This window comes from Pseudomonas sp. PSB11 (assembly GCF_014596605.1).
GTDB lineage: Bacteria > Pseudomonadota > Gammaproteobacteria > Pseudomonadales > Pseudomonadaceae > Aquipseudomonas > Aquipseudomonas umsongensis.
This window is the reverse complement of sequence record NZ_NOIO01000001.1, coordinates 283,863-397,109: the sequence shown is the minus strand read 5'-3', so window position 1 is coordinate 397,109 and position 113,247 is coordinate 283,863. Positions and strand designations below refer to the sequence as shown.

Genomic DNA, 113,247 nt, shown 5'->3' with positions numbered 1-113,247 from the left:
GAGAATGTCGTTAGCAACCATCTCGCCAAACGGGCTGACGTAACCGGCGCTTTTCGGCAACTCGGGACGCTCGATGTCCAGGTGCGGGAACAGCAGTTCGGCAACGCGATACGACTCTTCCAGGTGTGGATAACCGGAGAAGATAAAGGTATCGATACCTAGGTCCGCGTACTCCTTTACACGGGCAGCCACGGTTGGACCATCACCCACCAGCGCCGTGCCGGCACCGCCGCGCACCAGGCCGACACCGGCCCACAGGTTGGGACTGACTTCCAGGTTATCGCGACTGCCGCCGTGCAGAGCCGCCATGCGTTGCTGGCCAACCGAGTCGAAGCGCGCCAGCGAAGCCTGGGCACGTGCGATGGTGTCGTCGTCCAGGTGCGAGATCAGTCGGTCCGCCGCTTGCCACGCCTGGGCATTGGTTTCGCGCACGATCACATGCAGGCGAATACCGAAGCGCACAGTGCGCCCGAGCTTGGCGGCCTTGGCGCGCACCTGGGCGATTTTTTCCGCCACGGCGGCCGGCGGCTCGCCCCAGGTCAGGACCATTTCGACCTGCTCTGCCGCCAGATCCTGGGCCGCTTCCGACGAGCCGCCGAAGTACAGCGGCGGACGCGGTTGCTGGATCGGCGGATAGAGCAACTTGGCGCCCTTCACGCTGATGTGCTGACCATCGTAATCGACGGTTTCGCCTTCCAGCACCCGACGCCAGATGCGGGTGAATTCCACCGAGGCCTGATAGCGCTCTTCGTGGGTCAGGAACAAACCGTCACCGGCCAATTCTTCCGGATCACCGCCTGTCACCAGGTTGAACAGTGCACGCCCACCGGACAAACGATCCAGGGTCGCCGCCTGACGCGCCGCCACCGTCGGGGAAATGATCCCGGGGCGCAGTGCGACAAGAAATTTCAAACGCTGGGTCACTGGAATCAGCGACGCGGCCACCAGCCACGAGTCTTCGCAGGAACGACCGGTGGGAATCAGCACGCCGCCAAAGCCCAGGCGATCCGCCGCTTGCGCGACTTGTTGCAGGTAACCGTGATCGACGGCGCGAGCGCCTTCGGCGGTGCCAAGGTAATGGCCGTCGCCGTGGGTAGGCAGGAACCAGAAGATATTGAGGCTCATGGAGTGGTCTCCTTAGGAAATCGATTACTGTGCTTTGGCAACGGCCGCCGGCGGCGTCCAGATCACGTCTTTGATGCTCAAAGGCTTGGGAATCAGCTTGAGCTGGTAGAAGCTGTCGGCGATTTTCTGTTGCGCGGCGACCACTTCCGGGGTCAGGAACAACGCGCCGTAGCCCTGGCGTTTCACGGACGTCAGGGTGATGTCCGCTGGCAGGCCAAGCAGTGGAGAAACCTGTTGGGTCACATCGTCCGGATTGGCCTTGGACCATTCACCGACTGCGCGCACTTCTTCCACGAGGGTCTTGATCACCTCAGGGTTTTTCTGCGCATAGGGCTTGGTGGCGAGGTAGAACTGGTGGTTATCCACGATGCCCTGGCCATCGCGCAGGGTATGGGCCTGCAGCTGCTGTTCGGCGGCAGCCTGGTACGGGTCCCAGATGACCCAGGCATCGACGCTGCCACGCTCGAACGCGGCGCGGGCATCAGCCGGCGGCAGGAATACGGTCTGGATATCGCTGTACTTGAGGCCGGCGTCTTCCAGGGCGCGAACCAGCAAGTAATGCACATTGGAGCCTTTGTTCAGGACGACTTTCTTGCCCTTGAGGTCCTTCACCGATTTGATCGGCGAGTCCTTCGGCACCAGGATCGCTTCACTGTGCGGTGCTGGCGGTTCGTAGGCGACGTAAAGCAGGTCCGCGCCCGCGGCCTGGGCGAACACTGGCGGGGTTTCGCCAGTGACACCGAAGTCGATGGAGCCGACGTTCAGGCCTTCGAGCAGTTGCGGACCACCGGGGAATTCAGTCCATTGCACGTCCACGCCTTGGGCGGCAAGGCGTTTTTCCAGAGTGCCCTTGGCTTTGAGCAGCACCAGGGTGCCGTATTTCTGGTAACCGATACGAAGCGTCTCGGCCTGAGCTTGAGTAATGGCGCCGAAGGTGACAGCCGCAGCAAACAGAGCGACCAGACCACGACGCAAAATGACAGGGCGCATGGCGCTCTCCTTTTTGCAGTTGGGTTTTTGGCTGCACCTGCTTGCCCGTTAGCGGGCGAGTAAGGCGAGTACATCAATTTGGAATGGGGCTTATGTTCAGTGGAGCTCAGATGCTCCAGCGAGCACTCAACAAACGATCATTCAACAGCTGCGGGTCGAGCGGCTTGGGCCGTCGCGCCATGGCGCTGAAAAACAATTCCAGCGACTCGTTCAATCTTTGCTCCAGCTCCGGCGCCAACTGTGCCTGCGCACTGCCTTCGCCGTAAGCGATCTGGCTGTCGACGGCGAAAATCCCCTGGAGCAGCTCCTGGGCCTTCAATGCCGACAATACCGGCTTGAGTGCGTAATCCACCGCCAGCATGTGGGCAATGCTGCCCCCGGTTGCCATGGGCAACACCACTTTATGCGCCAGGGCGCGCTCGGGCAGCAGATCCAGCACGGTTTTCAAGGCTCCGGAAAACGAAGCCTTGTACACCGGCGTGGCGATCAGCAGGCCATCGGCGTTTTCAATCTGTTGCAGCAGATCGACGACCTTCGGGCTGTCGAAGCGGGCATGCAGCAAGTCTTCGGCCGGGAAGTCCCGCACCTGGTAGCTCACCACTTCCACACCCTGCCCTTGCAACCAACGCTGGGAGCGCTCCAGCAACACCCCGGAACGGGAGCGCTGGCTGGGACTGCCACCGAGTGAGACGACCAACATTCAGACGATTCCTTGAGCGGTGTTAGCGATTCGCGGTTTGCGATCTCGCTTGGATAGAGTGACCTTAACAGGTGATTTATATATCCATAAATCATATTTATTCATTTGGTTATTCGTTGTAGCTATATAACTTCATATTCGTCGAGACGAAAAAAAGGCCGTCGAAACGGCCCGAAAACCCCCTGCTTTGTGTTCTACGAGATCGTTCCCACGCTCTGCGTGGGAGTGATCTTGTCCGGGCTACCGATTCGGCTGCGGTGTCAGGCGCAAGTACGGCTTAACGGCTCGATAGCCCTTGGGAAAGCGCTGCCTGATTTCATCTTCATCCTTGAGCGACGGGACGATCACCACCTCATCACCGTCCTGCCAGTTGGCCGGGGTGGCCACCTTGTGGTTGTCGGTCAGTTGCAGCGAATCGATCACTCGCAGGATTTCATGGAAGTTGCGACCGGTGCTCGCCGGGTAGGTGATGGTCAACCGTACCTTTTTGTTCGGGTCGATCACGAACAGCGAGCGCACCGTCAAGGTGTCGTTGGCGTTGGGATGGATCAGGTCGTACAGGTCCGAGACCTTGCGGTCGGCGTCGTCGAGAATCGGGAAGTTGACCACGGTGCCCTGGGTTTCGTTGATGTCTTCGATCCACCTGTGGTGCGATTCCACCGGGTCGACGGACAGCGCGATGGCTTTGACCCCACGCTTGGCGAATTCGTCTTTCAACTTCGCCGTATACCCCAGCTCGGTGGTGCACACCGGCGTGAAGTCGGCCGGGTGGGAAAACAGCACACCCCAACTATCGCCCAGCCACTGGTGGAACCGGATGGTACCGGCGCTGGAATCCTGTTCGAAATCCGGGGCGATATCGCCCAGTCTGATACTCATGGTGCTGCTCCTGGTGAGTGCTGGTTGAGTTCAACTGTGCCTGCATTTTTTATTCATTAAAAAGAATAAATATTGATTTATTTAGACCTTAAAGGAATATTAAACATCTCTTCACTGGACGCACGAACCCATCGCCCCCAACATCGGCCCCAAGGTTCGAGAAGGCCTTGAGTTGCTGTAAAAGAGGGGAAATACGAGGCCGGTTTACGGGGGTGAGCCCGCCTCGAAAACGCAAAAGCCCCGCCCGGCGTGATGCCGGGCGGGGCTTTTTTTTTGCGTCGGTTACCCTGTAGGAGCGAGCCTGCTCGCGAAGGCGTCGTGTCAGCCACAAACCTGCTGAATGACACACCGCTTTCGCGAGCAGGCTCGCTCCCACACGCTATTACAACAGCGGGATCGAGTAGCTGACGATCAGGCGGTTCTCGTCCTGGGAACGAGTGTTCGGCAGGTCGGTGCGCCAGGTAGCGTTTCTCCACTGCACGCCGAGGTTTTTCAACGCACCGGACTGAACGACGTAACCCACGGTCAGGTCGCGTTCCCATTCGGAAGCGCCGCTCGCCGCTTCACGACCGGCAGCGTTGACGGTATCGATGTCGTCACCATGCAGGTACACCAAACCCGCCGTCAGGCCAGGTACGCCGACCTTGGCGAAATCGAACGAGTAACGTGCTTGCCAGGTTTTCTCGCCGGCACGGGCGAACTTCTGGATTTGCGAGTCGGTGATGATGTAGGCCGATGCGCCGTCGCCCTGGTTCAGGTACGGGAAGTCGCTGCTGCCGTTGCTGACCTGGTAACCGCCACCGAAGGTGTGACCTTCAACGGTGTACAGGAACAGACCGCTATACAGGTTGTTGTCGACCTTGCCTTTACCGCTCGGCGCATTGTAGTTGCCAGAAGTGAAGAAGTTCGCATCGTGACCGTTGGCACCGTCATCCCGGCTATTGAAGTAGCGCAGGTCGGATTTCAGAACGCCCGGGCCGATTGCCCAGTTGTGAACCAGGCCCAGGAAATGCTGCTTGTAGAAATCTTCCAAATTGCCGTAGTAGTACTGCGCAGTCAGGTCTTTGGTGATTTTGTAATCACCGCCACCGTAATAGAACTTGTTGCTGTCGCGGCCAGTCGCAGTACGACCGTTGGCACCAGCGATCGACAACTCTTCGTTGTTGCTGGAGTTACGACCTTTGGCGTGCTCGATCTGACCACCGACCAGTGTCAGGTCTTTGATATCGCCAGAGGTGATCTGACCACCCTGAAAAGTTTGCGGCAGCAGACGACCATCGTTGGTGACGATCACCGGCAGTTTTGGCTGCAAGGTACCCAGTTTCAGTTCAGTCTGGGAGATCTTGGCTTTGGCCGTCAGGCCCAGGCTGGAGAAGTTATCAACCGCTTCGCCGTTGGACTTGCTCGGGAACACAGTGCCGCCATAAGCGTTACCAGGGGTGCCATTGGCGTTAACGTTGCCATTAGTGCCGCCGCCCGAATCCAGCTTCACGCCCAACAGGCCGATCGCATCGATACCGAAACCGACAGTGCCTTGGGTGTAGCCGGAGATGAAACGCAGGTCGAAGCCTTGACCCCATTCTTCGTTCTTGTTCGGCTGAGCAGCGCCGTCGCGATAGTCGGTGTTGATATAGAAATTGCGCAGCCCCAACGTTGCCTTGCTGTCTTCGATGAAACCGGCGGCACTTGCTTGCTGCGCCAAAACCCCTACGGCCACTGCCACGGCCAGGTTGGACTTGTTCATTGTTTCGCTCCTATCGTTTTCTAATTCCTGGTCCTGGGTCGAATGCCCTGGATCCGCGACCGTCTGGATCGGTCGTTTTTTTGGGTCGCGCAGAATACTCCTTCATAATCCTAAAAAGAATTGCAAAAAGAATTTTAATCACATTTAGGAATATGCCCCGACAGCACGGACCCAAGAGGTCACGGTGACAAAACCGACTTCTGGAAATTGGGCTGTTCGGGGATTTTAAGCGTCGATCCGAAGCTTACGGTGCGTATCGGATGGCCCTACTCTAAGCGCTTCAGAACAAAGCTAAAAAGAATAAAAAATCATCGAAGGCATCGTTTATGGAATATGAAAACAGACACGAAAAAAAGCCTCGTCCGCCGACGAGGCTTTTGGCTACGGCTTACTTGAAGGCGTAGGTGTAGTTGAAGATCACACGGGTCTGGTCTTCATCAAGGGTACTGGTGTTACCACGATACATACCGTGACGCAGCGTCGTACCGAAGCCTTTAAGCGGACCGGTTTGAATCACGTAATCCACACGCAGGTCAGTCTCGCGCTCGTTCAGGTCCTTGCCCACGCCGTTGGTGGCCTTGATGTCCTGGCCGTACAGGTAAGCAGCCGACGCTTTCAAACCTGGAACGCCCAGCGAAGCGAAGTCATAAGAGTACTGACCGTAGGTGGTGTTTTCACCGGCACGGATAAAGCTGCCGACGGTGGCGTCGGTGAACGAGTAGAAGCTGGCGCCGCCGGCACCTTCGTTGCGACCGTTGCCATCGACAACGTTGGCCTGGTTCAGGAAGACGAAACCGCCGTCATCGTTGACACGCTGATGCCCAAGCAGGAATGCACTGCCACCCAGGGTGTAGGTGAACGTGGCGCTCCAGGTTTTGTTATCAACCTCGCCCGGGGTCTTTGCATAGCCGTTGTTGTTGTTGAACCGGTAACCGGCCTGGCCGTTCTTGCCGTCAGAGCTGCTGTCGAAGTAGCGAATGTCAGTCTTGAACGATTGGTTGGTGCCGATCGGGTAAACGTGCACCAGGCCGAGGAAGTTCTGCTTGTAGAAGTCTTCCAGGTTCGCGTAGTAGTACTGCAGCAACAGGTCCTTGGTGACCTTCCAGTCAGCACCGGCGTAACGGAACTGGTTGCTGTCCTGGGTAGCGCCAGCCACAGACAGGCCAGTGCTGTTCGAGGAGGCGCGACCTGTCGCGTGCTCCAACTGACCGACGTTGAAGGTGACGTTGTCGATTTCCTTCGAGGTGATGGTGCCACCTTCAAAGGTTTGTGGCAGTACGCGACTGTCGTTCGCGATCAGGATCGGCATGTTGGGTTGCAAGGCACCACCGAGGTGGGCCTCGGTCTTAGAGAAGCGCGCCTTGACGTTACCCGCCAAACGGCTCCACGAACTCTCTGCCGAACCATCGGAATCGCTAGGGGAGAAGGAGTTGTTGTCCGGGTGATGGCCCTTGCCGCCGTCCAGATGGATGCCGACCAGAGCCTGCGCGTCGATACCGAAGCCTACTGTGCCTTGGGTGAAGCCCGACTGGTAATCGAACTTCAGGCCTTCCGCCGCTTCACGCTGCCTGTTGGCAGGCGTACTGGCACCTTCACGCTTATCCGAGTCGAAATAATAGGTGCGCGAACTAACGGAAGCCTTGCTGTCATCGATGAAACCGGCGGCGCCTGCCTGCTGCGCCAGAACCCCTACGGCCACGGCCAGGGTCAAGGTCGACTTGTTCATTGTTTAAACTCCTCTCGTCTCTAATTCTTATTGGTCCTGGTTCCGGGTCATATGCCTGGAATCTAAGATGCGCGATTAGCGCCAGAGCGTGACCCACAAGTCAATCGTAACTACATGTGTCTACGACCATAGTCTAATCCCCGATTTTTTGGTCCTTGCCGGTCATGATTTCGTCATAAACCTGAAAAGATTGGATGGATTCTTTTCTCATACCGTTTAGGAATTTCGCTCATTTTTTGCCTTTCCTCAGGCTAGAGCCTCCGGCTCATAAGCTAATTCCTAAATGGTATTTATTAGCTGTTTTTTAGATCGATTAGGTTTGGAAGCAATTTAGAAACAAAACCTTTCAAAAAGGGCAAAGCCATGTCGATCAGACGCGCACTATCCAAGCCATTTGTTACAGTTTGTGTATCGCTCGCATTTTCTTTTTCCGCCCATGCGGCAAACCTCACGGTTGGCTACCAGACCGGCATCGATCCGAGCAAAGTCCCCCAGGCCGATGGCCTTTACGATAAAACCATTGGCGAGAAAATTGACTGGCGGCGCTTCAACAGTGGCCCGGAAGTGGTCACCGCCATTGCTTCCGGCGACGTGCAGATCGGCAACCTCGGCTCCAGCCCACTGGCCGCCGCGGCTTCGCGCAATCTGCCGATCGTCGCGTTCCTTGTTTCCGCACAGATCAATGCCGCCGAAGCCTTGGTGGTGCGCAATGGCAGTGGTATCGAAAAACCGCAAGATCTGATCGGCAAGACCATCGCCACGCCGTTCGTTTCCACATCCCACTACAGCCTGTTGGGTGCGCTGAAGCACTGGGGTCTGGACGCATCGAAAGTCAAAGTGGTGAACCTGCAACCGGCAGAAATCGCCGCCGCCTGGAAGCGTGGAGACATTGATGGCGCATTTGTGTGGTCACCAGCCCTGGGGGAAATTCGCAAGACCGGCAAGACCTTGACCGATGCTGCGCAAGTCGGCCAATGGGGTGCACCGACCTTCGAAGTCTGGGTAGCGCGCAAGGATTACGCCGAGAAGCACCCAGAGGTCATCGCCCGGTTCGCCAAGGTTACCCTCGACTCATTTGCCGACTATGCGGCGCATAAGGCCAGCTGGACCGCGGATTCGGTACCGGTGCAGAAAATCGCCAAATTGACCGGTGCCAATGCAGCCGATGTGCCGGAATTGCTGGCCGGGTCCGCGTTCCCGGATGCCAAGGCACAACAGACCAGCGCCCTGTTGGCCGGCGGTACGGCGCAAGCGATTGGCGAGACGGCGAAGTTCTTGAAGGAACAGGGGAAGGTTGAAACGGTGCTGCCGGACTATTCGCCGTATGTCAGCGCGAAGTTCGTGCAGGAATAATGCCCCCTACCCTTGATCGTTCCCACGCTCCGCGTGGGTATGCCTCAACGGACGCTCCGCGTTCGGCTCTTGATGGGACGCAGAGCGTCCCGGGCTGCATTCCCACGCGGAGCGTGGGAACGATCCACGATCAAGGGCCCTCGCTTTACAGGGCTTTTTCGAAGATCTTCGAGTTACGCTGGTAGTTGTACAGCGACGCCCGTGCCGACGGCAGGCGATCGACGCTGCTCGGCACGAAGCCACGCTCGCGGAACCAGTGAGCCGTGCGCGTGGTGAGGACGAACAAGGTTTTCAACCCCTGGGCCCGTGCACGGGTTTCAATGCGCTCGAGAAGCTCATCGCCGCGACCGCCATGACGGTACTCCGGGTTCACCGCCAGGCACGCCAACTCTCCGGCATCGGAATCGGCGATCTGATACAGCGCCGCGCAGGCGATGATCATGCCCTCACGCTCGACCACGCTGAACTGCTCGATCTCACGCTCGAGTACTTCGCGCGAGCGGCGCACCAGGATGCCCTGCTCTTCCAGCGGGCTGATCAAGTCCAGCAAGCCGCCGACGTCTTCGATGGCCGCTTCGCGCACCACCTCGAATTGCTCCTGGGCCACCAGCGTACCGCCACCGTCACGGGTGAAGAGTTCGGTCAGCAGCGCACCGTCTTCGGCGTAGCTGACGATATGGCTGCGAGCCACGCCGCCTCGGCAGGCTTCAGCGGCGGCATCCAGCAGCTCGGCCTGGTAATTGCTGCCCAGACGCTGCAGATGCGCCGGCACCTGCTGCGGACGCAGTTCGCGTACCAGCCTGCCGTGTTCATCGATCAAACCAAGGTCGGCGCCAAACAGCAGCAGTTTGTCCGCGCCCAGGTCGATGGCCGCGCGCGTGGCGACATCTTCACAAGCGAGGTTGAAAATTTCGCCGGTCGGCGAATAACCCAGTGGCGACAAAAGCACGATGGAGCGCTCGTCCAGCAAGCGATTGATGCCCTTGCGGTCAACCCGACGCACTTCACCGGTGTGGTGATAGTCGACACCTTCAAGCACGCCGATGGGCCGCGCCGTCACCAGGTTGCCGCTGGCCACCCGCAGGCGCGAGCCCTGCATCGGCGAAGACGCCATGTCCATGGACAGCCGTGCTTCGATGGCGATGCGCAGTTGGCCGACCGCATCGATCACGCACTCCAGGGTTGCCGCATCGGTGATGCGCATTCCATGGTGGTAATGCGGGGTCAGGCCGCGAGACTCGAGGCGCGCTTCGATTTGCGGGCGCGAACCGTGCACCAGCACCAGGCGCACGCCCAGGCTGTGCAACAACACCAGGTCGTGGACGATGTTGCCGAAGTTCGGGTGCTCAACGCCATCGCCGGGCAGCATGACGACAAAGGTGCAATCGCGGTGGGCGTTGATGTAGGGCGAAGCGTGACGAAGCCAATTGACGTATTCGGGCATGAACCTGGGCCTGTAATAAATAGCAGCCGAAAAAAGGGCGGAACAGAAAACGCACAGCGGGCTGATGGTTATCGTCGGAACAGGCTTGGCGACACGCGTGCTCTCCTCATGAATCCGGGTTGGGACGCAGCTCCTGCAAGAGTGCGCTCAACTGACTGGCATAGGCGTTTTGGCCGGCGTCAGGCAGTAATGTTCAATCAACTGTCGTAATAGATGCACCGTAGGCTGCAAACGTGACATTTCGAGGAATTCCCCCGGTTGGTGGGCACAGGCGATATCGCCCGGGCCAAGCACCAGTGTTTCGCAGCCAAGTCGCTGAAGATAAGGCGCTTCGGTGCCAAATGCCACTGCTTCGGCGCCATGGCCGGTGAGCTTTTCGGCAATGCGCACCAGTTCTGCATCCTCAGCCTGCTCGAAAGGAGGCACTTCGGGGAACAGCGGTGCGTAATCGATTTTTACCTGGTGCCGCTCGGCAATCGCCCTGAGCTTCTGCGAAATATCGGCTCGCAGGATCTTGGGATCCATACCCGGCAATGGCCGCAGATCGAACTCCAGCGAACACTGGCCGCAGATGCGGTTGGGGTTGTCGCCACCATGGATGCAGCCGAAGTTCATGGTCGGCATCGGCACGCTGAACTGTGGATTACGGAATTCACGCTGCCACAACAGGCGCAAGCCGCGCAGTTCACCGATGGCATCGTGCATGGCTTCGAGTGCGCTGTGCCCCAGGCGCGGGTCCGAGGAGTGGCCGCTCTGCCCGAGGATATCGATGCGCTCCATCATGATGCCTTTGTGCATGCGGATCGGTTTGAGCCCGGTCGGCTCCCCGATCACGGCCGCACGTCCCAGCGGCCGTCCCGCCTGGGCCAGTGCCCGGGCGCCGGACATCGAGCTTTCTTCATCGCAGGTGGCAAGGATCAGCAGCGGCTGCTTGAACGGTTGGTCGAGCAGCGGCCGGACGGCTTCGATGGCCAGGGCGAAAAACCCCTTCATGTCGCAACTGCCCAGGCCGACCCAGCGGCCGTCGACCTCAGTCAGCTTCAGGGGGTCGGTCTGCCACAACGCGCCATCGAACGGCACCGTATCACTGTGACCGGCCAGCACGAGCCCACCGGGGCCACTGCCAAAACTGGCCAGCAGGTTGAATTTGCCGGGGCTGACCTGCTGGATGTCGCAGGCAAAACCCAGATCGCCGAGCCAGGCGGCCAGCAGGTCGATCACCGGACGATTGGATTGATCGAGGCTTGGCTGGGTGCAGCTGACGGATGGCGCAGCGATCAGTGCAGCGAACTGATCTTTCATGGACGGCAAAGGCATCGCTGACTCCAACTCCCGAATTGAAGTCCATCATAGAGCCATCCGGTGACAGGAATAAACCGTCGCACGGCGTAGGCAGGTTGAGTCCTGTACACTGCACGACCTTGGCAGCCACCTTTTCCCCCGGCTGCGCTCCCGATCCTGGATTTTCCGGCCATGCAGAAAGAAACCGAAATCAAGCTCCGCGTCAGCCGCGAAACCCTCGCCGCCCTGCGCGAGCACCCGTTACTGAAAAAACGCAACAAAAGTGGCTGGGAACGCCGTGAGTTGATGAATCAATACTTCGACACCCCTGAGCGTGACCTGGCCCGGGCCAAAGTCGCCCTGCGCCTGCGCAAGGATGGCGAAGAAGTGATCCAGACCCTCAAGACCCGCGGCCAAAGCGTCGCTGGCCTGTCCGTACGTAACGAGTACGACTGGAACCTGCCCAAAGCCAAGCTCGACCTGAAAAAACTGGACGGTGAATGCTGGCCCGAAGAACTGGCCGAACTGGACAAGAAAACCCTGAAAGCCATCTTCACCACCGATTTCGTCCGCGAGCGCGCGGAAATCGCCTGGGGCCGCGGCAAGACCAAAGTGGTCATCGAAGCGGCACTGGACCTGGGCCACGTGGTGGTCGGCAAGCAGAAAGAAGAAATCTGCGAACTGGAACTGGAATTGCGCGAAGGCGAACCCGCTGCGCTGCTGGAGCTGGCTGCCGAACTGGCGGAAAAACTGGCGCTGATGCCATGCGACATCAGCAAGGCCGAACGTGGCTATCGCCTGTACGACGCCCACAGTTACTCCTTGAGCCTGCCGGCACCGCAGATCAGCGCCGAAACGCCACTGGACGACGCCTTCGCCGCACTCAGCTGGCACTTGCTGGGCAGCAGCCAGCGCCTGGCCGAGCAGTATCGTTTCAATGGCCACTGGCGCCTGTTGCAGGACTGGGTCGAGAACCTGGCTGAAATGCGCGCGCTGATCAGCAGCCTCGGTCAAGCCGCACCACGCCAGTCGACCCACGATTTGCGTGTCGCCCTCGACGCCCTGCTGGAAGACTGGCGCCCGCTGGTACAGGCCGGCCTGGACGATGAAGACGTTCGCAAAGCCGCGCCGGAGCAGTTCCTCGAAGAACTCGAAGACCCGCGTTGGGGCCTGTTCTCCCTGAACACCTCGCGTTGGTTGCTGGCCCGCACCTGGACCGCCGAGCGTAATACCCGGGGCAATCGCCAGGGCGCCGCGCAACTGGGCAGCTGGCTGCCGCGCCTGCTGGGCGAGGAAGCCACCTCGCTGCAATTGCAGCGCTACCAGCAACAGCCGGAAGACCTGGCTGAGCAACTGCCGCGTATCGAGCGCATTCAGGTCTGGTTGCACCACGCACGCAACGTGCTGGAGATCCCGGAAATGGATCGCCTCTACGGCGAGTTGAACAAGCTGGCGCAACTGGCCAACGAGCCGATCACCGACGAAACCCTGGATGCGCGCAAGCAACAGGCGATCGCGGTTTATCAGAATCGTGCCTGGAAGATGCTTCTGCGTCTGTAACACCGCTAAAAGATCGCAGCCTTCGGCAGCTCCTACATAGAATTGTGTACCCCTGTAGGAGCTGCCGCAGGCTGCGATCTTTTGCTTTACCGCAACACCGGCAAACTCGTCGTCGATTTGATCTCCGACAACGCCACGATCGAGTTCACCTCCTGAATCCCCGGCACCAGCGACAGTTTCTCAAAGAAGAATCGCTCATACGCCTCGATGTCCGCCGCGACAATCCGCAACATGAAGTCCACCGCCCCCATCAGCACGTAGCACTCCAATACTTCAGGAAAACCTCGAATAGCCTCGGTGAACTCGGTGAAGTTCGAGCGGCCATGGGCGTTGAGTTTTACCTGCGCAAAAATCTGCGTGTTCAGGCCGATTTTCTTGCGGTCAAGCAAGGTGACCTGGCCGCGAATGATCCCCTCCTCTTTCATACGCTGAATCCGCCGCCAGCAGGGTGACTGCGAAAGCCCCACCTGTTCGGCGATCTGCGCGCTTGAAAGCGAAGCATCCTCCTGCAGCAAGGCGAGAATCCTACGGTCGTAGCTGTCCAACTCGCTATGCATAAAAAAACCTTCAACTGATGATCTTACGAATTACTTAATTCGACATAACTGGTATATGTCCAATCATAGATAAGAAATACCCGCCGACGAATGTAAAAATTTCTCCAATCAGATTGGAGATCGAGCATGCCTTACCTAGAAGCCGTGAATACCTCGCTAACCCGCGCCGATGCCTGGAATGCCGGCAACACACATTGCCGCGTCCACTATCAATTGCTCGCCGAGGCCGAACCGGACCTGTTGTGCCGCGCGCTCAACCTGTTCGCCTTGCAGTGCCTGACACCGCAGCAGGTGCAGGTGCAGCGTCACGACGATTTGCTGGCCATCGATGTGGTCGTCGACGGCTTGAGCTGGCATCGCGCCCAGGTGATTGCACAAAAACTGCGCAACCTGATCAGCGTCTGTTCGGTCGATCTGCAAGCGGCGGATTGCGCCTGGGGAGAAGCGGTTCTGGCGGCGGGCTGAAAAAACCCGATACGGCTTCGTCGGGTAGTGGCCCAACGGCCTGCAGGGTCACGACTATCCTTTGCGCACTGTTTTCAAAAGGAGCCCGCATGTCCGTTCAAATCGCCCTTCAGGACCGCTGGCTGGACCTCAATGATGTGCTGCGTGAACTGGTCGCCCAGGGCTTTGTCAGCCAGGACTCGGCCGAACAGGCGTTGAACGCCCGACGCCGTCACGCCGCCGATGGCCAGATGCACCCGCTGGAGTTCATCGCCAGCCAACACCTGGACGACCTCAGCCGTCCGGGCAAGCACCTCGACCTTGAAAGCCTGACCCTGTGGCTGTCCCAGCAGGCGGGCCAGCCTTACCTGCGGATCGATCCGCTGAAAATCAACGTCGCGGCCGTGACACCGTTGATGTCCTACGCCTTCGCCCAGCGCCACAAGATTCTCGCGGTGTCGGTCGATCGCGACGCAGTAACCATCGCCAGCGCCCAGCCTTATGTAACCGGTTGGGAAGCAGACCTGGCCCACGTGCTGAAGTTGCCGATCAAGCGCGTGGTGGCCAACCCGGTGGACATCCAGCGTTTCAGCGTGGAATTCTTTCGCCTGGCCAAATCGGTCAGCGGCGCGAACAGCGCCGATCAGCAGGTCAGCCACCTGGGCAATTTCGAGCAGTTGCTCAACCTCGGCGCCAGCGACCAGGAACCCGACGCCAACGACGCGCACATCGTCAATATCGTCGACTGGCTGTTCCAGTACGCCTTCCAGCAGCGCGCCAGCGATATCCACATCGAGCCCCGGCGCGAACAGGGCACGGTGCGCTTTCGCATCGACGGCGTATTGCACAACGTCTACCAATTCCCGCCCCAGGTGACCATGGCCATCGTCAGTCGCCTCAAAAGCCTCGGGCGAATGAACGTCGCGGAGAAACGCAAACCCCAGGACGGCCGGGTGAAAACCAAGACTCCGGAGGGTGGAGAAGTCGAGTTGCGGCTCTCGACCTTGCCCACGGCCTTCGGCGAAAAAATGGTCATGCGGATCTTTGACCCGGAAGTGCTGCTCAAGGATTTCGATCAGTTGGGTTTTTCCGCCGACGACCTGCGGCGCTGGCAGGACATGACCCGCCAGCCCAATGGCATCATCCTGGTCACCGGGCCGACCGGGTCGGGCAAGACCACTACGCTCTACACCACATTGAAAAAGCTGGCGACGCCGCAAGTCAACCTCTGCACCATCGAAGACCCGATAGAAATGGTCGAGCCGGCGTTCAACCAGATGCAGGTCCAGCACAACATCGACCTGACTTTCGCCGCCGGTGTCCGGGCGCTGATGCGGCAAGACCCGGACATCATCATGATCGGCGAGATCCGCGACCTGGAAACCGCCGAGATGGCCATCCAGGCGGCCCTCACCGGGCATCTGGTGTTATCGACGCTGCACACCAACGATGCACCCAGCGCCATCAGCCGTTTGCTGGAACTGGGCGTGCCGCACTACCTGATCAAGGCCACCGTACTCGGCGTGATGGCCCAACGCCTGGTGCGCACCCTGTGCCCACACTGCAAGGCACCGCAAACCCTGGGCGAGGAAGACTGGCAATCCCTGACCCGGCCCTGGCAGGCCCCCTTGCCTGGCAACGCCCAGCGCGCCATTGGCTGCCTGGAATGCCGCGATACCGGCTACCACGGTCGTGCCGGGGTGTACGAAATCATGCAATTGAGCGACGGCTTGAAGGCGCTGATCAATCCCGACACTGACTTGCTGGCGGTGCGGCGCCAGGCGTTCAAGGAGGGCATGCGCAGCCTGCGACTGTCGGGGGCGCAGAAAGTGGCGGCGGGCCTGACGACGATTGAGGAGGTGTTGCGGGTGACTCCGCAGAGCGAGCAGAAGTAGGTGGGCTGTTACGGAACTCGATTGGGGGTCGACAATCCAACATCGCAGTTAATCAGTGGAGTCACCCATCATGCGTTTCAAAGTTGCTGTCGCTACCATCGCCTTGTTGTCCCTGCCTGTCGGCTCGGCGATGGCTGATAGCTTTTGGCGTAACGTCCTTACCTCCGGTGCAACCACCGGCTCGACCTACCTGACGTTCAAGGATAACAAGATGATCGTCGCGGCCCAGGACGATGCCGGCAGCTTTGTGGCCAGTGACGGCAGCATCCGCGGCCCTTACCTGGAAGCGGCAATGCAGAAAGTCCGCGCCGACAACCCAGGCTTGCAGGCCACGGATATGGAACTGGCGAACGCGATCCTGGCGAAGAATGCCGTGGCTTCGGAATAAGCCAGGTTGCCGAACGAAAAATGCCGCTCACATGAGCGGCATTTTTTATGGACGTTTAAAAGCAAAGATCGCAGCCTGCGGCAGCTCCTACGGGGGATCGCATTACCATGTAGGAGCTGCCGCAGGCTGCGATCTTTTGATCTTGCCTAACGGTACTCATCCAGCGGCACACACGCACAAAACAGATTCCGGTCACCGTAGACATTGTCCACCCGGTTCACCGCCGGCCAATATTTGTGCGCCTTGGTGTGAGCATCCGGTGTAACCGCCTGCACGATGCTGTAAGGCCGTTCCCACACGCCAGTGATGTCCGCCAGCGTATGCGGCGCTCGCTTCAACGGGTTGTCCTCGGCTGGCCAGTTGCCGTTCTGCACCTCGGTAATTTCCGCGCGGATGCTCAGCATCGCGCCGATAAAACGGTCCAGCTCTGCCTTCGACTCGCTTTCGGTGGGCTCGACCATCAACGTCCCCGGCACCGGGAACGACATGGTGGGTGCATGGAAGCCGTAGTCCATCAGGCGCTTGGCAACGTCCTCTTCGCTGATGCCGGTCAGCGCCTTGAGGGGTCGCAGGTCGAGAATGCATTCGTGGGCCACTCGCTCGTTGCGACCTGTGTAGAGGATTGGAAACGCGCCGGACAGGTGGCGCGCCAGGTAATTGGCCGCCAGGATCGCCACTTCACTGGCGTCGGCCAATTGCGGCCCCATCATGGCGATGTACATCCAGCTGATCGGCAGGATGCTGGCACTGCCCCAGGGCGCCGCACTGACCGCGCCATTCTGTGGCTGCGGCCCATCGATAGGCACGACCGGATGATTGGCCACGAACGGCGCCAGGTGGGCGCGCACGCCAATCGGCCCCATGCCCGGCCCGCCGCCGCCATGGGGAATGCAGAAGGTCTTGTGCAGGTTCATGTGTGACACATCGGCACCAATGTCCGCCGGGCGCGCCAGCCCGACCTGGGCGTTGAGGTTCGCGCCGTCCATGTACACCTGGCCGCCGTGGCTGTGGATAACTTCACAGATTTCGCTGATGCCTTCTTCATACACGCCGTGGGTCGATGGATAAGTCGCCATCAGGCACGCCAGCTTATCCCCGGCCTGGGCGGCCTTGTCTTTCAGGTCCTCCAGATCGACGTTGCCCGCCTCGTCACATTCGACGATCACCACGCGCATTCCGGCCATCTGCGCCGAGGCCGGATTGGTGCCGTGGGCCGAGGAAGGAATCAGGCAGACATCCCGCCCGCCCTGCTGGCGGCTCTCGTGGTATTTGCGAATCGCCAGCAGCCCGGCATATTCGCCTTGGGCCCCGGAGTTGGGCTGCATGCAGATCGCATCGAAACCGGTAATCGCGCAAAGCCAGCGTTCCAGTTCTTCGATCATCAATGAATAACCGAGGGCCTGTTCTCTGGGCGCAAACGGATGCAGGTTGGCGAACTGCGGCCAGGTAATCGGAATCATCTCGCTGGTGGCGTTGAGCTTCATGGTGCACGAGCCCAGCGGGATCATCGATTGATTGAGCGCCAGATCCTTGTTCTCCAGTTGCTTGAGGTAGCGTAGCATCTCGGTTTCGCTGTGGTGGGCGTTAAACACCGGATGGCGCAGATAGGGCGAGGTTCGTGCCAGCGTGTCGGGAATGCCGCCATCCAGGGTTTCTGCGTCCAGATCGTCGACGTTAAGCCCATGATCGGCCCCCAGGAACAGGTCGAACAGTTTCGCCACCGTGGTTTCATCGCAGGTTTCGTCGAGGCTCATACCCAATCGCCCACGCCCCAGAATGCGCAGGTTGATCTGCGCGGCCTGGGCGCTTTCAATGATCGCGGTCTGGGTGCCACCGACCTCCAGGGTCAGGGTGTCGAAGAAGTGTTGGTTGAGACGGGTAATGCCTTTGCGCTCAAGGCCCGCGGCAAGGATGCAGGTCAGACGGTGGACGCGCTGGGCAATCCGTTTCAGCCCTTCGGGGCCGTGATAAACCGCGTAGAAGCTGGCGATATTGGCCAGCAGCACTTGAGCGGTGCAGATGTTCGAGTTGGCCTTTTCACGACGGATATGCTGCTCGCGGGTTTGCAGGGCCATGCGCAGGGCAACGTTGCTGCGGGCGTCTTTTGACACGCCGATGATGCGGCCGGGAATCGCCCGCTTGTACTCGTCACGGCTGGCGAAAAAAGCCGCGTGAGGGCCGCCGTAACCCATGGGTACGCCAAAACGCTGGGATGAACCGAACACCACGTCGGCACCCAGCTCCCCCGGCGGGGTGAGCAGCAGCAGGCTCAGCAGATCAGTGGCCACACAGGCCAACGCCTGCTGGGCATGCAGATGATCAATCAGCGGACGTAGATTACGGATCTCGCCGTGGGTGTCGGGATATTGCAGCAGTGCACCAAATACCTGGTGCTGCTTCAAGTTATCCACAGCGTCAACGATGAGCTCGAACCCGAAGCCTTCGGCACGGGTCTGCACCACGGAAATGGTCTGCGGATGGCAGTTTTCGTCAACAAAGAACAGATTGCTTTTCGACTTGGCAACCCGCTTGGCCAGGGCCATGGCTTCCGCGGCCGCGGTGGCTTCATCCAGCAGCGAGGCGTTGGCCAGTTCAAGGCCCGTGAGGTCGATGGTCAACTGCTGGAAATTCAACAGCGCTTCAAGCCGGCCTTGGGCAATTTCCGGTTGATAGGGCGTGTACGCGGTGTACCAGCCGGGATTTTCCAGGACGTTGCGCAGGATGACGGCGGGTGTCAGCGTGCCGTGATAGCCCATGCCGATCAGGCTGGTCCAGACCTGATTCTGCTCGGCGTAACCGCGCAGCTTGGCCAGTGCGGCTTCTTCGTCGAGCGCTGGCGGCAGGTCGAGTGGTCGGTTCAGGCGGATTCCCGGCGGTACCGTCTGCTCGATCAACTCGACCCGGCTACCGAGGCCAAGGCTGTCGAGCATCGCTTGTTGCTCGGCGGCATCAGGCCCAAGGTGGCGGCGAAGAAAGGCATTAGGGTCGCGTAACTGGCTCAGGGACGGCAACTGGGACATGACGGGCTCTCTCTTGGCTGGCGCTCAGCGTCGATGCAACTCGGTCAAACCAGCATAGCAGTCGATGCCAGACCCGAACTCATGCAGGAGCGAGCATGCTCGCGATGAACCTGAGAACACCGCGGGGTGTCAGGCTTCCAGCGTCATCGTTGACGACTATCGCGAGCGTGCTCGCTCCTACAGGGGGAAAATCGCCAGAAGCAAAAAAGCCCCGACAGGTCGGGGCTTTGGGGTAACGCTGAAGGCTTACTCGCCGATGGCGGCCTTGTAACCTGCCGCATCAAGCAGCTTGTCCAGGTCAGCCGTGTTGCTTGGCTTGAGCTTGAAGATCCACGCGCCGTACGGGTCGGAGTTGAGCAGCTCAGGCTCACTGCTCAGTGCTTCGTTGACGGCGATCACTTCACCGGCAATCGGAGAGTAGATATCGGAAGCTGCCTTTACCGACTCAACGACACCGGCCTGATCTTCAGCGGCAAACACGTTGCCAACTTCGGTCAGCTCAACGAACACCACATCACCCAGCGCTTCCTGCGCGTGATCGCTGATGCCCACGGTGACGGTGCCATCGGCTTCCAGGCGAGCCCATTCGTGACTCTCGGCAAAACGCAGGTCGGCAGGGATATTGCTCATGTTCTGTGTCCTCAGGAAATTTATCGGCGGTCAACATCCGCCGGGAAAGGTTAGATCAAGGTTTTGCCATGGCGCACGAAGGTCGGCTTGACCACTCGGACCGGGTACCACTTGCCACGGATTTCCACTTCCGCGCGGTCGGCGGTGGCCATCGGCACCCGCGCCAGTGCAATGGACTTGCTTAGCGTAGGAGAGAAACTACCACTGGTGATCTCCCCTTCGCCAACATTGGCGATGCGAACCACCTGATGAGCGCGCAAAACCCCGCGTTCCTCAAGGACCAGACCGACCAGTTTGTGTTGTACGCCGCCGCTGCGCTCGGCTTCCAGCGCCTGGCGGCCGATGAACTGGCGAGTGGACGGCTCCCACGCGATGCTCCAGGCCATATTGGAGGCCAGCGGGGAAACGTCCTGGTGAATGTCCTGACCGTACAGGTTCATGCCCGCCTCGACCCGCAGGGTGTCGCGCGCGCCCAGGCCTATGGGCGAAATGCCCGCCCCCACCAGATCGTTGAAGAACCCCGGCGCCTGGTCGGCAGGCAGAATGATTTCCAGGCCGTCTTCACCGGTGTAGCCGGTGCGTGCGATGAACCAGTCACCGTCGGGCTGGCCTTCGAACGGCTTGAGTTTCTGGATCAATGCGCCGCGTGCCTGGCTCACCAGCTCGGCAATCTTGTGCCGGGCATGGGGGCCTTGAATGGCCAGCATTGCAAGTTCGGAACGCTCGTTGAGCTGTACATCGAAACCATCGAGATGCGCCTGCATCCACGCCAGGTCCTGGTCGCGGGTGGAGGCGTTGACCACCAGGCGGTAAGCACTTTCGAGACGATAGACGATCATGTCGTCGACGATACCGCCGCGCTCATTGAGCATGGTGCTGTACAACGCGGTACCGGGTTTATGCAGGCGTTCGACGTCGTTGGCCAGCAAATGCTGGAGCCAAGCCTTGGCCTGGGGGCCGTCGACATCGATCACGGTCATGTGGGATACATCAAAAACACCGCAATCGCGGCGCACTTGATGGTGCTCCTCGACCTGGGATCCATAATGCAGAGGCATATCCCAACCGCCAAAATCGACCATCTTCGCGCCGAGGGCAAGATGAAGGTCATACAGAGGCGTACGCTGTCCCATGGGTTTCTCCTTCCGGGCGTGGCGAAGGTGCGGTCGAGTGATAATTTGTGCGGGAACCTTGAAATAAAAGGCTTCCAGCCGCTTTCACTACCTTATCTGTCAGACGGACCGCACCGAATGCCGCGCATTGTAGCCGCAAGGTGTAGGACTGGCACCTAGCTGTTTCGATGCGCCGAACGTCGTATCAATCCGATGACTGGTAGCAGCCCGACCAAAACCAGGGTCAAGGCCGGCAAAGAGGCCCTCGCCCATTCGCCTTCACTGGTCATTTCGAAGATCCGCACCGCCAGTGTGTCCCAGCCAAACGGGCGCATCAGAAGGGTCGCGGGCATTTCCTTGAGCACATCGACAAACACCAGCAAGGCCGCGCTCAACGAACCGGGGAGCAGCAAAGGTAGATACACTTTGAAAAACAGTCGCGGGCCACTGACGCCCAGGCTACGTGCCGCTTCGGGCAAAGATGGCCGTATTCGCGCCAGACTGCTTTCCAGCGGACCGTAAGCCACGGCGATGAAGCGCACCAGGTAAGCCAGCAGCAGCGCCAACAGACTACCCAGCAACAACGGCTTGCCAGCCCCGCCGAGCCAGCCGGAGAGCGGGATCACCCACACGCGATCGAGGTAACTGAACGCCAGCATGATCGACACCGCCAGCACCGATCCGGGCAAGGCGTAGCCAAGATTGGCCAGGCTGACCCCGGCGCGAATCGCCCGGGTCGGCGCCAGCCGCCGGGCAAACGCCAATACCAGGGCGACACTGACGGTGATCAACGCCGCCATCGCCCCCAGGTACAACGTGTGAATGATCAGGCCGGTGTAACGTTCATCCAGATCCAGGCGACCGCGCTGCCAGAACCACACCACCAGTTGCAGCATCGGAATGACAAAGGCGCAGGCGAACACCAGAGCGCACCACCCCGACGCCAACAGCGCCTTGAGACCGCGCAGGTGATACAACGCCTTGACCCGTGGCCGCTCATTACTCGCCCGGTTGGCGCCGCGGGCACGCCGCTCGCCGTAGAGCACGAGCATCACCACCAGCAGCAACAGGCTGGCCAGTTGCGCGGCGCTGGACAGGCTGAAAAACCCGTACCAGGTCTTGTAGATGGCGGTGGTGAAGGTGTCGAAGTTGAACACTGACACGGCGCCGAAATCCGCCAGGGTTTCCATCAGCGCCAAGGCTACGCCAGCACCGATGGCCGGGCGCGCCATGGGCATCGCCACGCGCCAGAACGCCTGCCATGGGGATTGACCGAGCACCCGTGCCGCTTCCATCAGCCCCTTGCCCTGAGCCAGGAACGCGGTGCGCGCCAGCAGGTAAACGTAAGGATAGAAGACCAGCACCAGGACCAGGATCACCCCGCCCGTGGAGCGCACACGCGGCAAACGCAGGCCGCTGCCGAACCACTCTCGCAACAGGGTTTGCACGGGACCGGCAAAATCCAGCAGCCCGACAAAGACGAATGCCAACACGTAGGCCGGAATCGCAAAGGGCAGCATCAGTGCCCAGTCCAGCCAACGCCGACCGGGGAATTCGCAAAGGCTGGTAAGCCAGGCCAGGCTCACCCCCAGGACCGTGACGCCAACGCCGACACCGAGTACCAGGGTCAGGGTGTTGGCCAGCAGGCGCGGCATCTGGGTTTCCCAGAGGTGGGCCCAGATCTGCTGGTCGATGGCTTGCCAGGACAGCAGCAGGACACTCAGGGGAAGCAGGACCAGCGCAGCGATGGCGAAGACCAGGGGGTACCAGCGGCGTTGGGCGGGGTGGGCCAAGGTATAGCTCTCGCAAAATCTTGAAGTGTAGGGAAAACGCAAAAAGATCGCAGCCTCCGGCAGCTCCTACATTGGGTCGGTGATCACCCTGTAGGAGCTGCCGAAGGCTGCGATCTTTTGCTCTTTATTGCCGCCGACTCAGTTCCAGCCAGCGCGATCCATCATCCGAATCGCTTCGGCCTGGCGTTTGCCGGCGACTTCCACCGGCAAGGTATCGGCAATGAACTTGCCCCATGCAGCGACTTCGGCCGATGGCTGTACGGTCGGGTTGGCCGGGAACTCCTGGTTCACGTCGGCGAAGATCTTCTGCGCCTGCGGCGTGGTCATCCACTCCACCAGGGCCTTGGCCGCTTCCGGGTGCGGCGCGTGCTTGATCAGGCCGATGCCCGACAGGTTGACGTGCACCCCGCGATCCGCCTGGTTCGGCCAGAACAGTTTCACCGGCAGATCCGGTTTTTGCTTGTGCAGGCGACCGTAGTAGTAGGTGTTGACGATGCCCACGTCGCACTGGCCAGCATTGATGGCCTCAAGCACTGCCACGTCGTCGGAGAACACGTCAGTGGAGAGGTTGTTAACCCAGCCCTTGAGGATCTGCTCGGTTTTCTCGGCGCCGTGCACTTCGATCATGGTGGCGGTCAAGGACTGGTTGTAGACCTTTTTCGCCGTGCGCAGGCACAGGCGGCCTTCCCAGTTCTTGTCGGCCAGTGCTTCGTAGGTGGTCAGTTCGCCCGGTTTCACCCGGTCGGTGGAATAGGCGATGGTCCGCGCCCGCAGGCTCAGGCCGGTCCAGGCATGGGAGGCCGCACGGTATTGCAGCGGAATGTTGGCGTCGATGGTTTTCGAGGTGAAGGGCTGGAGGATACCCATCTGCTCGGCTTGCCAGAGGTTGCCGGCATCGACGGTCAGCAGCAGGTCGGCGGGAGTGTTCTCACCCTCGGCCTTGATTCGCTGCATCAGCGGCGCTTCCTTGTCGGTGATGAACTTCACCTGGGTGCCGGTTTTCGCGGTGTAGGCATCGAACACTGGCTTGATCAGTTCATCGATGCGCGAGGAATAGACCACCACCTCGTCAGCGGCCTGGGCGGCGGTGCTGCCGATCAGGGTCAGGGCCAGTGCGGTCAGTAGACGCTTCGGTGCCAACATGGGAGCAGTCTCTCGATTGAAAAAGTGAGGCCAAATGATAAGGACTCACATTTCGCTTCTCAATCGAACAGTTTCCGGAGGAGTTACCAGATGTTGCACAGCGGGAATTGATAGTGAATGTGCTGACGCCTTCGCGAGCAAGCCCGCTCCCACATTTGAAATGCATTCCCATGTGGGAGCGGGCTTGCTCGCGAAGAGGCCATCAGCCACACCAAGGACATCAGGCCTTGGCCAGCGCCGGCAAATCCCCGATCAACCCCAACGCCTCACGCACGAACAGCGCCTTGGCCTCGGGCATCCGGTCAACCCAATTCAACCCGACATTACGCAACAGGCGCACCGGCAACGGGTCAGCCTGGAACAGCCGTTCAAAACCTTCCATTGCCGCCATCAATGCCAGGTTATGCGGCATCCGCCGACGTTCGTAACGGCTCAGCACCTTCACGTCCGCCAGTCGCTCGCCACGGGTTGCCGCTTGCAATAGCACTTCGGCCAGCACGGCAGCATCCAGGAAACCGAGGTTCACGCCCTGCCCGGCCAGTGGGTGTATGGTGTGCGCGGCATCGCCGATCAAGGCCAGGCCCTCTGCCACGTACCGCTTGGCATGGCGCTGACGCAGCGGCACGCACAGGCGTGGGTCCGCACTCAGTACCGTGCCAAGTCGATCTTCGAAGGCCCGTTCCAGCGCACGACAGAAACCCTCGTCATCGAGTTCCATCAAGTGCCCGGCTTCGCTCGGCGTGGTCGACCAGACGATCGAGCACCAGTCCTGCTGGCCGTCGCGCTCAAGCGGCAGGAACGCCAGCGGGCCATTGTCGGTAAACCGCTGCCAGGCGGTCGCTTGATGAGGTTTTGAGCAGCGCACGCTGGTAACGATGGCGTGATGCAGGTAGTCCCATTCGCGCGTGGCGACACCGGTCAAACGCCGCACCGCCGAGTTGGCGCCATCCGCCGCGATCACCAGCGGCGCGCGCAAGGTACGGCCATCGGCCAGGGTCAGCAGCCAGTCGTCGCCGGAGCGGCGCATTTGTTCCAGGCGCGCGTTGGCCAGCATGCCCAGGTCACAGTCGTGCAAGCGCTCGAGCAAGGCGTCCTGGACCACACGATTCTCGACGATATGGCCCAGCGCATCGGCATGCACGCTGGCCGCCGAAAAGTGGATTTGCCCGGTGCCGCTGCCATCCCAGACGTGCATGTCGCTGTAGGGACTGCTGCGCCGGCTGGCAATACCTTCCCAGACACCCAGGCGTTCGAGAATTCGCTGACTGGCAATGGACAATGCACTCACGCGCGGCTCGAACGGCGCCTGCGGGTCATAGGGTTTGACGCTCAACGGGCTGCCATCGAGCAGCAGGACTTCCAGCCCGCTGTCCTGCAACGCCAGCGCCAGGGCGCTGCCGACCATTCCGGCCCCGACAATCAGCAGATCTGCGCGCATTTCCATGCTTTAAGCCTGTCTCGCTTGCGGCTTGAGCCGCACGTAAAGGGTTTTTCCGACACGCGCCACCAGGTGGCCGGCGCCGTCATGGATATCGACCTGCAATTGCGGCAGGTACTTCTTGCCCTCCGCCGTCTGCCGGCGGATTTCGTCGAGCAAGGTGTCATCGATGTTGAAACGGGCGAATACCGGGCCTTTGCCCGGCGCAATGAAATCGATGTCGGCGGCCTTGTCCCAGATGATGTACTCGCGACCGAGGTTTTCCATCAGCATCAGCATGAAGAACGGATCGACCATTGAATACAGGCTGCCGCCGAACTGCGTGCCAACGTAGTTGCGGTTGTACCAACTCAAGCCCATGGACACCTGGACATCACGAAAGTCATCGCTGATGTACCGCACCCGAACCCCGGCACCAAGGTACGGCGGATAGAGGTTCATGAACCGGCACATCAAGCGGGCCTTGCCAAACCTGCGCGTCAGCCACTTAAACATCAGGGCGAGTACCCAGGCCCATGGCTTGCCGGGCGAACCAGCGCTTGGCCGGCGGCAGCAGGTCAAGACCGAGCAAGCCCAGATTGCGCCCCAATGACACCAACGGCTGAGTACTGCCGAACAGGCGCGTGACCTGGTCGGAGAAGCCCACGGTGAGGCTCTGGTCCAGTCGCTGGTGCTCGCGGTAATCCTGCAAGGTGGCGAAGTCGCCCGGCAGGCGTTCGCTGGCGAGCAGCGCATCGGCCAGCGCCTGGGCATCGCGCAGGGACAGGTTGAACCCCTGGCCGGCAATCGGATGCAGGCTGTGGGCAGCATTGCCGAGAACCACCAGGTGCGAGCGCACCTGCTCTTCGGCCTCCACCAATGCCAGCGGATACAAGTGCCGCGCACCGACTTGCTTCAACGTGCCGAGACGATAACCGAACACCCCCTGCAACTCGCTCAGGAAACTGCGCTCATCAAGGGCGGCCAGGCGCTGTGCATCCATGCCCTGGCGGGTCCAGACCAGCGCGCAACGATTGTCCGGCAACGGCAGGAACGCCATTGGGCCGTCATCGGTGAAACGTTCGAACGCCATGCCGTCATGGGCTTCGCTCGGGGTGATGTTGGCGATCAGCGCGCTCTGGTTGTATGGGCGTTTCTTGATGCCGATGCCCAGTTGCTCACGCAAGCCTGACCGGCCGCCATCGGCGAGCACCGCAAGGTCGCAATCGAGCGTGGTTTCGTCATTCAGGGTCAGGCGGTAGCCGTCGGTCAGCGGTTCCATGCGCGTGACTTCCGCCGGGCAACGCCAGCTGATCACATCCTTGTCCAGGCCCTGCCACAGGCAATGGCCGAGCCAGGCGTTTTCCACCACATACCCCAGCGCCGGAACGCCCTCTTCCATCGCCGACAGTCGCGCCGTGGAAAAACGCCCACGGTCAGAGACGTGAATCTGCTTGATCGGCTCTGCACGCCGGGAGATTTCCTGCCAGACGCCCAGGCGCTGATAAATCTGCCGCGCACCGAAGGACAACGCCGTGGAACGCGCATCGTAACTGGGTTGATAGCTGTCCCCGGGGGCAAACGGTTCGATCAACACGATCTTCCAGCCGCGGGCCTTTGCCCCGGCCTGCAAGGCTAACGCCAGACTGGCGCCAACCAGGCCGCCACCGATAATCGCCAGGTTGACTCGATTCATGCCGCTTGTGTCCGTGCTTGCGCCATCAGGGCCTCGATCTCGGCGACGGTTTTCGGTACGCCTTTCGTCAGGATTTCACAGCCGGCCTTGGTGACCACGACATCGTCCTCAATGCGCACGCCAATGCCGCGCCATTTCTTCGCCACGCTCTGGTTGTCCGGAGCAATGTAGATCCCCGGCTCCACGGTCAGCGCCATGCCCACTTCCAGCACGCGCCATTCGCCACCGACCTTGTACTCGCCGACGTCATGCACATCCATGCCCAGCCAATGGCCGGCGCGGTGCATGTAGAACGCCTTGTAGGCTTCGCTGGCGATCAGTTCGTCGACGTCACCCTGCAACAGTCCCAGCTCGACCAGGCCCGAGGTAATTACCCGCACCGTGGCTTCGTGGGCCTGGTTCCAGTGCTTGTTCGGGGCAATCTCGGCAAACGCGGCTTCCTGGGCGGCCAACACCAATTCGTAGATTGCCTTCTGTTCTGCGCTGAATTTGCCGTTGACCGGCCAGGTACGCGTGATGTCGCTGGCGTAGCAGTCGATCTCGCAACCGGCATCAATCAGCACAAGGTCACCGTCCTTGAGCAGCGCGTCATTCTGCTGGTAATGCAGGATGCAGCTGTTGCGCCCCGCCGCGACGATCGAGCCGTAGGCCGGCATCTTAGCCCCGCCCTTGCGAAACTCGTAATCGAGTTCGGCTTCCAGGCTGAACTCGTGCAACCCGACACGGCTGGCCTGCATCGCACGCACATGCGCCTGGGCGGAAATCCGTGCGGCTTCGCGCATCACCTTCACTTCTGCCGCCGATTTATACAGGCGCATGTCATGCAGCAGATGATCCAGGGCAACGTATTCGTTCGGCGGCTGGGCGCCGAGGTTGGCCTTGGAGCGGATCACGTTGATCCATTCCATCAGGTGCCGGTCGAATTCCGGGTTGCTGCCCATTGCCGAGTAGACGCGATCACGGCCTTCGATAAGGCCGGGCAGGATGTCGTCGATATCGGTGATCGGGAAGGCGTCGTCGGCACCGAAGTCGCGAATCGCGCCCTCTTGCCCGGCGCGCAGGCCGTCCCACAACTCGCGCTCGGCGTTGCGTTCACGGCAGAACAGGATGTATTCACCATGCAGGCGACCCGGCATCAGGACCAACACGGCCTGAGGCTCGGGAAAACCGCTGAGGTACTGGAAGTCGCTGTCCTGGCGATAGACGTGCTCGACGTCGCGGTTGCGGATGGCGACCGCGGCGGCGGGCAGGATGGCGATGCTGTTGGGTTCCATCTGCGCCATCAGGGCCTTGCGGCGACGGCTGTATTCCGATTTCGGGATATGAATCATGGGCAGATGGCGTTCCCTGGCATTGATCAGTGCAGCGACGGCTTGGCCGCAGCCGCTGCGTCTTTCTTGGTTTCCGAGAACAGCAGCAGCGGCGCGACGCGCAGGTACTCCATGACTTCCATATAGTCGGTTTCGCCGTCTTCGGACTCTTCCAGCGCGTCTTGAACCTGGGAAATGGCTGCAAGATCCTGCAACACTTCAGTGGCCTCAGTGCTCAGCATGCTACTGTCGCGGCAATTCAAGCCGAAACCACTGAGGAAGCCTTGGCACCATTGGCCCAGAGCCACGGCGCGTTCGGCCAGCGGAGCGTCGTCGGTCGGCAGCAACAGGACGACGGTTACGTCGTCGCCGGTGAGCTCACCCTTGACCATCTCTTGCAGGCCGATCAGGGCGTTGCGAACGTTGTCCTGCGGCTCGCTTTCGAGCAGCTCGGCGGCGTCGATCAGCCAGCCTTCGGCGTCGAAGCCGGCGCCGGCGCAGCTGCGGCCGAGCAGCAGGCCGTGCAGTTCGGCAGGCGAGACGTTATGACCGCTGGAGGTCAGCAGGGTGGCGAAGCCTTGGTACGGGGAATTCTGAATGGTCATGGGCAGCTAGGCGCCAGACGGCGCTATGTCTAGAATGAAGGCCTTGTATCCTACATCGACTACCCCTGTAGGAGCGAGCACGCTCGCGATGAACCTGAGAGCGCCGTGGGTTATCAGGTACCCAGCGTTATCGTTGAAGACCATCGCGAGCATGCTCGCTCCTACAGTTACCACCCATCAGACGAACAGTGGACACAATGGAAGACACCGACCTGCAAGCGCTGATGGCCAGACTCGAACTGCTGATTACCCGAGTCGAGCAACTTAAGAGCCAAAACGGACTCTTACTAGCTCAGGAAAAGACCTGGCGCGAGGAACGCGCGCACCTCATTGAAAAAAACGAAATCGCCCGGCGTAAGGTCGAATCGATGATTTCGCGCCTCAAGGCCCTGGAGCAAGACTCATGAGTTCAAGCAATAGCGTCACTGTGCAGATCCTCGACAAAGAATATTCGATCATCTGCCCCCAGGAAGAGCGCAGCAACCTGGTGAGCGCCGCTCGCTACCTGGATGGCAAGATGCGCGAAATCCGCAGCAGCGGCAAAGTCATCGGCGCCGACCGCATCGCCGTGATGGCCGCGCTGAACATCACGCACGATTTGCTGCACAAGGAAGAGCGACCGGATATCCAGGCCAGCGGTTCAACCCGCGAACAGGTGCGCGACCTGCTCGATCGCGTCGATCTGGTGCTCGCCACTGATCCGGATGTCACCAAGGGCTGATTCGCGTCACCGCTTGCGGTATACTCTGATCACTCCCTGGGGTGCTTGCCAGTTGGCGATGTCCCTGAGCCGATTTGCTATACCCTGGAGGTCGCACGTTGGGCTGGTGTGCATGTCCGCTAGACGGAAAGCCTTAAAGCCTACTGCGTCTTCCACCTTGAACTTTCGGGTTCAAGGGCTAAGTCGACAGCGGCACATCCGGGGAGCCTGATTCCAGTCCGATGCCGGTTTAATACCGGCATCGGCGTTTTTACTGCTCTGCTTTTTTACAGAGGCGCTTTAGGTAACCGTATTGCCGAAGCCAAAATCCATGACCGAACCTGCGCTGCTCCCTCGACCGCAACTTCGACGCATGCTGCGCAAGGCCCGCCGCGCACTGACCCCCAGTCAGCAGCGCCAGGCGGCTCGCGGGCTATACAAGCAGTTGGCCCAGCAACCGCTGTTCCGCCGCGCCAAACACATCTCTCTTTACCTGCCCACCGACGGTGAAATCGATCCGCGCCTATTGCTGCGTGCGGCTCAACGTCGGGGCAAGGCTACCTATCTGCCGGTGCTCAGTGCCTGGCCGCGAACCAAAATGGTGTTCCAGCGCATTCGCCCCGGCGAAAAGCTCAAGCCTAATCGCTTTCGTATCCTCGAACCCAGGCACAACCTCGCACGACAACGCAAAGTCTGGGCGCTGGACCTGGTGCTGCTGCCATTGGTGGGGTTTGACGATGTGGGCGGACGCCTGGGCATGGGCGGCGGCTTCTATGATCGAAGCCTCGCCTACCTGGCGCGTCGCAATGACTGGCGCAAACCGACGTTGCTGGGGCTGGCCCATGAATGCCAGAAGGTCGAGCGGCTGGCTCAAGCGAGCTGGGATGTGCCGTTGCAAGGAACGGTGACGGACAAGGCCTGGTATTACGCAGGCTAGACGCCACCGCGCTCAGGCGTCAAAAAGCAAGGATCAGCGCTTGAACGCTGTCGATTGTTGCTGCAGCGCCGAGACCTCGATGGGTGCATCGGTCTTGTTGTTCCACAGGCTTTGGGCATAGCCGGTGGTCACGACGCCAAGGCCGAACAAAATAACCAAAATCCAAAGTAAATCCGGTTTGCGTTTCATCGATTGCCCCCCAAAGGCATATCAACACGATGACAGCAGCGGTTTCCGTTTGTAGGCCGTGCAGCAGCGTCAAGCTTGAAAGGCCGGCATTTTGCGACAACGTGAACCGGCACGCAAATGCTGGCGTCAACCGACTGTCGGTTTGTCATAAAATTGCCCGACAACCTTTCCACCCACTTCGCAAGGAGCCAAACCATGGCCTATTGGCTGATGAAATCCGAGCCCGACGAACTCTCGATCAAAGGCCTGGAGCAGCTTGGCAAAGCGCGCTGGGACGGGGTTCGCAACTATCAGGCGCGTAATTTTTTGCGCGCAATGGCGGTGGGGGACGAGTTCTTTTTCTACCATTCGAGCTGCCCGGAACCGGGGATTGCCGGGATTGGCAAGATTGTCGAAGCGGCGTATCCGGACCCGACGGCGCTGGAGCCTGAGAGCCATTACTACGACCCTAAGGCAACACCGGATAAAAACGCCTGGAGTGCCATCGATGTCGCTCATGTGGAAACGTTTTCCAGGGTGTTGAAGCTCGACTATCTGAAGCAACAGGCAGCGTTGGCGCAGATGCCTTTGGTGCAGAAGGGTTCGAGGCTGTCGGTGATGCCGGTGACGGCGGAGCAGTGGGCGGCGGTGATAGCACTTAAGCTGTAAGACGTGCGGCGGCAATCAGAATGCTTTCGCGAGCAGGCTCGCTCCCACGGGAGAACGCATTCCAATGTGGGAGCGAGCCTGCTCGCGAAAAGGCCTGCCCGGACAACGCAAGTCTTATTGGATAATGAGGTTGTTGAACAACAGGTCCTCAACCACCGGTTTGCCGGTTTCATCATTCATGATCTGCTGGGTTTGCTTCAGGGCTTCCTGACGCAGCTTTTCCTTAGCCTCTACATTATTCATCGTCTCGGCGGACTGCTGGGCAAACAGCGCCACCAGTTGATTACGAATCAACGGTTCGTTGGCCTTCACCGCTTTGGTGGCCTCGTCACCCGTCACACGCAATGCCACATCGGCCTTGTAGACCTTGAGCTTCGGCGTGCCATCGAGCCCGTAGTTGCCCACGAACGGCGGGCTCAAGGTGACGTAATTGACCTTCGGCGCCACCTCTTCCTTGGCCTCTTCGGCCACCGCTGCCATAGGCAAGGAAAGGCCCAGCAACAACATGATCCACGCTTTCACAATTCGCTCCTTATCCGGTTTGCGGCCTAGCATAACCACCCGCCACGCCAGCACAAGCTTATGGCTGGTTATCAGGGCCGGGCATGCTCGTTGACCCGTCGACTCACACACCTACACTTATCGGCCATCACTCCCAAAGGAATAGCCCTGATGAAAGCCGTGCTGTGCAAAGCCTTCGGCCCTGCCGAATCGCTGGTGCTGGAAGACGTCGCCAGTCCTGTCGCGAAGAAGAACGAAATCCTGCTGGAGGTGCACGCCGCCGGGGTGAACTTTCCCGACACGCTGATCATCGAGGGCAAGTACCAATTCAAGCCGCCCTTCCCTTTTTCCCCCGGCGGTGAAGCCGCTGGCGTAGTCAGCGCCATGGGCGAAAAAGTCAGCCACCTGAAAGTCGGTGACCGGGTCATGGCCCTTACCGGCTGGGGCAGCTTCGCCGAACAGGTCGCGGTGCCGGGTTACAACGTTTTGCCGATCCCGCCTTCCATGGACTTCAACACCGCCGCCGCCTTCAGCATGACCTATGGTACTTCGATGCACGCCCTCAAGCAGCGCGCCAACCTGCAACCCGGCGAAACCCTGCTGGTACTGGGCGCCTCCGGCGGTGTCGGCCTGGCGGCCGTGGAAATCGGCAAGGCCATGGGCGCCCGGGTGATCGCCGCGGCCAGCAGCGCGGAAAAACTTGCCGTGGCCAAGGCCGCGGGTGCCGACGAGCTGATCAACTACAGCGAAACCAGCCTCAAGGACGAAATCAAGCGCCTGACCGATGGCCAGGGCGCCGACGTGATCTACGACCCGGTGGGCGGCGACCTGTTCGACCAAGCCATCCGTACCATCGCCTGGAACGGCCGCTTGCTGGTGGTCGGTTTTGCCAGTGGACGCATTCCCGAACTGCCAGTGAACCTCGCACTGCTAAAGGGTGCAGCAGTGCTCGGCGTGTTCTGGGGCTCGTTCGCCCAGCGTCAGCCGCAGGATAACGCCGCCAACTTCCAGCAGTTGTTTGGCTGGTTTGCCGAAGGCAAGTTGAAGCCGCTGGTGTCGCAGGTGTATCCGCTGGGCAATGCTGCTCAGGCGATCAATGATCTTGGCCAGCGCAAGGCAGTCGGGAAGGTGGTGGTACAAGTTCGCTGAGTTGAAAAGGCGGTCTGGACTCGGTTCAGATCGCTCTTTTGCTGGCCGAAATTACAGCAACTTGCGAATTTCCACAGGTAGCAAACTCGTGTATTTGCGGGGCGGCTTGAATCGCCATTGCTCGATTGCAACCCTGCTTGCTTCAGCCCGATCAGGATGGTCGCTTTGCAAAATGCTTATCTTGCCGATCGAACCATCGGCATAGGCAATGAAACGAACCCGGACATCACCGACTACCCCCGCCCGTAGCAGCGCCAACGGACAAATCGGCTTGGGTTGGGCTGAAGGTCATGGCTTCCGGTAACTGCGCAGGACATTTCCCAAAGAACTGCCGACTTCGGACCGTGCATACGCATCAAGGTGGTAGCGCGTAACACTTCCTACACCGCCCTTCATTTACGTCTGAGCGACATGTTCATAAAGGAACTCTCGATTTCCAACATTTCCGCTATTTTGTCGATGAGAACCGATGCTATTTTCGGTAACGAAACTGTAACATTCGCATCCGCAGTCAAAACAAGAAATTTGGAGCTCTTGAATGTTTGCTTTCTTTCGTCCTGCCGCACATCAGGCTCCACTGCCTGAAGAAAAAATAGACAGCACCTACCGACGCCTGCGCTGGCAAATCTTCGCCGGTATCTTTATCGGTTACGCCGGTTACTACCTGCTGCGCAAGAACTTCTCCCTGGCCATGCCTTATCTGATCGAAGAGGGCTATACCCGCGGAGAATTGGGCGTGGCGCTGTCGGCGATTGCCATTGCCTATGGTTTGTCCAAGTTTCTGATGGGCATCGTTTCCGACCGTTCCAATCCGCGCTACTTCCTGCCGTTCGGCCTGTTGGTCTCTGCAGCGGTGATGTTCACGTTCGGTTTCGCACATTGGGCGACGTCCAGCGTGACCATCATGTTCATCCTGCTGTTCATCAACGGCTGGGCGCAGGGCATGGGCTGGCCGCCAAGTGGGCGGACCATGGTGCACTGGTGGTCGCAGAAGGAGCGCGGTGGCGTGGTGTCGCTGTGGAACGTGGCGCATAACGTGGGTGGGGGCTTGATCGGCCCACTGTTCCTGATCGGCATGGGCCTGTTCAACGACTGGCACGCTGCGTTTTACGTACCGGCGGCAGTGGCCATGGCCGTGGCGGTGTTTGCCTTCATCACCATGCGCGACACCCCGCAATCGGTCGGCCTGCCGCCAATCGAGAAGTACAAGAACGACTATCCGGAAGGCTACGACGCCAGCCACGAAGAGGAATTCAGCGCCAAGGAAATCTTCGTCAAGTACGTGCTGCGCAACAAGATGCTCTGGTACATCGCCCTGGCCAACGTCTTTGTCTACCTGCTGCGCTACGGCGTGCTGGACTGGGCACCGACCTACCTCAAGGAGGCCAAGGGTTTCACTGTGGACAAGACCTCCTGGGCGTATTTCTTCTATGAGTGGGCCGGTATTCCGGGCACGTTGCTGTGCGGCTGGATGTCGGACAAGATCTTCCGTGGCAACCGTGGCCTGACAGGCATGGTGTTCATGGCATTGGTGACCGTGGCGACGCTGGTGTATTGGCTCAACCCGGCCGGCAACCCGACGGTCGACATGATTGCGCTGGTCTCCATTGGCTTCCTGATCTACGGCCCGGTGATGTTGATCGGCCTACAGGCACTGGAGTTGGCACCGAAGAAAGCCGCCGGCACGGCTGCGGGCTTCACGGGGCTGTTCGGCTACCTGGGAGGTTCGGTCGCGGCCAGTGCAGCGATGGGCTATACCGTGGACCATTTCGGCTGGGACGGCGGTTTCATCTTGCTGATCGGCGCCTGCCTGCTGGCGATGGCCTTCCTGGCGCCAACCCTATGGCACAAGCAAGTCGCCAGTCAGAGCCGCGAAGCACTGGCTTGATCATCCTTTGACTTACAGCGCTTGAGCCGCGCCTCCAGATTGCGGTCTGGCATGGCGTGGCTACGCAGGGCGTGGGCGGTCTGCTCGACATAATCGCGAGTAGTGCCGTAGCGCCCGCAAGCGTTTTCGAACACGTGGCTCAGGACATGATCCGGCAGGTTGCCGGCATAACTGGGCAGATGCCGCTCCAGGACAAATCCCAATGCCTGAACCTGGTTGCCGTCTTCCAGTCGGCAGTTGAGCCAGTGCGGGCGATAGGACGGAAATGGCATCTCACGTTTCCATAGCGCATACAACGAAGCGTCCAGCTGTTCATCTGGCAAGCGATAGGCGAAACCGCTGCAGGAGCCGCCGCGATCCAGACCAAAGACCAGCCCGGGCATTTCCGGCGTGCCACGATGCTCGTGGGACCACAGGTACAAACCGCGATGATAGCCATGCACTCGCCCGCGAACGCGCTCGACCGCCGTGCATTCAGGGCGCCAGATCAGCGACCCATACGCGAACAACCACACCGGCCCGCCTTTGTGGCGCGCCATGGTCGACTGCATAGAGCTGAGCAATTGTTCGTGCGTGAGTTGCGGCCCCAGATCGAGCTGCGGAGGATAGGACAGGTTCAGAAACGAAGATTCAATGGCGCTCATGGCGAATAGCGTTCAGCTCCCCGCGAGTAGACAGTTACTAAATAGAACGCACCGCTGTAGCAATAAGGCACATATGTATTCAAGTAATTGAAGCGCATTGGCGCAACTCTTAATTAATTACTTGAACGATATATAACCTACCGACATTTATATGATTTTATAAATACCGATCGGCTATATAGAGAGTTATAACGGGAGGAACTGTAGGAGCTGCCGCAGGCTGCGATCTTTTGATCTTCAAGGCAAGGTCAAAAGATCGCAGCCTGCGGCAGCTCCTACAAGGGCTGGATCAAGATCGTGGATCAAGATCGAGGCGCGTACGCAAACACATCGGCGCGCATCTGGTGGGCGTCCATCCCCGCCTCGACCAGCGCATCCAACGTGCCGTAGACCATGGCCGGCGAACCACTGGCGTACACGTGCAGGGCTTTGAGATCAGGAAAGTCTTCGCAGACCGCTTCATGCAACATGCCGCAGCGTCCCTGCCAGCCGCATTGATCGCTGACGACTTTATGCAGGAACAGGTTGGGCAGCTTCAGCCATTCATCCCAATGTTCGACTTCATAAAAGTCTTCAGGACGACGCACCCCCCAATACAGATGCACCGGATGCTTGAAGCCCTCGGCGCGGCAATGCTCGATCAGGCCATGGACCTGGCCCATGCCGGTGCCCGCGGCGATCAACACCAACGGGCCGTCCGGCAACTCGGCCAAGTGGGCATCACCGAACGGCATGTCGACGCGCACCATGCTGTTGCGCTGAAGCTGCTCGATCAGGTTGAGCGCGCTGGCTTCGCGCGCCAGCACGTGGATTTCCAGGTCACGGCCACCGGAGGGTGCCGAGGCCAGGGAGAAGGACGACTTCTCGCCGTTGTCGCGATGGATCATCAGATACTGGCCCGCGTGATATCGCGGCGGCTTGCCGGCGGGGGCCCGCAGCCGCACCCGCCAGGTATCGCCACCGACCTCGGTGCAACTGGTGACCTGACACGACAGACTGCGCACCGGCAATTCTCCCAGCGCGAGCACGCCATCCCACAGCACGATGCAGTCTTCCAGCGGCTCTGCTATGCAAGTGTAGAACTCGCCATGGTCGCGCACATCGCCTGCCTGCTCCACGCGCCCTTCCACCAGCAGTGCCGCGCACACATGGCAGTTACCGTTGCGACAGCTTTGCGGGCATTCATAGCCCAGGCGACGTGCGCCATCGAGAATCCGCTCGCCGGGCAAGATATCCAGTACTGCTCCGGAGGGCTGCAAGGTTACACGCATCAATCTATTCCTAACTGATTCCAGATGGCATCGATCCGCTGGGTCACGGCGTCGTCCTTGACGATTACACGGCCCCACTCGCGCGTGGTTTCACCCGGCCATTTATGCGTGGCATCGAGCCCCATCTTCGAGCCCAGGCCGGACACCGGCGAGGCGAAGTCCAGGTAGTCGATGGGCGTGTTCTCGATCATCACCGTGTCGCGCTTGGGGTCCATGCGCGTAGTAATGGCCCAGATCACGTCGTTCCAGTCGCGGGCGTTGATATCGTCGTCAGTGACGATAACGAACTTGGTGTACATGAACTGTCGCAAAAACGACCAGACACCGAGCATTACCCGCTTGGCATGCCCCGGGTACGACTTCTTCATGGTCACGACGGCCATGCGGTACGAACAGCCTTCCGGCGGCAGGTAGAAGTCGGTGATCTCCGGGAACTGCTTCTGCAGGATCGGCACGAACACTTCGTTCAGCGCCACCCCCAGGATCGCCGGCTCATCCGGTGGACGTCCGGTGTAGGTGCTGTGGTAGATCGGCTTGATCCGGTGGGTGATGCGCTCGACCGTGAACACCGGGAAGCTGTCGACTTCATTGTAGTAACCGGTGTGGTCGCCGTAAGGCCCCTCATCGGCCATCTCGCCCGGATGGATCACGCCTTCAAGGATGATCTCGGCGGTAGCCGGCACTTGCAGGTCGTTGCCACGGCATTTCACCAGCTCGGTACGGTTACCGCGCAACAGGCCGGCGAAGGCGTACTCGGAAAGGCTGTCCGGCACCGGGGTCACGGCGCCCAGAATGGTCGCCGGGTCAGCACCCAGCGCCACGGCGACCGGGAACGGCTGGCCGGGATGTTTTTCGCACCATTCACGGTAATCCAGCGCGCCGCCACGGTGACTCAGCCAGCGCATGATGACCTTGTTGCGGCCGATCACTTGCTGACGGTAGATGCCGAGGTTCTGCCGGTCCTTGTTCGGACCTTTGGTGACCGTCAGGCCCCAGGTGATCAGCGGCGCGACGTCGCCTGGCCAGCAGGTCTGCACCGGCAACGTCGACAGGTCGACGTCGTCGCCTTCGATGACCACTTCCTGGCAGATCGCATCCTTGACCACCTTGGGTGCCATCGAGATGATCTTGCGGAAGATCGGCAGCTTGGACCAGGCGTCTTTCAAGCCCTTGGGCGGCTCGGGTTCCTTGAGGAACGCCAGCAACTTGCCGATTTCGCGAAGCTCGCTGACCGCTTCGGCGCCCATGCCCAACGCCACGCGCTCGGGGGTGCCGAACAGGTTGCCGAGCACGGGAATGTCAAAACCGGTGGGTTTTTCGAAAAGCAGGGCCGGGCCCTTGGCGCGCAAGGTGCGGTCGCAGACCTCGGTCATTTCGAGCACTGGGGACACCGGAACCTGGATGCGCTTGAGTTCGCCGCGCTGTTCCAGGCCGCTGATAAAGTCGCGCAAGTCGCGATACTGCATGCGTGAGCCTCGTGTTGGCCGTGGCGTTCGGGGGCAGGCAGTTTAGCGCCGAACCTCATGCTTCAGAACCACGAACTACGGGTTGATCAAAAATCAGATAGCAAAAAGCCGGGTTTCCCCGGCTTTTGCTGGTCTATCGACTTACTTGCGCTTCATCGACAGGAAGAACTCATCGTTGGTCTTGGTCGTTTTCAGCTTGTCGACCAGGAACTCGATGGCAGCCACTTCGTCCATCGGGTGCAGCAGCTTGCGCAGAATCCACATGCGCTGCAGCTCGTCGTCGGCAGTCAGCAACTCTTCGCGACGAGTACCGGAACGGTTGATGTTGATGGCCGGGAACACACGCTTTTCAGCGATACGGCGATCCAGAGGCAGTTCCATGTTGCCGGTGCCTTTGAATTCCTCGTAGATCACTTCGTCCATCTTCGAGCCGGTTTCAACCAGCGCGGTGGCGATAATGGTCAGCGAGCCGCCTTCTTCGATGTTCCGTGCAGCGCCGAAGAAACGCTTCGGCTTCTCCAGGGCGTGGGCATCGACACCACCGGTCAATACCTTGCCGGAGCTCGGGATCACGGTGTTGTAGGCACGGGCCAGACGGGTGATGGAGTCGAGCAGGATCACCACGTCTTTCTTGTGTTCGACCAGGCGCTTGGCCTTCTCGATCACCATTTCGGCAACCTGCACGTGGCGGGTTGGCGGCTCGTCGAACGTCGAGGCAACCACTTCGCCGCGCACGGTACGCTGCATTTCGGTTACTTCTTCCGGACGTTCGTCGATCAGCAAGACGATCAGGTGAACTTCAGGATTGTTACGCGCGATGTTCGCCGCGATGTTCTGCAGCATGATCGTCTTACCGGCCTTGGGCGGTGCAACGATCAGACCGCGCTGGCCTTTACCGATCGGGGCGCACAGGTCGATGACTCGACCCGTCAAGTCTTCGGTGGAACCGTTACCGGCTTCCATCTTCATGCGCACGGTCGGGAACAGCGGGGTCAGGTTCTCGAAGAGAATCTTGTTTTTCGCGTTTTCCGGACGGTCGAAGTTGATCGTGTCGACCTTGAGCAGTGCGAAATAACGCTCGCCTTCCTTAGGAGGGCGGATCTTGCCAACGATGGTGTCACCGGTACGCAAGTTGAAGCGACGGATCTGGCTCGGCGAGACGTAGATATCGTCTGGGCCGGCGAGATAGGAGGCGTCAGCGGAGCGAAGGAAGCCGAAGCCGTCCTGGAGAATCTCCAGCACGCCATCACCGGAGATTTCCTCGCCGCTTTTCGCGTGCTTTTTCAGCAGGGAGAAAATCACGTCCTGCTTGCGCGAACGGGCCATATTTTCTATGCCCATCTGTTCGGCCAATTCGAGCAGTTCGGTAATCGGCTTTTGCTTGAGTTCAGTCAGATTCATATAGGAATGACGTAATCATTTATGGAGGGGGGAAATTAAGCTTTCGGCTTAATGAGGCCGCGCCGCGGAGAAGGCGACAGGATCGCGTACTTATTCGAAAAGGAGAGCGTCGGCGACGGCTAGCAGGGGGCACTGGAGAAACCAGCGCGGGGCCGAATGTAACACCTGAGTTTCGGAGCGTCTAGCCCTCTACAACGAAAAAAGCCCCGCTAACTGCGGGGCCTTTATCTGACACGCTACTACGACGCTTAGATGTTGGCGTCGAGGAAAGCCGCCAGCTGCGACTTCGACAGTGCGCCGACCTTGGTCGCTTCAACGTTGCCGTTCTTGAACAGCATCAGCGTCGGAATACCACGCACGCCGTGTTTGGCGGGGGTTTCCTGGTTTTCGTCGATGTTCAGCTTGGCAACGGTCAGCTTGCCTTTGTAAGTCTCTGCAATTTCGTCCAGGACAGGAGCGATCATTTTGCAAGGGCCGCACCATTCAGCCCAGTAGTCGACCAGTACAGCGCCTTCAGCCTTGAGTACGTCGGCCTCGAAGCTAGCGTCGCTAACGTGTTTGATAAGATCGCTGCTCATGGAATTCTCCAGGGTTGTAAGCAAAAAAACGTGGCCCATCATAGCCGCCCTTCCCTCGTTCAGGAAGGTGCAGATGATTGAGTCTCGCTATGGTGTTCCATGAGTTTGGGTATAGCCCAGGTCACGCCAATGCGGGAGCGACGAAAGCGATCCCGGTACGCAGCGCCGCATTGCGCACGTGTTCGTGCATGGCCTTTTGCGCGGCTCCCGAGGCCCGGCGCGCCAGCGCGCGAAGGATTTTGCGGTGCTCATGCCAGGTTTCCATGGCCCGCTCGGCCCGGATGAACGGTAGCTTCTGACTCTCCAGGAAAATCTCGGCACTGGCCGTCAGGATGCTCAGCATCGCCTGGTTGCCGCTGGCCAGCAAAATGCGCCGATGGAATTCGAAGTCCAGGCGGGCTGCCGCTTCGAAGTCGCCGCACTTGAGGTCGTTGCGCATGGCGGCGACGTTATCTTCCAGCGCATCGAGCTCATCGGTACTCAAGGTCACGGCCGCCAGCCCCGCAGCGAATCCCTCCAGCGCGTAACGCAACTGGAAGATATCCAGGGGCGAAGCCTGGGCCGCGAAGGGCCAACCGGGTGCGGCCTCGCTTCGCTCAAGCTCCACCGGCGACTGCACGAACACGCCTTTGCCCGGCTGGATACTGATGACACCCAGTGCGCTGAGCGATGACAGCGCCTCACGCAACGACGCCCGACTGACCCCCAATTGCACCGCCAGGTCCCGCTGCGAGGGCAAGGCATCCCCGGGCCCGAAACCCTGTTCGGTGATCAGTTTGCGGATGGCTTGCAGCGCCAGTTCAGGTACGGCGCGAGAGATCGAATTCATGGTTTTCCAGTCGAACCAGGCCAATGTGCGCTCAGTTGTAAAGCTATTCGAAGCGTCCGGCAAGTCGTGCCCCATGGGGGTTCGGTCACTTTCGCGGTTGCGCCATCGGGGTGCGAAACGCCACCTGACTGTTCAGACCAGTAAGACCGTGCGACGCCAGCAAATCCGCGGCCTGGCGGCCCACCAACGCGATGTTGGCATGGCCCATGCTCTGTCGATCCGCAGAAATCCCTTCGCAAAGATCCGGAGACTTGCCATGACCCAGCGTTACAGCGCCCTCCTCGCAGCCTTGTTCGCCAGCCTCGTGCTGAGCCAGGCGCCCGCCCACGCCGACGCCCTGGAGGATGTCGTGCAGCGCGGCGTTCTCAAGGTCGCCGTACCGCAGGACTTCCCGCCCTTCGGCTCGGTCGGCCCGGACATGAAACCGCGCGGCCTGGACATCGATACCGCCAAACTGCTGGCCGACCAGCTCAAGGTCAAGCTCGAACTGACCCCGGTCAACAGCACCAACCGCATTCCGTTCCTGACCACCGGCAAGGTCGACCTGGTGATCTCCAGCCTCGGCAAAAACCCGGAACGCGAAAAAGTCATCGATTTCTCCCGCGCCTATGCGCCCTTCTACCTCGCCGTGTTCGGTCCTCCAGATGCCGACATCAAGAGCCTGGACGACCTCAAGGGCAAAACCGTCAGCGTCACCCGTGGCGCCATCGAAGACATCGAGCTGACCAAGGTCGCCCCCGAAGGCGTGACCATCAAGCGCTTCGAAGACAACAACTCGACCATCGCCGCGTATCTGGCGGGGCAAGTGGACCTGATCGCCAGCGGCAACGTGGTGATGGTCGCCATCAGCGAGAAGAGTCCCAAACGTGTGCCGGCGCTGAAAGTGAAGCTCAAGGACTCGCCCGTCTACGTGGGCGTGAACAAGAACGAGCCGGCGCTGCTGGACAAAGTCAACCAGATCCTCGTCTCCGCCAAAAGCGACGGTGCATTGGAGAAAAACGCCCTGGCCTGGTTGAAAGAACCGCTGCCGGCCGACCTCTGATCCGGCACGCAGGAGACACGCGATGGCTTATCAGTTCGATTTCTTGCCGGTGGTGCACAACACCGACCTGTTGCTGCGCGGTGCGCTGTTCACCCTTGAGCTGACGGCGATCGGCGCGGTGCTGGGGGTGGGCGTTGGCATCGTGGGGGCGCTGGTGCGGGCGTGGAACATCCGACCCTTCGCCGGTTTTTTTGCGGTCTATGTCGAGTTGATCCGCAATACGCCGTTTCTGGTGCAGTTGTTTTTCATCTTCTTCGGCCTGCCCTCCCTGGGTGTGCAGATTTCCGAATGGCAGGCAGCGGTGCTGGCGATGGTGATCAATCTGGGAGCCTATTCCACCGAGATCATCCGTGCAGGCGTCCAGGCGGTTCCGCGAGGTCAGCTGGAGGCCGCGGCGGCCCTGGCGATGACGCGCTTCGAAGCCTTCCGCCATGTGGTGCTGCTGCCAGCGCTGGGCAAGGTCTGGCCGGCCCTGAGCAGCCAGATCATCATCGTCATGCTCGGTTCGGCGGTTTGTTCGCAGATCGCCACCGAAGAGCTGAGCTTCGCTGCCAACTTCATCCAGTCGCGCAACTTCCGCGCCTTTGAAACCTATGCACTGACCACGCTGCTCTATCTGTGCATGGCCCTGTTGATCCGCCAGTTGCTGAACTGGATCGGCCACCGATTCATCGCCAGGAGCAGCCGATGAGCGATTTCACCTTCTGGGACATCCTGCGCAACCTGCTCACGGGCCTGCAATGGACACTGGCGTTGTCGGTGGTAGCGTTCGTGGGCGGCGGGCTGATCGGCTTGCTCATCATGCTGATGCGCCTCTCGAACAAACCCTTGCCGCGCAGTTTTGCCCGCACTTACATCGAGTTGTTCCAGGGCACGCCGCTGTTGATGCAGCTGTTTCTGGTGTTCTTCGGCGTGGCCCTGGCCGGGGTGGAGATTTCGCCGTGGGCCGCGGCGGCAATCGCCTTGACGCTGTTCACCAGCGCCTACCTGGCGGAAATCTGGCGGGGTTGCGTCGAGTCGATCCCCAACGGCCAGTGGGAAGCCTCGTCGAGCCTGGCGCTCAATCCCCTGGAGCAATTGCGCTACGTGATCCTGCCACAAGCGTTGCGCATCGCCGTGGCGCCGACCGTGGGCTTCTCCGTGCAAGTGGTCAAGGGCACCGCCGTGACCTCGATCATCGGTTTCACCGAACTGACCAAGACCGGCGGCATGTTGGCCAACGCCACCTTCGAGCCTTTCATGGTCTACGGCCTGGTTGCCCTCGGCTACTTCCTGCTCTGCTACCCCTTGTCCCTCAGTGCGCGCTACCTGGAAAGGAGACTGCATGCCTCTGCTTAGAATTTCCGCCCTGCATAAATACTATGGCGACCACCATGTGCTCAAAGGCATCGACCTGAGTGTCGAGCAAGGCCAGGTGGTGGCGATCATCGGCCGCAGCGGCTCGGGCAAGTCGACCTTGCTGCGCACCCTCAACGGCCTGGAATCGATCAACGATGGCGTCATCGAAGTCGACGGCGAATACCTCGACGCCGCCCGCGCCGACCTGCGCAGCCTGAGGCAGAAAGTCGGGATGGTGTTCCAGCAGTTCAACCTGTTCCCGCACCTGACGGTGGGCGAGAACGTGATGCTCGCGCCGCAGGTGGTGCAGAAAGTGCCGAAGACCCAGGCTGCCGAACTGGCGCGACAGATGCTGGAACGGGTCGGGCTTGGGGAGAAGTTCGATGCCTTCCCCGATCGCCTGTCCGGCGGGCAGCAACAGCGGGTGGCGATTGCCCGTGCGCTGGCGATGTCGCCCAAGGTGCTGCTGTGCGACGAAATCACCTCGGCGCTCGACCCGGAGCTGGTCAACGAAGTGCTGAGCGTGGTTCGGCAACTGGCCAAGGAGGGCATGACGCTGATCATGGTCACCCATGAGATGCGTTTTGCCCGGGAGGTTGGGGATAAGTTGGTGTTCATGCATCAGGGCCTGGTGCATGAGGTAGGCGATCCGAAGGTGTTGTTTGCCAATCCGCAGACGGCAGAGCTGGCGAATTTCATTGGCACGGTCGAGGCGACCACCTGATCGTTCCCATGCTCCGCGTGGGAATGCCTCAACGGACGCTCCGCGTCCGCTTTGGGACGCAGAGCGTCCCGGGCTGCATTCCCACGCAGAGCGTGGGAACGATCGGCTTTGAACACAACGCGTTGGCGGCAGCCTTTGATCGTGGCAGGATGTCGAGGTTATCGACCGAGACCCCTGACCATGCCGCAATCCCAAGCCAAGAATCTGTCTCTGATCGCCGCAATCGACCTGGGCTCCAACAGCTTTCACATGGTCGTGGCCAAGGCCCAGAACGGCGAAATCCGCATTCTCGAACGTCTCGGGGAGAAGGTTCAGTTGGCCGCCGGTATCGACGACGAACGCCACCTCAGCGAAGAATCCATGCAACGCGGGCTCGATTGCCTCAAGCGTTTCGCCCAACTGATCAACGGTATGCCCCCGGGCGCCGTGCGGATCGTCGGCACCAACGCCCTGCGTGAAGCCCGTAACCGCAACGAATTCATCCACCGCGCCGAAGAAATCCTCGGCCACCCGGTGGAAGTCATCTCCGGCCGTGAAGAAGCGCGCCTGATCTATCTGGGCGTGTCCCACACCCTTGCCGACACCCCGGGCAAACGCCTGGTGGCCGACATCGGCGGCGGCAGCACCGAGTTCATCATCGGGCAGAGATTCGAGCCCTTGTTGCGCGAAAGCCTGCAGATGGGGTGCGTCAGCTACACCCAGCGTTATTTCAAGGACGGCAAGATCACCCCGGCCCGCTACGCCCAGGCGTATACCGCGGCACGGCTGGAGATCATGAGCATCGAACACGCCCTGCATCGCCTGACCTGGGATGAAGCCATCGGCTCCTCGGGCACCATTCGCGCCATCGGCCTGGCGCTGAAGGCCGGCGGCCACGGCAGCGGCGAAGTGAATGCCGAAGGCCTGGCCTGGCTCAAGCGCAAGCTGATCAAGCTTGGCGATGTCGAGAAAATCGACTTCGAAGGCATCAAGCCGGACCGTCGGGCGATTTTCCCGGCCGGCCTGGCGATCCTCGAAGCCATCTTTGATTCACTTGAACTGCAACGCATGGACCACTGTGAAGGCGCGCTGCGCGAAGGCGTTCTCTATGACCTGCTGGGTCGTCATCATCACGAAGACGTGCGTGAGCGCACCCTGACGTCGCTGATGGAGCGTTATCACGTCGATCTGGAACAGGCGGCGCGTGTCGAGCGCAAGGCCCTGCATGCCTTCGACCAGGTGGCCAAGGACTGGGACCTGGAAGACGGCGTCTGGCGCGAACTGCTCGGCTGGGCGGCCAAGGTGCATGAAGTGGGCCTGGACATTGCCCACTACCAGTACCACAAGCATGGCGCCTACCTGATCGAGCACTCGGACCTGGCCGGTTTCTCCCGCGAAGACCAATTGATGCTTGCACTGCTGGTGCGCGGCCACCGCCGCAACATTCCCAAGGACAAGTTCGCCGAATTCGGCGATGACGGCACCAAGCTGATTCGTCTTTGCGTATTGCTACGCTTCGCGATCCTGTTCCATCACATCCGCGGCACCCAGCAAATGCCTCAGGTGGAACTGAACGCCAATGGCAACCACCTGGAAGTCGTTTTCCCGGAGCACTGGCTGGAGGACAACCAACTGACCCAGGCCGACTTCGAGATTGAAGCGCAATGGCTCACCCGCGTAGACACCGTACTGACCGTGCGCTGAACCTGTAGGAGCTGCCGCAGGCTGCGATCTTTTGATTTTGCCCTTCAAAACAAGATCAAAAGATCGCAGCCTGCGGCAGCTCCTACAGGGCGGAAACAAAAATGGCGATCCACAGGGATCGCCATTTTTTTCCTCGTGCCGGTGTTACCGAACCGCCAGGATCGGACTACCCAACCGCTCCAGCAAGGTAGCCTGGGCACTGCGCGGGTTCTGGTTGCCGGTCGGTGTATTGCGGATGTAACGGCCGTCCGACTGCAGGCTCCAGCTGTGGGTGTTGTCGGTGAGGTACAGCTCGAGCTCTTTCTTGACCCGCATGATCAGCTTCTTGCCCTCTACCGGGAAGCAAGTCTCGACGCGCTTGTCGAGGTTGCGCTCCATCCAGTCAGCGCTGGAGAGGAACATCTGCTCTTCGCCTCCATTGAGGAAGTAGAAGACCCGGGTGTGCTCCAGGAAGCGACCGATGATCGAGCGCACATGGATATTGTGCGACACCCCGGCGATGCCCGGCCGCAGGCAGCACATGCCACGCACCACCAGGTCGATGCGCACGCCCGACTGGCTGGCCTTGTACAACGCGCGGATGATCTTCGGATCGGTCAGCGAGTTGAACTTGGCGATGATGTGCGCCGGCTTGCCCTCGAGGGCGAACTGGGTTTCGCGGGCAATCATGTCGAGCATGCCCTTTTTCAGGGTAAACGGCGCATGCAGCAGCTTCTTCATGCGCAGCGTCTTGCCCATGCCGATCAACTGGCTGAACAGCTTTCCGACGTCTTCGCACAGGGCGTCGTCGGAGGTCAGCAGGCTGTAGTCGGTATACAGGCGAGCGTTGCCGGCGTGATAGTTACCCGTGCCGAGGTGGGCGTAACGCACGATCTCACCCGCTTCGCGGCGCAGGATCAGCATCATCTTGGCGTGGGTCTTGAAGCCGACCACACCGTAGATCACCACCGCACCGGCCGCTTGCAGACGGCTGGCCAGTTGCAGGTTGGACTCTTCGTCGAACCGCGCGCGCAATTCGATCACCGCGGTGACCTCCTTGCCGTTACGCGCCGCATCCACCAATGCATCGACGATTTCCGAGTTCGCGCCGGAGCGATACAGGGTCTGACGCACCGCCAACACGTGCGGGTCCTTGGCGGCCTGGCGCAGCAGGTCGACCACCGGAGTGAACGACTCGAACGGGTGCAGCAACAGGATGTCCTGCTTGCTGATCACGCTGAAAATGTTTTCGCTGTTCTGCAGCAGTTTCGGAATCTGCGGGGTGAACGGCGTGTATTGCAGCTCGCGCTGGCTGTCCAGGCCGGTAATGCTGAACAGACGCGTCAGGTTCACCGGGCCGTTGACCTGATACAGCTCGCTCTCGCTGAGGTTGAATTGCTTGAGCAGGTAGTCGGACAGGTGTTTCGGGCAGGTATCGGCGACTTCCAATCGCACCGCGTCGCCATAACGACGGGAGAACAGCTCGCCTCGCAGGGCACGTGCCAGGTCTTCGACATCTTCCGAGTCCAGCGCCAGGTCGGCGTTTCGGGTCAGGCGGAACTGATAGCAGCCCTTGACCTTCATGCCCTGGAACAGGTCATCGGCGTGAGCGTGGATCATCGACGACAGGAATACGTAGTTGTCGCCAGGGCCGCCGACTTCTTCCGGCACCTTGATAACCCGCGGCAGCAGGCGCGGTGCCGGGATGATCGCCAGGCCGGAGTCGCGACCAAAGGCGTCGATACCCTCGAGCTCGACGATGAAGTTAAGGCTTTTGTTCACCAACAAAGGGAACGGGTGCGTCGGGTCGAGGCCGATCGGGGTGATGATCGGGGCGATCTCGTCACGGAAATAGCGGCGCACCCAGGTCTTGAGCTTGGTCGTCCAGTGACGGCGACGAATGAAGCGGACCTGATGTTTTTCCAGCTCCGGCAGCAGGATGTCGTTGAGGATCGCGTACTGACGATCGACGTGACCGTGGACCAGTTCACTGATGCGGGCCAGGGCCTGGTGCGGTTGCAAGCCGTCGGCACCCGCTTGCTCCCGGGCGAAGGTGATCTGCTTCTTGAGGCCGGCGACACGAATCTCGAAGAACTCGTCCAGGTTGCTGGAGAAGATCAGCAGAAATTTCAGGCGCTCCAGCAACGGGTAGGACTCGTCCAGTGCCTGTTCCAGCACGCGGATGTTGAACTGCAGCTGCGACAGCTCGCGGTGGATATACAGGCTGCTGTCATCCAGGCCGGGAATGGCAATCGCTGGCGCTGCCACAGCGGTCTCGACGACCGCCGCGGGCGGAGCTGGCTCCAGCTCCGGCGGGGTCTCGTCGACTTGCTCCACCACAGGTTGGGCGTCTTTTACGGCAACTTCAGTGAGTACTTCGGTATTCATCGAATGTTCCTGGGAGGGCTATTGTTGCTCTCGTAACAGTTGAGCAGCACGAACGGCAAAATATGTCAGGATGCCATCGGCGCCTGCGCGTTTAAAAGCGGTCAGGGATTCGAGGATAACCCCTTCGCTCAACCAGCCATTCTGGATCGCCGCCATGTGCATGGCGTATTCGCCACTGACTTGATAAACAAAAGTCGGCACTTTGAATTCTTCTTTGACCCGGCAGAGGATGTCCAGATAGGGCATGCCTGGTTTGACCATGACCATGTCTGCGCCTTCTGACAAGTCAGCCGCCACTTCGTGCAGGGCTTCGTTGCTGTTGGCCGGGTCCATCTGATAGGAGGCCTTGTTGGCCTTGCCCAGGTTCAGTGCCGAACCGACCGCATCGCGAAACGGGCCGTAATAGGCGCTGGCGTACTTCGCCGAATAGGCCATGATCCGTACGTTGACGTGACCGGCCACTTCGAGGGCCTCGCGGATAGCCTGGATGCGACCGTCCATCATGTCCGAAGGCGCAACCACTTGGGCGCCAGCTTCGGCATGGGAAAGGGCTTGCCTGACCAGTGCATCGACGGTGATGTCGTTCTGCACATAGCCTTCTTCGTCGAGAATACCGTCCTGGCCGTGGGTGGTGAACGGGTCCAGCGCGACGTCGGTAATCACGCCCAGCTCAGGGAACTGTGCACGCAGGGCGCGGGTGGCGCGCTGGGCAATGCCTTCGGGGCTCCAGGCTTCGGCGCCATCCAGCGACTTGAGCTCTGGAGGTGTCACCGGGAACAGCGCCAGCGCCGGAATGCCCAGCTCGACCCACTTGGCCGCTTCTTCCAGCAACAGATCGATGGTCAGGCGTTCGACGCCCGGCATCGAGGCCACCGCTTCGCGACGGTTTTCACCGTCCAGTACGAAAACCGGCAGGATCAAATCATCGACGGTCAACACGTTTTCACGGACCAGTCGACGCGAAAAATCATCGCGACGGTTGCGGCGCAGGCGGGTTGCGGGGAACAAGCGGTTGGCGGGGGTAAAGCTCACGGCAGACTCCTGAGCCCGCGCAGACGGGCGAGCGTGACAGTTATAAGCGGCCATTATGACGATCACATGACAGTTGTGTGCAACCTGTGACAGGTAGCCGCATTCCATTGTCCTTGTAGGAAATGTTCACGTCGAGACACATTTGGACACTTTCCTGAATGTGTACGAAGGGTTAGGCTGCGCGTTCATTTCGCCAGCACCCAGACAATGCTCCAACAATTTCTGCATGACTTCGGCTACTTTGCCCTGTTTCTAGGCACATTCTTCGAAGGCGAAACCATCCTGGTGCTCGCAGGCTTCCTCGCGTTCCGTGGATACATGGACATCAACCTGGTGGTGGTCGTGGCGTTCTTCGGCAGTTATGCCGGCGATCAGCTGTGGTACTTCCTGGGACGCAAGCACGGGCGCAAGCTTCTGGCACGCAAGCCGCGCTGGCAGTTGATGGGTGATCGGGCGCTCGAGCACATCCGCAAGCATCCGGATATCTGGGTCTTGAGCTTTCGCTTCGTCTATGGCCTGCGCACCGTGATGCCGGTGGCAATCGGCCTGTCTGGCTATCCACCGGGCCGTTATCTGCTGCTCAACGGAATTGGCGCTGCGATCTGGGCCACCGCACTGGCGGCGGCAGCCTATCACTTTGGCGCGGTACTGGAAGGGATGCTCGGCAGTATCAAGAAATACGAACTGTGGGTGCTCGGTGCCCTGCTCGTCCTCGGGTTGGGCCTGTGGCTGCGCCGCCGGTTCAAGAATGCTCGCCTGGCCAGGCAGATCTATGCCGACGAGCAAGCCCTCAAAGCCCAACAGCACAATGCCGGCAACCCTAAGACGCCAATCGAGTAAAACGGTTTCTGCAACAGTAGAGACCGATACCGCTGATCAGACTGTAACTGAGCAGGCCGACCCAGCCCACCGCGCTGGCCGGCCACAGCCCCACCAGCGGCGCAAGCCATACCAGTGGCACATTCGATGCCAGCCGCAGCAACTCCAGCTTCAGCGCCCACGGGCGATTCTCCAGGGCCACGCCCAGCACGAACAGGCCCAGCGCCACAGCTCCCCAGCCCAACACCAACGCGGTCGTCGACAGATTGGGCGCGAGGTTCATCAAATAGCTGCCAAACGCGATGTAGACGCAGAACTGTAACAGCACGTAGAGCTGCTGACGCCCGTCCAATGGCACCTCGAATTTGCGGAACTGGCTCAGGTCCGGCTTGTTCATCGGGTACTTGGCCGCCACATCCGCCGGCCGCCAGCCGGTGCGCATGAACCAGATCCGCAGCTTGTCCCAGGTGCTTTCGGCACGCCGCGCATCCGCCCACAACTGGGCGTAGAACTGCACGTTGGCCCACACCGGGTTCCAGCTCGACAGCGGCGTGGTGACGCCGAAAATCACCGGCTCGTTGTCGTCTTCTTCCTGGAACGAGCCGAATAGACGGTCCCAAATAATGAACACACCGCCGTAGTTGCGATCCATGTAGAGAGCGTTCTGTGCATGGTGGGCCCGATGATTGGATGGCGTGACGAAAAACCACTCGAACCAGCCGAGCTTGGGAATGTGCCGGGTATGCACCCAGAACTGGTACAGCAGGTTCAACGCCGCGACGCTGACGAACACCAGCAACGGCACACCAATGACGGCCATGGGCAGGTAGAAGATCCAGCTCAGGAGAAATCCGGTACTGGTCTGGCGCAAGGCGGTGGAGAGGTTGTAGTCCTCGCTCTGGTGATGCACCGAATGCGCGGCCCAGAGGATGTTGCGCTCGTGGCCCATGCGGTGCAGCCAGTAGTAGCAGAAATCGTAAAGGACGAAGGCGAACACCCAGACCCAGATGCTGTCGGACGAGAGCTCGAACAGTGCCAGGTGCTTGAGGGCGAACGCATAGGTCACCAGCCCTACGCCTTTTGTCAGCAGGCCGGTGGTGGTCGACAGCACACCGGTGCTGATGCTGTTGATCGCGTCCGCCAGCCGATAGTTGCTGACCCCGCGCCAACGGTCGGCCAGCAGCTCGACAGCGATCAGCACAAAGAAAAACGGCACCGCATACAGAATGAAGTCCATGACGCGCCCTGGTCGGAATCTTGAGGACAGATCCTATGTGTAGCCTCGAATTATCCCTATGGCAACGAGTGACAAATTAGTGGACATTTAACGCCATGAATCTGGAGAAAAGCCCATGAGCAAAAAAGTTGCAGTGATCCTTTCCGGTTGTGGCGTATACGACGGCGCCGAGATTTACGAAAGTGTGGTGACCCTGCTGCGCCTGGACCAACGTGGCGCGCAGGTGCAGTGTTTTGCCCCGAATATCGCGCAACTGCACGTCATCAATCACCTGACCGGCGAGGAAATGCCCGAGTCGCGCAACGTACTGGTGGAGGCGGCGCGCATTGCCCGTGGTGAGATCAAGGACATCCGCGAAGCGGACGCTGAAGAATTCGATGCACTGATCATTCCCGGCGGCTTCGGCTCGGCCAAGAACCTTTCCAACTTTGCCATCGAAGGTACTGGCTGCACGGTGCAACCGGATGTCCTGGCATTGACCGAAGCCTTTGCCGAGGCCGGTAAACCGGTCGGTCTGATCTGCATCTCACCTGCCCTGGCGGCGAAAATCTATGGGCCTGGCGTGACGTGCACCATCGGCAACGACGCAGAAACGGCAGCGGCCCTGAACAAGATGGGCGCCACCCACAAGGAATGTGCCGTGAGTGATATCGTCGAAGACAAGGCACGCAAACTGGTGAGCACTCCGGCGTACATGCTGGCGGGGAGCATCAGTGAGGCGGCCTCGGGTATCAACAAGCTGGTCGACCGCGTGCTCGAACTGACCCACGAAAACGACGCCTGACATCGATTAAATGTGGGAGCGGGCTTGCTCGCGAAAGCGGTGTGTCATTCAACAATGATGGTGACTGATACACCGCATTCGCGAGCAAGCCCGCTCCCACAGGGTTCTTTACAAGGTTCAAGCTTGGCGGGTCAGCCTTGTAAGGATCCTGTCCAGCGCATTGGCAAACGCCTGCTTTTCCCGCTCGCCAAACGGCGCCGGCCCGCCACTCATTTGCCCCTGTTCGCGCAAATCGGTGAACAGGTTGCGCACGGCCAGGCGATCGCCCATGTTCTGCGCATCGAACTCCTTGCCCCTCGGGTCCAGCGCAGCAACGCCTTTTTTCACCAAGCGGTCGGCCAGCGGCACATCGCTGCAGATCACCAGCTCACCAGGTACCGCGTGCTCCACGAGGTAGTCGTCGGCCGCATCAGGGCCACTTGGCACCACGATCAACTTCACCAGCGCCAGGCCGGGCTTGATCTGTGGCTGGCCGGCCACCAGTACCACTTCGAACTGGCGCTTGAGGGCGAACTTCACCACCAGATCCTTGGCCGCCCGGGGGCAGGCGTCGGCATCGATCCATACGCGCATCAGGTTTTCCTCTTCAAAGCTTCGCGAGCAGGCTCGCTCCCACAGGTTATACGCAATCCTGTGGGAGCGAGCCTGCTCGCGAATGTGAGCGAAGCGAATGCTGTCAAGAAACCTGCACCCGCCGCTTCTCGGCCAGGCGACTGCGGCTGTACAGCACGATGATCGCCACCAAGGCCACAGCCTGGGCCGTCAGCGAATACGCATCCGCATGAATCCCCAACCAATCGAACTCAAAGAACGGCACCGGCCGCGTGCCGAAGATCCCGGCTTCCTGCAGCGCCTTCACGCCATGCCCGGCAAACACCACCGACAAGGCACAGAGCAGACCGGCGTTGATGCTGAAGAACAGCGCCAGCGGCAGTTTCGCCGAGCCGCGCAGGATCACCCAGGCCAAGCCGACCAACAACACCAACGCCGTCGCGCCACCGGCCAATACTGCGTCATGGCCCGCCGGTCCGGCCTGCAACCACAGGGTTTCGTAGAACAGGATCACTTCGAACAGTTCGCGATACACCGAGAAAAACGCCAGGATCGCAAAACCGAAACGCCCACCACCGCCCACCAGGCTGCTCTTGATGTAATCCTGCCAGGCCGCGGCATGACGACGGTCATGCATCCACACCCCGAGCCACAACACCATGACGCTGGCGAACAGGGCCGTTGCACCTTCCAGCAATTCACGCTGCGAGCCGCTGACATCAATCACATACGCCGCCAGCGCCCAGGTACCCAGACCGGCCAACAGTGCCAGGCCCCAACCGACGTTGACACTGCGTACCGCCGACTGTTGGCCGGTATTACGCAGGAAGGCGAGAATCGCCGCCAGCACCAGGATGGCTTCCAGGCCTTCGCGCAACAGAATCAGCAGGCCGGAAATAAAGCTCAGCGACCAGCTCAAACCATCGCTGCCCAACAATCCGGCAGACGTTTTCAACTTGGCCTTGGCCGTCTCCAGGCGCTGTTCCACCTGCTCCACCGGCAAGCCATCCTGTAATGACTGACGGTAAGCCATCAGCGACTTTTCAGTGTCTTTGCGCACGTTGGCATCGACGTTGTCCAAGGAGCTTTCGACCAGCTCGAAGCCTTCCAGGTACGCCGCTACCGACAGGTCGTAGGCTTGATCGTGATCGCCTGCGCGGTAAGCCGCGACGCTCTTGTCCAGGGTAGTCGCGGTGTAGTCGAGCAACTGCGCCGGGCCACGCTTGGCTTGCGGCGGCTGAGCCCGTTGCGCGCGGAACGTCGCTGCGCCCTGCGGACCGTCGGCTGCCTGCACTTCGGCCGGCGTCTGACGGGCCAGATCGGCAATGTTGTAGGTCTTGTCGCTGCTGGCGGCCTGCGGATCGGCGCTGAAGCTGGCGATATAGGTTGCCAGGTCCCAACGCTGACGATCATCTAGCTGATCGCCGAAAGCCGGCATATCGGTGCCTTCGACCCCCAGGCCCAGTGTGTTGTAGATCGCGTAGAGGCTCAGGTGATCCAGGCGCGTCTTATCTCGCAAATTGGCCGGCGCAGGGGTCAGCCCCACACCCGCCGGACCATCGCCAGCGCCGGTATCGCCGTGGCACACCGAACAATGCTGGGCGTACAGTGGCGCGCCGCGAGTCGGGTCCGGGGTAATGATCGGCGCCTGGCTGACTTCATAGGCCACGGCCAATTTTGCGCCGAGTTGCCGAGCCTGGCGGGCAACGTCCGCACCGTCCCGACGCACGCTGATCGCCTCGCGCAGCGCGCTGACGCCCTGCTCCAGCCCGGCTTTTTCCGGTTTGGCCGGCATGCCGGCAATCAAGCCTTGCAACACCTGGACAAATTCCAGTTGTTCGCGGTATTCGGATTCGTTGAGGACCTTGCCTGCCTGCACCGCTTGCGGATAGTCCGCGCCGAGGTAATCGAGCAAGTGCAACGCTTGCGGGGCGCCTTCCACGGTGTCGGCCAGCAGATTAAAGCTGCACAGGGCAAACACCGGCGCTAACAGCCAGGCCAGGAATCGGGACGGGGCAATCATGAACGAATCTCAATTGGAAATACGAAGTAACATATTGTTCACTCCCAATCAGTTTCACTCAAGCTTTGTCGTCGATTGCACGACAGCGCATAAACGAAAAAGGCGACCTGAAGAGGTCGCCTTTTTTGTGCTTGATGTTTAAACCGCGGCTTTACGCAGGGTGGCCATGAACGCCGCCGCGCCAATGAACAGCCCGGCAAAGGTACGGTTCATGCGCCGTTGCTGTTTCGGTGTGCGCAACATACGCAGCACCTTGGAAGCCAAACCGGTGTAACCGGCCATGACGATCAGGTCCACGCAGACCATGGTGACACCAATGATCACGTACTGGATCAGCAGTGGCGCGTGCGGATCAATGAACTGTGGCAACACCGCCAGCATGAACACCAACGCCTTGGGGTTGCTGATGTTCACCAGGAAGCCTCGGAACACCAGGGCCATCGGCTTGCCAATCTGCCGGATCGCCGCGTCATCGCTCATATCGCTGGGTAGCGCACGCCATTGTTTGATGGCGAGATAAACCAGGTAGGCCACACCGAACCATTTAATCGCATGGAAAGCCGTGGCCGACGCCGTGAGAATCGCGCCGACACCGGCGCCAACAATGGCAATCTGCACAGCAAGGCCCAACTGCAGGCCCAGGGCGTTCCAGTAGCCGCGCCAGAAACCGTACTGCAGGCCACTGGACATTGACGCAATGGCGCCGGCACCGGGAGAAAGACTGATCACCCAGCAGGCGGCAAAAAACGCCAGCCATGTTTGAAGCTCCATTGCACACCTCGACTCGGACTCGTGACAGGTGTCTAAGCTAATGCGGCTTTGGGTGGATGACTACCGATTTTTTAAGGAAATGGCGACTGCCGACCAGCGTTGTATGCCGTTAGGCCCCCTTCGCGAGCAAGCCCGCTCCCACCTTGGCTTGCGTCTCTCCAGATTGAACATGGTCGAGTGTGGGAGCGAGCCTGCTCGCGAAGGCGGTGTATCAGGCAACAGAAGGCCTACTTTTCAAACCCGCTGGAAGGAAACACATCAGTCCCGCGCCAACGCCGCACCGAACGCTGGAAGAACAAGCTGTTGGGCACTTGCACCATCGCGCTACCAGTACCCAGCTCTTCAGCCTCGATCAACGTGGTGTACAGCAGATTGATCGCCACTACCCGGCCTTTGACGCCCGGCTTGTCGGTGGTGTCCACCAACTCGACCACATCGCCCAGGCGAAACGGGCCGACGGTGAAAATCAGAATCGCGCACAACAGATTGGAGAGCACGCTCCACATGGCGAAAAACGCCACCGCCGCCACCGCGACGAACCCCGACAGCGCCGTCCAGAGCACCGTGGCAGAAACCCCGAGACGCTCCAGCACGAAAATCAATGCACTGCCCATGATCAGCCAACGCAGGCCGCCGCGCAGCGGCATCAGCAACTGCGGCGGAAACGGATAGCGCTCACCGAGACGGGTCAGGCACTTGGCAACGAAACGCTGGGCGATGTAGCCCGCCAGCAGGATCAGCAGGATTTGCACAGTGAGCCAGATCGGCTCGATCCACATCGCTGGCAGCGGCAGCTTGAACGCCTCCATCAGGACAGCGACTCCAGCTCCGCCTGCATGCTTTCCAGCAGTTCCAGGGCTTCCATCCAGGCTTCTTCCAGCTCCCCTTCGCGTACCTTCAGCTTGGCTTGCTCGGCCAACAGGTCACGCAACTCGTTCTTGCGCATCGGCTCGTAGATATCGCTGTCGCCAAGGCTGGCATCGATCTTCGCGAGTTTTTCGTGCAGCTTGCCCAGCTCGGCTTCGAGCTTGTCAGCCTCACGCTTGTGCGGCGCCAGTTGCTGGCGCAATGCAGCGGCAGCCTGACGCTGGGCTTTCTTGTCGGTCTTGTCCGGGTTGACCGGGGTGTTGCTGACCGGCGCATTGCGCTGGCGATACTCCACCAACCAGCGGGTGTAGTCCTCCAGGTCGCCGTCGAACTCCTCGACCTTGCCGTCTGCTACCAGATAAAAATTGTCGGTGGTGCTTTTGAGCAAATGGCGATCGTGGGAGACCACCAGTACCGCACCACTGAATTCCTGAAGGGCCATGGTCAGCGCCAGGCGCATTTCCAGGTCCAGGTGGTTGGTCGGTTCGTCGAGCAGCAACAGGTTCGGCCGGTCCCAGGCAATCAGCGCCAGCGCCAGGCGCGCCTTTTCGCCACCGGAGAAATTCAGTACTGGCTCGTCGATCCGCGCGCCGCGGAAGTCAAAGCCGCCGAGAAAATCGCGCAGGGTCTGTTCGCGCTCGGTTGGCGCCAGGCGCTGCAAGTGCAGCAACGGGCTGGCCTTGGCATCCAGGGAGTCAAGCTGGTGTTGGGCGAAGTAACCAACGACGGTGTTTTCGCCACGGGTCAAGCGGCCCGCCAGCGGCGAGAGCTCACCGGCAAGGTTTTTGATCAAGGTCGATTTACCGGCGCCATTCGGGCCAAGCAAGCCGATGCGCGCGCCGGGGGTCAGTTGCAGCTTGACCTTCTCCAGCACGGTTTTCTCGCCGTAACCCAGGCGGGCGTCGGACAGGTCGATCAGCGGGCTGGAAATCTTCTGCGACTCGCGGAAGACGAAGTCGAACGGCGAGTCGACGTGCGCCGCCGTCAGCTCCTCCATGCGCTCCAGGGCCTTGATCCGGCTCTGGGCCTGGCGGGCCTTGGTCGCCTGGGCCTTGAAGCGGGCGATGTAGCTTTCCATGTGCGCACGTTGCGCCTGCTGCTTCTCATAGGCCTGTTGTTGCTGGGCCAGGCGTTCGGCACGGGCACGCTCGAAGGCGCTGTAGCCGCCGCGATAGAGGGTGATCTTGCGTTGGTCGACGTGAGCCACGTGATCGACCACGGCATCGAGGAAGTCCCGGTCGTGGGAAATCAGCATCAAGGTGCCGGGATAGCTTTTGAGCCACTCTTCGAGCCAGATGATGGCATCGAGGTCCAGGTGGTTGGTCGGTTCGTCGAGCAACAGCAGGTCCGAAGGACACATCAAGGCCTGCGCCAGGTTCAGGCGCATCCGCCAGCCACCGGAGAAGTCGCCGACCTGGCGATCCATCTGCTCGTTGGTGAAGCCCAGGCCCGCCAGCAGCTTGCGCGCGCGGGCGTCGGCGGTGTAACCGTCGGCGCTGTCCAACTCGGAGTGGTAGCGGGCCTGTGCGGCACCGTCATGGGCCGCTTCGGCTGCCGCCAGGTCACGTTGCACCTGGCGCAGGCGCAAGTCGCCATCGAGCACGTAGTCGACCGCCAGGCGTTCGAGCGTGTCGACCTCCTGGCGCATGTGGGCGATACGCCAGTCAGCCGGCAGGAAGCAATCGCCCGAGTCCGGGTGCAGCTCACCCCGAAGCAAGGCGAACAGGCTCGATTTGCCGGCGCCGTTGGCACCGATGAGGCCGGCTTTCTGGCCGGCGTGCAGGGTCAGCTCGGCGTCTTCTAGCAGACGTTGCGGGCCACGCTGTAAAGTCAGGTTCTGAAGTCGAATCATAATGGCGGCGGAGTCTACCAGCTTCGCTCGCAACTGGCGCGAGTAGCACTATGTCCTCTGACCTGTGGAGCTTTTCCCTGACCCTTTATGCCCGTCCGGGCGTTGAACGGGCATGCCTGCAAATGCAGGCGGCCGGCGTCAGTGTGTGTCTGCTGCTGTGCGCGGCATGGCTGGGACAGCGGGGGGTCGCCTGCGATGAACAGCGCCTGAAGAAACTTCGCGGTGTGGCGCAAGCCTGGGACGTCGATGTCGTGCAACCGTTGCGGGCGCTGCGCGTGCAGTGGAAGGTTGCCGCCGCACAGGATGCCGAGCTGCACTTGCTGCGCGAACAGGTCAAGGCACTTGAATTGGAGGCTGAGAGAAATCTGCTGTTGCGCCTGGAGCGATCGTCTCGGGATTGGCCGCACGGTGTCGCGACCGATCTGGCGATCTGGCTGGAAGGTGTGACGGCGGAGGCCGCCCACCTGCACCGCGACGCGCTGCATCAGCTGCGCGTCGCGGTAACCGGCACTTAAGAAGCGCTGGTTGGGTTGGTGCTGGAGTTCGACGGTGCCACTGGCGTTGGCGCGGTGGAGGCTGTCGAGGTTGTTGCTGTCGGCGTAGGAGCAGCCGAAGCGGATGGCGCTGGCGCTGGTGTCGCTGGCTTGGCAGCTGGAGCCGGAGCCGGCTTGGCAACAGCGGCCGGTTTTTTCACGGCAGGTTTCGCTGCTGGTTTTGCTGCCGGTTTTGCTGCTGGCTTGGCAGCGGCGGGTTTTGCTGCCGGTTTCGCAGCGGCAGGTTTTGCGGCAGTGGCTGGTTTCGCCGCAGCCGACTTGGCCACTGGTTTTGCAGCAGGTTTCGCGGCAGGTTTCGCAGCTGCTTTCGCCGCCGGTTTGGCTGCTGGTTTTGCAGCAGGCTTGGCAGCGGTTTTCGCCACGGCAGGTTTGGCGGCAGGTTTCGCAGCCGGTTTCGCAGCGGCAGTTCTAGCGGCTGGTTTGGCGGCTGCGGTTTTGGCTACGGCAGGTTTCGCAGCGGCGGTTTTGGCGGCAGGTTTGGCAGCCGGTTTCGCGGCCGCTGTTTTGGCAGCAGCTGGCTTGGCAGCAGCGGTTCTAGCAGCCGGTTTTGCAGCACTGGCCGCGACAGGTTTTTTCGCTGCAGAGGTTGCAGCAGGTTTGGCTGCGGCTTTCACCGGTGCCTTGGCGGCAGGTTTGGCGGCAGGCTTGGCCGGTGCTTTTGCGGCAACCGGTTTGGCAGCGGCTTTCTTCGCAGGAGCCGCAGCTGGCTTGGCCGAACGCAGGGACAACGCCTTGCCGACAGCCTCTTGAACGCGACCAACACCCTGGGCCAGTTTCAGGCTTTCCTGGGCGTCGCGCTTGAGTTGCAGGATGTAGCCGCGAGTTTCCGATTGACGATCCTTGAGTGCATCAAGCAGGTCCTCGAGCTCTTTCACCGCGCCCTTGGCCTTGGCTTGCGCCTTGGCCTTTCCGGCCGCCGCTGCGTCCTGCAATTTGGTGCGGGATTTGTGCAGTTTCTCTTGCGCTTTTCCGCGCTGCTTTTCCAGTTTGGCGAGCAATTTTTCGGCATCAGCCAAAGCTTCGGAACAAGCGTTTTCCAGATGCTCGAGCAGGCTGCCCGAGAGTTGTTGGAGCAGGTGCAACGGAGTACTTACAGGCTTCTTGGTGGCCGACATGGTTTACCTCCTGGCTGGGGTGAGTGCGGCTCATACTAGACCTCTGCTGCTACCGCCGCTAGGGCATCTTGACAGTAACCAAAGCGCTGCGTTGCAACGAACTGAAAATGTTCTGCGCTGGCGCAAAAGCAGTTCACCTTTGAATGCATTCGCACTGGCATAATCGGCCGCATCCCAGGCTGGAGAGTGCCGATGTCGCGCTACCTTTTTTTATCGTTTTGCGTGTTTTTTTCCGTGGCTCAAGCCGCCGAAAAAAACCCGCAAAAAGACGCTCACGATCTCGCTTACAGCCTGGGCGCAAGTCTCGGCGAGCGCTTGCGCCAAGAGGTTCCTGACTTGCAGATTCAGGCACTGGTCGATGGATTGCAGCAGGCCTATCAAGGCAAGCCACTGGCGTTGAAGGACGAGCAGATCGAACAGATTCTGAGCGAGCACGAAACGCGGGTGAGCACGCAGACGCCTGCGCCGCAAAACACGTTGGCGCTGGAAAACGAGCAAAAATTTCTCGCCAGGGAAAAAGCCAAACCTGGCGTTCGCGAATTGGCGGATGGAATACTGCTGACCGAGTTGGCACCAGGTAATGGCATCAAGGCCGGACCAAACGCAAAGGTGCAGGTGCTTTACATCGGAAGACTTCCTGACGGCACAGTGTTCGACCAGAACAATCAACCACAGTGGTTCAGTCTCGATAGCGTGATCAGCGGCTGGCGCAGCGCGCTGCAAAACATGCCGGTCGGCGCCAAATGGCGCCTGGTGATTCCATCGGCACAGGCTTATGGCGCCGACGGTGCCGGCGACCTGATCGCCCCCTTCACTCCCCTGGTATTCGAAGTCGAATTGCGCGACGCCTCCAGCTGAAAGCACAAACGAAAAACGGTGCGCCATGGCGCACCGTTTTCAGGTTTTGCGGGGAGAGCGATCAGGCCTGAACCGAATCTTCTTCCTTGTGAGCGGTATGCAGCACTTCGATCAGGCAGTCTTCCAGTTCGAAGCGCTCATGCAGCAAGCCACCCAGCGTCTTGAACTCATCAGCAACACACTTCCCGGCATCGCACAGGTCGTTGAATGCGAGAAGTTTCTCGGTGATGACGTCGATGCGTGGGTAGATGGTCTCGGCGAGCTCCAGGCCACGCTTGTCGTTGAAGGCCTTGGCCTCCCCCGTCAATTGTTCGTAGATCTCGAAATGGCCGGCGGATACGTAATCGACCAGGACGCCGCAGAACTCTTGCAAGGGCTTGCGGTTCTCGGACAGTGCCTCAGGTTTTGCTCCGAGCTTGTCGTACGCATCGATCAGCTCTTTACGCTCCTGCAACCAGCGGTCAATCAGCAGATGAACTCCACCCCAACGTTCCTGAGCATTCTGACAACTTTCGAGCATGGCGGTCTCTCTTCCCTTGTGGGTCATGCTGCTCTACACCTGTCACACACTTGAGAATCAAGATCGACCAGGCAGAGCGTCATCGAGCAACATAAATCCAATGACACGTGCGGGCCAGATTATGCCCGCACGACGGTGGCTTCAAGGTACTCAGACGATAAAGTTCATACAAGTGTTTAATCTTTGGCAAGCACCCGATGCGACGACTCGCCGCCGAGCGGTCGTCTGCTGGCGCTCAAGACCAGGCGTATCAGCTGATAAATTCCCGGAATCATCACCGCTACGAAGAACAGCAGACTCCATTCCGGAATGCTCAAATCGAACAACGTCCAGGCTATCCGCGGGCAGTCGACGGCACCCTGGAACAACTGCTGCGCAACCCGTAACCACGGGGCGCTGGTAAATACCACGGCCAGGTCGGGCGAGCAGGCGGATAGTTGATGCACTGGGTCGTTTTGCAGCAATACCTGGCGCCAGGCCGTGAATGTGCCCAATAGGCCGCAGAACAGCCCGAGCAGCCAATACACAAAGGCCCCCAGGCGACCGGGACCGTGCACCGAAGCTATCAGGCTCAAACCGGTCAGCAGCGCCAGGCAAGCCCGCTGCAACAGACACAAGCCACATGGCTGGAGGCCGACCGCATATTCCAGGTAATAGGAAACGCCCAAGGCCAGGGCGCCTGCGATGAATACAGTGAAAAACAGGGAGCGGGGGCAGGCCAACGACATGGCGTTTCCGTAACAATAAGAGTCCGACAGCTACGGTAGTGGAAACCGCGCAACCCTTACAAGGCGGGCAGATGCAGACACTTCAGCAAATACGTTAGGAAATCCCGACAGGCATCGGAGGATCAGATGCAATGGTTTGTAGGACTTTGCTGAAGCGGGATTGTAAAGGGAGAATTCCGACAGACTCTGGAGCAGCGGATCGCCCATTCGAGCGATCCTTCTCAGGGGTCAAACGCGGGCCAGCACCGGCAACGGTGCCGCCAGCAAGCGCTCATCGAGCAAGCCCAGGCCTTCCTGGAATAGCTGGTTGCTGCGTTCGGTGTCTCCCATCTGTGCCAGCAGGCGGGCCAGTTCGGCGCATGCTTCCGGGTTGCGCTGTACCCGCAGACTGCTTTCCAGATAATCCCGGGCCTTGCCCCACAGGCTGTTTTGCAGACACAGGCGACCCAGCGTCAGCAACAGGCCGGGATCTGTCGGATGATCCTTGAGCCAGCCCTCGGCGAGTTGCAGCTGGCGAGCCGGGTCACTGCCGCGCACCAATCCATAAAGGCGCGCCAGATGGCTGTCATAGTTACGCTTGAGCGCCGTGCGCAAGACCTCTTCGGCCTGCACCTGGGCCCCCAGTTGCCGCAGCTGCTCGGCATAGGCGAGCACCAATTGCGGCTCTTGGCGCTGAGCCGAGGTCAGCTGTTGCCACGCGCGATCGAGCGCCTGTAAACCGAGCCCCCCTTCCACTTCCTTATGCGCCGCCAGGGACAGGTTCTCACCCCAGGCCCTGCGCTCCAGTTCGGCCAGTTCAGCCGCTGGCAGGACTTTGTCCTTGCGCAGCTCAGGCAGCAAGCGAATCACTGCCGACCAATCACCTCGCTGCTGATGCAGGCGTTGCAACTGACGCAGCGTCTGTGCGTTATGCGGGTGGCGCTCATGCATCGCCTGCAGGGTCGCCAGGGCGCCCTCGGTATCACCACGATCGGTCTGCAACTGCGCGTGATTCAAGGCAATCGCCAACTCGGCCTGGGGCTGACGCTCCAGGGCACGCTCCAGCAGGTTGTCGCTTTCTTCGTAGCGACCTTGCTCGTTCGCAGCCCGCGCCGCCCCGAGGTAGTAAAGCAGCGGCTGACGCTCGGCTTCCGCGGCCCGATGCAAGTGACGTTGCGCGCTGGCCCAGCGACCTTCGGCCAGGTCCAGTTGCCCATGCTCTATCGCCACCTGGATCCGGCGACTGCGATTGCGCCGTGACCACGGGTTGACCACGCCACCGGAGGTCGTCACCAGTTCGATCAACGCCTTGATCCCCCAGAAGACCAGCCAGAGAACGGCGATCAGTGCCAGGGTTGCCCACAGGCTCGATTCGTAGCGAAAGCTCTTGTAGGCGATCAGGACGTAACCTGAATGCTCGGCGATGGCCAAGCCCAGCGCAGCCGCAGCCGCAATGGCCAGGAACACGATCACATAGAGGCGTTTCATGGGGTGGCCTCCTGCGCGGCATTCGCGGCAGGTTTGGCCAGCGGCTTGATCGAGTCCTCGGCGTTGACGTTACGCCGCTCCAGATAGCCCTGGACCGCACTCAGGGTGCCAGTCAGGTCCGGCGTGACCACGGAGACCGGCTGCTTGCTCAGTTCCGCTACCTGTTCGAGCATCACTTTGCTTTGGGGATTGTCGGGGTTGAAGTTGCCCTTGAGCACATCCCGCGCCTCTGCCAGTGCTTGTGAATACACCGCTGCCTGACCGTTGAGCGCAGCCCATTGCGCCTGCTCCAGCGCCAGGCTCAGGGCGAGGCGAACCTGACTCAGGCTCTGCCCGGCCAGCAAAGGACGAACATTCTTGTCGGCATTGAAATCGATACGGATGTAGCGCGAGATCTGATCCCACCACTGCGCCCAGCGGCTGGCGCCGTCGCCATCGGCGGTCAGTCCCAGCAAGGATTCGCCGCGATCCTTGTACTCGGGCGCAAGCTCGGTCAGGTTGATCACCTGGTCGCGCAACGCCCCCAGTCGCAGGAACAAACCGGTGCGATCCGGTTGTTCGGTGCTGCGCAGGGCCACCAGGGTCTTCGCCACCTGCTCGCGAGCGGCGAAGGAGCCAGGGTCATTCTGCTCACGGAGAATTTCATCGGCGCCCTGCACCAGGGCCTGGGCGCTGCTGATGTCCTGCAGCGCCGAGAGGCGCAGACTGGCCAGACGCAGCAAGTGCTCGGCCTCTGCCAGGCGCCAATCCTTGCGGCTGGCGCCAAGGACGGTTTCCAGGCGTTGATTGAGTCGCTGCTGATCACCCTGAAGCTGAATCACCAGCCGACTGCGCTCTTCCAGCACATCGGCGCCGGGCAGTTGCTCCAGACGCGCGCTCAGGCGTTGATCATTGAGTTTCAGGCTCTGCGCCTCGTCACTCAATGCCTGCACCTGACCCAACTGCTGTTGGTTGATCGCTTGCAGGTGACGCACCTGCCAGACCCCCCAACCACCCACCGCGACACCGGCAGCGCCCAGCAACAGCGCAACGATGGCCAGCCCATTGCCGCGGCGCTGCACCGCAGCAGGTGGCGGCTGCATTTCATCAACCGGCGCTTCAAGCACTGGCCGGACGTCATCTTTTGGCAAGGCTGTTTCGCTCACGTATCCATCCTTTGCATTAGAGAACGGGTTCGGGATGCTCCCGCAACGCCGTCAGCAATGCCGTGGCGCTGGCGCCACGACAATCCACAACTGTTTGGGCTCCGGCGGCACGTGCCAGCTCGGCGACCCTGGGGCTTGGTACAAACAACGGTAACCGCGACAACTGCGGCCAGGCATCGCCAGCCAATTGATGCAGGTGCTCAAAACCTTGTCCACTGCTGACCACCAGTGCATTCAGGCGTTCCGTTTCGATCCGCTGCTCCAGGGCTGCCGAGGGGTATTGCGGCAGCTCGCGGCGGTACAACTCCAGATACTCGACACTAGCACCTGCCTCGCGCAAACGCTCAGCCAGCAGTTCACGCCCACCCTCCCCGCGCAAAATCAGCACACGCGGATCAGGCCCGGCGAGAGCCTCGCGCAAACTCGCAAGCTCGAGCAAGGCTTCGCTGTCATCGCCCTCCTCCGGAAAGCTCACGTCCATGCCGTGATCCTGAAAAATCCGTGCCGTCGCGCAGCCGACGCTAAACCACTTCACACGCGGTGCTTGAGAGCAAAATCGCTCGAGCAGTTCGACGCCGATTCGCGCAGCGGGCTTGCTGACCACAATCACCGCACTGTAGCGATCGAGCTCGCGGATCACTTCGCAGATTGTGTCAGAGACAGGGATCGGCACGATGTCTAAAAGCGGCAAGCTACTGCTGAAAATCCCCTGGTCGGCCAAAAGACTGGCCAACGCCGCCGACTCATCCGCCGGACGCGTCAGCAGCAGGCGCCAGCCCGTCACTCGTGGCCTGCCTCGCCGTAGACCGCTTTCAGAATTTCGGCGGCGCCCTGGCTCAAAAGGTCTTCGGCCACTTGCACCCCCAACGCCTCGGCGTCACCACGCGGCGCTCGGGCCTGGGCACTGAGCAGCAGGCCGCCACTCGGTTCGCCCACCAGGCCACGCAACCAGACCTGGTCACCCTCAAGCACGGCGTAGCAGGCGATCGGCACCTGGCAGCCGCCATTGAGGTGTTTATTGAGGGCACGTTCGGCGCTCACGCGGGTCGCGGTGTCCTGGTGATGCAGCGGTGCGAGCAGTGCGTGGATTTCGCTGTCGGCGGTGCGACATTCGATGCCCACTGCGCCCTGGCCACCCGCCGGCAGGCTGTCGTCGACACTGATGGCCGAGGTGATGCGATCCTCAAAGCCCAACCGGATCAAGCCGGCGGACGCAAGGATAATGGCGTCGTATTCGCCGGCGTCGAGCTTGGCCAGGCGCGTGTTGACGTTGCCGCGCAGGAAGCGGATCTCCAAATCCGGACGACGGCTCAGCAACTGGGCCTGGCGGCGCAGGCTCGACGTGCCAACGATGCTACCCGCAGGCAATGCATCAAGGCTGGTGTAAGTGTTGGACACGAATGCATCGCGAGGGTCTTCGCGCTCGCAAATACAGAACAGGCCGAGACCTTCGGGGAAGTCCATCGGCACGTCTTTCATGGAATGCACGGCGATGTCGGCTTCGTTTTCCAGCAGCGCGGTTTCCAGTTCCTTGACGAACAGGCCCTTGCCGCCGATTTTCGACAGGGGTGAGTCGAGCAGCTTGTCGCCGCGACTGACCATGGGTACCAAGGTCACGAGCAGACCCGGATGGGCCTGTTCCAGACGGGCTTTGACATATTCGGCCTGCCACAGGGCAAGAGCGCTTTTGCGGGTGGCGATGCGGATCTGGCGAGAGGACATGGATCAATCCGTACTGAATAGATACGGCGGATAATAACAGCTCAGCCAAATCCACTTTGACTTGTATCAGAAACTACTCGGCCTCCCTGGCCCCGGATATCCGGCAATCGGGTGTGAAGTCCGCCAGCAACCAGCGAATCAAAGCTGTTGCATCATTTTCCGCACGCCGGCCACGTGGCGTCGGCTGACGATCAATGCATCGCCGTTCAGGCCCTTTAGAAACAGCTGGAAATGCCCCAGCGGTGTTCGTTGCAACCGTTCGATGCGCTCGCGAGCGACCAGTGCGTTGCGGTGAATACGCACGAAACGGTCACCGAACTCATCTTCAAGGGCTTTGAGCGGCTCATCCAACAGCACCTCACCGCTTTCGTGACGCAAGGTCACGTACTTGTGGTCGGCAATAAAATAGACCACCTGGTCCAGCGGGATCAGCTCGATCCCCTTGCGGGTACGAGCACTGATATGGCTGCGCGGGCCGTTGCCACTTTCGGCGGCAGGGCGAGTCAGGGCGGCGAGCTGGCCACGATTGGGCCGTTCGGCTTTTTTCAACGAGTCATGTAATTGTTCAGTTCGCACAGGTTTCACCAGATAGCCTACGGCGCTGGCCTGTAAGGCTTCCACGGCAAATTCATCGGGCCCCGTGCAAAACACCACGGCAGGCGGGGTTTCACGTTCGCACAATCGCGCAGCCACTTGCAGGCCATCGAGGCCTGGCATGCGGATATCGAGAAGCACGATATCCGGCTTGTGGCTGTCGATCAGTGCCAACGCTTCATCGCCGTTCGTAGCGCTGGGCTCCAGGACACTGTATCCCTCGAGCTCGCCAACCATTCGGCTCAGGCGCTCGCGGGCAAGGGGGTCGTCATCAACGATCAGGACATTCATATTGCGCTGGATTCCTGCGTGAGTCTCGCACAAGGATAGCGTAGACAGGTGAAGTGACGTCCGTCACCGCGATCCACGCTAAGACTAGCGCGAGCGTCAAAAAGTGCCGCTGGTCGGGCAGCTAAATTTTTATCTGCCGGGCGATTAGCGGCCCAGGCCCGCTTTGGCGACACATCGCCACAGGGTTTGCTGATACGCAATATGAACACCCCCTCTTCTTATAGTCCTCTTGCGCACCGAGAAGTGCGCTCATCCTACTGTCCAACTGTAGACGGTTGCCGGAACGTTATTGCTCAATTGAAAAATATCGTTGTGCAAATTATTCGCACACAGGCTCTGACACCCCGGGCAATGAAAACCAGTCGACCAGTGCCAGCGACAGGATTGGCAACCCTGTTATTATCCGCGGCAGCTTTCAACGCCATCTTTCTACAGCCGATACGAGCGAATTCATGAGCACTGACAAGACCAATCAGTCCTGGGGCGGCCGCTTCAGTGAACCCGTCGACGCCTTCGTCGCCCGCTTCACCGCCTCCGTCACCTTCGACCAGCGCCTGTATCGCCACGACATCATGGGCTCGATCGCCCATGCCACCATGCTGGCCAAGGTCGGTGTGCTGACCGATGCCGAGCGCGACAGCATCATCGATGGCCTGAAGACCATCCAGGGTGAAATCGAGGCCGGCCAGTTCGATTGGCGCGTCGACCTTGAAGACGTGCACATGAACATCGAGGCACGCCTGACCGACCGCATTGGCGTGACCGGTAAAAAACTGCACACCGGCCGCAGCCGTAACGACCAGGTCGCCACCGACATTCGCCTGTGGCTGCGTGACGAAATCGACCTGATCCTCGGCGAAATCACCCGCCTGCAAAAAGGCCTGCTGGAGCAGGCCGAGCGCGAAGCGGGCAGCATCATGCCTGGCTTCACTCACCTGCAGACAGCTCAGCCGGTGACCTTCGGGCACCACATGCTGGCCTGGTTCGAAATGCTCAGCCGCGACTACGAGCGCCTGGTCGACTGCCGCAAGCGCACCAACCGCATGCCACTGGGCAGCGCCGCGCTGGCCGGCACCACCTACCCGATCGACCGCGAATACACCGCCCAACTGCTGGGCTTCGACGCAGTGGGCGGCAACTCGCTGGACAACGTGTCCGATCGCGACTTCGCCATCGAGTTCTGCTCGGCGGCCAGCATCGCGATGATGCACTTGTCGCGCTTCTCCGAAGAGCTGGTGCTGTGGACCAGCGCGCAATTCCAGTTCATCGATCTACCGGACCGTTTCTGCACCGGCAGCTCGATCATGCCGCAAAAGAAAAACCCAGACGTGCCGGAGCTGGTGCGTGGCAAGAGCGGTCGTGTATTCGGCGCGCTGATGGGTCTGCTGACCTTGATGAAAGGCCAGCCCCTGGCCTACAACAAGGATAACCAGGAAGACAAGGAACCGCTGTTCGACGCCGCTGACACCCTGCGCGACTCGCTGCGTGCCTTTGCCGACATGATCCCGGCGATCAAGCCAAAGCACGCGATGATGCGCGAAGCAGCCCTGCGCGGTTTCTCCACTGCCACCGACTTGGCCGACTACCTGGTGCGCCGCGGCCTGCCTTTCCGCGACTGCCATGAAATCGTTGGCCATGCCGTGAAATACGGCGTGGAAAACGGCAAGGACCTGGCGGAAATGAGCCTGGAAGAGCTGCGCAAGTTCAGCGACCAGATCGATCAGGACGTGTTTGCCGTGCTGACCCTGGAAGGTTCGGTCAATGCCCGTAACCATATCGGCGGAACAGCGCCGGCGCAGGTGAAGGCCGCCGTGGCGCGCGGCCAGGCACTGCTCGCCAGCCGCTAAAAGCTAAAAGCTTCGCGAGCAGGCTCGCTCCCACATTGGATGGTGTTCACACATCAAATTCTGTGGGAGCGAGCCTGCTCGCGATGACTGGTTTCAGAACACTACAATCTACTTCTTGGACGCGATCATCGCCATGAACGCTGGCATTGCCGCTTCCTTGTCCGCCGCAATTCGCTGAACATTCGGGTTATCGCCCAGACGCTCCAGCAGCGCCTTGGCTGCCGGCAGTTCCGCCAGCAGATCGATATCGAACAGCTTCTTCGCTACTCCGCACGCCAGCGGCACGCTGTACAGGAAATACAAATCCGCCACGCTGAGGTTTTCGCCTGCCACGTAGGGCTTGAATTTTCCATGACGGCCTAGCGCCGCAACACCTTGCACTAGTTCGACTTTGGTTTTTTCCTTGATCGCGTCCGGCACAGTCGCACCGAAAAAAGCTTGGGGGTAGCAGGCCCGCGCCGGCAGTTCGATGTACAGCTCGATCTCCTTGGCCAGTGCCAGCGCCTGTGCACGTTCAAAGGGGTCACCTGGCAGCAGCGGCGTGCCTTTCTGGGTTTGTTCGATGTATTCGAGAATCACACTGGTTTCATTGATGAAACCTTGGTCGACGCCCAGTACCGGAACCTTGCCGCGTGGACTGATGGCCAACGCTTCAGCGCTCTGGCCGGCGTAAAACGGCACTTCTTCGAACGGCAGTCCTTTCTCCAGCAGCGCCAGCTTGACCATGTTGTAGTAGTTGCTGACGGAAAAACCATAAAGCTTGAGCATCACATAGCCTCCAGGCCGTGCAGGGGTTGGCAGTGCCTGTTATAGAACGCCATCGCTATTCTCGCTAGCAGCATCACGGCCTTGAATGCAGGTAAACTGGTCGTCTTTCCCATGAGGAGCCTGCCATGAGCGAGCCAACCCCCGGCACCAACCAAGATGATCTCGATGACGAAGAGTTTGCCGAGAACACGCTGATCGAAGCGATCGAGAACCAGATCAAAAGCGAGAACCCTCCAGCCGCAAAAGCGACCTTCAACAAGCTGACGCTGGTGGGTTACGAGCGCGAGGAAATCCTCAACCTGATGGCCCACGTACTTGCGGTGGAAATCGACGCGATCCTCGAAGAAGACCGCGCGTTCAATACCGAATGGTACGAAGCCGCGCTGCGGGCTCTGCCCGAGCTACCGCCGGAAAAGAAATAACCCTGTCACGAACACTGGACATGCCGCACAAGTGGGATCACCTTAGGGACGCTGTCGCCAAATTCCTAGAAAGTCTGGAGTCCTTATGTCGCTTACCCCTGAGTTGGTTGCCGAACTGGAAGTCCTCGCACTCTTCAACCTGGACAGTTCCCAGGAAGGTTTGAAAATTCATCAGACCGCTGCCCCGAAACACATTGCCGCTGCCAAACGCCTGTTTGAAAAAGATCTGATCGACCAGCCCGATGGCGGCTATCTGACCAGCCTGGGCCGTGATGCCGCACAAAATGTGCAAACCGTGCTTACCATTCTGAAAGCCGAAGAAACAGCCTGAATTCCCCTGCACCGCCCACGGAAACTCCTGCTCAAGGATTTCCGCGGGCGCACTTTGTTGCCCGCTTTCGTCACGCGATACAAATCTGACGCCGGAAATAAAAAATCAGCTTAAAAGTCCCGGGGCCCAGGCGCTAAACTGCTTCTCATCCCGAGAGCCTCCACGTCCGAGCCCTGCGAGCCGGTTTGAGCTGACATGACCCGCACCCATGAAATCCGCCCCGATCTGGACCAGGGAATTGACCGCAAGGTGCTCAGCCAACTGCGCGCACGCTTCCTCAAGCTCAACGAAGGGCGCATGGCCCGTGCGATGGAAGGGTTGTCGACGCGCCAGCAAGGGGTATTGAACCTCCTGCCGCTGTTCTTCCATGTCAATCACCCACTGCTGCCGGGTTACGTTTCGGGCAGCACGCCGGCCGGGCTGTCGAATTTCGAGCCGGATGCCAACGTCCTCGCCGAAGCCCAGCGCTTGACCCGCTCCTTTTCCTATAAGCCGCGCCACGGCAGCAATCCACCACGGCCGATTCACGGCCTGTTCCTGATGGGTAGCCTCGGCACCCTGGCCCAGGCCGACCAGAGCGATATGGACGTGTGGGTCTGCCACAGTCCGGACCTGGGCGAAAACGAACTGACCGAGTTGCGCCGCAAATGCCAACTGCTCGAAGCCTGGGCTGCGACCCAGGGCGCCGAAGCGCACTTTTTCCTGATCGATCCGGTCCGCTTCGTACAAGGCGAGCGCGACGGCCAATTGAGTTCGGAAGACTGCGGCACCACCCAGCATTATCTGCTGCTGGACGAGTTCTATCGCACTGCGATCTGGCTGGCAGGGCGCACGCCAATCTGGTGGCTGGTGCCGGTGTATGAGGAAGCCAACTATGCCCAGTACACCCATACCCTGACGTCCAAGCGCTTCATTCGCGCCGATGAAACCCTGGACCTGGGCCATCTGGCCCGCATTCCGCCCGGCGAGTTCATTGGTGCCGGGCTCTGGCAGTTGTTCAAGGGCATCGAGTCGCCGTACAAATCGGTGCTCAAACTCCTGCTGATCGAGGTGTACGCCAGCGAACACCCCGGAGTCCAATGCCTGAGCCTGCGTTTCAAACAGGAGGTGTTCGCCAATCGGCTCGACCTCGATGAGCTGGACCCGTACGTCGTGGTCTATCGACGCATCGCACAGTATCTCATCGCCCGCAACGAACCGCAGCGGCTGGAGTTGGTGCGCCGAGCGCTGTACTTGAAGGTCAACCGCAAACTCACCGGCAGCAGTGGGCGCACCCAGGGCTGGCAACGCTCATTACTTGAGCGCCTGGCCCGCGAATGGCAATGGGATCAGCGCCAGTTGGCCCTGCTGGATAGCCGCAGCCAGTGGAAAGTGCGCCAGGTCATCTCGGAGCGCCGGGCCCTGGTCAACGAACTGAATTTCAGCTATCGCTTCCTGACCCAGTTTGCCCGCCATGAACAAACCATCAGCCCGATCAACAAGCGCGACCTCAGCATACTGGGCAGACGACTGTACGCAGCGTTTGAACGCAAGGCGAACAAGGTCGAGTTCATCAACCCCGGAATTGCCCCGGACCTGGCCGAAGACACCCTGACGCTGGTGTACGCGCCGAGCAGGAAAGAACCGGACCAAAGCCAGTGGGGCTTGTACAACGGCAGCCTCACCGCCCTTGAGTGGGAACATTTCGCCCCGATCAAACGCAGTCGCCATTTAATCGAGCTACTCACCTGGTGCCACCGCAACGGCGTGATCGACAGCAGCACGCGCCTGGCCTTGCACCCGGGCAGCAGCGACCTCAGCGAATTCGAGCTGTTCAACCTGCTTGGCAGCCTGCAACAAAGCATTCCCCTGCCACTGCCGACCGTCGCCGAAAAAGCCCTGCTGCGCGCCAGCGCGCCCAGCGAAGTGCTTATCCTGGTAAACGTTGGCATCGATCCGCTCAAGCACCACCGCGAACTGAACATTCTGATGACCACCGAGCGCACCGACTCCTTGAGCTACGCAGGCGTAAAGGAAAACCTGGTGCTGACCCTGGATCAGGTCACGCTCAACAGTTGGAACGAGGTGCTGATCAGCCGCTACGACGGTCCCCACGCACTGCTTGATTGCCTGCGCGACTATCTCAACGCTCTGCCGGGTGGGCCACGCCAACCCAGGTTGAGAGTGCGTTGTTTTTGTCACAACCGCGCGCAATTCATTGCCCAGCGCGTCGAAGACATTCTCGAAACCGCGCAGAACCTGCTGCTGAGCAATCTCAATCATCGCTATCTGATCCAGGTCCAGCAGCATTACCACGTACTTGAGCTGATACCCGGCCAGGTCAAGCACATCGCTCAAGCCACGCTGCCGGGACTGCTGGACTGCCTCGGGGAAGACCGGACGAACTACAGCCCGCTGCACCTGGACCCGATGGCATTGGACGACCACGACCTGTCCTTGCTGCTGCCGATGGGTCGGCCGGACTGCATCCAGGTGTTCTACCGGGTCAATGAAGCGCAGGCAGATCTGTACGTGCTCGATGAATTCAATGCCTTGTGGCAGCAACGGCTGCCGTGGCATGACGAGCAAAGCCTGCTGGTGCCGCTGCAGCGTTTCCTGCAATCGATCCAGTACCGGCGCGACGCCGCGTTGCCGATGGACACGGCTCAGCCTGCGAACCTGGACACCCGGTATTACCAACTGCTGCCTTCGGGTACGGGCCGGGCGCGGCGGGTGGATGCGCGGTCGGCACCGCAAACCCCGGCCAACAAACCCTTCTATGACGTACAGGCGATCGTCGGCAAAGCCGCGCCGGGCAAGTTGCAGGTCACGTTGTATTGCAATCAGCGGGAGTTTAGCGAGCTGGAACATGGCGACCAGCTGTTCAGCGTGGTCGCCCGGGAAATCGTCGAGCAGCGCCACGAGACCGAACGCTACCGCTGCTACATCACCGATCTGGACCTGTCAGGCCTGCTCGGTGATGGTCAGGGGTCAAGCAATCTGTACCTGCGCTACAAGGCCGACCTGGAGCGCGCATTGAACGAGGCGCTCGGGCAGGTCTGAAGGGGCGTCACTCGGGGAAGGAGCCGCCATTGGCTGGCTGCGATTCGACTTCAAGCAGGGTCAGTTTCAACGTCTTGCCGCCCGGTGCCGGCCAGTCGATGTGCTGGCCGACTTTCAGGCCCAGCAACGCGCTGCCGACTGGCGCCAGAATGGAAATCTTGCCTTCATCGGCGTTGGCATCCTTCGGATACACAAGCGTCAGGTGGTAGTCCTTGCCACTGCCTTCTTCACGGCAATGCACGCGGGAATTCATGGTCACGACATCGGCGGGCACTTCATCGTGGCCGACCACTGTATCGGCGCGATCCAGTTCGGTTTGCAGCGCGATAACGCCCGGCAGCGATTCATCCAGGCTGTCGATCAGACGCTCCAGACGCTGAACGTCCAGACGGGTAAGGGTGATGGAAGGTGCGGTCATGATCAGGGCAGACTCCTTTCTTCTGCACGAAAAAAGCAAAACCCCGCCAGAAAAAGGCGGGGTTTTCACAAGCCTCGATGGGTTGAGGCGTTTCTGGACACTATCACAGCTCAAAAAATATACAAGCTGCCACCGGCGTACGGCTGTGTGCCCCTACCGGGGATTGGCGGTAGTTTTGCGTTGAGAGGCCTGGGCGCAGATCACCCGGCGGCGCTCGTCATCCGCCGAGCGCCATTCGCGGATGTCTTCCACATGACGGAAACACCCGAGACAGACCTTCTGCTCGTCCAGTCGACACACGCCGCTGCACGGTGAAGGCACCGCCGGGCTGACGTTGCTGTAAAGCGGCTTGGGAGGGCGAGCAGGCGCGGACTGGGTCACGAGGTTACAGGCCTTCGAAATCGAGTTCGACGTCAGCCTGCTGCTTGACGATGCGTTCAAGCATTTCGCCCAACTGCTCTTCGCTCTTGTCGCACATCCAGCGTTCGCTTTCTTCGTCGTAGTCGAAGTGGAAGCCGCCGGACACAGCTGCCAGCCACAGTTGGCGCAGGGGCTCCTGGCGACTGAAAATCAGTGCGGTGCCGTTTTCAAATTTGACGGTCAGCACACCGGCCGAACTCTCCAGATCGATATCCAGGTCGCTTTCGTCAAAGATGTCTTCCAGTTTTTCCTGGGTGGCATCGACCAGATCGTGGAAACGGGCTTCGGACAAACTCATTGCGGCAACCTCAAAAAATGTCTGATCAGGCTCAAGCGCCGCAAGATACGGACGCTGCTTGCCGAATGCAAAGGATTACGAATTGTGGGAGCGAGCCTGCTCGCGAAGAGGTCGGCACATGCAACATCATAGCTGCCCGACCCACCGTTTTCGCGAGCAGGCTCGCTCCCACAGGGACTCCATGATACCGACTGGCATCTTGCAAGGCCCGCCGGACGGGAGCCCCGTCGCATAGGCAAGCTGCCGGGTGGCCGGTATACTCCGGCGCAATTAATGCATTTTCAAGGATTTCGCCATGAAGCGCCTGATCTCTTCCCTTGCTGCGCTCCTCGCGGTTGCCTGCCTTGTGTCGGCCTGCGGTCAAAAAGGCCCGCTGTACCTTCCCGATGAAGATCAGGACCCTGCAGAGCAAGCCAAGTCCTCGCAAAAGCAGCCCTCCAAGTCGCACAAGCACGACGTCTACCAATAAGGGAACATCATGGACGCTTTTAACTACCGTGACGGTGAACTGTTCGCGGAAGGTGTTGCACTGTCTGCTATTGCCGATCGCTTTGGTACACCGACCTACGTCTACTCGCGTGCGCACATCGAGGCCCAATACCTGGCTTATGCCGATGCCCTGGTCGGTATGCCTCACCTGGTTTGCTTTGCGGTCAAGGCCAACTCCAACCTGGGCGTGCTGAACGTCCTGGCGCGTCTTGGCGCCGGTTTCGACATCGTTTCCCGTGGCGAACTGGAACGTGTGCTGGCCGCTGGCGGCAGCGCCGACAAGATCGTGTTCTCCGGCGTCGGCAAGACCCGCGACGACATGCGTCGTGCGCTGGAAGTCGGCGTGCATTGCTTCAACGTCGAATCCACCGACGAGCTGGAACGCCTGCAAGTGGTGGCCGCCGAGCTCGGTGTTCGTGCGCCGATCTCCCTGCGCGTCAACCCGGACGTCGACGCCGGTACCCACCCGTACATTTCCACCGGTCTCAAAGAGAACAAGTTCGGCATCGCCATCGCCGACGCCGAAGACGTGTACGTGCGAGCCGCCCAACTGCCTAACCTGGAAGTGGTTGGCGTCGATTGCCATATCGGCTCGCAACTGACCACCCTGCCACCGTTCATCGACGCCCTCGATCGCCTGTTGGGCCTGGTCGACCGCCTCGGTGACTGCGGCATCTACCTGCGTCACATCGACCTCGGTGGTGGCCTGGGTGTGCGTTATCGCGATGAAGAGCCGCCATTGGCTGGCGACTACATCAAGGCCGTGCGTGAGCGCCTCGACGGTCGCGACCTGGCGCTGGTGTTCGAACCGGGCCGCTTCATCGTCGCCAACGCTGGCGTGCTGCTGACCCAGGTCGAGTACCTCAAGCACACCGAGCACAAGGATTTCGCCATTGTCGACGCGGCCATGAACGACCTGATCCGCCCGGCGCTTTACCAGGCCTGGATGGACGTCACCGCCGTGCGCCCGCGCAATACCGCCGCGCGTCCCTACGACATCGTCGGCCCGATCTGCGAGACCGGCGATTTCCTAGCCAAGGAACGTGAGCTTGCCCTGGAAGAAGGTGACCTGCTGGCCGTGCATTCGGCTGGCGCCTATGGGTTTGTCATGAGCTCCAACTACAACACCCGCGGCCGCGCCGCCGAAGTGTTGGTGGACGGTGATCAGGCATTTGAAGTACGTCGCCGTGAGACGGTAGCCGAGTTGTTCGCCGGCGAAAGCCTGCTGCCGGAGTAAAACCATGCTGCTGCGTTTTACCAAGATGCACGGCCTGGGCAATGACTTCATGGTCCTCGACCTGGTCAGCCAGCACGCGCATATACTGCCCAAGCATGCCAAGCAATGGGGCGATCGGCATACCGGCATCGGTTTCGACCAACTGCTGATCGTCGAAGCTCCGAGCAACCCGGACGTGGACTTCCGCTATCGGATCTTCAACTCCGACGGCTCAGAAGTGGAACAGTGCGGCAACGGTGCGCGCTGTTTCGCCCGTTTTGTGCTCGATAAGCGCCTGACCGCAAAACGGCAGATCCGTGTCGAAACCAAAAGCGGCATTATCGAGCTCGATGTTCGCAGCGATGGCCAGATCAGTGTCAACATGGGCGCTCCACGCCTGGTGCCGGCCGACATTCCGTTCCAGGCGCAAGAACAGGCCCTGAACTATCAGGTCGACGTCGATGGCACGCCCGTCGAATTGGCCGCCGTGTCCATGGGCAACCCCCATGCCGTGGTGCGGGTCAGCGATATCAACAACGCACCGGTGCATGAACTGGGGCCGAAAATCGAGCATCACCCGCGCTTTCCGGCACGGGTCAATGTCGGTTTTCTCCAGGTTATCGACCGGAGCCGCGCGCAGTTGCGCGTCTGGGAGCGCGGGGCTGGTGAAACCCAGGCCTGCGGTACCGGCGCCTGCGCCGCCGCAGTCGCTGCGATCAGCCAGGGGTGGATGGATTCGCCACTACTGATCGACCTGCCTGGCGGGCGCTTGTCCATTGAATGGGCAGGCCCTGGCCAACCGGTCATGATGACCGGCCCGGCAGTGCGCGTTTATGAAGGACAAGTGCGTCTTTGAGTGAGCCACAACCATGACCGATAAGCCTCAGGTACCTGCCCGACAGCCCGACGAATCACCGTCCGAAAGCCTGGAGGCGGCGGCCATTACCGCGTACCTGGAGGCTCATCCGGACTTCTTCGTCGAGCACGAAGACCTGCTTGCATCCTTGCGCATCCCCCACCGGCGCGGCGATACCGTTTCGCTGGTGGAGCGGCAGATGACCATCCTGCGCGACCGCAACATAGAACTGCGTCATCGCCTCTCGCACTTGATGGATGTGGCCCGCGACAATGACCGCCTGTTCGACAAGACCCGCCGCCTGATTCTCGCCCTGCTCGATGCGACGAGCCTCGAAGACGTGGTGATCTGCGTCGAAGACAGCCTGCGGCAGGACTTCCAGGTCCCCTTCGTCAGCCTCATCCTGCTGGGCGACAACGCCATGCCGGTGGGCCGCTGGGTGACCCACGCCGAGGCACAAGTGGCCATCGGCGGTTTGCTGCAGGAAGAAAAGAGCGTCAGCGGCACCCTGCGCGAGCATGAACTGGACTTTCTGTTCGGTGAAGAACAGCGCAAGCAGATTGGCTCCACCGCCGTCGTTGCCATCAGCCATCAAGGCATCCACGGCATACTGGCCATCGCCAGCCGCGATCCACAGCACTACAAGAGCTCGGTGGGCACGCTGTTCCTGAGCTACATCGCCGAAGTCATGGGCCGCGTGCTGCCACGGTTCAACAGCTCCCTGCGCTCGGTACGCTGAAAATGGAACGGCAACTGGACGCTTACTGCGAACACCTGCGCAGTGAGCGGCAGGTGTCGCCGCACACGCTATCGGCCTATCGCCGCGACCTCGACAAAGTGCTGGACTGGTGCGTCAAACAGAACATCGCCAGTTGGGCGGCCCTGGACATCCAGCGCCTGCGCAGCCTGGTCGCCCGCCTGCATTCACAAGGCCAATCGTCGCGCAGCCTGGCGCGCCTTCTGTCGGCAGTACGCGGGCTTTATCACTACCTGAACCGCGAAGGTCTCTGCGACCACGACCCGGCCAATGGACTCGCACCGCCCAAGGGTGAGCGCCGCTTGCCGAAGACCCTCGATACTGATCGTGCGCTGCAACTGCTGGAAGGCGGTGTGGAAGACGACTTCCTGGCGCGCCGGGACCAGGCGATCCTTGAGCTGTTCTACTCCTCCGGACTGCGCTTGTCGGAGCTGACCGGGCTCAATCTCGATCAGCTGGATTTGGCGGACGGCATGGTCCAGGTACACGGCAAAGGCAGCAAGACCCGTCTGCTGCCCGTGGGCAAAAAAGCTCGCGAGGCGCTGGAACAGTGGCTGCCATTACGAGCCTTGGCCAATCCGGCAGACGATGCGGTGTTCGTCAGCCAGCAAGGCCGGCGCCTGGGACCGCGGGCGATCCAGTTGCGGGTCAAGGCGGCGGGCGAACGCGAACTGGGGCAAAACCTGCACCCACACATGTTGCGACATTCCTTCGCCAGCCACCTGCTGGAGTCCTCCCAGGACCTGCGGGCGGTGCAGGAACTGCTCGGCCACTCGGATATCAAGACCACCCAGATCTACACCCATCTGGATTTCCAGCACCTGGCAACCGTCTACGACAGCGCCCACCCACGGGCCAAACGCATTAAAGGCGACGATTCATGACTCTCCAACTGATCACTTTCGACCTCGATGACACTCTGTGGGACACCGCCCCGGTGATCGTCAGCGCCGAAGCCGTATTGCGCGAATGGCTGACTGAACATGCGCCCAACCTTGGGGCGGTCCCGGTGGAGCATTTGTGGGCCATTCGCGAACGCATCCTGAGCATCGAGCCAAACCTCAAGCACCGTATCAGTGCCCTGCGCCGACGCGTGTTGTTTCACGCATTGGAAGAAGCCGGATACGCTCACGCCGAAGCGTCGGACCTGGCCGATCAGAGCTTCGAAGTGTTCCTGCATGCCCGGCATCAGCTGGAAATCTTCCCGGAGGTGCAACCCACCCTCCAGGCACTGGCCAACCATTACACCCTTGGCGTGGTCACCAACGGCAACGCCGACGTGCGCCGGCTGGGGCTGGCGGACTACTTCAAGTTTGCGTTGTGCGCCGAAGACATCGGCGTCGCCAAACCCGATGCGCGCCTGTTCCATGAAGCGCTGCAGCGCGGTGGTGCAACCGCCGAGACGGCGGTGCATATCGGTGATCATCCGGGCGATGACATTGCCGGCGCCCAGCAAGCGGGGCTGCGGGCGATCTGGTTCAACCCGGCGGGCAAGGTCTGGGAGGCCGAGCGTTTGCCGGATGCCGAGATTCGCAGCCTGACCGAGTTGCCAGCGTTGTTGGCGCGGTGGAATGCCGGCGCCACATCGAACCTGTAGGAGCCGGCTTGCTGGCGATGACGACAGGTCAGTCAATATCGTTGTTGAATGATAAAACGCAATCGCCAGCAAGCCGGCTCCTACAGAGATCGTCTCAAGCCTGAGGGTTTTATTTCAGGCATGAAAAAGCCCGCAGCGACGGCGGGCTTTTTCAACAAGCGCTTAGCTGCCTTAGATAGGCCGGCTGCCGTACTTGTTGTCTGGCTTCTTGGGAGGATCGGCGACCACATTGGCCTCCACTTCCTGCACCTTGCCACCACGAGCCAGGAACTCCTCCATGGCCTTGGCCAGGGCGTCACGTTCCTTGTTCTTGGCTTCGACACTCGGCAGCTCATCGACCGATACCGCTGCCTTGGCTTTGCCTTTGGCGGTCGGAACGGGGGCATCACCGCCGTCGTCTTCAGCGACGTCTTCCGCCGCTGCTTCCAGACCTTCTTCGGTTTCGTCGTCGTCGCCTACTTCGAGGTCGTCGTTTTCCAGATCATCGTCGCTCATGTTCTACCTCATGACTTGCGAAAAGCAGATTAGTTATAGCCCAGCTTTGCCCTCTGTCGAAGGCTGCTGGAAAAAAATCAACAGCCGCTGCTGACCAGCGGTTATGCCCCTTCACCGTGCAAGGTGGCGAGGACTTTACGGGCACCGCCATGATCACGGTGCTCGCCCAGGTAAACGCCTTGCCAGGTCCCTAACGCCAGTCGGCCCGCCGAAATCGGCAAACTGAGCTGACAGCCAAGCACACTGGCCTTGAAGTGCGCCGGGAGGTCGTCCAGGCCTTCGTCGTTATGCTCATAGCCGTCTGTTCCTTGTGGGATCAGACGATTGAAAAATCGTTCGAAGTCGCGACGTACCGCCGGATCGGCGTTCTCGTTGATGGTCAACGACGCCGAGGTATGCTGTATCCACAAATGCAACAGACCGACCCGGCACGCCTTGAGTTCAGGCAGGCCAGCGAGTAACTCGTCCGTTACCAGATGAAAGCCCCGGGGCCTCGCCCGAAGGGTTATCAGAGTCTGTTGCCACATACAGTTCTCCGCACGTCCGGGGCGCATTCTAGCGCGCTCTGGGAAAAAACAAAGGCCCTGATCATCCTTCAATCATGTAAGCCATTGGCGGCACAAAAACACGCGTCGCAAACGTCGCAAAAGCTGTAAGAAAAAACCTTTCAGCCTTTGCTTCAATGACAAACTCCAGACGAAAAAATGCCCGGCAAGCCGGGCAAGATTTTTTCATGCGCGTGCTTACAAGTTGTAGCCGCGTTCGTTGTGAAGCGCCAGATCGATGCCGACCGCTTCTTCTTCCTCGGTGATCCGCAGGCCCATGACGGCGTCCAGGACCTTGAGGATGATGAAGGTGACGATCGCGGTGTAGATCACCGTGAAGCCCACGCCTTTGCACTGAATCCATACTTGTGCGGCGATGTCGGTCACGGTGCCGAAGCCGCCCAGGGACGGTGCAGCGAATACACCGGTCAGGATCGCGCCGAGGATACCGCCGATACCGTGCACGCCGAAGGCGTCCAGGGAGTCGTCATAGCCGAGCTTGCGTTTCAGGGTAGTGGCGCAGAAGAAACACACCACACCCGCTGCCAGGCCGATAACCAGGGCACCCATCGGGCCCACGGTGCCAGCAGCAGGAGTGATCGCAACCAGACCGGCCACGACACCCGAAGCGATACCCAATGCGCTTGGCTTGCCGTGGGTGACCCACTCGGCGAACATCCATCCCAGCGCAGCGGCGGCGGTCGCGATCTGAGTGACCAGCATCGCCATGCCGGCAGTGCCATTGGCCGCCGCAGCGGAACCGGCGTTGAAACCGAACCAGCCGACCCACAGCATCGCCGCGCCCATCAAGGTGTAACCCAGGTTGTGCGGGGCCATCGGCGTGGTCGGGAAACCTTTGCGCTTGCCCAGTACCAGGCAGGCAATCAGACCGGCCACACCGGCGTTGATGTGCACCACGGTGCCGCCAGCGAAGTCCAGCACGCCCCAGTCCCACATCAGGCCGCCGTTGCCGGACCAGACCATGTGCGCGATCGGTGCATACACCAGGGTGAACCAGATGCCCATGAAGATCAGCATCGCGGAGAACTTCATGCGCTCGGCGAAGGCACCGACGATCAGCGCCGGGGTAATGATGGCGAACGTCATCTGGAAGGTGATGAACACCGCCTCAGGGAACAGCGCCGCAGGGCCGGTCAGGCTGGATGGCGTGACACCGGCGAGGAAAGCCTTGCCCATGCCACCGAAGAAGGAGTTGAAGTTGACGACGCCCTGCTCCATGCCAGTGGTGTCGAACGCGATGCTGTAGCCATAAATGACCCACAGGACGCTGATCAGGCCGGTAATGGCGAAGCACTGCATCATCACCGACAGAATGTTTTTGGAGCGCACCATGCCGCCGTAGAACAGCGCGAGGCCGGGAATGGTCATGAACAGCACGAGGGCTGTCGAGGTCAACATCCAGGCGGTGTCGCCGGAGTTGAGGACTGGGGCCGCCACTTCGTCTGCCGCCAAGGCCAGGCTGGGCATTACGAAGGACAACAGGGCTCCTAGCCCTGCGAATTTACGCAGAGTCATTTTGTTTTCTCCTGGGGCGTTGGGTTTGTGGCGGCTTAGATTGCGTCGGTATCGGTTTCGCCGGTACGGATGCGAATCGCCTGTTCCAGATTGACCACGAAGATCTTGCCGTCACCGATCTTGCCGGTGTTGGCCGCCTTGGTTATCGCCTCGATAACCCGGTCGAGATCCTTGTCGTCAATGGCGACATCAATCTTCACCTTTGGCAGGAAATCGACCACGTACTCCGCGCCGCGATACAGCTCGGTGTGACCCTTCTGCCGACCGAAGCCTTTGACTTCAGTAACGGTAATGCCCTGCACGCCGATCTCGGACAACGACTCGCGCACGTCGTCCAACTTGAACGGCTTGATGATGGCAGTGACTAGCTTCATGAAAACTCTCTCCCGAATTTGGTGGACTTGCCCCAGGAAAACAAACCCGTCTCAAGTCTAAGCGCAGTGCCTGGCTTTGTAACGCATCGTCGACCTTACCTGCCCGTTCGACGCCAGCTAACCGCTCCTTGCGAAACACTCCCCGCGTCTCGCCTGGCGCACTGCATTCGTCACAGCGACTGCATCAGTGCATGGGTCACCAGCATCTAAGCAGAAACCTTGCCATCTCCACAAAACACATGCTTTTCAATACGTTGCCGACAGATCGCGACCACTTCGCAACACCATCTACTGCGTTACGCACAACAACGGTGCGATACCGTCCGTCCCCATGCGCGAAAAGCGTGCATCCCTTGCCCGCGAATTTGACTATAGACACTGCGTGATACACTGCCCGTCATTGCTACCAGGACATTCCCCCATGCTCGCGCCCAAAGACTTCCTCGACGCCCTGACAGGCACCGCCTCCCGCCTCTTCAGTGGCGACACTCCACTGCCGAAAAGCGAAATCGAAAGCCAGTTCAAGGCATTGTTGCAGAGCGGATTCAGCAAGCTGGATCTGGTCAGCCGCGAAGAGTTCGATAGCCAGATGGTCGTATTGGCGCGCACCCGGGCACGGTTGGAGGCTCTTGAGGCGAAAGTGGCGGAGCTGGAAGCGAAGATGAGCCCACCAGCGCAAACCGAATAACTGAAGTAACTGATCCTTCCCATGCTCTGCGTGGGAATGCTTCCAGGGACGCTCCGCGTTCCGCCTCTGAAGCGACGCGGAGCGTCGCCGTAATATCCCGTGAAAGTTTGCCCCCCTAACCACTCCACCAATCCCCTCTCCCACGTCTACCCTTGAAAAACCCGCAGGAAGCGGCCTCCGTCACCTCAAGGAACGACCATGTCCCTCTCCATCGTCCACAGCCGCGCCCAGATTGGCGTGGATGCGCCCGCTGTCACTGTTGAAGTCCACCTGGCCAATGGCTTGCCATCGCTGACCATGGTCGGCCTGCCCGAGGCGGCGGTTAAGGAAAGCAAGGACCGAGTGCGCAGTGCGATCATCAATTCGGGGCTGCAGTTTCCGCCGCGGCGCATCACGCTGAACCTGGCCCCAGCGGATTTGCCCAAGGATGGCGGGCGCTTCGATCTGGCGATTGCGCTGGGGATTCTTTCGGCGAGCGTGCAGGTGCCGACGTTGACGCTCGATGATGTGGAGTGCCTGGGGGAGCTGGCATTGTCTGGCGCGGTCCGGGCTGTGCGCGGTGTATTGCCGGCGGCTTTGGCGGCGCGCAAGGCCGGGCGATCGTTGGTGGTACCACGGGCCAATGCCGAGGAAGCGTGCCTGGCTTCGGGCTTGAAAGTGATTGCGGTGGATCATTTGCTGGAGGCTGTCGCGCATTTCAATGGGCATACGCCGATCGAGCCTTACGTCTCCAATGGTTTGCTCTACGCCAGCAAACCCTATCCCGATTTGAATGAAGTGCAGGGACAGCTGGCGGCCAAACGGGCGCTGGTGATTGCTGCTGCAGGCGCTCATAACCTGCTGTTCAGCGGGCCGCCTGGAACCGGAAAAACGCTGTTGGCGAGTCGCCTGCCCGGGCTACTGCCGCCGCTCTCCGAAAGCGAAGCCCTGGAGGTGGCGGCGATTCAATCCGTCACCAGTTGCGTGCCGCTGAGCCATTGGCCGCATCGGCCGTTTCGCCAACCCCACCACTCTGCCTCAGGCCCCGCACTGGTGGGTGGCGGCTCGAAACCGCAGCCGGGCGAGATCACCCTCGCCCACCATGGCGTCCTGTTTCTGGACGAACTTCCGGAGTTTGAACGCCGGGTGCTGGAAGTTTTAAGAGAGCCACTGGAGTCCGGGCATATCGTGATTTCCCGGGCGAAGGATCGCGTGCGGTTTCCAGCACGGTTCCAGTTGGTGGCGGCGATGAATCCGTGCCCCTGTGGATATCTTGGTGAACCCACGGGCCGCTGCTCCTGCACACCGGACATGGTGCAACGTTACCGCAACAAGCTGTCGGGCCCACTGCTGGATCGGATCGACTTGCACCTGACCGTCGCACGGGAGGCCACGGCGCTGAATCCCCCCGTGAAACCGGGGGAGGACAGCGCCAGCGCTGCATTGATAGTGGCCAAGGCACGCGAGCGCCAGCAGAAGCGTCAGGGCTGTGCCAATGCCTTTCTCGATCTACCGGCGCTGCGTAAGCACTGCAAGTTATCCACAGTCGATGAAAACTGGCTGGAAACCGCTTGTGAACGGCTAAACCTTTCCCTGCGTTCAGCGCATCGATTGCTCAAAGTTGCGCGCACGCTGGCGGACCTGGAACAAGCCGATGGAATCGGACGCGAACATTTGGCCGAGGCGCTGCAATATCGGCCGACAACGCTCTAGCCGGCATCACCCTTTGGTTAGATCAACCAACGGCGTCTGCCGCACCTCAGTTTCCCGCCCCGCCTGAATCTCGCTCACCTGCTTCAAGGCCTTATCCACAGCCGCCTTATCCGCCAGCAAGCTGTAGTTGATGCGGAACTGCTTGTGTTCCTTCGGCCCAATGGTCGGCACCAGGTTCAGTGGCCGCTGATAACGGCGGTTGTAGGAAAAACTTGTTCCCGGTTCCAGTCCCGTGACATAGCCCTGGCCTTGGGTGTCGGTGTTTTTCCACAGGGAGAACACGGGCAGTGTCTGAGTGTTGAAGCCGACCGAAACTCCAAGGCTACCGGCCTTGTCATGCAACACGGTCAACGTATCGCCCTGGGCATCGGAATACGGCACCACGTTGTAAACCGTCTCGTCGTAGTCCTTGGTCGGTGCGCGGTAGGTTTGCCAGTCCGACAAATCGCCTTTGGCTTTATCGTTGAACGGTGAGACCTGTTTCACCGGCGCGACGAAGCGGGCGCCCTGTTCCAGGAACGGCGTACTGAAGTTGCTGTGATACAGCGCCTGGTATTCCTTCGGATAGTCACCGTTGTTGGTCAGGGTGTCGTTGAGAGCGAACGTTACGCTGCCGGGCTCGGTGACCAGTTCAGTCGCCACGGAGAAGTCGACTTTCTTGAACGCCTGCTCTTTCAGTTCACCGCGCAAGGTGATGGCGTACGGTGGTTTTTCATCGATGTGCAGGGTGACTGTGCTCGCAGGAATATTCGCGGCCCGACCGTGCAGGGTCAGCAGTTCGCCGTTGTCGACGCCGGGGTGGCCAACCCATTCGTAGCCGCAGCGGGTGACCAGCTCATTGAAACCTTCCAGCCAGCCCAGGCCACCGCGGCCATTAAGTTCGATAAAGGACGGATTGACCACTTCCTTGACCGGCGAATCCCAGCCCATGCGCACACTACCGACCGACGCCTGCAACACGTTCATCCCGCGAGTCGGCACCACGGAGAGTTTCATCTGGCCGTTATCGATGTCGACGATGCTGACGCCCTCTTGCCGACCGCCGTGCAGGGTACGAAGAGTGACGGAGAAGGGTTGGTCGGTTTTCACACCGAGTTGCTGGCTGGTGATCTGCCAGTTTTGCGCAGCTTTATTGCTATCGAGCAGGACGTAATCCCAGGCCATGGCGTGGGAGGCGGACAGCCCGCCAAGGACAACGAGGAGTTTGAGCGAGGTCATGGGGAAGCCTTTCTTGGAGTTGTGCATTTTTTATAGCGCTGATGAAACGATTCAGCAAGCTTAAAAAGCCCACGCTCGAGCCTTCCCAAGTCAATTAATATTGACCTTATGCAACCTCCGCACGCTTACGTTAGTCTCATAAGGTTTAAACCTCCGGCAGACAGGCGGTGATATCATCATGGCATTAAGGCCGCCCGCCAAATGCAGGAGCACGTACAGACACACCTGTCTGTCATTTTTGCGCAACGGATCGTATGGAGTTTGAATGCGCGGGGCACTATTACGCAGCGGTAAGAGCGGGTCATTCACTGCCCTCGGCGAAACAGGTCAACCGGTCTACCGGGCAGCCCTGCAATTGCGCGAAGCCATTCGCCGCAAGAACCCCGAGTTGGTCGATCATCTGGCCATCCCTCAAAGCGATGAACTCGGCAACCGGATCGATTGGTACAGCGCCCTCGACGGCGACGTGATTCCGTGGAGCAGCGCGACCGAAGAAGAACGCGCCCCAGCCCGCCGCCAGCTTGAGGCCTTGAAGACCGCGCTCGAAGAATTGAGCCAGCGTTTCCTGGGTACGGACTCCGCCGAACAGCCGCAAGGCGACAAAGCCGTGTTCGGCAAGCTACTCAAGCGCGTGATTCATTTCCCGGACGAAAACTTCGTTTACCTGGTGCAAGGCAAACCGGTGCTGACCTTCTGGGGTTTCGAGCATGCCGGTACCGGCAATAGCGATCCCCTGCACTGCCTCTATCAGGTCCCACCCGCGTTCACGCTGCCACCCGAGGTCGAACCGCCCGTTGTCGCGCCGGTTATGCCGGTGGTTGCTCGTCCATGGTGGCGTCGCTGGTGGTGGTGGCTGTTGCTGCCGCTATTGCTCTTGCTTTTGTGGCTGTTGCTCGGCCTGCGAGGGTGCGTTCCGATTCCGTTGGTGGCGGTAGATTTGCTGCCAGATAGCGTTGTGCCAGTAGAAAAACAGCTGGAAGAGCCGCCAAAGACCGGCAATGTCACGACGGTCAATGGCGTCCCGGTGACAGGCACCGTTATAGGCTCCAGCACTGGAACCGGCATCGGTACCGCCGTGACCGGAACCCATGACGTAGAGGCGCCGCCAGTCGAAGGCACCGAGGCTGATGCAGCGGCGGCCGACCTGGCCAAAGGCACTGAGGCTGATGCCGCAGCGGCCGACCCAGCCAAAGATCCAGCCAAGGACCCGGCAGCCGAAAACAAAACCGCGACACCCGAAAACACAACCGCGCCGCCGGATGTCACATCGCCCGAGGCAGAAAAACCCGCCGCTGCCAAATCCGGCCCGCCCCTGAGCATCCCGCCAGACGCCGCCGACGGTGCTGCCAAGTTTCTCGATGGCCAGTACAGCGCAGGCGCCGGGATACAGGACCGCAGAACCGGCAAACCGCTGCGTCTGGAGTACCAGCTCAAGGACGGCAAGGGCCAGGTCACCGTGCACCAGGCCGACGGTTCGAAATGCAGCGGGCCGGTGAGCGCTACTATGAAGGGTGGCAGCCTGGCCATCGACAGCCAGGGCCAGGCCGTTTGCGGCGATGGCAGCACTTACGACATGCCCAAGGTCAGCTGCCGCAAAGGGGCGACCACGATCGCGGACTGCACCGGCGGTTACGGAAAAGAACAATTCCCCATGTCCATGCGGCAAGTGGCCGAATAAAGACGGAATAACCCGACATGTTGCCTGAAGTCACTCAATTCGAAGACACCGTCACGCTGGTCAGCGACACCGGCATCCAGTTCATGGATTTCGCCCTGCGCCTGGATCCCCGCAAGGAACCGGCGGGCGAGTTCGCACCGATGATCAGCGGGCTGATCTGTCGCCTGGCGTACAACGAAGAGAAAGACTTCTTTTTCTACGAACCCGAACCGGAAAAGGTCGAAAAAGCCAAACCGGCGTTCAGCGTCGACATGAAAAGCAGCCTCGATTTGCTCGACGGCATCTGGCTGCCGGTCCCGTTTTTCCGCTTCATGCCGCCGCATCGCTTCGACGAAGGTCCGACCAACTGGTCGCGCATGCGCTTGGTGAAATTGGCGACTCCCGACATCGACGGTAATACCCACCGCCTGACGATGGCGTTCGACAGCCGTGTGATGCCCAAGCGTGACGGCACTGCCTATCTGGCGCCGAACGATGAAGACATCAGCTCCGGCGTGTCTTTCAAACTGGCGACCAAGGCTAGCGAAACCCGCTGGTTCCTGGCGCAGCCGTGGGTCAACGAGTGGTTGCTGGAAGTGTTCAATGAGGGCAATGCCCACCGTTCGCGCGCAGAGCTGGACATCGATATCCGCGCCAACCATCACCTGGCGCACTACCTCAACTTGCTCAGCCTGTTGAGCAAACCGTCAGCCGCCCAGGAATCGAAGGCCCGGGCGAAAGTTGAAATCCCCGAGCTGAAAGTGGTCGCCAACGACAGCAATGGCCTGGTCAAACCGATACCGGTGGACCTGGTGCTGGACGTCGGCAACTCCCGCACCTGCGGCATCCTGATCGAAAACCACGGTCAGGCCGGCTCCGGACTGAAGCAGAACTACGTGCTGGAACTGCGTGACCTGATCACCCCCGAACACACCTATAACCTGCCGTTTGAAAGCCGCGTGGAGTTCTCCCAGGCGTACTTCGGCAAGGACCACTGCTCGGTCAAGAGCGGTCGTCACGATGCGTTCCAATGGGCGACGATTGCCCGTGTCGGCAATGAGGCCAGTCGTCTGGCCAGTCGTCGTCGCGGCACCGAAGGCTCCACGGGCCTGTCCAGTCCGAAACGCTATCTGTGGGACGAAAACGCCTATGGCCACGGCTGGCGTTTCAACTGCTCGTACATAAAGACCGACAATGAGCCGTACGCCACCGCCGCGCCGTTCTCGCACCTGATCAACGAAACCGGCGAGGCGCTTTACAGCCTCGAAGAAGACGATCGTCTGCCGGTGTTCATGCCGCGTTACTCACGCAGCTCGCTAATGACCTTCATGCTCGCCGAAGTACTGGCCCAGGCGCTGTCGCAAATCAACAGCCCGGCCCAGCGTTCGCGCCAGGGTCATACCCGCGTGCCGCGCCAGCTCAACAGCATTACCCTGACCGTGCCGCCGGGCATGCCGCAGGCCGAGCGCAGTATCCTCAACGAACGCATGCTGCAAGCCATCGGCCTGGTATGGAAAAGCCTCGGCTGGCATGCCGGCGAGGAAGATCCACATCTGGATCAGGCCGTCAGTCCGCGCACGCCGATCCCGAGTATCCGCGTGGAATGGGACGAAGCGTCCTGCGGCCAGTTGGTGTACCTGTACACCGAGGTCAACGAGAACTTCGCCGGCCACCCGGAAGAGTTTTTTGACACCATCGCCCGGCCGGACAAGGTCGACCGCCAACGCATCACCCTCGCGACCATCGACATCGGCGGTGGCACCACCGACCTGGTGATCACCGACTATCGCCTCGACCGCGCGGGCAATACCGGCAGCGGCAGCAACGTGCACATCGTGCCGGAACAGCGTTTTCGCGATGGTTTCAAAGTGGCCGGCGACGACATCCTGCTGGACGTGATCCAGGACTTCGTCCTGCCGAGTTTCGAAAAAGCCTTGCAGAACGCTGGCGTGAAGGCCCCGAACTCATTGATGTCACGGCTGTGTGGCGATGAATCGGTCAGTGCCCAGGACATGATCCTGCGTCAGCAATTGAACCTCCAGGTGTTCGTCCCGCTGGGCCTGGCGCTGCTCAAGGCGTACGAGCATTACGATCCGCAAGTCCCGCAAGAAGTCATCCCGCAAAGCTACCGCCAATTGCTCGGTGACAATGCCATCAGCCAGACCGTGCTCGACTACGTCAATGTCGCCGTGCGTCGCGATGTCGGCGCCCAGAGCCGTTTCGACCTGTATGACGCACCGATCAGCTTCGACCTGCAAAAGCTCCATGCCGCGTTCCTCAACGACCAGATCAACATCACCAAGATCCTGGGTGCGCTGTGTGAAGTGGTCGCGCATTACCCCTGTGACGTCTTGCTGCTGACCGGCCGCCCTTCACGCCTGCCCGGCATCCAGGCGTTCATTCGCAAGCTGTTGCCGCTGCCACCGGGGCGCATTCTGGCGCTGCAAAACTACCGCACCGGCGGCTGGTATCCGTTTCACAAGAACGGCCGGATCGACGACCCGAAAAGCACCGCCTCGGTCGGCGCCATGCTCTGCCTGTTGTGCGCCAACCACAGCGTGCCGAACTTCTACTTCCGGGCATCGGCGCTCAAGCCATATTCGACGGTCAAGCATATCGGCGTCATCGATCTGAACAACGTGATCAAGGATGCCGACGTGCTGTACCGCGACATCCAGTCCGAAGACTATAAAATCAAGCTACCGGAAATTGGCGTTGGCGACGCCGCCGACACACCGCAGTTGGAAATGCGCGGCGACCTTCGCCTCGGTTTCCGCCAGTTGGCCACCGAACGCTGGGCCGCTTCGCCGTTGTACACCTTGCGGTTCACCAAGGCGGGTCGGGAGAAGTTTTCCCGGGCGACCGGCGAAAATGGCAGCGCCCCGCTGCTCAAGGTGCGGTTCGAGGTCAAACCGGCGGACAAATACACGCGCAAGCAGGATCTGGTCAGCGACCGCCTCTCGGTTCGCGACATCGAATCCAACAGTAACAACGTCAACTTCAACCCGCGCAGCGACCTCGAGCTGGAACTCAACACCATGCTCGACGCCGGCCTGAGCGAGACCAAGTACTGGCTCGACAGTGGAAGTGTGAAACGCAAATGAATGACCTGACCCCCGATCAAACTCAGCTCTCTGCCAGTTGGGCCGCTGTTTATGAAGGCGCCGGTCAGGCGCTGGACTGGATTGAACAGACGCGCGGCAATGCGCCACGCCTGGACAGCGAAGCCGACAACCTGAACATTCGCCTGCACCGCGCCCGCAACCTGGCTCAAAGCCTCGGTCGCGTGGCCTGCACGCCGATGACCATTGGCTTTTTCGGCTTGTCCCAGGCCGGCAAGTCCTACCTGATTTCGGCCCTCGCCGCCGGTCAGAACGGCAAGCTGGAAACCGAGTTCGGCGACCATCGCCTGGACTTCATCAAACACATCAACCCGGTGGGTGGAGGCAAGGAGGCCACCGGCCTGGTCACGCGCTTCAGCCGTCGGGCGACGGAAAGCCAGGACAAGGACTTCCCGGTAGAACTTACGTTGTTCAAGGAAATCGAGCTGGCGAAGATTCTCGCCAACGCCTGGTTCAAGGATTTCGACCTTGAAAGGATTTCCTACGAGATCGACGAAGAGCGCATCCAGCGCGTGCTCAAACCGTTCGAAGGCCGCGAAACCGGGCCGCTGCAAACGGGCGTCAACGCCGACGATCTGGTGTCGCTGTGGGATTACCTGCGCGACAATTTTCGCAACTCGGTGAAGAAGCTTGAGCACCTGTACTGGCCCAAAGCGTTGCAGCTGGCGCCACGGCTGAATTTCCAGGAGCGGGCCGAGCTGTTTTCGATCCTCTGGGGTGAGCAAAGCGAGTTGACACGCGTGTACCAGAAACTGGCCGGCGCGCTGCACAAGCTGGGTCTGCCCGAGACCGTGTTCGCACCGTTGAAGGCCTTGGTGAGTTTCGACAACGACACCTACAGCCAGCGCGACAGCATCATGAACGTCGACATCCTCGAACGCTTCGGCAGCCCGCTGGACTTGCCGATCGAGGTTCGGCCGCTGGTTGGCGATCGCCTGCAAAACAGTCAGGCAATTGCGGTCGCGCAACTGGCGGCACTGACCGCCGAAATGACCTTCCGCCTGATCGAGGCGCCGGTAGATGACATCGTCAATCAGGTCGACCTGCTGGATTTCCCCGGTTATCGCGGGCGCCAGAAACTGCACGAGATCGCCGATTCCAACGACCCGCAATCCAGCGCCAAGGACAATTCCGTTTCCCAGCTGATCCTGCGCGGCAAGGTCGCCTACCTGTTCGAACGCTACACCGACAACCAGGAAATGAACGCACTGGTGGTCTGCACCAGTTCGACCAAGCAGAGCGACGTCAACGACGTGGGCCCGGTGCTGACCCGCTGGATCGAAAAAACCCAGGGCGCCGACTCGGTTGCTCGCAGCAAGCGCGATACCGGCCTGATCTGGGCGCTGACCATGCTCGACCTGCGCATTACCAACTCCCTGAGCCTGACACCCGATCAGTACGACGAGAGCTGGAACGGCATGGTCAAGCTGACCATGCTGGAGCGTTTCGGCAGCCTGAGCTGGATGAACGACTGGGCCGGCACACCGTTCCAGAACACCTACCTGGTGCGCAAGCCGCGCATGGATGCGGCGTTCATCGGGCAAGACGCGACGGGTGCGGAAACCGGCCTCAATGCCATCTATCAGGAACGTGTCAGCGCGCTGGGCACCAGCTTCGCCAGCAACGCGCTGGTGTGCAAACACATCAAGAACCCGGTTAACGCCTGGACAGAAATGCTGCGCAACGACGACGGTGGCATCAGCCACTTCAGCGGTAGTTTCAAGGGCGTGGCCAATATCGAATTTAAACTGCAGCGTATCCGCGAGCAATTGAGCGAATGCCTCGAAGGCCTGACCACTCACGGCCTGAGCACCTGGTACCACGCTGACGACGACGGCGCCGCGGCCGCCAAGAAAGCCAAGGCGCAAATGATTCTGACGGGCCTGGGCCGTCGCCCCGCGGTACTTGGCGAATTGATCGATCAACTCGACATACCGAGCGAAGAGGTGCGCGACCTGTACCTCAGCGGCGTGTACGAAACCGATGACGAGCCGGCCGTGAACGACGAGCCGGTCACCCCGACACCGAGCCAGAGCCTCTATGGCAACGACGCCGGTTTCAATTTCGATTTCAGCGACGACCCGGGCCATGACGCGCCAGTCAGCAGTAAAACCGCCACCCCGGCGCCCGAACTGCAAAGCAACGAGCACCGTTTCGCCAAAGCGGCGTTCAAGGCCTGGATCGCGCACCTGCGTGAACTGACCACCCGGCAAAGCCTGCTCAACCTGCTGGGGCTGGAAAAGGCCTTGCTGGAAGCGGTGGTCGATGAACTGATCACCGCCGGCTATCGCCAGGACTTGCCGGGGCAACTGAGCCGCGCCGTCCTCAAGCGCGCACAAAGTGGCGCGCGGCGCGATCAACTGGTCGAGCGCCAGGTGCTGGAAGTGCAGCGCGTGCTGCGCGATTTCGTGTCCTGGTTCGGCTACCTGCAGAAACCGGTGAGCGAGCGTCCGAACAGCCGCGCCGGTGCAAAGGAGCCCCTGTTTTCTTTCTACACCGACATTGGCCCGGGACAAGTGCCCGTACTGCCGGCGCAACCGGCGAATCAGGCGCAACGGTACCTGGGCGACTGGCTCTCGGGCCTGGCCTACATCACGCAGGACAATGCCGGCCATGGTGCCGGACGTGAAATCACCCCTGAACAGAACGAACGGCTGGGCCAAGTGCTCACAGCCTTCGCAGCGAGATAAGCAATGCCAATTCGTGTCGACCTGCTCGCGTTAGAGCCCAATGTGCCTGGCCAGGCCCGCCTCACGGTGAAGAAATGGCAGGGTGACGAGCAACAGCTGGAGTTTTCCATTCAGCGCAACCAGGACGGTTTTTACCTTCAGGACCACAAGGCCTGGAGCAACAATCCATTCTGGTTCAAGGTCTCGCGCTTCAACCTCACGGCCAACGGCGAAGCGTTGCAAACCCAGGTCGGACCGGACGTGGTTGACCCACTGCTGGAAGGCGGCGCCAACTCGCAATTCCAGATCGAACTGCGTGAACAGAGCCAAGGCCACGCCGACAAAGGCGTGGTGCGGCCAGGCGTCGGCTTGTTGCCGTCCACGGCCGGCGGCCAGACACGTTCGACTTACGGCGCTGTAGAACTGACGGCGCCCAGCGCACCGGCACCGGCACCGGAGATCCCGGAGATCCCGGATCTGCCTGAACTGACACTGTCCACCGCCGAGCCAGAAATGGAGTTGGAATCGGTACTCACCGACCGCGCCTATACGCCGCCTCCCGCACCGGTTAAGAAAAGCAACAAAGGCCTGATCGGCCTGTTGATTGTGGTGTTGCTGCTGGCGGCGGGCGCCGGATTCTGGTTCTACAAACGCACCCCGGCGCCTGCGGTTGCAGCCACTGCTGCCGCACCTGCCGGCGCCAATGCTCAAGCCTGCACCCTCGAGAGCATGAACAGCCTGCCCGAGTTGACCTTCGTCCAGACCTGCATCAAGGCGGCACCCGACAGTGCCAGGTTGCTGGAGATCATCGACCAGGCCAAGGCCAGTAAACACTGCGGTGTCGCCCAGCGCCTGTACGCCAATCGTGCCCAGGCCGGTGACGTGCTGATCGCCAACGCCTATGCCCGCGAATACGACCCTAAATACCTGAAGGCCAGCGAGTGCTTCCCGGCCGCGGACAACGCCACCGCCGCCTACTGGTATGAAACCATCCTCACCCAGGACCCGAACAATGCCGAAGCCAAGCAGCGTTTCGAGGAGTTGCAGAAGTGATGCGTTCACCCATGAGTCGACTCCTGCTGAGCGCTGCTACCTTGCTCGCGCTGTGCATCAGCCCGCTGTCCCAGGCCGATGACAAACCGCTGATCCAGGCCGGTAAAAAGACCCTGTTCCAACGTGTGCTGACCACACCGGGCTGCAAAATCAGCTCGACGGCGGGCGGTGCCGAAGGTGAAGCACAACCGGTCTTCAGCCGCTTCTATGTGTACGAACGTGCGCAAGCGAACAATGCCGAATGGCTGAAAGTCGGCCCCGACAGTTATGGCAAAACCATTGGCTGGCTGCCTGCCAGCTGCACCACCGACTGGAAGATGCAGCTGACGCTGGCCTTCACCAACCCGGCCAACCGCGACCGGCTGCTGTTCTTCAAGGACCGCGCCACCGTCGAAGGCATCCTTGATGCGCCGGACCCGGTCAGCAAAGTTGCGCCGCTGCGTGCCACGCTGAAAAAGGGCCAGCAGGCACCGGGCGTACTGGCTGAAGAACCTGAATACTTCGTCGACCTGCAAAAGCAGTTTTACCTGCTGCCGGTGCTCAGTGGCGAAGAAGTCATGACCGAAAGCGGTTTTCGCACGCGCCTGCTCAACGTCGCCTCCGTCAGCAAGCCGGATGACAAAAACGCCAAGGGCGGTGCTGCAAACAGCGCTGCCGGCAGCAAGGAAGCCGAAGATAAAAAAGCCAACCAGCTGAAGGAATTCAGTGCGGCCGTGGTATTTGTCATCGACTCGACGATCTCGATGGACCCCTACATCGACCGCACCCGCGAGGCGATCCGCAAGGTTTACCAGAAGATCGAAGCGCAGAACCTCGGCAAGCAGGTCAAGTTCGGCCTGGTGGCTTTCCGCTCCAACACCCAGGCGGTGCCAGGGCTGGAATACACCACCAAGATGTACGCCGACCCTACCAAGGTGAAAGACAGCGCCGACTTTTTCGCGAAGATCAAAGACCTCAAACAGGCCACCGTGTCGAGCAGCAGCTTCGATGAAGACTCGTTTGCCGGCGTCATGGAGAGCATCGACAAGGTCGACTGGAACCAGTTCGGCGCACGCTACGTAGTGCTGATCACCGACGCGGGCGCCATCGAAGGCGACGACAAGCTGTCGAAGACCGGCTTGAGCGCCGCACAGGTGCGTATGGAAGCCGCCAACCCGGGCGTGGCGATTTACACCCTGCACCTGAAAACCCCGGCGGGCGCCAAGGACCATGCCAAGGCCGAGGCGCAATACCAGAACCTGTCGACCTACCCGGGCACCAACACTTCGCTGTACTACCCGGTGAACGCTGGCGATGTGCAGGAATTCGGGCGCAAGGTCGACGCACTGGCCGGGGCGATCACTACACAAGTGAAAGCCGCCTACATGGGCGAAGACGCCATCGGCAGCGCGGCGAACGCCAAGCAGGACCCGGCCGACAAAAAGATGCTCGAAGACGCGGCGCTGATCGGCCACGCCATGCAACTGGCCTATCTCGGCGAGAAGACCAACAGCAAAGCCCCGCCAGTGTTCAAGGCATGGATCACCGACCGCGACCTGATCAAGCAGAACATCCCGACCACCGACGTACGGGTGCTGCTGACCAAGTCGCAGCTCAGCGACTTGAGCGATGTGATGAAGCAGATTCTCGATGCCGCCAACGAAGGCCTGATTTCGCCGACGGACATGTTCAATCGCCTGCGTTCGGTGGCGGCGACCATGGGCGCCGATCCCAATCAGCTCAAGCAGAACAGCAATGCCAAACTGGCGGACATGGGCGTCCTCGGTGAATACCTCGAAGACCTGCCCTATCAAAGTGAAGTGCTGAACCTGGATGAAGAAACCTGGAAGAGCTGGGATGGCCTGGCCCAGGAAAAATTCATCCGCACGCTGAACACCAAACTTCGGCATTACCAGCGTTACAACGCCGATGTCGACCGTTGGGTAGCTTTAGCCAAAGACAGCGATGCGCGGGACAACGTCTACCCCGTGCCGCTGGAAATGATGCCCTGACGAGACGCCGATGCTCGATATCAAGAACCTGCTGGTGCGCCGCGGTGAAGGCGCACAAGCCCATCACGTGCGACTGCCGCACTTGCAGGTCGGCGCCGGGGAAATCCTCGCCATCACCGGCGAGAGCGGCAGTGGCAAAAGCACGTTGCTCGAAGCCATCGGCCTGTTGCTCGCGCCGGTGGAACTCGAGCGCTTCCGGCTGGGCCCGACGCACGCTCAGGATATCGCCCAACTGCTGGCCACTGACGACCAGCCCGCTCTAGCCGCGGTGCGTTCACGGCACTTGGGATTCATTTTGCAGAGCGGCGGCTTGCTGCCGTTCCTGAGCGTGCGCGACAACATCAGCCTGCCGCGCCGTTTACTCGGGATGCCGGTGAAGAGCGATCACATCGACCACGCCGTTGACGTATTGCGCCTGCAAGGGTTGCTGGATAAACAACCCCAGGCCTTGTCGATCGGCGAACGCCAGCGCGTTGCCTGCGTTCGGGCAATTGCCCATGAACCGCTGCTGTTGTTGGCCGACGAGCCGACCGCCGCGCTCGACCCTCACAGTGCCCGGCGATTGTTCGAGTTGCTCCTGAGCCTGGTGTCGAGCATGGGCCTGAGTGCACTCGTGGTATCCCATGACTGGGCCTTGCTGAAAAATTTCGGCCTGCCGCGACTCGGCGCTATCAGCCATCAGGGAGAGACTCAGTTTGAACCGATGGACTGATCGCTTGCGCCTGCTGGGCTCGCTGGCACTGCAAGACCTCTGGCACGACCGCAAGGTCTCGCTGTGTATCGCCGCTTCCCTGATGGCGGTGATCGCGCCGTTGTTGTTGCTGTTCGGGCTCAAACACGGGGTGGTCAGCCAACTGCAGGACGAACTGCTGCGCGACCCGCGCAACCTTGAAGTGAAGATGCTCAGCAACGGTAACTACGACGCAGCCTGGATCGAACGTTTGCGCCTGCGCCCCGAAACCGGTTTTGCCCTCGGCCAGACCCGCTCGCTCAATACCCAGGCGGATCTGCTGATCGGCATGCAACGCTTTGTCGAAGGCGCGGAAATCATCGCCACTGAGCCCGGCGACCCACAGCTGAACCTGGGGTCCCTCAACCCCGTCGGCAATCAGGTGATCCTCAGCGCCAGTGCCGCGCAGCGCTTGCAGGCCAAGGCCGGCGACAACGTGCAGCTGCGCGCCTTACGCCGCCTGGAAGGTGTCAATGAACGCGGCGAAATGACGCTGACGGTACTGGCCGTGCTCGACGGTGCCCGCTTCGGTCGCGCTGCCGGGTTTGTCGCCCCGCCGCTATTACTGGATCTGGAGCGTTTTCGCGACGGTTATCAGGTCAGTGAATTTGGCGTTACCACCGGCAAGCCTCAGGATAATCTACAACCGCTGTATGCCCGCGCCCGCGTGTATGCGCGCGATATCGATCAAGTCGCGCCCCTGGAACACTGGCTAAACGAACAACACATCGAGACGTCGAGCCGACTGGCCGACATCGACAACGTCAAAGCCATCAACCATGTGCTGGGGTTGATCTTCGGTGTGATTGCCATGGCGGCACTGATCGGCTGCGTGGCGTCCATGGTTGGCGCGTTCCTGGCCAACATCGATCGTAAACGCAAAAGCCTGGCGGTCCTGCGCCTGCTGGGTTTCAAGCGCAGGTCCGTCGGCGGCTTCGTGGTCCTGCAAGCGCTGGTGCTGGGTCTGGCCGGCTACGTGGGCGGGCTGGGGTTTTATGCGGTGGGCAGTCATTTGTTCGACTCCCTGCTCGGCAGCAGCCAGACCACCGGAACGTTCGTTTGCCACATTACTGTCTGGCACGGCGTTGCCGCCCTGTTCCTGACCTTCCTGGTCGCCGCCTTGGTGGCCATGATTGGCGCGCTGAGAGCCATCAACATCCAACCTGCGGAGAGTTTGCGTGAGCTATAAACGTTTTGGGTTGCTGTTAACCCTGGGCCTCGGCTACTTGCTCGACGCCTCGGCGGCGGGCTGGGAAGAGAAGTATTACAACCCGATGCCCCAGGCTGGCGACGTCGTGCTGCCAATGCCCTGCGAAGGTTCGATGGTGTTTCGCAAGGTGTTCATTCCGGTCGCAGGTCCCCTGGATGACTACCCTATCAGCATCGGTCAGGACGGCGCAGAATACGGCTATGTCGAACAAACCCGTCCGACCTTCATCGCCGGCAGCTTTACCGGAGCCAAGAACGACAAGTCCCGCTACTACCTGATGGCCAAATACGAGATGAGTCAGTTGCAGTACGCCGCGCTGACCGAAGCAACCTGCCCCACCGCTGCCACCAAGATGCGCCTGCCGCAAACGGCGGTCAGCTGGGTGCAAGCCATCGATGCCGCCGACAAGTACAACCTGTGGCTGCGCAAAAACGCCGCTGGCAAGCTGCCCAAGGAAGACGGCGCCCAAGGCTTCCTGCGCCTGCCAACCGAGGTCGAATGGGAGTTTGCTGCGCGCGGCGGGCTGGAAGTCGGTGCTGCTGAATTCCGCGACACGCACTACCCGATGCCAGAAGGCATCAACGCCTACGAGTGGTTCGCCGGGGCGCAATCGTCCAACGGCAAAGTGCAATTGACCGGTCTGCAAAAGCCCAACCCGCTGGGCCTGCATGACATGCTCGGTAACGTCGACGAAATGATGTTCGAGCCGTTTCGCCTGAACAAGCTCGACCGCCAGCACGGCCAGGCCGGCGGCTATGTCGTGCGTGGCGGAAATTACCTGACCGCGCAGGCCGACCTGCATACGGCAATACGTAGGGAAGAGCCGTATTACAACGCCGAAGGCCAAGTGAAAAACAAGACCACCGGCCTGCGACTGGTGCTGGTCTCCCCGACCCTCACCTCCCGCGAACGGGTCGCCAGCATCGAAAGCAGCTGGAAGAAACTCGGCACCGGCAGCAAGGAATCCGAATCCGCCGACAAAGGCACCGTACAATCGCTGAACAGCCTCGCCTCGGGCGTCGAAGACAAAGCGCTCAAGGAAAAGCTCCAGGCTTTGGAGAACCAGCTGCGTGCCAGCAACCAGCAGCAGGAAGAAACCCGCGACCAGGCGATCCGCGCCAGCCTCAACCTGGGTGCGTTCCTGTGCACCAAGATGCTCGACGACGGCCAGTACGTGGACTTCCTGCAAAAGAACTACAAGCTCAACTGCGAAAGCGCAGACAAAGATGCCAGTTGCGACATGCGTAAAACCAAGCTCGAGGAGCAGAAGGACCGCCTGCACAAACTCAGCCGTTACTACGCCAGCAGCCTGGTGGAATCGGCTACGTTGTACGGCCAGCCACTGCTTGAAACGCAAGTCCCGGTGATGGAGGAAATCATCACCCGCAACAAACAGCTGCAAGACCTGAAACCTTACTTGCGCACCCACTGGGCCAATCAGAAGGCGTTCCTGCAAAAGCAGAAAATCGATACTGAAGCCTGGCTGACCAGTTGCAAAACCGTCTCTCAATAACAACGCGTCAACACCGTTACGTAGGAGTTTCACCATGTCGCGCAGCCTTTGGACTCGCTTCAAGCTACAGATCGCTTTCGTAGTCGCCGGCAGCCTGCTAATGACCGGTTGCGCCAACACCGGCAGCTCCATGCTCGGCGAAGGCGAAGGCGACGGTACCGACCCTCGCCTGACCCAGGGTAACGACGCAGAGTTCTTCAGCAAGTCCGGATACCAGGCCTGCGCTGTCGGCGCCGGTGTCGGCATCCTTGCTTGCGCGCTGTCCAACAGCAACAACAAGACCGTGTGCGTCATCGCCGCCGGTATTACCGCGTGTGGCGTGGCCATGGGCGCCAACTATTACCTGGATCAACGTCGCGCCGAATACGCCGACACCACCACCCGCCTGGCGAAGATGAACAGCGACGTAGAACAAGATACGCAAAAGGTGATCGCCCGCACTGCGACCGCTCAGCAAGTGATCAATGATGATCATGCGCAAATTGCCCAGATCAAAAAGGACATCGCCAACAAGAGAGTCGACAGGAACAGGGCCCAGGCGCAAATCGCAGGGATCGATTCGGACATCGCGCGCCTGCGCAAAGACCTTGCCAACATGCGTACCAAAGTCACCGAGTACCGCAAGGTGGCAGACGCCGAGCGTTCACAAGGCAGCAGCGCCGAGATCAGGCAAGTGGAGATGAACATTCAGAGAATGAACCAGAAAGTCGTCAGCCTGCAGAAGGAAGTCGACGCCCTGTACAGCCAACGCTCCGCAATTACCCTGGGCTAAACACATGACACCAAGACAACTGATGGTCATCACTGCCGTCCTGGCCCTGAGCGGATGCGCGACCCAGCCCGGCGAATGCGATGCGACCAATCGCGACAGCAGCATGCTGACCAAGATGAACTGCGACTACTCCGGTGGTTACAGCGATCAGGTCAAGCAGAAGGAACTGGCCCTGAGCGAGTCCCGACGGCAAAACGCAATGTTCCGTCAGGTGTACGAGAACATTCAGGCGCAGCAGCTCAGCACCAAGGCCGATCTGGCCAGCCAGCAGAAATCCCAGGCGGCGCTGAATCAATCGCTGGCGCAACTGCTGAGCTCGCTCAAGGCCCGGCGTGGCAATGAAGCCCAGGTGCAGAAGCAGATTGCCGACCTCGAGAAGCAGCTCAAGGCTTCGCAAGCGGCGCCACCGACCAAATCAACACCCGCGGCACTGGCGGCCAAGCAGCAAGAGCTGAAAACATTGCAGAAAAAGGTCAACCAGCTGCAGTTCAGCCTCGGCTACGAAGAGTAACTTTTCACCCCGCAAGCATCCCGAGGGATGCCTGCACTTTTTCAGGAATCGTCGTCATGCAGCGGGTCATCAGGGATGCGCAAGCCACATCGGAGGGGATGAGTGCGCTGCAAGCCAAAGTCGCCCTCATCCAGAAACACTTTCCGCCGACCGTCGCCAGTCTGTTTGCCATCCCGCGGATGGGCAGCGGCGACGTGCTGGAATGGTGGACTGAACTGGGTGGCCAACCCACGCCTTATGCCGATCTCAACGAAGACGCGCAACGACGCTTGCTGGAAACCTATGAGGTGCGTCAGACGTCCCTCGCACAGCTGGCGGATGAACTGCAAAAACGCGGTCAACCGACCGAAGCGCAAGACCTGCGCAGCCTGCTCGGCACGCCTGAGCTGGACAAGCTCTACAGCCTCAACGGTGAGCCTTTGGTGGTGCGCTGGAACCAGCGCCCGCCCAAACCGATCGTGCCGCCAGTGATTCCGGTGGCCCCGGTCGTACCGCCGTCGCGGCGTGGCTGGTGGATCGCGGCGGCCTTGCTCGCGCTGCTGTTGCTGCTTCTGGCGCTCTGGCTCTGGTGGTTCCTGCACCGTGAGCCGGTGGTCGTGGTTCCGCCTGTAGCGCCTGTAGCGCCTGTAGCGCCGGTGGTTACGCCGGCTGAGAAACCGCTTGAGAAACCGGTTGAGCCCGCCCCCGCGCCTGTCGTGGAACCGGAACCGAAACCTGTTCCGGCCCCCGAACCCACGCCAGAACCGGTGCCGGAACCCAAGCCGGTCCCACCACCAAAACCGGCACCGGCACCGGCACCCGTACCGGAACCCAAGCCGGCCCCGCCACCCAAGCCGGTTCCACCACCAAAACCGGTAGTGGCTGCCCCGCCACCAGCCCCGCCACCAGCCCCGACGCTGGACAACTTCGCATGCCGCAAAACAGCGCCGAAGTCAGAGGTCCCGCAGTTCGTGGTGGTGCTCGACACCTCGGGTTCGATGGATTTGAACATCAAGGCAGTGAGAGCCGACGAGGACTGGTTCTACGGTCCTGACATCAACAAGCTGCTGGACCCGAACCGCACCATGCGGCTTACCGCCAAACCCAGCCGCATGGACGTCGCCAAGGAGTCGCTGGCCGGCATGATCAACGGGCTGGACCCGAAGATTGATACACGCCTGATCACCTTTGCCGGCTGCGAAAGAACACCGGACCGGGGTTTGTTCAAGTTCGGCGATCGCCCGCGGCTGATCAACGGGATTCGAGGCCTGGTTCCCGACGAAGGCACACCGCTGGCCGACAGCCTGGCCCACGCGGCGAGCACGGTCGACGGGCGCAATAACGATGCCGTGATCGTGATGTTCGTCGACGGCGAAGACGGTTGCGGACAGGATGTTTGCGCGGTATCCCGTCGAATCGCCAGGGAACAACCACGCCTGCGGGTCAACGTGGTGAAAATCGGTGCGGGCGGCCCGTCACGCTGTATCGCTGAAAATACCGGAGGTCGGATTTACAACAGCACCAACGCAGCTGAGTTGGGTAACCTGTTAAAACAGGCGAGCAAGGAAGTATCCAGCAATGCCAAGTGTGACTAGCCTGGCGACGGATCCGCCATTGAGGCTTGCCGGCGATGATTCAGCTCAAGTGCTCGACCGCCGGTAACTCCATGGCCCGAACCTCGCCCAACAGAAAAACGCTGAGGCGGCGCAAACGCTCACCTCCGGGGCGGGTTTTCGGCCAGACCAGGTAATAATTCTCACCGCTGGCGACCGCCGTCGGCCACGGCAAACTCAGGCGTCCCTGCGCAACATCTTCAGCCACCATCAACAAATCGCCCATGGACACGCCATAGCCTCGGGCGGCGGCGATCATCCCCAACTCCAGCGTGTCGAACACCTGGCCGCCCTTGAGTGAGACCTGGTCGGTCAGGCCCATGCGCTCCAGCCAGCTGCGCCAGTCGCGACGGTCGGGCGTTGGGTGTAGCAGTTCGGTGCTGGCCAGTCGTGCGACGTCCCACGGCTGATCGTTCAGAAGATTAGGCGCGCCCACCGGAATCAGTTCCTCTGGAAATAACAAAGTAGCCTCCCAGTCCGGCGGGAAATGCCCGTTGCTGAGGATCACGGCGCAATCGAACGGTTCCTGATTGAAGTCCACCGAGTCGATGTCCATCCAGGCGCTGGTCAGCTGTACTTCATTGCCCGGTTGAAGGTGCCGAAAGCGGCTGAGCCGCGCCAGCAACCAGCGCATGGTCAAGGTCGACGGGGCTTTCATACGCAGGATGTCGTCTTCGGCGCGCAAGGTATTGCAGGCTCGCTCCAGGGCAGAGAAACCGTCGCGAATGCCCGGCAGGATCAACCGCGCCGACTCAGTGAGTTGCAGATTGCGCCCGCTGCGGTGAAACAACCGACAGGCAAAATGCTCTTCGAGCGTACGAATATGCCGACTGACCGCACTTTGGGTAATCGACAACTCTTGCGCAGCCTGGGTAAACGATGTGTGACGCGCCGCTGCTTCAAATGCGCGCAGAGCATATAAAGGAGGAAGACGACGCGACATCAGGAAAGCTCCTACAGCGGTTTTGAATACCCTAGCAGAAAATCTCCAGCATGAGTTTGACTCATGCTACCCATCCTTTTTATCCCTTTGTGCAATCCCCGTAGAGCGCCGAGAATCGACGCTTTCCTGTCTCCTTTGATAATCGAGCGTGATGACCATGCAGCATCCAGCGCGTATTGAACTCTGGGCCATCCTGCGGCTGGCGGGGCCGCTGATCGCCTCGCAGTTGGCGCATATGTTGATGGTACTCACCGACACCTTGATGATGGCGCGACTGAGCCCCGAGGCCCTGGCGGGCGGCGGGCTCGGAGCGGCGACTTACTCGTTCGTGTCGATTTTCTGCATCGGCGTGATCGCGGCGGTCGGCACCCTGGTGGCGATCCGCCAGGGTGCGGGCGACATCCTCGGCGCGACCCGGTTGACCCAGGCCGGGTTATGGCTGGCCTGGTTGATGGCGCTGGTGGCGGGCTTGCTGCTGTGGAACCTCAAGCCGGTACTGCTGCTGTTCGGCCAGACTGAAAGCAACGTCCAGTCGGCCGGTCAGTTTCTGATCTTCCTGCCGTTCGCCCTGCCCGGCTACCTGAGCTTCATGGCCCTGCGCGGCTTCACCAGCGCCATCGGCCGGGCAACGCCGGTCATGGTCATCAGCCTGGGGGGCACCGTCGCCAACTTCCTGCTGAACTACGCGTTGATCACCGGGATGTTCGGTTTGCCGAAACTGGGGCTGATGGGCATTGGCCTGGTCACGGCGATTGTCGCCAACCTGATGGCGCTGGCGCTGGCGTGGCACATTCGCCGGCACCCGGCCTACGATGCCTATCCCCTGCGCCGGGGTCTGTTGCGGCTCAACCGACAGTACCTGAAGGAGCTCTGGCGCCTGGGGCTGCCGATTGGGGGCACCTATGCCGTGGAGGTTGGGCTGTTTGCCTTCGCCGCTTTGTGCATGGGCACCATGGGCAGCACGCAGCTGGGGGCGCACCAGATCGCCCTGCAAATTGTCTCGGTGGCCTTCATGGTGCCCGCGGGGATTTCCTACGCGATCACCATGCGCATCGGTCAGCACTACGGTGCCGGGCAGCTACTGGACGCACGGCTGGCCGGAAGGGTAGGCCTGGCTTTTGGCGCGGTGGCGATGCTGTGCTTTGCGATGGTCTTCTGGCTGTTGCCAAATCAGCTGGTTGGGCTGTTTCTCGATCACAACGACCCGGCGTTTCGCGATGTCATCAACCTGGCGGTGAGCCTGCTGGCAGTGGCGGCATGGTTCGAGCTGTTCGACGGCACGCAAACCATCGCCATGGGCTGCATTCGTGGGCTCAAGGACGCCAAGACCACCTTCCTGGTGGGCCTGGGCTGTTACTGGCTGATCGGCGCCCCGGCAGCCTGGTGGATGGCGTTCCACTTGCACTGGGGGCCAACAGGCGTCTGGTGGGGCTTGGCGCTGGGGCTGGCCTGCGCGGCGGTGGGCCTGACGCTGGCGTTTGAATGGAAGATGAAGCGGATGATTCAGCGGGAGCCGGTATCAGGAGATTTCGACGCCATCCAGGCCGAATGAAACCTTTGTAGGAGCTGGCTTGCCAACGAAAGCGGTGAGTCAGTCGACAACCTTGTTGAATGACCCACCGATTCGCTGGCAAGCCAGCTCCTACAGGTTTTGTGTTCAGACCACGATTTCCAGTGGCGCCTGCTGGCTGCCGTCAAACATCAGGTACTCCACCAGCTCCGCCAACGGCAACGGCTTGCTGATCAGGTACCCCTGCACCTGATCGCAATCGAAACCGCGCAACAGATCCAGTTGCTCCGGCGTCTCCACGCCCTCGGCAACGACTTCCAGGTTGAGGTTGTGCGCCAGGTTGATCATCGCGTGCACCAGTTGACGGTTTTCTTCGCGCTGTTCCATGCCGCCGACAAAGCTCTTGTCGATCTTCAACAACGTGATCGGCAGGCTGTTGAGGTGCACAAAGGATGAAAAGCCGGTACCGAAGTCATCGAGGGAGAAGCGCACACCCAGGCGCCCAAGGGCGTCCATGGTCTGCTTGACCAGGTCGCTGCGGCGCATGACCGCGGTTTCGGTCAGTTCGAATTCCAGCCACTGCGCTTCGACTCCGCGCTCGCTGATCAGCCGACTCAGGGTCGAGAGCAACTGGCTGTCCTGAAACTGTCGGAACGACAGGTTGATCGCCATGTGCAACGGCGGCAAGCCTAGCTCAAGCAACGCCTGCATATCGCGCAATGCCCGGGAAATGACCCAGTAACCCAGCGGCACAATCAAACCGCTCTGCTCGGCCAGGGGCACGAACTCGCTCGGTGGCAGCAAACCGCGCTCGGCATGACGCCAGCGCACCAAGGCTTCGAGGCCGACGATTTGCCCGTCTTCAAGGTTCATTCGCGGCTGGTAATGCAGTTCCAGCTCATCGCGGCGCAAGGCCCGGCGCAGCTCGGTCTCGAGGTCGGCGATACTGCGGGCATTGCGGTTGATGCGTTCGTTGAAAATATGAAATGTGCAGCCCTGGGTGCTTTTCGCTTGCTGCATGGCGATATGCGCGTGCCACATCAACGGGTCGGCGCCCGCCTGCGCTCGTGCATGGGCAATGCCCAGGCTGGAGCCGATCAGCAGGCTTTCGCCGTCGACCCAATAAGGCTCGGCCAACGCTTCGGTAATGCGCTCGGCCATCCATTCGGCGCGCTCAGGAGCGCGGCGGGTGTCGATCAGCAAGGCGAACTCATCGCTGCCCAATCGCGCCAGTTGATCGCCGGCTTCGAGCTGGCCTTTGAGCCGCGCGACCACTTGCAGGATCAGGCGGTCACCGGCCTGGTGGCCGAGGGCATCATTGGCGTAACGAAAGTTATCGAGGTCAAGATGGCCGAGGGCCAGGCCACGACCCTCGTTTTCCGCCAGCCGCGCCGTCAAGAGGGTCTGGAAACCCTGGCGGTTGGCGATGCCGGTCAGCGGATCCTGCTCGGCCAGGCGTTGCAGGGTGTTTTCCAGTAAGCCGCGCTCACGCACATGGCGCAGGCAACGGCGCAACATGCCCGGGTCAAGATGGTCACGCACCAGCCAGTCGCTTACACCGTCGGGCGCGATCATGGGTTCATGCTCGAGCAGCAACACCGTCGGCAGGCAGCAACGGCCCGGCGCCGGCTGGAGAGCCGGGATCGTCAACAACACCGCGCTGCGGTTGTCATCGAACAGACTGCTGACCGACTCCCAGCTCGGCGCACTGATGAGCACGGCCGAGCTCCCCATCGGAGCCAGACACTCGCGCAACAACGCTGCCCACGCTGGCTCTTCGGCCAATAGCAGCAAACGCAAGGGTTCGACAGGCGTAGACAAGCTAGCTCCCTAGACTCTGCAAAGATGTAGGCGACGGCATTATGCCGCGCCGATCCCTGATGACCAATGGACATCCGAGGCCGTTGTATCCGGAATTACGAACATTAGACGCGAATTCGTTGTGCATCCTGCGTGAAAGTAACAAAACCGGCAAATACAGATCGCGCTGTACGTCACAAGTCGGAGAGAGCAGCACAATTCTCTGAGCCTGTTAAAATGCCGGCCCATTTCGTGACTGACTCCTGAATTTACCTATGTCCCGACTCAATCCCCGGCAGCAAGAAGCCGTGAGCTATGTCGGCGGCCCTCTTTTGGTGCTCGCCGGTGCAGGCTCCGGCAAGACCAGCGTAATCACCCGAAAGATTGCCCACTTGATCCAGAACTGCGGCATCCGCGCCCAGTACATCGTTGCCATGACCTTCACCAACAAGGCCGCGCGCGAGATGAAGGAGCGGGTCGGCACCCTGCTGCGCGCCGGTGAAGGCCGCGGCCTGACGGTCTGCACGTTCCACAACCTGGGCCTGAACATCATCCGCAAGGAACACGCGCGGTTGGGCTACAAGCCCGGTTTCTCGATTTTCGACGAGACCGATGTCAAGTCCCTGATGACCGACATCATGCAAAAGGAATACTCGGGCGACGACGGCGTCGACGAGATCAAGAACATGATCGGCGCCTGGAAAAACGACCTGATCCTGCCGGCCCAGGCGCTGGAGAACGCGCGCAATCCCAAGGAACAGACCGCCGCCATTGTCTACACCCACTACCAGCGCACGCTCAAGGCGTTCAACGCGGTGGACTTCGACGACCTGATCCTGCTGCCGGTAAAGCTGTTCGAAGAGCACGCCGACATCCTGGAAAAGTGGCAGAACAAGGTGCGTTACTTGTTGGTGGACGAATACCAGGACACCAACGCCAGCCAGTACCTGCTGGTGAAAATGCTGATCGGCAAGCGCAATCAGTTCACCGTGGTAGGTGACGACGACCAGTCGATCTACGCCTGGCGCGGCGCCCGCCCGGAAAACCTGATGCTGCTCAAGGAAGACTACCCTTCCCTGAAAGTGGTGATGCTGGAGCAGAACTACCGCTCCACCAGCCGCATCCTGCGCTGCGCCAACGTACTGATTTCGAATAACCCCCACGAATTCGAAAAGCAGCTGTGGAGTGAAATGGGCCACGGCGACGAGATCCGCGTGATCCGCTGCCGCAACGAAGACGCCGAAGCCGAGCGCGTGGCGGTGGAAATCCTCAGCCTGCACTTGCGCACCGACCGGCCTTACAGCGATTTCGCGATCCTGTACCGGGGTAACTATCAGGCCAAGTTGATCGAACTGAAGTTGCAGCATCACCAGGTTCCCTATCGCTTGTCCGGCGGCAACAGCTTCTTCGGGCGCCAGGAAGTGAAAGACCTGATGGCCTACTTCCGTCTAATCGTGAACCCGGACGACGACAATGCCTTCCTGCGCGTGATCAACGTGCCGCGCCGCGAGATCGGCTCGACTACGTTGGAGAAACTGGGCAACTACGCCACCGAGCGAAAAATCTCAATGTATGCCGCCACCGACGAAATCGGCCTGGGCGAGCATCTGGACAGCCGCTTCACCGATCGTCTGTCGCGCTTCAAGCGCTTCATGGACAAGGTCCGCGAGCAATGCGCCGGCGAAGACCCGATCTCGGCCCTGCGCAGCATGGTCATGGACATCGACTACGAGAACTGGCTGCGCACCAACAGCTCCAGCGACAAGGCCGCCGACTACCGCATGGGCAACGTGTGGTTCCTTATTGAAGCGTTGAAAAACACGCTCGAGAAGGACGAAGAAGGCGAAATGACCGTCGAGGACGCGATTGGCAAACTGGTGCTGCGCGACATGCTCGAGCGCCAGCAGGAAGAGGAAGACGGTGCCGAAGGCGTGCAGATGATGACCTTGCACGCCTCCAAGGGGCTGGAATTCCCCTACGTATTCATCATGGGCATGGAAGAAGAAATCCTGCCGCACCGCTCCAGTATCGAAGCCGACACCATCGAGGAGGAGCGGCGCCTGGCCTACGTGGGCATTACCCGCGCGCGCCAGACCCTGGCCTTCACTTTTGCCGCCAAGCGCAAGCAATACGGCGAGATCATCGACTGCGCACCGAGCCGCTTCCTCGATGAACTGCCGCCGGACGACCTGGCCTGGGAAGGCAACGACGACACACCGACCGAAGTCAAAGCCGTGCGTGGCAATAGCGCATTGGCGGATATACGCGCGATGTTAAAGCGCTAGAATTGACCACATTTATTTAGACCTTCGGCGCAAAAGGCGCCAAACGAGGACAGCTTCATGGAAGCACTGCACAAGAAAATTCGCGAAGAAGGCATCGTGCTTTCCGATCAGGTCCTGAAAGTCGACGCCTTTCTGAACCACCAGATCGACCCGGCCCTGATGAAGCTGATCGGCGATGAATTCGCCACGCTGTTCAAGGATTCGGGCATCACCAAGATCGTCACCATCGAAGCCTCGGGCATTGCGCCTGCAATCATGACCGGCCTGAACCTGGGTGTGCCGGTGATTTTCGCGCGCAAGCATCAGTCCCTGACCCTGACTGAAAACCTGCTGTCGGCGACCGTCTATTCGTTCACCAAGCAAACCGAAAGCACCGTGGCGATTTCTCCGCGCCACCTGACCAGCAGCGACCGCGTGCTGATCATCGATGACTTCCTGGCTAACGGTAAGGCGTCCCAGGCGCTGATCTCGATCATCAAGCAAGCCGGTGCCACCGTGGCCGGCTTGGGGATCGTGATCGAGAAGGCGTTCCAGGGCGGTCGTGCTGAGCTGGATGCCCAGGGTTATCGTGTTGAGTCGCTGGCGCGCGTGCAATCGCTGGCTGGCGGCGTCGTGACCTTCATCGAGTAAAGCCGCCACACCGCATCTCCCCTGTGGGAGCGGGCTTGCTCGCGAAAGCGGTGGGTCAGTCGACATCAACTTTGACTGACACACCGCTTTCGCGAGCAAGCCCGCTCCCACATTTGTTTTGTGGTGTTAGTTATTGCGCGGTGACCTTCAGGCCGGTTAGCAGCAACCGCTGAAACAGGTCTTCTTTCAAGCCATCCGGGCTGGTCAGTTGCATCCGTTCCAGATGTTCCGGGTACGAAGAAGGCTCCGGCGCATCCAGCGCAGCCTTGCCCAACTCCAGCACTTCGCTGAGTTTGAATTTGCTCTTGAGCCAGTTCAGCGCCCGCAACAGGTCCCGCTCCACGTCGGTGAAATCGCACCCCAGCGGATACTCCGGAAACAACTGCGAATGCAGCGCCTCAATCCCCAGCAACCGCTGTGGTGTGTTGTCGGTAAAACGCGGGTCCAGGTGGAAATCCTTCGGTAACTTGCCGACCTTCTGTGCCTGCTCGATCAAGCCCGGCTGAAAACGCGAGTCGCTGATGTTCAACAGGGCTTCGATCACCGCCGCATCCGTCTTGCCTCGCAGATCGGCAATGCCGTACTCGGTAACCACGATGTCCCGCAGGTGCCTGGGGATGGTGCAATGACCGTACTCCCAGACAATATTGGAACTGACGTCACCCGCCGACTCACGCCAGCTACGCAGCAGCAACACCGAACGCGCACCTTGCAGCGCATGGCCCTGGACAACGAAGTTGTATTGCCCACCCACCCCGCTGACCACGCGCCCATCTTCAAGCTGATCCGCCACACCGGCGCCTAGCAGGGTTACGGTAAACGCGGTGTTGATAAATCGTGCATCGAGCCGCTGCAGGCGTTTGAGCTCTTCCTGCCCGTACAGCTCGTTGATGTAGCTGATGCGGGTCATGTTGAATTCGAGACGCTTGCTCTGCGGCAATTCTCGCAGGCGCTGATAGAAACTGCGCGGGCCGAGGAAGAAGCCGCCGTGCACCGAAATACCGTCGGTTTGCGCCGCTTCGTCGAGGGTTCCGGCATTGGCCTGCCGTTGGGTCGGCACGTCCGGGTAAACCTTGCGCCGCACGATCCCGGCGTCAGCCAGCACCAGCAGGCCGTTGACGAACATTTCGCTGCAACCGTACAAGCCTTTGGCGAACGGTTCGGTGCCACCTTCGCGCTCGATCAACTGCGCCCACGGGTCAAGATTCAGGTCGCTCAGTAAAGCCTTATAGGCGTCGTTGTCAGCCTGACGCGCCAGCAACGCAGCGGTCAGCGCATCGCCCATGGAACCGATGCCGATCTGCAGGGTGCCGCCATCACGCACTAGTGTGCTGGCGTGCAGGCCAATGAAATGATCCTGGAAACCCACCGGCATGTTCGGCGTGGAAAACAGCGTGGTGCTGTCTTTCTCGTCGATCAACAGGTCGAAGGTGTCGATGCCGACTTCAGCGTCACCGGGCATGTAGGGCAAATCGTCGTGCACCTGCCCGACCATCAGGATCGTCTCCCCTTCTGCACGGCGCCTGGCAACCATCGGCAGCAGGTCGAGGGTGATGTCCGGGTTGCAACTCAAGCTCAAGCGATCGGGGTGTTCGGGATGACTGGCCACCAATTGAGCAATCAAGTTCAAACCAGCAGCGTTAATGTCCCGGGCGGCATGGCTGTAGTTGCTGCTGACGTAATCCTGTTGCGCCGTGGCGCTGTTGAGCAGACTGCCGGGCTGCATGAAGAATTGCTGGATGTGAATGTTGCCCGGTAAATCATCGCGACGCAGGTCGGCGAGGAATTCCAGCTCCGGATAATCGCCGAAAACCCGTTCGATAAAGGGTTCAAGGAAGCGCTTTTGCAAGCCATCGCCCAAGGGCGGGCGCCCCAGGCACAACGCGGTGTAAATCGTCAGCCGTCGCTCAGGCAACTGAGCGATTCGTTGATACAGCGCGTTGGCGAAGTTATTCGGTTTACCCAGTCCCAAGGGCAAGCCCATGTGAATATGCGCTGGCAACCTCGCCAACACTTCATCGACCGCTTGCTCGATAGAACACAGCTGTACCATCCGATCCTCCCGTACATTCCATGAATGAGGTTGGACCGAGCTTGCCGGGTCTTTGCTTCGGCCGCCACAAAAAAACATTGTAGGAGCGAGCATGCTCGCGATGGTCGTCAACGATGACGCTGGAAGCCTGATGCCCCGCGGCGTTTTCAGGTTTTTCGCGAGCATGCTCGCTCCTACAGGGGGCAGCGGCATTTAATGAAATTTCAGACACAAAAAAGCCGCTCGCGAGCGGCTTTTTCGCGAAAGAGGCGGACTGGTTACAGGCCGGACATCTCTTTGATGGCGCCCTTGAGGTCGTCGTCGGTGCAGTCGGCGCAGGTGCCTTTTGGCGGCATCGAGTTGATGCCGGTAATGGCTTTGGCCAGGATGCCATCGAGGCCGCCCTGGTGGTCGGCGCGCTCTTTCCAAGCGGCTTTGTCACCGATCTTCGGCGCGCCCAGCAGGCCGGTGCCGTGGCAAGCATTGCAATGCTTGGCAATGACATCTTTAGGTGCCTTGGCACCACCGCCGCCGCCAGCCGCAGCGGCGACTTCCATGCCCTTGCACTCTTGGCCCTGGACACAAACCTGGCCGACTGGCTCAAGGCGCTTGGCGATTTCGTCATTGGTCGCAGCTTGAGCGCTGACAGCCCAGAGGGCCAGTACGGTTGCTGGTGCGGCCAGCATTTTCATAATTAGATTCACGCGTTCACCCTCAATGGTGGCTAGTCACGCCTACGGCCACGGTTCGCAGGCGGGCGCAAGTATAGCGGTAAGCCCGCGACACTGAAACAACCCCAAAGTCGAAGGGGTCTTGTTGCGCAACGGTCAAACGGCTCGAGTGCCTCCGCCGTGCTGGCAGGACGCCTCTTTCCTTAAAAGTTCGCGGGTGTTGCTGCGCTGATTAGTCGCGCCGGCGCATCGAACGGATTACGGAAACGATGCGGCTTGGTACTTTCAAAGTAGTAGCTATCGCCAGCTTCGAGCACAAAAGTTTCAAGCCCAACCACCAGTTCCAGTCGCCCTTCCAGCAAAATCCCGGTTTCCTCGCCCTCATGGGTGAGCATCTCCTCACCGGTATCGGCGCCTGGCGGGTAGATTTCATTGAGGAATGCGATAGC

Annotated in this window: 104 protein-coding genes and 1 other RNA gene (2 of these 105 running past the window's edge); 47 read left to right on the top strand and 58 right to left on the bottom strand. The window is 60.4% G+C overall.

Going from position 1 to position 113,247, the window contains the following annotated elements; all coding sequences use genetic code 11:
• The 6 genes from ssuD to CGA21_RS01835 all read right to left on the bottom strand — a co-directional run.
• On the bottom strand, positions 1-1,125 hold the 5' portion of the coding sequence (gene ssuD / locus CGA21_RS01860) for an FMNH2-dependent alkanesulfonate monooxygenase (protein WP_083349883.1). 24 nt of this gene lie to the left of the window's left edge; 1,125 of the gene's 1,149 nt are visible here — the first part of the coding sequence; it begins with the start codon at positions 1,123-1,125; the stop codon falls past the left edge of the window.
• Between the two features lie 24 nt (positions 1,126-1,149).
• Positions 1,150-2,115: a sulfonate ABC transporter substrate-binding protein gene (locus CGA21_RS01855; RefSeq protein WP_020797292.1), complete on the bottom strand. Its 966-nt coding sequence runs from the start codon at positions 2,113-2,115 to the stop codon at positions 1,150-1,152.
• Positions 2,116-2,221: 106 nt separating this feature from the next.
• Positions 2,222-2,815 carry an NADPH-dependent FMN reductase gene (gene ssuE, locus CGA21_RS01850; RefSeq protein WP_110747957.1) on the bottom strand — a complete coding sequence of 198 codons (594 nt, stop codon included), beginning with the start codon at positions 2,813-2,815 and terminating at the stop codon, positions 2,222-2,224.
• A 240-nt stretch (positions 2,816-3,055) separates the two neighbouring features.
• Entirely contained in the window at positions 3,056-3,694 is a 639-nt protein-coding gene (locus CGA21_RS01845; RefSeq protein WP_110747960.1) for a peroxiredoxin, read from the bottom strand.
• A 382-nt stretch (positions 3,695-4,076) separates the two neighbouring features.
• Complete coding sequence (locus CGA21_RS01840) at positions 4,077-5,438, bottom strand: OprD family porin (protein WP_110747962.1); 1,362 nt, start codon at positions 5,436-5,438, stop codon at positions 4,077-4,079.
• Between the two features lie 388 nt (positions 5,439-5,826).
• A complete protein-coding gene (locus CGA21_RS01835; RefSeq protein WP_188263408.1) occupies positions 5,827-7,164 on the bottom strand; it encodes an OprD family outer membrane porin in 1,338 nt (445 codons plus the stop codon).
• Between the two features lie 363 nt (positions 7,165-7,527).
• Between CGA21_RS01835 and tauA the strand changes: the two genes are divergently transcribed.
• Positions 7,528-8,517, top strand: coding sequence for a taurine ABC transporter substrate-binding protein (gene tauA, locus CGA21_RS01830; RefSeq protein ID WP_188263407.1), 990 nt, complete (start codon positions 7,528-7,530; stop codon positions 8,515-8,517).
• Positions 8,518-8,662: 145 nt separating this feature from the next.
• On the opposite strand, the gene argA is transcribed toward tauA, so the two are convergent.
• Positions 8,663-9,961, bottom strand: coding sequence for an amino-acid N-acetyltransferase (gene argA / locus CGA21_RS01825; RefSeq protein ID WP_020797287.1), 1,299 nt, complete (start codon positions 9,959-9,961; stop codon positions 8,663-8,665).
• Between the two features lie 147 nt (positions 9,962-10,108).
• Positions 10,109-11,278 carry an acetylornithine deacetylase gene (gene argE / locus CGA21_RS01820; RefSeq protein WP_188263406.1) on the bottom strand — a complete coding sequence of 390 codons (1,170 nt, stop codon included), beginning with the start codon at positions 11,276-11,278 and terminating at the stop codon, positions 10,109-10,111.
• A 156-nt stretch (positions 11,279-11,434) separates the two neighbouring features.
• Between argE and CGA21_RS01815 the strand changes: the two genes are divergently transcribed.
• The gene (locus CGA21_RS01815; protein ID WP_020797285.1) at positions 11,435-12,802 is read left to right on the top strand and encodes an inorganic triphosphatase; all 1,368 of its coding nucleotides are present in this window, start codon (positions 11,435-11,437) and stop codon (positions 12,800-12,802) included.
• 86 nt (positions 12,803-12,888) lie between these two features.
• Here the strand turns inward: CGA21_RS01815 and CGA21_RS01810 are convergent, their stop codons facing one another.
• A complete protein-coding gene (locus tag CGA21_RS01810) occupies positions 12,889-13,359 on the bottom strand; it encodes an Lrp/AsnC family transcriptional regulator (protein WP_110747974.1) in 471 nt (156 codons plus the stop codon).
• Between the two features lie 126 nt (positions 13,360-13,485).
• Between CGA21_RS01810 and CGA21_RS01805 the strand changes: the two genes are divergently transcribed.
• The 3 genes from CGA21_RS01805 (at position 13,486) to CGA21_RS01795 (ending at position 16,086) form a co-directional block, all read left to right on the top strand.
• On the top strand, positions 13,486-13,824 hold the full coding sequence (locus tag CGA21_RS01805; RefSeq protein ID WP_020797283.1) for a hypothetical protein: 339 nt from the start codon (positions 13,486-13,488) through the stop codon (positions 13,822-13,824).
• A gap of 89 nt (positions 13,825-13,913) precedes the next feature.
• The gene (locus tag CGA21_RS01800; protein WP_188263405.1) at positions 13,914-15,698 is read left to right on the top strand and encodes a GspE/PulE family protein; all 1,785 of its coding nucleotides are present in this window, start codon (positions 13,914-13,916) and stop codon (positions 15,696-15,698) included.
• A 70-nt stretch (positions 15,699-15,768) separates the two neighbouring features.
• Positions 15,769-16,086, top strand: coding sequence for a DUF2388 domain-containing protein (locus CGA21_RS01795; protein ID WP_020797281.1), 318 nt, complete (start codon positions 15,769-15,771; stop codon positions 16,084-16,086).
• Positions 16,087-16,232: 146 nt separating this feature from the next.
• On the opposite strand, the gene gcvP is transcribed toward CGA21_RS01795, so the two are convergent.
• The 10 genes from gcvP to CGA21_RS01745 all read right to left on the bottom strand — a co-directional run bounded on the left by gcvP (position 16,233) and on the right by CGA21_RS01745 (position 28,812).
• Positions 16,233-19,106, bottom strand: coding sequence for an aminomethyl-transferring glycine dehydrogenase (gene gcvP / locus CGA21_RS01790; RefSeq protein WP_188263404.1), 2,874 nt, complete (start codon positions 19,104-19,106; stop codon positions 16,233-16,235).
• Between the two features lie 246 nt (positions 19,107-19,352).
• Entirely contained in the window at positions 19,353-19,736 is a 384-nt protein-coding gene (gene gcvH, locus CGA21_RS01785; RefSeq protein WP_110747987.1) for a glycine cleavage system protein GcvH, read from the bottom strand.
• Between the two features lie 50 nt (positions 19,737-19,786).
• Positions 19,787-20,869 (bottom strand): glycine cleavage system aminomethyltransferase GcvT, encoded by a 1,083-nt coding sequence (gene gcvT, locus CGA21_RS01780; protein WP_188263403.1) that lies wholly within the window; start codon positions 20,867-20,869, stop codon positions 19,787-19,789.
• Between the two features lie 155 nt (positions 20,870-21,024).
• Positions 21,025-22,641 carry an ABC transporter permease gene (locus tag CGA21_RS01775; RefSeq protein WP_188263402.1) on the bottom strand — a complete coding sequence of 539 codons (1,617 nt, stop codon included), beginning with the start codon at positions 22,639-22,641 and terminating at the stop codon, positions 21,025-21,027.
• A 138-nt stretch (positions 22,642-22,779) separates the two neighbouring features.
• Positions 22,780-23,784 (bottom strand): extracellular solute-binding protein, encoded by a 1,005-nt coding sequence (locus CGA21_RS01770; protein ID WP_188263401.1) that lies wholly within the window; start codon positions 23,782-23,784, stop codon positions 22,780-22,782.
• 220 nt (positions 23,785-24,004) lie between these two features.
• On the bottom strand, positions 24,005-25,222 hold the full coding sequence (locus CGA21_RS01765; protein ID WP_188263489.1) for a 2-octaprenyl-3-methyl-6-methoxy-1,4-benzoquinol hydroxylase: 1,218 nt from the start codon (positions 25,220-25,222) through the stop codon (positions 24,005-24,007).
• A gap of 9 nt (positions 25,223-25,231) precedes the next feature.
• Positions 25,232-25,717, bottom strand: coding sequence for a DUF4442 domain-containing protein (locus CGA21_RS01760; protein ID WP_110748002.1), 486 nt, complete (start codon positions 25,715-25,717; stop codon positions 25,232-25,234).
• On the bottom strand, positions 25,710-26,897 hold the full coding sequence (gene ubiH, locus CGA21_RS01755) for a 2-octaprenyl-6-methoxyphenyl hydroxylase (protein WP_110748005.1): 1,188 nt from the start codon (positions 26,895-26,897) through the stop codon (positions 25,710-25,712). The genes CGA21_RS01760 and ubiH overlap by 8 nt, the downstream gene beginning before the upstream one ends.
• Positions 26,894-28,228 carry a Xaa-Pro aminopeptidase gene (pepP, locus tag CGA21_RS01750; RefSeq protein WP_110748008.1) on the bottom strand — a complete coding sequence of 445 codons (1,335 nt, stop codon included), beginning with the start codon at positions 28,226-28,228 and terminating at the stop codon, positions 26,894-26,896. Before pepP ends, ubiH begins: the two co-directional genes overlap by 4 nt.
• A 26-nt stretch (positions 28,229-28,254) precedes the next feature.
• Positions 28,255-28,812, bottom strand: coding sequence for a YecA family protein (locus tag CGA21_RS01745; protein WP_110748010.1), 558 nt, complete (start codon positions 28,810-28,812; stop codon positions 28,255-28,257).
• A 197-nt stretch (positions 28,813-29,009) separates the two neighbouring features.
• Between CGA21_RS01745 and CGA21_RS01740 the strand changes: the two genes are divergently transcribed.
• From CGA21_RS01740 to CGA21_RS01725, 4 genes are all read left to right on the top strand, one after another.
• Entirely contained in the window at positions 29,010-29,219 is a 210-nt protein-coding gene (locus CGA21_RS01740) for a TIGR02449 family protein (RefSeq protein WP_007982902.1), read from the top strand.
• Positions 29,216-29,533, top strand: a complete 318-nt coding sequence (locus tag CGA21_RS01735; RefSeq protein WP_008055229.1) for a cell division protein ZapA — start codon at positions 29,216-29,218, stop codon at positions 29,531-29,533. Before CGA21_RS01740 ends, CGA21_RS01735 begins: the two co-directional genes overlap by 4 nt.
• Before the next feature lie 30 nt (positions 29,534-29,563).
• Positions 29,564-29,742, top strand: a non-coding RNA gene (gene ssrS / locus CGA21_RS01730) — 6S RNA.
• A 101-nt stretch (positions 29,743-29,843) separates the two neighbouring features.
• A complete protein-coding gene (locus tag CGA21_RS01725; RefSeq protein ID WP_032831317.1) occupies positions 29,844-30,449 on the top strand; it encodes a 5-formyltetrahydrofolate cyclo-ligase in 606 nt (201 codons plus the stop codon).
• Positions 30,450-30,482: 33 nt separating this feature from the next.
• Here the strand turns inward: CGA21_RS01725 and CGA21_RS01720 are convergent, their stop codons facing one another.
• Positions 30,483-30,638: a hypothetical protein gene (locus CGA21_RS01720; protein ID WP_020797268.1), complete on the bottom strand. Its 156-nt coding sequence runs from the start codon at positions 30,636-30,638 to the stop codon at positions 30,483-30,485.
• A 195-nt stretch (positions 30,639-30,833) separates the two neighbouring features.
• Between CGA21_RS01720 and CGA21_RS01715 the strand changes: the two genes are divergently transcribed.
• A complete protein-coding gene (locus CGA21_RS01715) occupies positions 30,834-31,286 on the top strand; it encodes an EVE domain-containing protein (protein WP_188263400.1) in 453 nt (150 codons plus the stop codon).
• 114 nt (positions 31,287-31,400) lie between these two features.
• Here CGA21_RS01715 and CGA21_RS01710 read toward each other — a convergent pair whose 3' ends face one another.
• Positions 31,401-31,808, bottom strand: a complete 408-nt coding sequence (locus tag CGA21_RS01710; RefSeq protein ID WP_110748016.1) for a flagellar basal body-associated protein FliL — start codon at positions 31,806-31,808, stop codon at positions 31,401-31,403.
• Between the two features lie 150 nt (positions 31,809-31,958).
• On the opposite strand from CGA21_RS01710, the gene CGA21_RS01705 reads away from it, so the two are divergent.
• Positions 31,959-32,936 carry an NADPH:quinone oxidoreductase family protein gene (locus tag CGA21_RS01705; RefSeq protein ID WP_188263399.1) on the top strand — a complete coding sequence of 326 codons (978 nt, stop codon included), beginning with the start codon at positions 31,959-31,961 and terminating at the stop codon, positions 32,934-32,936.
• 51 nt (positions 32,937-32,987) lie between these two features.
• Here the strand turns inward: CGA21_RS01705 and CGA21_RS01700 are convergent, their stop codons facing one another.
• Positions 32,988-33,194 (bottom strand): energy transducer TonB, encoded by a 207-nt coding sequence (locus tag CGA21_RS01700; protein WP_411157054.1) that lies wholly within the window; start codon positions 33,192-33,194, stop codon positions 32,988-32,990.
• A 280-nt stretch (positions 33,195-33,474) separates the two neighbouring features.
• On the opposite strand from CGA21_RS01700, the gene glpT reads away from it, so the two are divergent.
• Positions 33,475-34,824 carry a glycerol-3-phosphate transporter gene (gene glpT / locus CGA21_RS01695; protein WP_110748025.1) on the top strand — a complete coding sequence of 450 codons (1,350 nt, stop codon included), beginning with the start codon at positions 33,475-33,477 and terminating at the stop codon, positions 34,822-34,824.
• On the opposite strand, the gene CGA21_RS01690 is transcribed toward glpT, so the two are convergent.
• The 6 genes from CGA21_RS01690 to CGA21_RS01665 form a co-directional block, all read right to left on the bottom strand.
• Positions 34,800-35,468, bottom strand: a complete 669-nt coding sequence (locus tag CGA21_RS01690; protein WP_020797262.1) for a gamma-glutamylcyclotransferase — start codon at positions 35,466-35,468, stop codon at positions 34,800-34,802. The two genes, glpT and CGA21_RS01690, sit on opposite strands and share 25 nt — an antisense overlap.
• A gap of 302 nt (positions 35,469-35,770) precedes the next feature.
• The gene (locus tag CGA21_RS01685; protein WP_020797261.1) at positions 35,771-36,739 is read right to left on the bottom strand and encodes a CDP-6-deoxy-delta-3,4-glucoseen reductase; all 969 of its coding nucleotides are present in this window, start codon (positions 36,737-36,739) and stop codon (positions 35,771-35,773) included.
• Positions 36,739-38,205: a 4-hydroxy-3-polyprenylbenzoate decarboxylase gene (ubiD, locus tag CGA21_RS01680; protein WP_020797260.1), complete on the bottom strand. Its 1,467-nt coding sequence runs from the start codon at positions 38,203-38,205 to the stop codon at positions 36,739-36,741. Before ubiD ends, CGA21_RS01685 begins: the two co-directional genes overlap by 1 nt.
• A gap of 141 nt (positions 38,206-38,346) precedes the next feature.
• Positions 38,347-39,606, bottom strand: coding sequence for a transcription termination factor Rho (gene rho / locus CGA21_RS01675; protein ID WP_003206716.1), 1,260 nt, complete (start codon positions 39,604-39,606; stop codon positions 38,347-38,349).
• Between the two features lie 248 nt (positions 39,607-39,854).
• Positions 39,855-40,184: a thioredoxin TrxA gene (trxA, locus tag CGA21_RS01670; RefSeq protein ID WP_003206727.1), complete on the bottom strand. Its 330-nt coding sequence runs from the start codon at positions 40,182-40,184 to the stop codon at positions 39,855-39,857.
• Positions 40,185-40,305: 121 nt separating this feature from the next.
• On the bottom strand, positions 40,306-41,013 hold the full coding sequence (locus CGA21_RS01665; RefSeq protein ID WP_083350198.1) for a FadR/GntR family transcriptional regulator: 708 nt from the start codon (positions 41,011-41,013) through the stop codon (positions 40,306-40,308).
• Between the two features lie 256 nt (positions 41,014-41,269).
• Here CGA21_RS01665 and CGA21_RS01660 point away from each other — a divergent pair, with 256 nt between their 5' ends.
• The 5 genes from CGA21_RS01660 (at position 41,270) to ppx (ending at position 45,800) form a co-directional block, all read left to right on the top strand.
• Complete coding sequence (locus tag CGA21_RS01660) at positions 41,270-42,055, top strand: transporter substrate-binding domain-containing protein (RefSeq protein WP_110748028.1); 786 nt, start codon at positions 41,270-41,272, stop codon at positions 42,053-42,055.
• A 22-nt stretch (positions 42,056-42,077) separates the two neighbouring features.
• Complete coding sequence (locus tag CGA21_RS01655; protein WP_188263398.1) at positions 42,078-42,746, top strand: amino acid ABC transporter permease; 669 nt, start codon at positions 42,078-42,080, stop codon at positions 42,744-42,746.
• On the top strand, positions 42,743-43,393 hold the full coding sequence (locus tag CGA21_RS01650) for an amino acid ABC transporter permease (protein WP_188263397.1): 651 nt from the start codon (positions 42,743-42,745) through the stop codon (positions 43,391-43,393). The genes CGA21_RS01655 and CGA21_RS01650 overlap by 4 nt, the downstream gene beginning before the upstream one ends.
• Positions 43,380-44,117 (top strand): amino acid ABC transporter ATP-binding protein, encoded by a 738-nt coding sequence (locus tag CGA21_RS01645; RefSeq protein ID WP_110748036.1) that lies wholly within the window; start codon positions 43,380-43,382, stop codon positions 44,115-44,117. The genes CGA21_RS01650 and CGA21_RS01645 overlap by 14 nt, the downstream gene beginning before the upstream one ends.
• A gap of 180 nt (positions 44,118-44,297) precedes the next feature.
• A complete protein-coding gene (ppx, locus tag CGA21_RS01640) occupies positions 44,298-45,800 on the top strand; it encodes an exopolyphosphatase (RefSeq protein ID WP_110748039.1) in 1,503 nt (500 codons plus the stop codon).
• Between the two features lie 144 nt (positions 45,801-45,944).
• On the opposite strand, the gene ppk1 is transcribed toward ppx, so the two are convergent.
• Both ppk1 and hemB read right to left on the bottom strand, forming a co-directional pair.
• On the bottom strand, positions 45,945-48,167 hold the full coding sequence (gene ppk1, locus CGA21_RS01635) for a polyphosphate kinase 1 (RefSeq protein ID WP_020797250.1): 2,223 nt from the start codon (positions 48,165-48,167) through the stop codon (positions 45,945-45,947).
• Positions 48,168-48,185: 18 nt separating this feature from the next.
• Positions 48,186-49,199: a porphobilinogen synthase gene (gene hemB, locus CGA21_RS01630; protein ID WP_188263396.1), complete on the bottom strand. Its 1,014-nt coding sequence runs from the start codon at positions 49,197-49,199 to the stop codon at positions 48,186-48,188.
• A gap of 207 nt (positions 49,200-49,406) precedes the next feature.
• On the opposite strand from hemB, the gene CGA21_RS01625 reads away from it, so the two are divergent.
• Positions 49,407-50,039 (top strand): DedA family protein, encoded by a 633-nt coding sequence (locus tag CGA21_RS01625; RefSeq protein ID WP_020797248.1) that lies wholly within the window; start codon positions 49,407-49,409, stop codon positions 50,037-50,039.
• Here CGA21_RS01625 and CGA21_RS01620 read toward each other — a convergent pair.
• A complete protein-coding gene (locus CGA21_RS01620) occupies positions 50,020-51,255 on the bottom strand; it encodes a sterol desaturase family protein (protein ID WP_110748044.1) in 1,236 nt (411 codons plus the stop codon). The two genes, CGA21_RS01625 and CGA21_RS01620, sit on opposite strands and share 20 nt — an antisense overlap.
• A gap of 115 nt (positions 51,256-51,370) precedes the next feature.
• Here CGA21_RS01620 and elbB point away from each other — a divergent pair, with 115 nt between their 5' ends.
• Complete coding sequence (gene elbB / locus CGA21_RS01615; protein WP_110748047.1) at positions 51,371-52,039, top strand: isoprenoid biosynthesis glyoxalase ElbB; 669 nt, start codon at positions 51,371-51,373, stop codon at positions 52,037-52,039.
• 117 nt (positions 52,040-52,156) lie between these two features.
• Here elbB and CGA21_RS01610 read toward each other — a convergent pair whose 3' ends face one another.
• The 5 genes from CGA21_RS01610 to CGA21_RS01590 form a co-directional block, all read right to left on the bottom strand.
• Positions 52,157-52,612, bottom strand: coding sequence for a YaiI/YqxD family protein (locus CGA21_RS01610; protein ID WP_020797245.1), 456 nt, complete (start codon positions 52,610-52,612; stop codon positions 52,157-52,159).
• 103 nt (positions 52,613-52,715) lie between these two features.
• On the bottom strand, positions 52,716-54,614 hold the full coding sequence (locus tag CGA21_RS01605) for an FTR1 family protein (RefSeq protein WP_188263395.1): 1,899 nt from the start codon (positions 54,612-54,614) through the stop codon (positions 52,716-52,718).
• A gap of 138 nt (positions 54,615-54,752) precedes the next feature.
• Positions 54,753-55,385: a homoserine/homoserine lactone efflux protein gene (rhtB, locus tag CGA21_RS01600; RefSeq protein WP_033040668.1), complete on the bottom strand. Its 633-nt coding sequence runs from the start codon at positions 55,383-55,385 to the stop codon at positions 54,753-54,755.
• A 227-nt stretch (positions 55,386-55,612) separates the two neighbouring features.
• Positions 55,613-56,194, bottom strand: a complete 582-nt coding sequence (locus CGA21_RS01595) for a mechanosensitive ion channel family protein (RefSeq protein ID WP_110748052.1) — start codon at positions 56,192-56,194, stop codon at positions 55,613-55,615.
• Complete coding sequence (locus CGA21_RS01590) at positions 56,194-58,104, bottom strand: ATP-binding cassette domain-containing protein (RefSeq protein ID WP_110748055.1); 1,911 nt, start codon at positions 58,102-58,104, stop codon at positions 56,194-56,196. The genes CGA21_RS01595 and CGA21_RS01590 overlap by 1 nt, the downstream gene beginning before the upstream one ends.
• 50 nt (positions 58,105-58,154) lie before the next feature.
• On the opposite strand from CGA21_RS01590, the gene CGA21_RS01585 reads away from it, so the two are divergent.
• Positions 58,155-58,619, top strand: a complete 465-nt coding sequence (locus CGA21_RS01585) for a TIGR02444 family protein (RefSeq protein WP_110748058.1) — start codon at positions 58,155-58,157, stop codon at positions 58,617-58,619.
• Here CGA21_RS01585 and CGA21_RS01580 read toward each other — a convergent pair.
• A complete protein-coding gene (locus CGA21_RS01580) occupies positions 58,616-59,773 on the bottom strand; it encodes an AlgP family protein (protein ID WP_188263394.1) in 1,158 nt (385 codons plus the stop codon). The two genes, CGA21_RS01585 and CGA21_RS01580, sit on opposite strands and share 4 nt — an antisense overlap.
• A gap of 192 nt (positions 59,774-59,965) precedes the next feature.
• Between CGA21_RS01580 and CGA21_RS01575 the strand changes: the two genes are divergently transcribed.
• Positions 59,966-60,631, top strand: a complete 666-nt coding sequence (locus CGA21_RS01575; RefSeq protein ID WP_188263393.1) for an FKBP-type peptidyl-prolyl cis-trans isomerase — start codon at positions 59,966-59,968, stop codon at positions 60,629-60,631.
• A 61-nt stretch (positions 60,632-60,692) separates the two neighbouring features.
• Here the strand turns inward: CGA21_RS01575 and rsd are convergent, their stop codons facing one another.
• From rsd to CGA21_RS01540, 7 genes are all read right to left on the bottom strand, one after another.
• Positions 60,693-61,151, bottom strand: a complete 459-nt coding sequence (gene rsd / locus CGA21_RS01570; RefSeq protein WP_083349898.1) for a sigma D regulator — start codon at positions 61,149-61,151, stop codon at positions 60,693-60,695.
• Between the two features lie 176 nt (positions 61,152-61,327).
• Positions 61,328-61,879, bottom strand: a complete 552-nt coding sequence (locus tag CGA21_RS01565; RefSeq protein WP_188263392.1) for a disulfide bond formation protein B — start codon at positions 61,877-61,879, stop codon at positions 61,328-61,330.
• Positions 61,880-62,107: 228 nt separating this feature from the next.
• Positions 62,108-63,346, bottom strand: a complete 1,239-nt coding sequence (locus tag CGA21_RS01560) for a heme biosynthesis protein HemY (protein ID WP_188263391.1) — start codon at positions 63,344-63,346, stop codon at positions 62,108-62,110.
• Positions 63,343-64,491 (bottom strand): uroporphyrinogen-III C-methyltransferase, encoded by a 1,149-nt coding sequence (locus tag CGA21_RS01555; protein WP_110748071.1) that lies wholly within the window; start codon positions 64,489-64,491, stop codon positions 63,343-63,345. The genes CGA21_RS01560 and CGA21_RS01555 overlap by 4 nt, the downstream gene beginning before the upstream one ends.
• Positions 64,492-64,507: 16 nt before the next feature.
• Entirely contained in the window at positions 64,508-65,275 is a 768-nt protein-coding gene (locus tag CGA21_RS01550; protein WP_188263390.1) for a uroporphyrinogen-III synthase, read from the bottom strand.
• A complete protein-coding gene (hemC, locus tag CGA21_RS01545; RefSeq protein WP_188263389.1) occupies positions 65,272-66,213 on the bottom strand; it encodes a hydroxymethylbilane synthase in 942 nt (313 codons plus the stop codon). The genes CGA21_RS01550 and hemC overlap by 4 nt, the downstream gene beginning before the upstream one ends.
• A 138-nt stretch (positions 66,214-66,351) precedes the next feature.
• Positions 66,352-67,098: a LytR/AlgR family response regulator transcription factor gene (locus CGA21_RS01540; RefSeq protein ID WP_020799331.1), complete on the bottom strand. Its 747-nt coding sequence runs from the start codon at positions 67,096-67,098 to the stop codon at positions 66,352-66,354.
• A gap of 452 nt (positions 67,099-67,550) precedes the next feature.
• On the opposite strand from CGA21_RS01540, the gene argH reads away from it, so the two are divergent.
• Complete coding sequence (gene argH / locus CGA21_RS01535; protein WP_033039373.1) at positions 67,551-68,945, top strand: argininosuccinate lyase; 1,395 nt, start codon at positions 67,551-67,553, stop codon at positions 68,943-68,945.
• Between the two features lie 108 nt (positions 68,946-69,053).
• Here the strand turns inward: argH and CGA21_RS01530 are convergent, their stop codons facing one another.
• Positions 69,054-69,713 carry a glutathione S-transferase family protein gene (locus CGA21_RS01530; RefSeq protein WP_188263388.1) on the bottom strand — a complete coding sequence of 220 codons (660 nt, stop codon included), beginning with the start codon at positions 69,711-69,713 and terminating at the stop codon, positions 69,054-69,056.
• 125 nt (positions 69,714-69,838) lie between these two features.
• Here CGA21_RS01530 and CGA21_RS01525 point away from each other — a divergent pair, with 125 nt between their 5' ends.
• From CGA21_RS01525 to CGA21_RS01515, 3 genes are all read left to right on the top strand, one after another.
• Positions 69,839-70,135 carry a hypothetical protein gene (locus tag CGA21_RS01525; RefSeq protein ID WP_188263387.1) on the top strand — a complete coding sequence of 99 codons (297 nt, stop codon included), beginning with the start codon at positions 69,839-69,841 and terminating at the stop codon, positions 70,133-70,135.
• Between the two features lie 85 nt (positions 70,136-70,220).
• On the top strand, positions 70,221-70,466 hold the full coding sequence (locus tag CGA21_RS01520; protein ID WP_110748088.1) for a TIGR02647 family protein: 246 nt from the start codon (positions 70,221-70,223) through the stop codon (positions 70,464-70,466).
• 195 nt (positions 70,467-70,661) lie between these two features.
• Positions 70,662-73,508, top strand: coding sequence for a class I adenylate cyclase (locus tag CGA21_RS01515; RefSeq protein ID WP_110748091.1), 2,847 nt, complete (start codon positions 70,662-70,664; stop codon positions 73,506-73,508).
• Between the two features lie 7 nt (positions 73,509-73,515).
• Here CGA21_RS01515 and rnk read toward each other — a convergent pair whose 3' ends face one another.
• From rnk to cyaY, 3 genes are all read right to left on the bottom strand, one after another.
• The gene (gene rnk, locus CGA21_RS01510) at positions 73,516-73,926 is read right to left on the bottom strand and encodes a nucleoside diphosphate kinase regulator (RefSeq protein ID WP_020799336.1); all 411 of its coding nucleotides are present in this window, start codon (positions 73,924-73,926) and stop codon (positions 73,516-73,518) included.
• A 153-nt stretch (positions 73,927-74,079) separates the two neighbouring features.
• Positions 74,080-74,307, bottom strand: a complete 228-nt coding sequence (locus CGA21_RS01505; protein ID WP_110748097.1) for a DUF1289 domain-containing protein — start codon at positions 74,305-74,307, stop codon at positions 74,080-74,082.
• Positions 74,308-74,311: 4 nt separating this feature from the next.
• Complete coding sequence (gene cyaY, locus CGA21_RS01500) at positions 74,312-74,644, bottom strand: iron donor protein CyaY (RefSeq protein ID WP_020799338.1); 333 nt, start codon at positions 74,642-74,644, stop codon at positions 74,312-74,314.
• Positions 74,645-74,939: 295 nt separating this feature from the next.
• Between cyaY and lptM the strand changes: the two genes are divergently transcribed.
• The 6 genes from lptM to CGA21_RS01470 are packed head-to-tail and all read left to right on the top strand — an operon-like array spanning position 74,940 to position 79,559.
• Positions 74,940-75,113 (top strand): LPS translocon maturation chaperone LptM, encoded by a 174-nt coding sequence (lptM, locus tag CGA21_RS01495; protein WP_020799340.1) that lies wholly within the window; start codon positions 74,940-74,942, stop codon positions 75,111-75,113.
• 9 nt (positions 75,114-75,122) lie between these two features.
• Positions 75,123-76,370, top strand: coding sequence for a diaminopimelate decarboxylase (gene lysA, locus CGA21_RS01490; RefSeq protein WP_110748099.1), 1,248 nt, complete (start codon positions 75,123-75,125; stop codon positions 76,368-76,370).
• Positions 76,371-76,374: 4 nt separating this feature from the next.
• Positions 76,375-77,205 carry a diaminopimelate epimerase gene (gene dapF, locus CGA21_RS01485; RefSeq protein ID WP_020799342.1) on the top strand — a complete coding sequence of 277 codons (831 nt, stop codon included), beginning with the start codon at positions 76,375-76,377 and terminating at the stop codon, positions 77,203-77,205.
• 13 nt (positions 77,206-77,218) lie between these two features.
• Positions 77,219-77,944, top strand: a complete 726-nt coding sequence (locus CGA21_RS01480; protein WP_188263386.1) for a DUF484 family protein — start codon at positions 77,219-77,221, stop codon at positions 77,942-77,944.
• A gap of 2 nt (positions 77,945-77,946) precedes the next feature.
• Positions 77,947-78,846: a tyrosine recombinase XerC gene (xerC, locus tag CGA21_RS01475; RefSeq protein ID WP_033039362.1), complete on the top strand. Its 900-nt coding sequence runs from the start codon at positions 77,947-77,949 to the stop codon at positions 78,844-78,846.
• Positions 78,843-79,559 carry an HAD family hydrolase gene (locus CGA21_RS01470; RefSeq protein ID WP_110748104.1) on the top strand — a complete coding sequence of 239 codons (717 nt, stop codon included), beginning with the start codon at positions 78,843-78,845 and terminating at the stop codon, positions 79,557-79,559. The genes xerC and CGA21_RS01470 overlap by 4 nt, the downstream gene beginning before the upstream one ends.
• Positions 79,560-79,730: 171 nt before the next feature.
• On the opposite strand, the gene sutA is transcribed toward CGA21_RS01470, so the two are convergent.
• The 4 genes from sutA to glnK form a co-directional block, all read right to left on the bottom strand.
• On the bottom strand, positions 79,731-80,054 hold the full coding sequence (gene sutA, locus CGA21_RS01465) for a transcriptional regulator SutA (RefSeq protein ID WP_007980816.1): 324 nt from the start codon (positions 80,052-80,054) through the stop codon (positions 79,731-79,733).
• A 101-nt stretch (positions 80,055-80,155) separates the two neighbouring features.
• Positions 80,156-80,581, bottom strand: a complete 426-nt coding sequence (locus CGA21_RS01460) for a secondary thiamine-phosphate synthase enzyme YjbQ (RefSeq protein WP_033039357.1) — start codon at positions 80,579-80,581, stop codon at positions 80,156-80,158.
• Between the two features lie 216 nt (positions 80,582-80,797).
• Entirely contained in the window at positions 80,798-82,135 is a 1,338-nt protein-coding gene (locus CGA21_RS01455) for an ammonium transporter (protein ID WP_020799347.1), read from the bottom strand.
• A gap of 35 nt (positions 82,136-82,170) precedes the next feature.
• Complete coding sequence (gene glnK / locus CGA21_RS01450; RefSeq protein ID WP_002555808.1) at positions 82,171-82,509, bottom strand: P-II family nitrogen regulator; 339 nt, start codon at positions 82,507-82,509, stop codon at positions 82,171-82,173.
• Between the two features lie 421 nt (positions 82,510-82,930).
• Here glnK and CGA21_RS01445 point away from each other — a divergent pair, with 421 nt between their 5' ends.
• On the top strand, positions 82,931-83,197 hold the full coding sequence (locus CGA21_RS01445) for an accessory factor UbiK family protein (protein WP_110748109.1): 267 nt from the start codon (positions 82,931-82,933) through the stop codon (positions 83,195-83,197).
• A gap of 198 nt (positions 83,198-83,395) precedes the next feature.
• Positions 83,396-84,889 (top strand): YifB family Mg chelatase-like AAA ATPase, encoded by a 1,494-nt coding sequence (locus tag CGA21_RS01440; RefSeq protein ID WP_110748111.1) that lies wholly within the window; start codon positions 83,396-83,398, stop codon positions 84,887-84,889.
• A gap of 6 nt (positions 84,890-84,895) precedes the next feature.
• Here the strand turns inward: CGA21_RS01440 and CGA21_RS01435 are convergent, their stop codons facing one another.
• Positions 84,896-86,107, bottom strand: coding sequence for an aldose 1-epimerase family protein (locus CGA21_RS01435; RefSeq protein ID WP_188263385.1), 1,212 nt, complete (start codon positions 86,105-86,107; stop codon positions 84,896-84,898).
• A 265-nt stretch (positions 86,108-86,372) separates the two neighbouring features.
• Here CGA21_RS01435 and CGA21_RS01430 point away from each other — a divergent pair, with 265 nt between their 5' ends.
• From CGA21_RS01430 to CGA21_RS01380, 11 genes are read left to right on the top strand one after another with little or no spacing between them, the layout of a single operon-like run.
• Positions 86,373-87,785, top strand: coding sequence for an SrfA family protein (locus tag CGA21_RS01430; RefSeq protein ID WP_188263384.1), 1,413 nt, complete (start codon positions 86,373-86,375; stop codon positions 87,783-87,785).
• Between the two features lie 17 nt (positions 87,786-87,802).
• Positions 87,803-90,868: a virulence factor SrfB gene (locus CGA21_RS01425; protein WP_110748119.1), complete on the top strand. Its 3,066-nt coding sequence runs from the start codon at positions 87,803-87,805 to the stop codon at positions 90,866-90,868.
• Entirely contained in the window at positions 90,865-93,576 is a 2,712-nt protein-coding gene (locus CGA21_RS01420; protein WP_110748122.1) for a putative virulence factor, read from the top strand. Before CGA21_RS01425 ends, CGA21_RS01420 begins: the two co-directional genes overlap by 4 nt.
• Positions 93,577-93,579: 3 nt before the next feature.
• Positions 93,580-94,608: a hypothetical protein gene (locus CGA21_RS01415; RefSeq protein WP_188263383.1), complete on the top strand. Its 1,029-nt coding sequence runs from the start codon at positions 93,580-93,582 to the stop codon at positions 94,606-94,608.
• Between the two features lie 11 nt (positions 94,609-94,619).
• On the top strand, positions 94,620-96,599 hold the full coding sequence (locus CGA21_RS01410; RefSeq protein WP_110748584.1) for a vWA domain-containing protein: 1,980 nt from the start codon (positions 94,620-94,622) through the stop codon (positions 96,597-96,599).
• Positions 96,600-96,609: 10 nt separating this feature from the next.
• Entirely contained in the window at positions 96,610-97,311 is a 702-nt protein-coding gene (locus tag CGA21_RS01405) for an ABC transporter ATP-binding protein (RefSeq protein ID WP_188263382.1), read from the top strand.
• Positions 97,295-98,518 carry an ABC transporter permease gene (locus CGA21_RS01400; protein WP_188263381.1) on the top strand — a complete coding sequence of 408 codons (1,224 nt, stop codon included), beginning with the start codon at positions 97,295-97,297 and terminating at the stop codon, positions 98,516-98,518. Before CGA21_RS01405 ends, CGA21_RS01400 begins: the two co-directional genes overlap by 17 nt.
• On the top strand, positions 98,508-100,052 hold the full coding sequence (locus tag CGA21_RS01395) for an SUMF1/EgtB/PvdO family nonheme iron enzyme (RefSeq protein ID WP_110748133.1): 1,545 nt from the start codon (positions 98,508-98,510) through the stop codon (positions 100,050-100,052). The genes CGA21_RS01400 and CGA21_RS01395 overlap by 11 nt, the downstream gene beginning before the upstream one ends.
• A gap of 34 nt (positions 100,053-100,086) precedes the next feature.
• Entirely contained in the window at positions 100,087-100,824 is a 738-nt protein-coding gene (locus CGA21_RS01390; protein WP_110748136.1) for a hypothetical protein, read from the top strand.
• 4 nt (positions 100,825-100,828) lie between these two features.
• Positions 100,829-101,335 carry a hypothetical protein gene (locus tag CGA21_RS01385; protein WP_110748139.1) on the top strand — a complete coding sequence of 169 codons (507 nt, stop codon included), beginning with the start codon at positions 100,829-100,831 and terminating at the stop codon, positions 101,333-101,335.
• 56 nt (positions 101,336-101,391) lie between these two features.
• Positions 101,392-102,909: a vWA domain-containing protein gene (locus CGA21_RS01380; protein ID WP_188263380.1), complete on the top strand. Its 1,518-nt coding sequence runs from the start codon at positions 101,392-101,394 to the stop codon at positions 102,907-102,909.
• A gap of 40 nt (positions 102,910-102,949) precedes the next feature.
• Here the strand turns inward: CGA21_RS01380 and CGA21_RS01375 are convergent, their stop codons facing one another.
• Positions 102,950-103,870: a LysR substrate-binding domain-containing protein gene (locus tag CGA21_RS01375; protein WP_110748145.1), complete on the bottom strand. Its 921-nt coding sequence runs from the start codon at positions 103,868-103,870 to the stop codon at positions 102,950-102,952.
• 157 nt (positions 103,871-104,027) lie between these two features.
• Here CGA21_RS01375 and CGA21_RS01370 point away from each other — a divergent pair, with 157 nt between their 5' ends.
• Positions 104,028-105,422, top strand: coding sequence for a NorM family multidrug efflux MATE transporter (locus tag CGA21_RS01370; RefSeq protein WP_188263379.1), 1,395 nt, complete (start codon positions 104,028-104,030; stop codon positions 105,420-105,422).
• A 105-nt stretch (positions 105,423-105,527) separates the two neighbouring features.
• Here the strand turns inward: CGA21_RS01370 and CGA21_RS01365 are convergent, their stop codons facing one another.
• Positions 105,528-107,201 (bottom strand): putative bifunctional diguanylate cyclase/phosphodiesterase, encoded by a 1,674-nt coding sequence (locus tag CGA21_RS01365; RefSeq protein ID WP_110748147.1) that lies wholly within the window; start codon positions 107,199-107,201, stop codon positions 105,528-105,530.
• A 254-nt stretch (positions 107,202-107,455) separates the two neighbouring features.
• On the opposite strand from CGA21_RS01365, the gene rep reads away from it, so the two are divergent.
• Together rep and CGA21_RS01355 are read left to right on the top strand one after the other, a co-directional pair.
• Positions 107,456-109,465 (top strand): DNA helicase Rep, encoded by a 2,010-nt coding sequence (rep, locus tag CGA21_RS01360; protein WP_110748150.1) that lies wholly within the window; start codon positions 107,456-107,458, stop codon positions 109,463-109,465.
• A 57-nt stretch (positions 109,466-109,522) separates the two neighbouring features.
• A complete protein-coding gene (locus CGA21_RS01355; RefSeq protein WP_188263378.1) occupies positions 109,523-110,095 on the top strand; it encodes a xanthine phosphoribosyltransferase in 573 nt (190 codons plus the stop codon).
• A 130-nt stretch (positions 110,096-110,225) separates the two neighbouring features.
• On the opposite strand, the gene CGA21_RS01350 is transcribed toward CGA21_RS01355, so the two are convergent.
• The 3 genes from CGA21_RS01350 to CGA21_RS01340 form a co-directional block, all read right to left on the bottom strand.
• Complete coding sequence (locus CGA21_RS01350) at positions 110,226-112,148, bottom strand: acetyl-CoA hydrolase/transferase family protein (RefSeq protein ID WP_188263377.1); 1,923 nt, start codon at positions 112,146-112,148, stop codon at positions 110,226-110,228.
• 257 nt (positions 112,149-112,405) lie between these two features.
• Positions 112,406-112,819 carry a c-type cytochrome gene (locus CGA21_RS01345; protein WP_110748166.1) on the bottom strand — a complete coding sequence of 138 codons (414 nt, stop codon included), beginning with the start codon at positions 112,817-112,819 and terminating at the stop codon, positions 112,406-112,408.
• 182 nt (positions 112,820-113,001) lie between these two features.
• Positions 113,002-113,247, bottom strand: the 3' end of a protein-coding gene (locus CGA21_RS01340; protein ID WP_020797889.1) for a cupin domain-containing protein. Its footprint extends 303 nt past the window's final position; the window shows 246 of its 549 coding nt (coding positions 304-549); its start codon lies off the right edge, out of view — the gene reads right to left on this strand; it ends in the stop codon at positions 113,002-113,004.

Excerpts from the sequence above, each read along its gene's own strand:
- CGA21_RS01855 (WP_020797292.1), bottom strand. The coding sequence starts at position 2,115 with ATGCGCCCTGTCATTTTGCGTCGTGGTCTGGTCGCTCTGTTTGCTGCG.
- ssuE (WP_110747957.1), bottom strand. The coding sequence starts at position 2,815 with ATGTTGGTCGTCTCACTCGGTGGCAGTCCCAGCCAGCGCTCCCGTTCC.
- CGA21_RS01845 (WP_110747960.1), bottom strand. The coding sequence starts at position 3,694 with ATGAGTATCAGACTGGGCGATATCGCCCCGGATTTCGAACAGGATTCC.
- CGA21_RS01840 (WP_110747962.1), bottom strand. The coding sequence starts at position 5,438 with ATGAACAAGTCCAACCTGGCCGTGGCAGTGGCCGTAGGGGTTTTGGCG.
- CGA21_RS01835 (WP_188263408.1), bottom strand. The coding sequence starts at position 7,164 with ATGAACAAGTCGACCTTGACCCTGGCCGTGGCCGTAGGGGTTCTGGCG.
- tauA (WP_188263407.1), top strand. The coding sequence starts at position 7,528 with ATGTCGATCAGACGCGCACTATCCAAGCCATTTGTTACAGTTTGTGTA.
- argA (WP_020797287.1), bottom strand. The coding sequence starts at position 9,961 with ATGCCCGAATACGTCAATTGGCTTCGTCACGCTTCGCCCTACATCAAC.
- argE (WP_188263406.1), bottom strand. The coding sequence starts at position 11,278 with ATGCCTTTGCCGTCCATGAAAGATCAGTTCGCTGCACTGATCGCTGCG.
- CGA21_RS01815 (WP_020797285.1), top strand. The coding sequence starts at position 11,435 with ATGCAGAAAGAAACCGAAATCAAGCTCCGCGTCAGCCGCGAAACCCTC.
- CGA21_RS01810 (WP_110747974.1), bottom strand. The coding sequence starts at position 13,359 with ATGCATAGCGAGTTGGACAGCTACGACCGTAGGATTCTCGCCTTGCTG.
- CGA21_RS01805 (WP_020797283.1), top strand. The coding sequence starts at position 13,486 with ATGCCTTACCTAGAAGCCGTGAATACCTCGCTAACCCGCGCCGATGCC.
- CGA21_RS01800 (WP_188263405.1), top strand. The coding sequence starts at position 13,914 with ATGTCCGTTCAAATCGCCCTTCAGGACCGCTGGCTGGACCTCAATGAT.
- CGA21_RS01795 (WP_020797281.1), top strand. The coding sequence starts at position 15,769 with ATGCGTTTCAAAGTTGCTGTCGCTACCATCGCCTTGTTGTCCCTGCCT.
- gcvP (WP_188263404.1), bottom strand. The coding sequence starts at position 19,106 with ATGTCCCAGTTGCCGTCCCTGAGCCAGTTACGCGACCCTAATGCCTTT.
- gcvH (WP_110747987.1), bottom strand. The coding sequence starts at position 19,736 with ATGAGCAATATCCCTGCCGACCTGCGTTTTGCCGAGAGTCACGAATGG.
- gcvT (WP_188263403.1), bottom strand. The coding sequence starts at position 20,869 with ATGGGACAGCGTACGCCTCTGTATGACCTTCATCTTGCCCTCGGCGCG.
- CGA21_RS01770 (WP_188263401.1), bottom strand. The coding sequence starts at position 23,784 with ATGTTGGCACCGAAGCGTCTACTGACCGCACTGGCCCTGACCCTGATC.
- CGA21_RS01765 (WP_188263489.1), bottom strand. The coding sequence starts at position 25,222 with ATGCGCGCAGATCTGCTGATTGTCGGGGCCGGAATGGTCGGCAGCGCC.
- CGA21_RS01760 (WP_110748002.1), bottom strand. The coding sequence starts at position 25,717 with ATGTTTAAGTGGCTGACGCGCAGGTTTGGCAAGGCCCGCTTGATGTGC.
- ubiH (WP_110748005.1), bottom strand. The coding sequence starts at position 26,897 with ATGAATCGAGTCAACCTGGCGATTATCGGTGGCGGCCTGGTTGGCGCC.
- pepP (WP_110748008.1), bottom strand. The coding sequence starts at position 28,228 with ATGATTCATATCCCGAAATCGGAATACAGCCGTCGCCGCAAGGCCCTG.
- CGA21_RS01745 (WP_110748010.1), bottom strand. The coding sequence starts at position 28,812 with ATGACCATTCAGAATTCCCCGTACCAAGGCTTCGCCACCCTGCTGACC.
- CGA21_RS01740 (WP_007982902.1), top strand. The coding sequence starts at position 29,010 with ATGGAAGACACCGACCTGCAAGCGCTGATGGCCAGACTCGAACTGCTG.
- CGA21_RS01735 (WP_008055229.1), top strand. The coding sequence starts at position 29,216 with ATGAGTTCAAGCAATAGCGTCACTGTGCAGATCCTCGACAAAGAATAT.
- CGA21_RS01725 (WP_032831317.1), top strand. The coding sequence starts at position 29,844 with ATGACCGAACCTGCGCTGCTCCCTCGACCGCAACTTCGACGCATGCTG.
- CGA21_RS01720 (WP_020797268.1), bottom strand. The coding sequence starts at position 30,638 with ATGAAACGCAAACCGGATTTACTTTGGATTTTGGTTATTTTGTTCGGC.
- CGA21_RS01715 (WP_188263400.1), top strand. The coding sequence starts at position 30,834 with ATGGCCTATTGGCTGATGAAATCCGAGCCCGACGAACTCTCGATCAAA.
- CGA21_RS01705 (WP_188263399.1), top strand. The coding sequence starts at position 31,959 with ATGAAAGCCGTGCTGTGCAAAGCCTTCGGCCCTGCCGAATCGCTGGTG.
- glpT (WP_110748025.1), top strand. The coding sequence starts at position 33,475 with ATGTTTGCTTTCTTTCGTCCTGCCGCACATCAGGCTCCACTGCCTGAA.
- CGA21_RS01690 (WP_020797262.1), bottom strand. The coding sequence starts at position 35,468 with ATGAGCGCCATTGAATCTTCGTTTCTGAACCTGTCCTATCCTCCGCAG.
- CGA21_RS01685 (WP_020797261.1), bottom strand. The coding sequence starts at position 36,739 with ATGCGTGTAACCTTGCAGCCCTCCGGAGCAGTACTGGATATCTTGCCC.
- ubiD (WP_020797260.1), bottom strand. The coding sequence starts at position 38,205 with ATGCAGTATCGCGACTTGCGCGACTTTATCAGCGGCCTGGAACAGCGC.
- rho (WP_003206716.1), bottom strand. The coding sequence starts at position 39,606 with ATGAATCTGACTGAACTCAAGCAAAAGCCGATTACCGAACTGCTCGAA.
- trxA (WP_003206727.1), bottom strand. The coding sequence starts at position 40,184 with ATGAGCAGCGATCTTATCAAACACGTTAGCGACGCTAGCTTCGAGGCC.
- CGA21_RS01665 (WP_083350198.1), bottom strand. The coding sequence starts at position 41,013 with ATGAATTCGATCTCTCGCGCCGTACCTGAACTGGCGCTGCAAGCCATC.
- CGA21_RS01660 (WP_110748028.1), top strand. The coding sequence starts at position 41,270 with ATGACCCAGCGTTACAGCGCCCTCCTCGCAGCCTTGTTCGCCAGCCTC.
- CGA21_RS01655 (WP_188263398.1), top strand. The coding sequence starts at position 42,078 with ATGGCTTATCAGTTCGATTTCTTGCCGGTGGTGCACAACACCGACCTG.
- CGA21_RS01650 (WP_188263397.1), top strand. The coding sequence starts at position 42,743 with ATGAGCGATTTCACCTTCTGGGACATCCTGCGCAACCTGCTCACGGGC.
- CGA21_RS01645 (WP_110748036.1), top strand. The coding sequence starts at position 43,380 with ATGCCTCTGCTTAGAATTTCCGCCCTGCATAAATACTATGGCGACCAC.
- ppx (WP_110748039.1), top strand. The coding sequence starts at position 44,298 with ATGCCGCAATCCCAAGCCAAGAATCTGTCTCTGATCGCCGCAATCGAC.
- ppk1 (WP_020797250.1), bottom strand. The coding sequence starts at position 48,167 with ATGAATACCGAAGTACTCACTGAAGTTGCCGTAAAAGACGCCCAACCT.
- CGA21_RS01625 (WP_020797248.1), top strand. The coding sequence starts at position 49,407 with ATGCTCCAACAATTTCTGCATGACTTCGGCTACTTTGCCCTGTTTCTA.
- CGA21_RS01620 (WP_110748044.1), bottom strand. The coding sequence starts at position 51,255 with ATGGACTTCATTCTGTATGCGGTGCCGTTTTTCTTTGTGCTGATCGCT.
- elbB (WP_110748047.1), top strand. The coding sequence starts at position 51,371 with ATGAGCAAAAAAGTTGCAGTGATCCTTTCCGGTTGTGGCGTATACGAC.
- CGA21_RS01610 (WP_020797245.1), bottom strand. The coding sequence starts at position 52,612 with ATGCGCGTATGGATCGATGCCGACGCCTGCCCCCGGGCGGCCAAGGAT.
- CGA21_RS01605 (WP_188263395.1), bottom strand. The coding sequence starts at position 54,614 with ATGATTGCCCCGTCCCGATTCCTGGCCTGGCTGTTAGCGCCGGTGTTT.
- rhtB (WP_033040668.1), bottom strand. The coding sequence starts at position 55,385 with ATGGAGCTTCAAACATGGCTGGCGTTTTTTGCCGCCTGCTGGGTGATC.
- CGA21_RS01595 (WP_110748052.1), bottom strand. The coding sequence starts at position 56,194 with ATGGAGGCGTTCAAGCTGCCGCTGCCAGCGATGTGGATCGAGCCGATC.
- CGA21_RS01590 (WP_110748055.1), bottom strand. The coding sequence starts at position 58,104 with ATGATTCGACTTCAGAACCTGACTTTACAGCGTGGCCCGCAACGTCTG.
- CGA21_RS01585 (WP_110748058.1), top strand. The coding sequence starts at position 58,155 with ATGTCCTCTGACCTGTGGAGCTTTTCCCTGACCCTTTATGCCCGTCCG.
- CGA21_RS01580 (WP_188263394.1), bottom strand. The coding sequence starts at position 59,773 with ATGTCGGCCACCAAGAAGCCTGTAAGTACTCCGTTGCACCTGCTCCAA.
- CGA21_RS01575 (WP_188263393.1), top strand. The coding sequence starts at position 59,966 with ATGTCGCGCTACCTTTTTTTATCGTTTTGCGTGTTTTTTTCCGTGGCT.
- rsd (WP_083349898.1), bottom strand. The coding sequence starts at position 61,151 with ATGCTCGAAAGTTGTCAGAATGCTCAGGAACGTTGGGGTGGAGTTCAT.
- CGA21_RS01565 (WP_188263392.1), bottom strand. The coding sequence starts at position 61,879 with ATGTCGTTGGCCTGCCCCCGCTCCCTGTTTTTCACTGTATTCATCGCA.
- CGA21_RS01560 (WP_188263391.1), bottom strand. The coding sequence starts at position 63,346 with ATGAAACGCCTCTATGTGATCGTGTTCCTGGCCATTGCGGCTGCGGCT.
- hemC (WP_188263389.1), bottom strand. The coding sequence starts at position 66,213 with ATGTCCTCTCGCCAGATCCGCATCGCCACCCGCAAAAGCGCTCTTGCC.
- CGA21_RS01540 (WP_020799331.1), bottom strand. The coding sequence starts at position 67,098 with ATGAATGTCCTGATCGTTGATGACGACCCCCTTGCCCGCGAGCGCCTG.
- argH (WP_033039373.1), top strand. The coding sequence starts at position 67,551 with ATGAGCACTGACAAGACCAATCAGTCCTGGGGCGGCCGCTTCAGTGAA.
- CGA21_RS01530 (WP_188263388.1), bottom strand. The coding sequence starts at position 69,713 with ATGCTCAAGCTTTATGGTTTTTCCGTCAGCAACTACTACAACATGGTC.
- CGA21_RS01525 (WP_188263387.1), top strand. The coding sequence starts at position 69,839 with ATGAGCGAGCCAACCCCCGGCACCAACCAAGATGATCTCGATGACGAA.
- CGA21_RS01520 (WP_110748088.1), top strand. The coding sequence starts at position 70,221 with ATGTCGCTTACCCCTGAGTTGGTTGCCGAACTGGAAGTCCTCGCACTC.
- CGA21_RS01515 (WP_110748091.1), top strand. The coding sequence starts at position 70,662 with ATGACCCGCACCCATGAAATCCGCCCCGATCTGGACCAGGGAATTGAC.
- rnk (WP_020799336.1), bottom strand. The coding sequence starts at position 73,926 with ATGACCGCACCTTCCATCACCCTTACCCGTCTGGACGTTCAGCGTCTG.
- cyaY (WP_020799338.1), bottom strand. The coding sequence starts at position 74,644 with ATGAGTTTGTCCGAAGCCCGTTTCCACGATCTGGTCGATGCCACCCAG.
- lptM (WP_020799340.1), top strand. The coding sequence starts at position 74,940 with ATGAAGCGCCTGATCTCTTCCCTTGCTGCGCTCCTCGCGGTTGCCTGC.
- lysA (WP_110748099.1), top strand. The coding sequence starts at position 75,123 with ATGGACGCTTTTAACTACCGTGACGGTGAACTGTTCGCGGAAGGTGTT.
- dapF (WP_020799342.1), top strand. The coding sequence starts at position 76,375 with ATGCTGCTGCGTTTTACCAAGATGCACGGCCTGGGCAATGACTTCATG.
- CGA21_RS01480 (WP_188263386.1), top strand. The coding sequence starts at position 77,219 with ATGACCGATAAGCCTCAGGTACCTGCCCGACAGCCCGACGAATCACCG.
- xerC (WP_033039362.1), top strand. The coding sequence starts at position 77,947 with ATGGAACGGCAACTGGACGCTTACTGCGAACACCTGCGCAGTGAGCGG.
- CGA21_RS01470 (WP_110748104.1), top strand. The coding sequence starts at position 78,843 with ATGACTCTCCAACTGATCACTTTCGACCTCGATGACACTCTGTGGGAC.
- sutA (WP_007980816.1), bottom strand. The coding sequence starts at position 80,054 with ATGAGCGACGATGATCTGGAAAACGACGACCTCGAAGTAGGCGACGAC.
- CGA21_RS01460 (WP_033039357.1), bottom strand. The coding sequence starts at position 80,581 with ATGTGGCAACAGACTCTGATAACCCTTCGGGCGAGGCCCCGGGGCTTT.
- CGA21_RS01455 (WP_020799347.1), bottom strand. The coding sequence starts at position 82,135 with ATGACTCTGCGTAAATTCGCAGGGCTAGGAGCCCTGTTGTCCTTCGTA.
- glnK (WP_002555808.1), bottom strand. The coding sequence starts at position 82,509 with ATGAAGCTAGTCACTGCCATCATCAAGCCGTTCAAGTTGGACGACGTG.
- CGA21_RS01445 (WP_110748109.1), top strand. The coding sequence starts at position 82,931 with ATGCTCGCGCCCAAAGACTTCCTCGACGCCCTGACAGGCACCGCCTCC.
- CGA21_RS01440 (WP_110748111.1), top strand. The coding sequence starts at position 83,396 with ATGTCCCTCTCCATCGTCCACAGCCGCGCCCAGATTGGCGTGGATGCG.
- CGA21_RS01435 (WP_188263385.1), bottom strand. The coding sequence starts at position 86,107 with ATGACCTCGCTCAAACTCCTCGTTGTCCTTGGCGGGCTGTCCGCCTCC.
- CGA21_RS01430 (WP_188263384.1), top strand. The coding sequence starts at position 86,373 with ATGCGCGGGGCACTATTACGCAGCGGTAAGAGCGGGTCATTCACTGCC.
- CGA21_RS01425 (WP_110748119.1), top strand. The coding sequence starts at position 87,803 with ATGTTGCCTGAAGTCACTCAATTCGAAGACACCGTCACGCTGGTCAGC.
- CGA21_RS01420 (WP_110748122.1), top strand. The coding sequence starts at position 90,865 with ATGAATGACCTGACCCCCGATCAAACTCAGCTCTCTGCCAGTTGGGCC.
- CGA21_RS01415 (WP_188263383.1), top strand. The coding sequence starts at position 93,580 with ATGCCAATTCGTGTCGACCTGCTCGCGTTAGAGCCCAATGTGCCTGGC.
- CGA21_RS01410 (WP_110748584.1), top strand. The coding sequence starts at position 94,620 with ATGAGTCGACTCCTGCTGAGCGCTGCTACCTTGCTCGCGCTGTGCATC.
- CGA21_RS01405 (WP_188263382.1), top strand. The coding sequence starts at position 96,610 with ATGCTCGATATCAAGAACCTGCTGGTGCGCCGCGGTGAAGGCGCACAA.
- CGA21_RS01390 (WP_110748136.1), top strand. The coding sequence starts at position 100,087 with ATGTCGCGCAGCCTTTGGACTCGCTTCAAGCTACAGATCGCTTTCGTA.
- CGA21_RS01385 (WP_110748139.1), top strand. The coding sequence starts at position 100,829 with ATGACACCAAGACAACTGATGGTCATCACTGCCGTCCTGGCCCTGAGC.
- CGA21_RS01380 (WP_188263380.1), top strand. The coding sequence starts at position 101,392 with ATGCAGCGGGTCATCAGGGATGCGCAAGCCACATCGGAGGGGATGAGT.
- CGA21_RS01375 (WP_110748145.1), bottom strand. The coding sequence starts at position 103,870 with ATGTCGCGTCGTCTTCCTCCTTTATATGCTCTGCGCGCATTTGAAGCA.
- CGA21_RS01370 (WP_188263379.1), top strand. The coding sequence starts at position 104,028 with ATGCAGCATCCAGCGCGTATTGAACTCTGGGCCATCCTGCGGCTGGCG.
- rep (WP_110748150.1), top strand. The coding sequence starts at position 107,456 with ATGTCCCGACTCAATCCCCGGCAGCAAGAAGCCGTGAGCTATGTCGGC.
- CGA21_RS01355 (WP_188263378.1), top strand. The coding sequence starts at position 109,523 with ATGGAAGCACTGCACAAGAAAATTCGCGAAGAAGGCATCGTGCTTTCC.
- CGA21_RS01350 (WP_188263377.1), bottom strand. The coding sequence starts at position 112,148 with ATGGTACAGCTGTGTTCTATCGAGCAAGCGGTCGATGAAGTGTTGGCG.
- CGA21_RS01345 (WP_110748166.1), bottom strand. The coding sequence starts at position 112,819 with ATGAAAATGCTGGCCGCACCAGCAACCGTACTGGCCCTCTGGGCTGTC.